Origin of the sequence: Ramlibacter pinisoli (assembly GCF_009758015.1) — a bacterium.
GTDB classification, from domain to species: domain Bacteria; phylum Pseudomonadota; class Gammaproteobacteria; order Burkholderiales; family Burkholderiaceae_C; genus Ramlibacter; species Ramlibacter pinisoli.
Genome location: NZ_WSEL01000009.1, coordinates 1392174 through 1505852, shown reverse-complemented (window position 1 = coordinate 1505852; position 113679 = coordinate 1392174). Strand labels below are relative to the sequence as shown.

At 71.0% G+C, this 113679-nt stretch carries 103 protein-coding genes (2 of these 103 running past the window's edge); 67 read left to right on the top strand and 36 right to left on the bottom strand.

Annotation, left to right across the window (positions count from 1 at the left end; all coding sequences use genetic code 11):
• Positions 1 to 66, top strand: partial view of a YjiS-like domain-containing protein gene (locus GON04_RS21555; RefSeq protein ID WP_157400044.1) — the 3' end only. It extends 174 nt beyond the left edge of the window; the window shows 66 of its 240 coding nt (coding positions 175-240); its start codon lies beyond the left edge, outside the window; it ends in the stop codon at positions 64 to 66.
• A gap of 1 nt (position 67) precedes the next feature.
• On the opposite strand, the gene GON04_RS21550 is transcribed toward GON04_RS21555, so the two are convergent.
• Positions 68 to 3355, bottom strand: a complete 3288-nt coding sequence (locus GON04_RS21550) for a PAS domain-containing hybrid sensor histidine kinase/response regulator (RefSeq protein ID WP_157400043.1) — start codon at positions 3353 to 3355, stop codon at positions 68 to 70.
• 148 nt (positions 3356 to 3503) lie between these two features.
• A complete protein-coding gene (locus GON04_RS21545) occupies positions 3504 to 3983 on the bottom strand; it encodes a hypothetical protein (RefSeq protein WP_157400042.1) in 480 nt (159 codons plus the stop codon).
• Between the two features lie 183 nt (positions 3984 to 4166).
• Here GON04_RS21545 and GON04_RS21540 point away from each other — a divergent pair, with 183 nt between their 5' ends.
• Complete coding sequence (locus GON04_RS21540; RefSeq protein ID WP_157400041.1) at positions 4167 to 4985, top strand: helix-turn-helix transcriptional regulator; 819 nt, start codon at positions 4167 to 4169, stop codon at positions 4983 to 4985.
• Here GON04_RS21540 and GON04_RS21535 read toward each other — a convergent pair.
• From GON04_RS21535 to GON04_RS21525, 3 genes are all read right to left on the bottom strand, one after another.
• Positions 4973 to 6268, bottom strand: coding sequence for a cytochrome c peroxidase (locus GON04_RS21535; RefSeq protein ID WP_181653699.1), 1296 nt, complete (start codon positions 6266 to 6268; stop codon positions 4973 to 4975). The genes GON04_RS21540 and GON04_RS21535 overlap by 13 nt on opposite strands.
• Positions 6265 to 7092: a DUF3703 domain-containing protein gene (locus GON04_RS21530; RefSeq protein ID WP_157400040.1), complete on the bottom strand. Its 828-nt coding sequence runs from the start codon at positions 7090 to 7092 to the stop codon at positions 6265 to 6267. The genes GON04_RS21535 and GON04_RS21530 overlap by 4 nt, the downstream gene beginning before the upstream one ends.
• Positions 7093 to 7242: 150 nt before the next feature.
• Positions 7243 to 8085, bottom strand: coding sequence for an alpha/beta fold hydrolase (locus tag GON04_RS21525; RefSeq protein WP_198349377.1), 843 nt, complete (start codon positions 8083 to 8085; stop codon positions 7243 to 7245).
• A gap of 192 nt (positions 8086 to 8277) precedes the next feature.
• Here GON04_RS21525 and GON04_RS21520 point away from each other — a divergent pair, with 192 nt between their 5' ends.
• Positions 8278 to 8493: a hypothetical protein gene (locus tag GON04_RS21520; RefSeq protein ID WP_157400038.1), complete on the top strand. Its 216-nt coding sequence runs from the start codon at positions 8278 to 8280 to the stop codon at positions 8491 to 8493.
• Positions 8494 to 8550: 57 nt separating this feature from the next.
• Complete coding sequence (locus GON04_RS21515; protein ID WP_157400037.1) at positions 8551 to 8937, top strand: hypothetical protein; 387 nt, start codon at positions 8551 to 8553, stop codon at positions 8935 to 8937.
• A 54-nt stretch (positions 8938 to 8991) separates the two neighbouring features.
• Here the strand turns inward: GON04_RS21515 and GON04_RS21510 are convergent, their stop codons facing one another.
• A complete protein-coding gene (locus GON04_RS21510) occupies positions 8992 to 9897 on the bottom strand; it encodes a LysR family transcriptional regulator (RefSeq protein ID WP_157400036.1) in 906 nt (301 codons plus the stop codon).
• A gap of 132 nt (positions 9898 to 10029) precedes the next feature.
• A complete protein-coding gene (locus tag GON04_RS21505; protein ID WP_157400035.1) occupies positions 10030 to 10422 on the bottom strand; it encodes a response regulator transcription factor in 393 nt (130 codons plus the stop codon).
• Positions 10423 to 10606: 184 nt separating this feature from the next.
• On the opposite strand from GON04_RS21505, the gene GON04_RS21500 reads away from it, so the two are divergent.
• Positions 10607 to 10996 (top strand): response regulator, encoded by a 390-nt coding sequence (locus GON04_RS21500; protein WP_157400034.1) that lies wholly within the window; start codon positions 10607 to 10609, stop codon positions 10994 to 10996.
• A gap of 22 nt (positions 10997 to 11018) precedes the next feature.
• Here GON04_RS21500 and GON04_RS21495 read toward each other — a convergent pair whose 3' ends face one another.
• Positions 11019 to 14618: an indolepyruvate ferredoxin oxidoreductase family protein gene (locus GON04_RS21495; RefSeq protein WP_157400033.1), complete on the bottom strand. Its 3600-nt coding sequence runs from the start codon at positions 14616 to 14618 to the stop codon at positions 11019 to 11021.
• Positions 14619 to 14761: 143 nt separating this feature from the next.
• On the opposite strand from GON04_RS21495, the gene GON04_RS21490 reads away from it, so the two are divergent.
• Both GON04_RS21490 and GON04_RS21485 read left to right on the top strand, forming a co-directional pair.
• A complete protein-coding gene (locus GON04_RS21490) occupies positions 14762 to 15271 on the top strand; it encodes an Lrp/AsnC family transcriptional regulator (protein ID WP_157400032.1) in 510 nt (169 codons plus the stop codon).
• A gap of 4 nt (positions 15272 to 15275) precedes the next feature.
• Positions 15276 to 16451, top strand: a complete 1176-nt coding sequence (locus GON04_RS21485; RefSeq protein WP_157400031.1) for a glycosyltransferase — start codon at positions 15276 to 15278, stop codon at positions 16449 to 16451.
• Here GON04_RS21485 and GON04_RS21480 read toward each other — a convergent pair.
• Positions 16438 to 17256 (bottom strand): DUF4886 domain-containing protein, encoded by an 819-nt coding sequence (locus tag GON04_RS21480; RefSeq protein WP_157400030.1) that lies wholly within the window; start codon positions 17254 to 17256, stop codon positions 16438 to 16440. The two genes, GON04_RS21485 and GON04_RS21480, sit on opposite strands and share 14 nt — an antisense overlap.
• A 271-nt stretch (positions 17257 to 17527) precedes the next feature.
• Between GON04_RS21480 and GON04_RS21475 the strand changes: the two genes are divergently transcribed.
• From GON04_RS21475 to GON04_RS21445, 7 genes are all read left to right on the top strand, one after another.
• Positions 17528 to 20131 carry a protein kinase domain-containing protein gene (locus GON04_RS21475; protein ID WP_198349375.1) on the top strand — a complete coding sequence of 868 codons (2604 nt, stop codon included), beginning with the start codon at positions 17528 to 17530 and terminating at the stop codon, positions 20129 to 20131.
• A gap of 118 nt (positions 20132 to 20249) precedes the next feature.
• The gene (locus GON04_RS21470) at positions 20250 to 20927 is read left to right on the top strand and encodes a response regulator transcription factor (RefSeq protein ID WP_157400028.1); all 678 of its coding nucleotides are present in this window, start codon (positions 20250 to 20252) and stop codon (positions 20925 to 20927) included.
• Positions 20928 to 21137: 210 nt separating this feature from the next.
• The gene (locus GON04_RS21465; protein ID WP_157400027.1) at positions 21138 to 22106 is read left to right on the top strand and encodes a FecR domain-containing protein; all 969 of its coding nucleotides are present in this window, start codon (positions 21138 to 21140) and stop codon (positions 22104 to 22106) included.
• Between the two features lie 59 nt (positions 22107 to 22165).
• Positions 22166 to 23038, top strand: coding sequence for a c-type heme family protein (locus GON04_RS21460; protein ID WP_157400026.1), 873 nt, complete (start codon positions 22166 to 22168; stop codon positions 23036 to 23038).
• 7 nt (positions 23039 to 23045) lie between these two features.
• Positions 23046 to 24602, top strand: a complete 1557-nt coding sequence (locus GON04_RS21455) for a serine/threonine-protein kinase (RefSeq protein ID WP_157400025.1) — start codon at positions 23046 to 23048, stop codon at positions 24600 to 24602.
• 8 nt (positions 24603 to 24610) lie between these two features.
• Positions 24611 to 25906 (top strand): type VI secretion system-associated FHA domain protein TagH, encoded by a 1296-nt coding sequence (gene tagH / locus GON04_RS21450; protein ID WP_157400024.1) that lies wholly within the window; start codon positions 24611 to 24613, stop codon positions 25904 to 25906.
• Positions 25903 to 26643: a PP2C family protein-serine/threonine phosphatase gene (locus GON04_RS21445; protein WP_157400023.1), complete on the top strand. Its 741-nt coding sequence runs from the start codon at positions 25903 to 25905 to the stop codon at positions 26641 to 26643. The genes tagH and GON04_RS21445 overlap by 4 nt, the downstream gene beginning before the upstream one ends.
• A 10-nt stretch (positions 26644 to 26653) precedes the next feature.
• On the opposite strand, the gene tagF is transcribed toward GON04_RS21445, so the two are convergent.
• The 5 genes from tagF to GON04_RS21420 all read right to left on the bottom strand — a co-directional run bounded on the left by tagF (position 26654) and on the right by GON04_RS21420 (position 33517).
• Positions 26654 to 27199 (bottom strand): type VI secretion system-associated protein TagF, encoded by a 546-nt coding sequence (tagF, locus tag GON04_RS21440; RefSeq protein WP_157400022.1) that lies wholly within the window; start codon positions 27197 to 27199, stop codon positions 26654 to 26656.
• A complete protein-coding gene (gene tssM / locus GON04_RS21435; protein WP_157400021.1) occupies positions 27199 to 30504 on the bottom strand; it encodes a type VI secretion system membrane subunit TssM in 3306 nt (1101 codons plus the stop codon). The genes tagF and tssM overlap by 1 nt, the downstream gene beginning before the upstream one ends.
• Positions 30501 to 31622 (bottom strand): DotU/TssL family secretion system protein, encoded by a 1122-nt coding sequence (locus GON04_RS21430; protein WP_198349371.1) that lies wholly within the window; start codon positions 31620 to 31622, stop codon positions 30501 to 30503. The genes tssM and GON04_RS21430 overlap by 4 nt, the downstream gene beginning before the upstream one ends.
• Positions 31619 to 32812: a type VI secretion system lipoprotein TssJ gene (tssJ, locus tag GON04_RS21425; RefSeq protein WP_157400019.1), complete on the bottom strand. Its 1194-nt coding sequence runs from the start codon at positions 32810 to 32812 to the stop codon at positions 31619 to 31621. The genes GON04_RS21430 and tssJ overlap by 4 nt, the downstream gene beginning before the upstream one ends.
• 111 nt (positions 32813 to 32923) lie before the next feature.
• Positions 32924 to 33517 carry an OmpA family protein gene (locus GON04_RS21420; RefSeq protein ID WP_157400018.1) on the bottom strand — a complete coding sequence of 198 codons (594 nt, stop codon included), beginning with the start codon at positions 33515 to 33517 and terminating at the stop codon, positions 32924 to 32926.
• A 165-nt stretch (positions 33518 to 33682) separates the two neighbouring features.
• Between GON04_RS21420 and GON04_RS21415 the strand changes: the two genes are divergently transcribed.
• Positions 33683 to 34636, top strand: a complete 954-nt coding sequence (locus GON04_RS21415) for an alpha/beta fold hydrolase (protein WP_157400017.1) — start codon at positions 33683 to 33685, stop codon at positions 34634 to 34636.
• 16 nt (positions 34637 to 34652) lie between these two features.
• On the opposite strand, the gene GON04_RS21410 is transcribed toward GON04_RS21415, so the two are convergent.
• From GON04_RS21410 to GON04_RS21400, 3 genes are all read right to left on the bottom strand, one after another.
• The gene (locus GON04_RS21410) at positions 34653 to 35486 is read right to left on the bottom strand and encodes a caspase family protein (protein WP_157400016.1); all 834 of its coding nucleotides are present in this window, start codon (positions 35484 to 35486) and stop codon (positions 34653 to 34655) included.
• A gap of 2 nt (positions 35487 to 35488) precedes the next feature.
• Complete coding sequence (locus tag GON04_RS21405) at positions 35489 to 36106, bottom strand: anti-sigma factor family protein (protein WP_157400015.1); 618 nt, start codon at positions 36104 to 36106, stop codon at positions 35489 to 35491.
• Positions 36107 to 36245: 139 nt separating this feature from the next.
• The gene (locus tag GON04_RS21400; RefSeq protein ID WP_157400014.1) at positions 36246 to 36842 is read right to left on the bottom strand and encodes an RNA polymerase sigma factor; all 597 of its coding nucleotides are present in this window, start codon (positions 36840 to 36842) and stop codon (positions 36246 to 36248) included.
• A gap of 281 nt (positions 36843 to 37123) precedes the next feature.
• Here GON04_RS21400 and GON04_RS21395 point away from each other — a divergent pair, with 281 nt between their 5' ends.
• The 5 genes from GON04_RS21395 (at position 37124) to GON04_RS21375 (ending at position 39344) form a co-directional block, all read left to right on the top strand.
• Positions 37124 to 37417: a hypothetical protein gene (locus tag GON04_RS21395; protein WP_157400013.1), complete on the top strand. Its 294-nt coding sequence runs from the start codon at positions 37124 to 37126 to the stop codon at positions 37415 to 37417.
• Positions 37418 to 37462: 45 nt separating this feature from the next.
• Complete coding sequence (locus GON04_RS21390) at positions 37463 to 37768, top strand: hypothetical protein (RefSeq protein ID WP_157400012.1); 306 nt, start codon at positions 37463 to 37465, stop codon at positions 37766 to 37768.
• A gap of 103 nt (positions 37769 to 37871) precedes the next feature.
• The gene (locus GON04_RS21385; protein ID WP_157400011.1) at positions 37872 to 38192 is read left to right on the top strand and encodes a hypothetical protein; all 321 of its coding nucleotides are present in this window, start codon (positions 37872 to 37874) and stop codon (positions 38190 to 38192) included.
• An 82-nt stretch (positions 38193 to 38274) separates the two neighbouring features.
• Positions 38275 to 38568 (top strand): hypothetical protein, encoded by a 294-nt coding sequence (locus GON04_RS21380; protein WP_232533162.1) that lies wholly within the window; start codon positions 38275 to 38277, stop codon positions 38566 to 38568.
• An 11-nt stretch (positions 38569 to 38579) separates the two neighbouring features.
• On the top strand, positions 38580 to 39344 hold the full coding sequence (locus GON04_RS21375) for a PP2C family protein-serine/threonine phosphatase (RefSeq protein ID WP_157400009.1): 765 nt from the start codon (positions 38580 to 38582) through the stop codon (positions 39342 to 39344).
• A gap of 101 nt (positions 39345 to 39445) precedes the next feature.
• Here GON04_RS21375 and GON04_RS21370 read toward each other — a convergent pair whose 3' ends face one another.
• The 5 genes from GON04_RS21370 to GON04_RS21350 are packed head-to-tail and all read right to left on the bottom strand — an operon-like array spanning position 39446 to position 48581.
• Complete coding sequence (locus GON04_RS21370) at positions 39446 to 42508, bottom strand: peptidase domain-containing ABC transporter (protein WP_157400008.1); 3063 nt, start codon at positions 42506 to 42508, stop codon at positions 39446 to 39448.
• 20 nt (positions 42509 to 42528) lie between these two features.
• Entirely contained in the window at positions 42529 to 43281 is a 753-nt protein-coding gene (locus GON04_RS21365; RefSeq protein ID WP_157400007.1) for a peptidylprolyl isomerase, read from the bottom strand.
• A 29-nt stretch (positions 43282 to 43310) separates the two neighbouring features.
• Entirely contained in the window at positions 43311 to 44684 is a 1374-nt protein-coding gene (locus GON04_RS21360; RefSeq protein ID WP_157400006.1) for a beta-barrel domain-containing protein, read from the bottom strand.
• Positions 44681 to 47194, bottom strand: a complete 2514-nt coding sequence (locus tag GON04_RS21355; protein WP_157400005.1) for an FHA domain-containing protein — start codon at positions 47192 to 47194, stop codon at positions 44681 to 44683. Before GON04_RS21355 ends, GON04_RS21360 begins: the two co-directional genes overlap by 4 nt.
• Complete coding sequence (locus GON04_RS21350; protein ID WP_157400004.1) at positions 47181 to 48581, bottom strand: efflux transporter outer membrane subunit; 1401 nt, start codon at positions 48579 to 48581, stop codon at positions 47181 to 47183. Before GON04_RS21350 ends, GON04_RS21355 begins: the two co-directional genes overlap by 14 nt.
• Positions 48582 to 48925: 344 nt before the next feature.
• Between GON04_RS21350 and GON04_RS21345 the strand changes: the two genes are divergently transcribed.
• The 4 genes from GON04_RS21345 (at position 48926) to GON04_RS21330 (ending at position 52014) form a co-directional block, all read left to right on the top strand.
• Positions 48926 to 50824, top strand: a complete 1899-nt coding sequence (locus GON04_RS21345) for a protein kinase domain-containing protein (protein ID WP_157400003.1) — start codon at positions 48926 to 48928, stop codon at positions 50822 to 50824.
• 292 nt (positions 50825 to 51116) lie between these two features.
• The gene (locus GON04_RS21340; RefSeq protein WP_157400002.1) at positions 51117 to 51401 is read left to right on the top strand and encodes a hypothetical protein; all 285 of its coding nucleotides are present in this window, start codon (positions 51117 to 51119) and stop codon (positions 51399 to 51401) included.
• Between the two features lie 58 nt (positions 51402 to 51459).
• Positions 51460 to 51774, top strand: a complete 315-nt coding sequence (locus tag GON04_RS21335) for a hypothetical protein (RefSeq protein ID WP_157400001.1) — start codon at positions 51460 to 51462, stop codon at positions 51772 to 51774.
• A gap of 72 nt (positions 51775 to 51846) precedes the next feature.
• Positions 51847 to 52014 (top strand): hypothetical protein, encoded by a 168-nt coding sequence (locus GON04_RS21330; RefSeq protein ID WP_157400000.1) that lies wholly within the window; start codon positions 51847 to 51849, stop codon positions 52012 to 52014.
• Positions 52015 to 52197: 183 nt separating this feature from the next.
• Here GON04_RS21330 and GON04_RS21325 read toward each other — a convergent pair whose 3' ends face one another.
• Genes GON04_RS21325 through GON04_RS21290 form a run of 8 tightly spaced genes read right to left on the bottom strand, consistent with a single transcriptional unit; the run spans position 52198 to position 60848 of the window.
• Positions 52198 to 53013 carry an amidohydrolase family protein gene (locus GON04_RS21325; protein ID WP_181653698.1) on the bottom strand — a complete coding sequence of 272 codons (816 nt, stop codon included), beginning with the start codon at positions 53011 to 53013 and terminating at the stop codon, positions 52198 to 52200.
• Positions 53010 to 54011 carry an NAD(P)-dependent oxidoreductase gene (locus GON04_RS21320; RefSeq protein ID WP_157399999.1) on the bottom strand — a complete coding sequence of 334 codons (1002 nt, stop codon included), beginning with the start codon at positions 54009 to 54011 and terminating at the stop codon, positions 53010 to 53012. The genes GON04_RS21325 and GON04_RS21320 overlap by 4 nt, the downstream gene beginning before the upstream one ends.
• Positions 54008 to 55087, bottom strand: a complete 1080-nt coding sequence (locus GON04_RS21315) for a LacI family DNA-binding transcriptional regulator (protein WP_157399998.1) — start codon at positions 55085 to 55087, stop codon at positions 54008 to 54010. Before GON04_RS21315 ends, GON04_RS21320 begins: the two co-directional genes overlap by 4 nt.
• A gap of 22 nt (positions 55088 to 55109) precedes the next feature.
• Complete coding sequence (locus tag GON04_RS21310; protein WP_157399997.1) at positions 55110 to 56984, bottom strand: TRAP transporter large permease; 1875 nt, start codon at positions 56982 to 56984, stop codon at positions 55110 to 55112.
• 13 nt (positions 56985 to 56997) lie between these two features.
• Entirely contained in the window at positions 56998 to 58002 is a 1005-nt protein-coding gene (locus GON04_RS21305) for a TRAP transporter substrate-binding protein (protein ID WP_157399996.1), read from the bottom strand.
• 20 nt (positions 58003 to 58022) lie between these two features.
• Entirely contained in the window at positions 58023 to 59300 is a 1278-nt protein-coding gene (locus tag GON04_RS21300; RefSeq protein ID WP_157399995.1) for a TRAP transporter large permease, read from the bottom strand.
• Positions 59297 to 59824, bottom strand: a complete 528-nt coding sequence (locus tag GON04_RS21295; protein ID WP_198349369.1) for a TRAP transporter small permease — start codon at positions 59822 to 59824, stop codon at positions 59297 to 59299. The genes GON04_RS21300 and GON04_RS21295 overlap by 4 nt, the downstream gene beginning before the upstream one ends.
• Before the next feature lies 1 nt (position 59825).
• A complete protein-coding gene (locus GON04_RS21290; RefSeq protein ID WP_157399994.1) occupies positions 59826 to 60848 on the bottom strand; it encodes a TRAP transporter substrate-binding protein in 1023 nt (340 codons plus the stop codon).
• Between the two features lie 724 nt (positions 60849 to 61572).
• Between GON04_RS21290 and GON04_RS21285 the strand changes: the two genes are divergently transcribed.
• The 9 genes from GON04_RS21285 (at position 61573) to paaZ (ending at position 68592) form a co-directional block, all read left to right on the top strand.
• Entirely contained in the window at positions 61573 to 61794 is a 222-nt protein-coding gene (locus GON04_RS21285) for a hypothetical protein (protein ID WP_157399993.1), read from the top strand.
• An 11-nt stretch (positions 61795 to 61805) separates the two neighbouring features.
• Positions 61806 to 62009: a hypothetical protein gene (locus GON04_RS21280; RefSeq protein WP_157399992.1), complete on the top strand. Its 204-nt coding sequence runs from the start codon at positions 61806 to 61808 to the stop codon at positions 62007 to 62009.
• Positions 62010 to 62139: 130 nt separating this feature from the next.
• Positions 62140 to 63147, top strand: coding sequence for a 1,2-phenylacetyl-CoA epoxidase subunit PaaA (gene paaA, locus GON04_RS21275; protein ID WP_157399991.1), 1008 nt, complete (start codon positions 62140 to 62142; stop codon positions 63145 to 63147).
• Entirely contained in the window at positions 63144 to 63458 is a 315-nt protein-coding gene (gene paaB / locus GON04_RS21270) for a 1,2-phenylacetyl-CoA epoxidase subunit PaaB (RefSeq protein WP_157399990.1), read from the top strand. The genes paaA and paaB overlap by 4 nt, the downstream gene beginning before the upstream one ends.
• A gap of 46 nt (positions 63459 to 63504) precedes the next feature.
• Positions 63505 to 64275 carry a 1,2-phenylacetyl-CoA epoxidase subunit PaaC gene (paaC, locus tag GON04_RS21265; protein ID WP_157399989.1) on the top strand — a complete coding sequence of 257 codons (771 nt, stop codon included), beginning with the start codon at positions 63505 to 63507 and terminating at the stop codon, positions 64273 to 64275.
• A complete protein-coding gene (gene paaD / locus GON04_RS21260; RefSeq protein WP_338051030.1) occupies positions 64272 to 64781 on the top strand; it encodes a 1,2-phenylacetyl-CoA epoxidase subunit PaaD in 510 nt (169 codons plus the stop codon). The genes paaC and paaD overlap by 4 nt, the downstream gene beginning before the upstream one ends.
• Before the next feature lie 29 nt (positions 64782 to 64810).
• The gene (gene paaE / locus GON04_RS21255) at positions 64811 to 65899 is read left to right on the top strand and encodes a 1,2-phenylacetyl-CoA epoxidase subunit PaaE (RefSeq protein WP_157399988.1); all 1089 of its coding nucleotides are present in this window, start codon (positions 64811 to 64813) and stop codon (positions 65897 to 65899) included.
• Complete coding sequence (locus tag GON04_RS21250) at positions 65900 to 66547, top strand: TetR/AcrR family transcriptional regulator (RefSeq protein WP_157399987.1); 648 nt, start codon at positions 65900 to 65902, stop codon at positions 66545 to 66547.
• On the top strand, positions 66544 to 68592 hold the full coding sequence (gene paaZ, locus GON04_RS21245; protein ID WP_157399986.1) for a phenylacetic acid degradation bifunctional protein PaaZ: 2049 nt from the start codon (positions 66544 to 66546) through the stop codon (positions 68590 to 68592). The genes GON04_RS21250 and paaZ overlap by 4 nt, the downstream gene beginning before the upstream one ends.
• A 20-nt stretch (positions 68593 to 68612) precedes the next feature.
• On the opposite strand, the gene GON04_RS21240 is transcribed toward paaZ, so the two are convergent.
• Positions 68613 to 69008, bottom strand: coding sequence for an SRPBCC family protein (locus GON04_RS21240; protein ID WP_157399985.1), 396 nt, complete (start codon positions 69006 to 69008; stop codon positions 68613 to 68615).
• A 2-nt stretch (positions 69009 to 69010) separates the two neighbouring features.
• Positions 69011 to 69991: a LysR substrate-binding domain-containing protein gene (locus tag GON04_RS21235; protein WP_157399984.1), complete on the bottom strand. Its 981-nt coding sequence runs from the start codon at positions 69989 to 69991 to the stop codon at positions 69011 to 69013.
• A gap of 118 nt (positions 69992 to 70109) precedes the next feature.
• Here GON04_RS21235 and GON04_RS21230 point away from each other — a divergent pair, with 118 nt between their 5' ends.
• The 3 genes from GON04_RS21230 to GON04_RS21220 all read left to right on the top strand — a co-directional run bounded on the left by GON04_RS21230 (position 70110) and on the right by GON04_RS21220 (position 71667).
• Entirely contained in the window at positions 70110 to 70382 is a 273-nt protein-coding gene (locus GON04_RS21230; RefSeq protein ID WP_157399983.1) for a DUF2917 domain-containing protein, read from the top strand.
• A 131-nt stretch (positions 70383 to 70513) separates the two neighbouring features.
• Complete coding sequence (locus GON04_RS21225; protein ID WP_157399982.1) at positions 70514 to 70702, top strand: hypothetical protein; 189 nt, start codon at positions 70514 to 70516, stop codon at positions 70700 to 70702.
• Entirely contained in the window at positions 70699 to 71667 is a 969-nt protein-coding gene (locus tag GON04_RS21220) for a methyltransferase (protein ID WP_157399981.1), read from the top strand. Before GON04_RS21225 ends, GON04_RS21220 begins: the two co-directional genes overlap by 4 nt.
• Before the next feature lie 64 nt (positions 71668 to 71731).
• Here GON04_RS21220 and GON04_RS21215 read toward each other — a convergent pair whose 3' ends face one another.
• Positions 71732 to 72802 carry a dipeptidase gene (locus GON04_RS21215; RefSeq protein ID WP_157399980.1) on the bottom strand — a complete coding sequence of 357 codons (1071 nt, stop codon included), beginning with the start codon at positions 72800 to 72802 and terminating at the stop codon, positions 71732 to 71734.
• 16 nt (positions 72803 to 72818) lie between these two features.
• Complete coding sequence (locus GON04_RS21210; RefSeq protein WP_157399979.1) at positions 72819 to 73580, bottom strand: molybdate ABC transporter substrate-binding protein; 762 nt, start codon at positions 73578 to 73580, stop codon at positions 72819 to 72821.
• Positions 73581 to 73895: 315 nt separating this feature from the next.
• On the opposite strand from GON04_RS21210, the gene GON04_RS21205 reads away from it, so the two are divergent.
• The 13 genes from GON04_RS21205 to GON04_RS21145 all read left to right on the top strand — a co-directional run bounded on the left by GON04_RS21205 (position 73896) and on the right by GON04_RS21145 (position 95170).
• Positions 73896 to 81053, top strand: coding sequence for a HAMP domain-containing protein (locus GON04_RS21205; RefSeq protein ID WP_157399978.1), 7158 nt, complete (start codon positions 73896 to 73898; stop codon positions 81051 to 81053).
• Between the two features lie 13 nt (positions 81054 to 81066).
• A complete protein-coding gene (locus GON04_RS21200; RefSeq protein ID WP_157399977.1) occupies positions 81067 to 82800 on the top strand; it encodes a response regulator in 1734 nt (577 codons plus the stop codon).
• Between the two features lie 192 nt (positions 82801 to 82992).
• Positions 82993 to 83856, top strand: coding sequence for a branched-chain amino acid ABC transporter permease (locus GON04_RS21195; protein WP_157399976.1), 864 nt, complete (start codon positions 82993 to 82995; stop codon positions 83854 to 83856).
• A 4-nt stretch (positions 83857 to 83860) separates the two neighbouring features.
• A complete protein-coding gene (locus GON04_RS21190; RefSeq protein ID WP_157399975.1) occupies positions 83861 to 84889 on the top strand; it encodes a branched-chain amino acid ABC transporter permease in 1029 nt (342 codons plus the stop codon).
• Complete coding sequence (locus tag GON04_RS21185; protein ID WP_181653696.1) at positions 84882 to 85646, top strand: ATP-binding cassette domain-containing protein; 765 nt, start codon at positions 84882 to 84884, stop codon at positions 85644 to 85646. Before GON04_RS21190 ends, GON04_RS21185 begins: the two co-directional genes overlap by 8 nt.
• Positions 85633 to 86340 carry an ABC transporter ATP-binding protein gene (locus GON04_RS21180; protein ID WP_157399974.1) on the top strand — a complete coding sequence of 236 codons (708 nt, stop codon included), beginning with the start codon at positions 85633 to 85635 and terminating at the stop codon, positions 86338 to 86340. Before GON04_RS21185 ends, GON04_RS21180 begins: the two co-directional genes overlap by 14 nt.
• Positions 86341 to 86463: 123 nt before the next feature.
• Positions 86464 to 87624 (top strand): ABC transporter substrate-binding protein, encoded by a 1161-nt coding sequence (locus GON04_RS21175; RefSeq protein WP_157399973.1) that lies wholly within the window; start codon positions 86464 to 86466, stop codon positions 87622 to 87624.
• 202 nt (positions 87625 to 87826) lie between these two features.
• Positions 87827 to 88321: a methyltransferase gene (locus GON04_RS21170; RefSeq protein WP_181653695.1), complete on the top strand. Its 495-nt coding sequence runs from the start codon at positions 87827 to 87829 to the stop codon at positions 88319 to 88321.
• Between the two features lie 72 nt (positions 88322 to 88393).
• Positions 88394 to 88807 (top strand): hypothetical protein, encoded by a 414-nt coding sequence (locus tag GON04_RS21165; RefSeq protein WP_157399972.1) that lies wholly within the window; start codon positions 88394 to 88396, stop codon positions 88805 to 88807.
• A gap of 75 nt (positions 88808 to 88882) precedes the next feature.
• Positions 88883 to 90112 (top strand): TolC family protein, encoded by a 1230-nt coding sequence (locus GON04_RS21160; RefSeq protein ID WP_157399971.1) that lies wholly within the window; start codon positions 88883 to 88885, stop codon positions 90110 to 90112.
• Positions 90109 to 91629, top strand: a complete 1521-nt coding sequence (locus GON04_RS21155; protein ID WP_157399970.1) for an efflux RND transporter periplasmic adaptor subunit — start codon at positions 90109 to 90111, stop codon at positions 91627 to 91629. Before GON04_RS21160 ends, GON04_RS21155 begins: the two co-directional genes overlap by 4 nt.
• Positions 91626 to 94805, top strand: a complete 3180-nt coding sequence (locus GON04_RS21150; protein ID WP_181653694.1) for a CusA/CzcA family heavy metal efflux RND transporter — start codon at positions 91626 to 91628, stop codon at positions 94803 to 94805. Before GON04_RS21155 ends, GON04_RS21150 begins: the two co-directional genes overlap by 4 nt.
• Before the next feature lie 17 nt (positions 94806 to 94822).
• Positions 94823 to 95170, top strand: coding sequence for a copper-binding protein (locus GON04_RS21145; RefSeq protein ID WP_181653693.1), 348 nt, complete (start codon positions 94823 to 94825; stop codon positions 95168 to 95170).
• On the opposite strand, the gene GON04_RS21140 is transcribed toward GON04_RS21145, so the two are convergent.
• Positions 95167 to 95838: an aquaporin gene (locus tag GON04_RS21140; protein ID WP_157399969.1), complete on the bottom strand. Its 672-nt coding sequence runs from the start codon at positions 95836 to 95838 to the stop codon at positions 95167 to 95169. The genes GON04_RS21145 and GON04_RS21140 overlap by 4 nt on opposite strands.
• 1 nt (position 95839) lies before the next feature.
• On the bottom strand, positions 95840 to 96172 hold the full coding sequence (locus GON04_RS21135; protein WP_157399968.1) for an ArsR/SmtB family transcription factor: 333 nt from the start codon (positions 96170 to 96172) through the stop codon (positions 95840 to 95842).
• 152 nt (positions 96173 to 96324) lie between these two features.
• Between GON04_RS21135 and GON04_RS21130 the strand changes: the two genes are divergently transcribed.
• The 18 genes from GON04_RS21130 to GON04_RS21045 form a co-directional block, all read left to right on the top strand.
• On the top strand, positions 96325 to 97668 hold the full coding sequence (locus GON04_RS21130; protein ID WP_157399967.1) for an erythromycin esterase family protein: 1344 nt from the start codon (positions 96325 to 96327) through the stop codon (positions 97666 to 97668).
• A gap of 136 nt (positions 97669 to 97804) precedes the next feature.
• Positions 97805 to 98629 (top strand): oxygen-binding di-iron domain-containing protein, encoded by an 825-nt coding sequence (locus tag GON04_RS21125; RefSeq protein WP_157399966.1) that lies wholly within the window; start codon positions 97805 to 97807, stop codon positions 98627 to 98629.
• Between the two features lie 201 nt (positions 98630 to 98830).
• The gene (locus tag GON04_RS21120; RefSeq protein WP_157399965.1) at positions 98831 to 99823 is read left to right on the top strand and encodes a Bug family tripartite tricarboxylate transporter substrate binding protein; all 993 of its coding nucleotides are present in this window, start codon (positions 98831 to 98833) and stop codon (positions 99821 to 99823) included.
• A gap of 122 nt (positions 99824 to 99945) precedes the next feature.
• Positions 99946 to 101103, top strand: a complete 1158-nt coding sequence (locus GON04_RS21115; protein WP_157399964.1) for an acyl-CoA dehydrogenase family protein — start codon at positions 99946 to 99948, stop codon at positions 101101 to 101103.
• A gap of 125 nt (positions 101104 to 101228) precedes the next feature.
• Positions 101229 to 102140 (top strand): NAD(P)-dependent oxidoreductase, encoded by a 912-nt coding sequence (locus tag GON04_RS21110; protein WP_157399963.1) that lies wholly within the window; start codon positions 101229 to 101231, stop codon positions 102138 to 102140.
• A gap of 139 nt (positions 102141 to 102279) precedes the next feature.
• Complete coding sequence (gene dctP / locus GON04_RS21105; protein WP_157399962.1) at positions 102280 to 103269, top strand: TRAP transporter substrate-binding protein DctP; 990 nt, start codon at positions 102280 to 102282, stop codon at positions 103267 to 103269.
• A 1-nt stretch (position 103270) separates the two neighbouring features.
• On the top strand, positions 103271 to 103849 hold the full coding sequence (locus tag GON04_RS21100; RefSeq protein ID WP_157399961.1) for a TRAP transporter small permease: 579 nt from the start codon (positions 103271 to 103273) through the stop codon (positions 103847 to 103849).
• Complete coding sequence (locus GON04_RS21095) at positions 103849 to 105153, top strand: TRAP transporter large permease (protein ID WP_157399960.1); 1305 nt, start codon at positions 103849 to 103851, stop codon at positions 105151 to 105153. The genes GON04_RS21100 and GON04_RS21095 overlap by 1 nt, the downstream gene beginning before the upstream one ends.
• A gap of 15 nt (positions 105154 to 105168) precedes the next feature.
• Complete coding sequence (locus tag GON04_RS21090; protein ID WP_157399959.1) at positions 105169 to 106092, top strand: SMP-30/gluconolactonase/LRE family protein; 924 nt, start codon at positions 105169 to 105171, stop codon at positions 106090 to 106092.
• Position 106093: 1 nt separating this feature from the next.
• Positions 106094 to 106900: an IclR family transcriptional regulator gene (locus tag GON04_RS21085; protein WP_157399958.1), complete on the top strand. Its 807-nt coding sequence runs from the start codon at positions 106094 to 106096 to the stop codon at positions 106898 to 106900.
• 16 nt (positions 106901 to 106916) lie between these two features.
• The gene (locus tag GON04_RS21080; RefSeq protein ID WP_157399957.1) at positions 106917 to 108131 is read left to right on the top strand and encodes an alpha-hydroxy acid oxidase; all 1215 of its coding nucleotides are present in this window, start codon (positions 106917 to 106919) and stop codon (positions 108129 to 108131) included.
• A 29-nt stretch (positions 108132 to 108160) separates the two neighbouring features.
• A complete protein-coding gene (locus GON04_RS21075) occupies positions 108161 to 109033 on the top strand; it encodes an alpha/beta hydrolase (protein WP_157399956.1) in 873 nt (290 codons plus the stop codon).
• Positions 109026 to 110510, top strand: coding sequence for an aldehyde dehydrogenase (locus GON04_RS21070; RefSeq protein ID WP_157399955.1), 1485 nt, complete (start codon positions 109026 to 109028; stop codon positions 110508 to 110510). Before GON04_RS21075 ends, GON04_RS21070 begins: the two co-directional genes overlap by 8 nt.
• Before the next feature lie 41 nt (positions 110511 to 110551).
• Positions 110552 to 110863, top strand: a complete 312-nt coding sequence (locus GON04_RS21065; RefSeq protein WP_157399954.1) for an EthD family reductase — start codon at positions 110552 to 110554, stop codon at positions 110861 to 110863.
• A gap of 154 nt (positions 110864 to 111017) precedes the next feature.
• On the top strand, positions 111018 to 111833 hold the full coding sequence (locus tag GON04_RS21060; RefSeq protein ID WP_157399953.1) for an IclR family transcriptional regulator: 816 nt from the start codon (positions 111018 to 111020) through the stop codon (positions 111831 to 111833).
• 239 nt (positions 111834 to 112072) lie between these two features.
• Complete coding sequence (locus GON04_RS21055; protein ID WP_157399952.1) at positions 112073 to 112882, top strand: alpha/beta fold hydrolase; 810 nt, start codon at positions 112073 to 112075, stop codon at positions 112880 to 112882.
• A gap of 238 nt (positions 112883 to 113120) precedes the next feature.
• A complete protein-coding gene (locus tag GON04_RS21050) occupies positions 113121 to 113438 on the top strand; it encodes a GNAT family N-acetyltransferase (protein ID WP_157399951.1) in 318 nt (105 codons plus the stop codon).
• A 10-nt stretch (positions 113439 to 113448) separates the two neighbouring features.
• On the top strand, positions 113449 to 113679 hold the 5' end (the start) of the coding sequence (locus GON04_RS21045) for an MFS transporter (protein ID WP_157399950.1). 1353 nt of this gene lie beyond the right edge of the window; 231 of the gene's 1584 nt are visible here — the first part of the coding sequence; the start codon lies at positions 113449 to 113451; the stop codon falls past the right edge of the window.

The following is a 113679-nucleotide window of genomic DNA, read 5'->3' as shown; positions in this document are numbered from 1 at the left end:
GCGCACGGCTCGGCCGAGCGCACCCGGCGCCGCGTCGACACGTCCACTCATGGAGGCCTGCGCTGACTCAGGCGAGGGGCCGCGCTCCCTGCTCGAGGAGCCGGCCCAGCAGCGGCCGCAGGGTCGCCGGGTCGATCGGCTTGCGCAGCAGGCTGGCCACGCCGCAGTCGTCGAGGTCCTGCTGCGTGATGTCGAATGCATTGCCGGTGTACAGCAGCACCGGCAGCCGCGGCCGCTCCCGGCGCGCTTGCCGCGCCAGCGCCAGCCCGGTCATGCCGGGCATGGTCTGGTCGGTGAGCAGCAGCTCGAACCGCTCGTCCGCTGTGGCCAGGCGACGGGCGGCCGACTTCGGGTCGCACTCCAGCACCACGTCCAGCCCCCAGCTGCGCAGCAGGTCCTGCATGAAGCCGCTGACGATGGGCTCGTCCTCGACCAGCAGCACGCGCCCGCGCAGCCTGGCGGGACTCGCCGCGGCAACGGTCGCCGGCGCACCGCGGGCCTTGCTGCTGGGCTGTTCCGTGGCAGCCGGCAGCAGGACCCGGAACAGGGACCCATGGCCGGGTTCGGTGCGCACCTGGATGTGGCCGCCGTGGTCGTGCAGGATGCCGTGCACCATGGCCAGGCCCATGCCGGTTCCGCGGCCGACTTCCTTGGTCGTGAAGAAGGGCTCGAACATGCGGTCGACCACATCCTGGCTCATGCCCCGGCCGTCGTCCTCCACCTCGAACCCGACCCATCGCCCGCCGTCCAGCTGCGCGCTGCACGAGGCGCAATGGCCCCAGGCCGGCGCGTGGACGATGCGCAGCCGGATCGTGCCCTGCTCGCCGATGGCGTCGCGGGCGTTCAGGCACAGGTTGAGCAGCGCCTGCTCGAACTGCACCGGGTCGGCCAGCACCGGCGGCGGCGTAGCGGTCTCCTCGTCGTCCGCCTCGGACTCGACCGCAATGGAGGAGGGCAGGTTGGGCCGCAGCAACTGCAGCACCTGGGCCGTCACCTGCGCCGGTGCCAGCAGCTTGCGCTCACCGTGGCGCGGGCGCGAGAACGCCAGCAGCTGCGCCACGTGCTCGCGTGCGCGCTCGGCCGCCAGGCGCGCCTGGGCCAGGTCGCGCACCAGCTCCTGGTCCTGCGCGGCCGGAGGGCGCTCCTGCGCCATCTGGATGTAGCCGAGCACGCTGGTCAGGATGTTGTTGAAGTCGTGCGCCAGCCCGCCGGTGAGCTGCCCGATGGCCTCCATCTTCTGCGCCTGGCGCAGCTGCCGCTCCAGCTCCGCCCGGCGCTGTTCGGCCGCCACCCGGGCCGTGCTGTCGCGCACGGCGTACAGCACGTGCGGCTGGCCGCGGTAGGTGACGGCCGTGCCCTGCACCTCGGCATGCAGGATCGAGCCGTCCTTGCGCACGCTGCTGATCTCGAAGCGCAGTTCCTTGCCGGCCAGTGCCAGCCGGTGCCCCACGCGCAGGCGCGCGCGCAGGGCCGGATCGAGCTGCGCCAGCATGCCGTCGGCCGCCAGCACTTCCTCGCGCGCATAGCCGGTCATGGCCAGGTAGGCCGGGTTGACCTCGACCGCGCGGCGGTCGGCGTCGCGCAGCACCAGCCCGTCGGCCGAGGCATCGAAGATCGCGCGGTACTGCTGCTCGCTGTCGTGCTGGGCCCGTTCGGCCTGCTTGGCCTGGGTGATGTCGCGGCCGATGTACAGCACGTGCGGCCGTCCGCGGTGCAGGGTCGGCACGCCGCGCAGTTCCAACTCGCGGCGGGTGCCGTTGCGATGCAGCAGTTGCGTCTCCAGGCGCACCGTGGCGCCCGCCAGGGCCTCCTCGTGCAGCGCGCGGATGGTGGCCCTGGCATCCTGGGGATTGGCCACGATGCGGTCCAGCCCGATCACCTCTGCCCGCGCGTAGCCGCTCCACGCCTCGTAGGTGGCGTTGACGTCGACGATGCTGAAGTCGGCCGCACGCAGCACCATGGCGTCGACCGAGGCGTTGAAGATGACCCGGTACTGCTCTTCGCTGTGCTGCAGTTCGCGTTCGCGCTGGCGCCGCTCGCTGATGTCGCGCACCACGGCCAGCGCATGCGGGCGGCCGCGGTGCTGGAAGGGGATCACCCGCAGGTCGGCCTCGAAGCCGGTGCCGTTGGGTCGCAGCACCCGGGTCTCCAGGTGCGTGCTCTCGCCGGCCAGCGCCCGGCGCACCATCTCCAGCCGTCCCCGGACGTACTGCTCCGGCATGTAGCTCGGATAGGTGTTCCCCACGATCTCTTCCCGGGCGTGGCCGTACAGCGCCGCCCCGGCGGGGTTGACGTCGACCACCTTGGGTTCCTCGTCCCACAGGAACAGCCCGTCGAGCGAACTCTCGAAGATCGCGCGGTACTGCTCCTCGCGCTGGCTCAGGTCTTCGACCGCCTGCTTCTGCGCCTGGTCGGCGCGCAGCCGCTCCACCTCCGCCGCGGCGCGCACCGCGAAGATCTTGAGCGTGGCCTTCACCCGCTCCAGCTGGGCCAGCGGCCGCCGCGACGCGACCGCTACGAGGCCCAGCGCCTTGCCGTCGGGCCCCGCCAGGGGATGTCCGGCATAGCCTTCACTGCCCAGCTGGCGCAGGTCCTTGCTGTCGGGAAACAGGGCCTGCACGCCCGACGGGTAGGCGCGGAAGCACTGGCCCAGCACGGTCGCGCAGGGCGTCCCGGCCAGGGGGTACGGGATGTCCTGGTGCACCTGGCCCCCGCAGGACATGGCGAGCATCCGCATGCCGCCTTCCACCGTGGCGTCGGGCTGCGCGATGAAGGCGACGTCCACCTGCAGGATGGTGGCCAGCAGCCGCACCAGGCCTTCGAACACCGAGCCGCTGCGCGACTCGGACACGCCGAGGGCGACCGCCCGCAGGGTCTCGTCGGTGCGCGCGCGTTCGATCTCCGCTGCGGCGCGTGCCGCCACCACCTCCAGCAGCGACTGCACCGTGCCCGCCTCGACGGCGGGCGGCTGCCGCCGGTCCATGGCGGCGACCACGCCGAGCGGCTGGCCGGTGCTGTCGGCCAGGGGAAGCGCCCAGGCGATGGCCATCCGTTCGCCGGCGAAGAACGAGTCGGGGCCACGCTGGTCGAGGGCAGCCGCCGGGAACTTGAAGTTGGGATGGAGCTTGTGGTCCAGGCTGACGGCCAGGGTGCGCAGCAGGCCGGGGCCGTCGGCGGCCACCGCCAGCAACACCAGCGGCACGTCCAGCGTGGCCGCCAGTTCCCGCACGAGATGGTCGAACAGGCGCGGGCCGCGCGCCTGCGCGGTGGCCAGTGCCAATCGCGCCAGGGCCTGCGCGCGACCGGCCGGCAGGGCCTTGCGCGGTGCCGTCGCTGGGAGCGCGTGGCTGCTCATGTTTTCAGTCTAGGAGCGGGTTGGTGCGGTGCCCAGGAAATTACCTTGCGGATACAAGCGGGATACATGCTGGCACCGGGTTCCCGCGGACCGGGAAGCGGCCCGGGCCGCTGGTGCAACCCGGGCCGGCCGTGCTCCCGCCGGCTCTTCATTGGGCGGCGGCGGTCGCGCTGCCGGCCATGGTGGCCGCGGGGCGCGCCACCCGGGTGACGATGGTGCCGGCCTGGCCGCCCTCGAACACCTGGGTGTCGTGGCTGGCCGCGACGGCTTCCTCGCGCACCTGGGTCCGCGACCGCGTGCTGATGAAGGGCGCGTACATGGCCTGCCCGTAGCTGCTCTGGTAGCCGCTGCGCGAGTCCAGGTGACGGGCGGCGTCACGCCCTTCGGCGGAGACGGTCGCGCGATCGGCCTTGCTGGTGAACGGCGCCGTCGCGAACGTGTTGGCGGACTGCCCGCCCTCGAACGGACCAGCCAGCTGGGCCTGGGCCAGGGCGTTGCCACTCGAGAGGCTGGCGGCCAGGACGGCCGCGGCGACGCTGCCGAGGTAAGCGAGGGTGGAAGCGGTGCGCTGGTTCATGACGATCTCCGCGAGCGAGGGATGGAAGAAGGTGTTGGTGGCCCCGCTCATTGCCACCTGCCCCTTGGATGACTGCAGTCTGGGCGGCGGAGGTATTCACTCCGTGTCCGTCGTGCGCGGGTTTGTATTCGGTCGGTATCGGGGGCGATCCGGGCGTGCCGCCGGCCCGGCGGTCGCGCCTCGAACCAGCTGGGCTGTCGGCCGGTAGACTGGCGCCCGAAGCCACGCAAGCAGATGGACAAGCCCGCCGCCAGCCGCTATCGAGGCGACTTCGTCGCCTGGGCCGGCGTGTGCGGCTTCATCGGCGAGGGCGGCGGCGGGGCGCCGATCGCGCCGCACTCCCACTACGCGATCCAGCTGGCGCTGGGTGCGCCCGCCGGCTTGCGCATCCAGTTCGGCCGCCATGGCGAGTGGCAAACGTGCGCCGCGGCGCTGGTGCCCTCCAGGGCCACCCACACCATCGACGTGACCGGCTGCCAGATGAGCGCAGTCCTGTTCATCGAGCCCGAAACGCCGGCGGGCAAGGCGTTGTCCGCGCGGCTGCAGGGACGGCTCGAACTGATCGACCCGGACGTCGTCGACGTGGCGGCCCGACGCCTGGACCGGGCGTGGCGCGTCGAGCGCAGCTACGAGGCCGTACAGGCGGTGTGCATGCAGCTGGTGCAGCAGGTCTCGAACACCGCGCCCCGGGTGCCGTCCGACCCGCGCGTGCTGGCGGCCGTCGACTACATCCGCGCGCGCGTCGACCAGCCGGTGTCCCTCGCCGAGGTGGCCGGGGCCGCGAACCTCTCGCCCGGCCGGTTCCGGCACCTGTTCGTGCAAGAGACCGGGATGCCCCTGCGCACCTACGTCCTGTGGCGCCGCCTCCTGCACGTGTGGACGCTCCTCATGAAGGGCGAGACGCTTTCCGGCGCGGCCCATGCGGCGGGCTTCGCCGACTCCGCCCATCTCTCGAGGACGTCGCGCACGATGTTCGGCCTGCCGCCGTCCGTCCTGCAGATGAACGGCCCCCTCAGCGCGCGGGCACGCGGGCGGCAGCATCACCTGGCCTGAACCACGGGACCGGTGAGCGTTCCGAGGAACGCCGCCACGTCCTGGATGTCGGCGGGCGTGAGCCGGATGGCCTGCCGCCCGGCGTGCCGTTCGCCCGGTCGCGCCAGTTCGCTGTGGCCGAGCACGGCGCTGGGCGAGTCCGCGTAGTGCTGCAGCACCTGATCCAGCGTCGAGAACTGGCCGGCATGCATGTAGGGCGCCCGTTCCGCCACGTTGCGCAGGCCGGGTGTGCGGAAAGCCGCCAGCTGTCCGGGGTCGTTCGTGGCCAGGAACTGGAGTTCGCCGCACTGCTCGGGCCTGGCATCGCTGTAGCGCCCCAGGCAGTTGAACTCGTCCTGCAACAGCTTGCGCAGCCCCTCGGCGCGCCCGCGGTCCGGCCTGGCCCGGTCGAGGGGCGGCACGCCGGTGTTGTGGAAGGCCTGGTCCGTCAGCAGCGGGCCGTTGTGGCAGGTGACGCACTGGCCCCTGGCCAGGAACACGCGCAGCCCGCGCACCTCCTGCGGCGCCAGCACCTCCTGGCCGCGGCCGTCGCCGGCCACGGTGGCCTGCGCGTACCGGTCGAAGCGCGAGGGGCCGTAGGAGATGGGGCGCTCGTAGGCGGCGATGGCCTTGCCCATGTTCGCGAACACCCGGTTGGCGGCGTCGCGGCTGGCGTCCGGCAGGGCGGCCCAGGCCGCGCGCTCGGCGTCCGTGCCGCCGGGAGACGCATCGTCGGGGAGCGGGCCCAGGGCGGGCAGGGGTCCGAACACGGCCTGGTACTGCTCGCTGTAGTGGGCCTGGACCAGCTTGACCAAGCGCACCCGGTTGCCGCCGTGCTCGGCCGCGTCTTCCAGCGGGCCCAGGGCCTGCGACCAGAGGCAGTCCTTGCGGCCGTCCCAGAACAGGAACGGCGCGTGCGCGGCGCCCATGACGGGCATGGTGCGGCGCCTGCCGGTGGCGAGGCCCTGGCCTAGTGGCTTGCCGTCCTGGAACTGGCGGTCGGCCGCATGGCAGCTGGCGCACGCGACCTGCCCGTTCCTGCTCAGGCGGGTGTCGTGGAAGAGGGCGCGGCCCAGGGCGGCGGCGTCGGTGCGCTGCTCGTAGGCGTTCGACGGGTCCTGCGGCCGCCCACCCGCTTGCGTGAGCCGCATCGCGGCCAGGGTCGCGACATCCTCGGCCGGCCACGGATCGCGCAGGGGCGCCGTCCGGACCTGCGCCACACCGGCCGTGACGAGCGCCACCGACAGCGTCGCTGCGACCTGCAGGAGCCGGCGTCGCGCGGCCCTGGCGGGGGCGCTGGTCACGGCTGGCCCTTCGGCGTCTCGACGACGGTGTTGAAGGTGACCTTGTCGGCGCCCTGCGGTCCCTGGATGCCCAGCTTCACCTCCCACCAGCCGGTCATGCTGAACTTCATGCCATCGAGCTGGTACGTGCCGTCGGCGAGCTCGCGGGTGACCCGCGGCTGGGTGGGCAGGCCATGCCCGTGCTGGGGCATGCCGCCATCGACGGCGAAGGTGGCGCCGTGCACCGGCGTGCCGTCCGGCGTGGCGAGCTTCACCTTCCAGCTGTGCATCTGGTTGATGGCGGGCGCCTGTGCGGGCGGCAGCAGCGCGACCCGGTAGACGCCGGCATGCGAGGGCTTGTCGAGCGCCAGGTCCAGGTCCTTCGGCGGGGTGCCGCAGCCGCCCAGGCCGAGCATCGCCAGGCCCGCCAGGCCGGCCCATGCGAGGGTCGTGGCGACGCGACGGAACAGCGTGGCCTCACCGCGACCCGGCCGGGCCGACTGCATGAGGGCCTGCAGGTCCCCGGGCACCGGCATGCGACGCAGGCCGCCGACGTTCGCGCCACCGGTGTTGCCCGCCGGCACCAGCCCCAGCGGGGTGAAGAGGCCGGCCGCCACCATGCGCCAGGCCTGGCCAAACGCTGCACCGGTGCGCCGGTTGCGGACGGCGAACCGGAACATGTGCCAGTGCACGCGCACGTGCTCGACCGTCGCGCGCTGGCCCAGGACGTGCGCACGCTCGAGGTGCTGGAAGGCGGAGTGGAAATGTCCCAGCGCTTCGGCGGACGCGGCTGCGTCCAGCTCTGCCTGCACGTGGGGTTGGATGCGAAGGGCGAAGGTCGTCATGGTGTGCTCCGGGGAAGGTCGATGCACACGGATTCTTCGCAGCCGGGGGCTTGCGGGCTTGAACGCAGCGGCTGGATCCGCAGCCCTTTCGTTCAAGTGTCGGCCGGGCGTGTTGCACGCCAGCGGCCGGTTGCGATCGCGCGTCAGCGCCTAGGACGCAGGCAGGCGCTGGTCGATCCAGGCCAGGATGTCGGCCACCACGCCCTCCTTGCCGATGTCGTTGAGGAGGTCGTGGTAGTGGCCCTCGTAGAGCTTCAGGGTCTTGTCCTTCGACCCGGCCGTCTGGTGGAAGAACTCGCTGCCGTGGCAGACCGTCGCCTTGTCGTCCGTGCCGTGCAGGATGAGGAGCGGCAGCGTGATGCGGGGAAAGTCTTCCCGCAGGCGTTCGTCGGCCCGCACCAGCGCCGCCACGGTGCTTGCCGGCTGGACTTCGTTGGCGATCAGCGGGTCGTTGTTCAGGATCTCCACCGCCTTGCGGTCGCGCGAGAAGTCCTCGTTCTTGAGCTTGAGGACAGGCAGCCGCGGGGCGACGTGGCTCAGCCCCTTGATGGCGGCCAGCGCGAATCCCGGCGCAGGCACCTGGAAGGCGAAGCTTTCGCAGATGAACCCGGCGAGTTCGGCCTGGCTTTCGACCGCATAGGTCGCGCCCACCACGCCTCCGGCACTGTGGCCGAGCAGGAAGACCGGCAGCCCGGGGTCGCGCGACTTCGCGATGTTCACCGCGCCGCTGAGATCGCTGACGTACTCCGAAACGTGCTCGACGAAAAAGCGCTCGCCTTCCGACCGGCCGCGTCCTCGCAGGTCGAGCGCGTAGACGGCCAGTCCGCCCTGGGCGAACTGCTCCGCGGGCCAGGCGTACTGGCCACCGTGGGAGTTCACGCCGTGGCAGATCACCAGCACGGCGCGGGGCTGGCCCTGCGGCCGCCACGACCGCAGGAAGATCCTGGGACCACCGGATCCAGCGAAAGTCTCTTCACTCGGAGGCTGCAGCACGCTTGCTCCTTTCGGCATCGGAGCGCACATGCTACGGAGCGGCGTCCGATCCGCAAGCCGCGCAGACCAACGGTTGTCGTGTCGCCAAAGCGGCAACGCGGCAACGTGGCGGCCGATGTGCAGTTGCAGACCGGTGCTCTCGCGCAAGCGCGACAACGCGGCCGGATGCCGACATGCGGTACCGTCTCGCGCATGGTCCGGGTCGAAACGACGACAACGGCGGCAGGCGACTTCGAGCCCGGCGTGATCTGGTTCGGGTCGCGCCGCGTGGAGGTGCAGGCCGTCAGCGACCGCTGGTACGGCGCTGCCCAGCGCTGGTGGAAGGTGGAGACCAGCGAGGGCAGCTACGTGCTGCGCTACGACGAAGAGGTCCGCACCTGGGAGCTGGCGGCGGTCGTCGGGCGGTGATGCGCGGGCTGCCGCGGGTCCTCCGCGACGGTGCGGCCGTGGGTAGCATGGGCGCAGATGCGGCTCGATCCCTACGTCCAGGTCGACGACACGCCGTTCACGCTCTCCAGGGAAGAGCTGCAGCGCGCGCGTGGCGACCCCTGGCGCGCCCTGCGCAACGGCGTGGGCCTGCACGAGATGGACTACGGTGACGTGGTGTATCGCTTCCAGGACAACGGGCGGCTGGAGGAGGTGACCGTGCAGGCCGAGGTGGTGACCATCGGCAATGTCGCGGTGCCCTTCGCGACCCTGGCCGCCTTCATCCGTGCACACGACCCGGAGGCCTTCGAGCGCGCCGGCTTCCTGGTCAGCCCGCAGCTGGGCCTGGCGTTCGACCCGTCGGAACCGTTCTGGGTGACGGCGCTGGCGCGGCATTGCCTGCAGGAATGGAAGAACCTGGCTTGAGGCGCCTGCCGTGGCCGGCACGCCGTTGCCCGGCTCTTGTGCGCGGCCTGTGACTCAGCGCAACCCGGCCGGGTCGTGCGCGGCGAGCCCCCTGGCCAGGTGCTCGATCAGCAGCCGCACCTTGGGCAGCAGGTGCTTGCGCGAGGGGAACACCGCGTGGATGCCGAGTTCCACCGACCGGTAGTCCGGCAGGACCTCCACCAGCCGGCCGCTGCGCAGGTCGTCGTCGACCAGGAACGAGGGCTGCAGGATGATGCCCTGGTGTGCCAGGGCCACCGCGCGGCAGGTATCGCCGCTGTTGGTGTGCATGCGGGGCTGCACCTTGACCGTCACCGGCCCCTCGGTCCCCTCGAATTCCCAGGTGTCTCCCATCGCGAGCAGGCTGTAGGCCAGCACGGCGTGGCCGGCCAGGTCAGCGGGATGGCGGAGCTTGCCGTGCCGGCGCAGGTAGGGCGGCGACGCGCACAGCACCAGCCGGGTGGACGCCAGCTGCCGGCTCACCAGCGAGGAACTGGCCAGCCGGCCGATCCGCACCGCCATGTCGATGCCTTCCTCGACGAGGTCGACCAGCCGGTCGGACAGCGAGAGGTCCAGCTTGATCTGCGGATGGGCGTCCAGGAAGCTGCCCCACAGGGGCGCCAGGCGCAGCAGCCCGAAGGACACCGGTGCGCTGACCTTGAGCACGCCCACCGCCTCACCGCTGTGCTGCGTGATCTCCGACTCCGCCTCGTCGACGCCCTGCAGCAGTTCCCGGCAGCGGGCGAAGAACACCTCGCCTTCCCCGGTGAGCGACAGGCGGCGCGTGGTCCGGTGCAGCAGCCGCACGCCCAGGCGCGACTCGAGTTCCGCCACGTGGCGCGACACGGCCGCCTTGGACATGTCCAGGGCGTCGGCCGCGGCGACGAAGCTGCCGGCCTCCACCACGCCGGCGAACACGCGCATTTCCTGGAACCGGTCCATTGTCCCTTCCCACGGAACAAACGTTCCTGTCGGGACGAGTTTATGCCTGCAATGGAGATCTTCAGCCTGCGCGGGAGCGGAGCGAGGGGGCCGGCAAGCCGCCCGGCCAGGCCCGCTGCTGCGGCAATGCCCTCAGGAGTGGCCGTGGGGCGCGCGGCGGCGGGCGAGGGACACCCGGTCGAGCAGATCCTCGACCGCGAAGGGCTTGATCAGCACGGCATCGACGCCGGCGGCCACGGCGGCGCTGCGGTCGGGCTCCGGGATCCAGGTGCCCGCCAGCACGACGGTGGTGTGGTCGAACCGCTGGTTGGCGCGCAGGACGCGCACCACATCGATGGCGTCGCGGTCGGGCAGGGCGGTGTCGATGACGATCGACTGGGGCGTGTGGTCGTGCAGGCAGGCCAGTGCTTCGCCGCCGGTGCGCGCCGCCAGCACGCGAAACCCCGACAACTCGAGCGCCAGCACAAGCACCTCGCGACAGTCGCGGTGGTGCTCGACGACAAGGGTGGTCGGACTCTGCCCCATGCATGCAGTCTGGTTGCGCTAAGCGGAAAGTCATCGCGGGTAAACCCTTCCCTCCGGGCCGGTTCCGACCAGCTCTGCTGTCGACATCGGCCTACAGCCGGGCAGGACCGGCGTCCCGAGAATGTCGCCTCGAATCGGAGGCCCTGCGCCGCAGCGATCGGCCGGTTCTCGCCAGGAGTCACTGTTGAGCATCCGCGTGTTGTTGGTGGAGGACATGAAGGCCACCCATGAGCTTGTCTCCGAACTGATGGGCTTCATCGGCGGGTTCACGGTGGTGGGGTCCTGCGCGACCGAGGCGGCGGCCCTGCAGTGGGTGCACGACCATCCCGGCGCCTGCGACCTCATGATCCTGGACCTCATGCTGCGCGAAGGCACCGGTTTCTCGGTGCTCGCCGGGCTGGCCGTGCACGGTGCCGGCGCGCCCGACGTGGTGGTGTTCAGCGACTTCGCCTCGCCGGCGGTGGTGCGCAAGTGCCGCGACAACGGCGCCCTGGAGGCCATCCCCAAGGCGGACCTGCGGCGCCTGCGGGTGTTCCTGGAGACCTACCGCGGCCAGCTGAGCAAGGCGGCCTGACCCTGCAGGCGCGGGCGGCCGGCTAGGCCGCCGACACCCGGATCCCCTTGATCTGGCCGGCCTGCAGCGGCCCCGCGGGGCGCGGATAGGTCGCCGGGTCGAAGCGGTGCAGCAGCTCCGCCTCGCGCACCCGCGCCAGGTCCACGTTGGCCTGCTTCACATGGCCGAAGCCGCGCATCGACAGCGGCAGCGCCGCGATCTCGGTGGCGAGCGCCAGCTTGCCGGGCGCCAGCGCCGGCAGCAGTGCCTCGATGCGGTGGCGGTAGTCGGCGACCAGGGCCCGTTCGAGCCGGCGCTCCTGCGTGTAGCCGAACACGTCGAACGGCGTGCCGCGCAGGGCCCGGCCGTGCGCCAGAAGCTTCATGGCGTGCAGCATCCAGCCGCCCAGGCGCACCTTGCGCGGGGGACGGCCGTCGCGCGGCCGGCTGAGCACCGGCGGCGCCATGTAGAACTCCAGCTCGGGGTCGCCCTCGAACTGCTGCCGCAGCGCGTGCAGGAACTCGCCGTCGGTGTACAGGCGCGCCACCTCGTACTCGTCCTTGCAGGCCATCAGCTTCAGCAGGCTGCGCGCCACCGTCCGGGTGAACGGCAGCGACGGATCGGCCGCCAGCGCCGCCTCGCGCACCCGCACCCGGGCCACGAAGTCGGCGTAGCGGCGCGCATAGGTGGCGTCCTGGTAGGCCGTCAGATGCTGCACCCCGCGGTGCACCAGCGCTTCCAGCGTGTCGGCCGGCGCCGGGGCCGGCGGCTCGCGCAGCAGCGCGGCAACCGCGCCCGGGTCGGCCGCGGCCAGCCGGCCCAGCGAGAACGCGAGCTTGTTGTTGTCGACGCCGACCCCGTTCAGCTCGATGGCGCGCAGCATCGCCGGGGCGCCCACGGGCACCAGGCCGCGCTGCCACGCATAGCCGAGCGCCAGGATGTTGGACACGATGGAGTCGCCCAGGAAGGTTTCGGCCAGCCCCTGTGCGTCCAGCGTCTCCAGCCGGTCGGCGCCGGCCGCGAAGCGCAGCTTCTCCAGCAGTTGCGGCACCTGCAGGGACGCGTCCGGGTTGCGCACGTTGTCGGCCACCGGTACCTCGTGCGTGTTGGCCAGGATGCGGGTGCGGCCGTGGCGCACGGTGGCCAGCGCATCGGCCGAGGCGCCCACCACCAGGTCGCAGGCCAGGATGGCGTCGGCCTGCTGGGTGTCGATGCGCACCTGGTTCAGCCGCTCCGGCCGGTCGGCCAGCCGCACGAACGACAGCACCGAGCCGCCCTTCTGCGCGAAGCCCATGAAGTCCAGCACGCTGGCGCTCTTGCCTTCGAGGTGCGCGGCCATGGTGACCAGCGCGCCCACGGTCACCACCCCGGTGCCGCCGACGCCCGTGACCAGCAGGTCGTAGGGGCCGGTCCAGGCGTGCGGCCGCGGATGCGCCAGGGCGTCGACGCGGCGCAGGAAGTCGGCCCGTGCACCGCCGGCGTCCTCCGCTGTCGACAGCGCGCCGACCCCCTTGCGGACCTTGCCCCCGAGCACGCCCACGAAGCTGGGGCAGAAGCCCTTGGCACAGGAGTAGTCCTTGTTGCAGCTGCTCTGGTCGATCTTGCGCTTGCGCCCCAGCGGGGTCTCGTGCGGCAGCACCGCCACGCAATTGCTCTGCACGCTGCAGTCGCCGCAGCCCTCGCAGACCCGCTCGTTGATGAACAGCCGGCGCGCCGGGTCGACCAGCTCGCCCTTCTTGCGCCGGCGGCGCTTCTCGGCGGCGCAGGTCTGCTCGTAGATCAGCACCGTGACGCCGGGCAGCTCGCGCAGGTGGCGTTGCACCGCATCGAGCTCGTCGCGGTCGTGGAACGTGGTGCCGGCCGGAAAGCGCTGCCGGATCGCCGCGTACTTGCCGATCGCGTCGGACACCACCACCACCTGCTTGACGCCCTCGGCCTCGACCTGGCGCGCGATGCCGTCGACGCTGATCACGCCGTCGACCGGCTGGCCGCCGGTCATGGCGACGGCGTCGTTGAACAGGATCTTGTAGGTGAGCGTGGCCCCGGCGGCCACCGCCTGCCGGATGGCGAGGTAGCCCGAGTGGTAGTAGGTGCCGTCGCCCAGGTTCTGGAACACGTGCGGCACCTTGGTGAACATCGCGTGCGAGACCCAGTCGACCCCTTCGCCGCCCATCTGGATCAGGCCCTCGGTGTCGCGGTCCATCCAGCTGGCCATGAAGTGGCAGCCGATCCCGGCCTGCGCATGCGAGCCCTCCGGCACCTTGGTGCTGATGTTGTGCGGGCAGCCGGCGCAGAAGTAGGGCAGCCGCTTGACCGAGTCGCTGCTGTTGGACAGTAGCTCGGGCAGCGTGAAGTCGCGCACCAGGTGACGCCGGTCGAGGTCGGCGAAGTGGTCCGCCAGCCAGTTCGCCACCAGCTCGATCAGCCGCGAGGGCCGCAGCTCGCCGAGCGCCGGCACCAGCGGCCGGCCCTGCGCATCGGTCTTGCCCACGATCACCGGCCGCCGGGCGTCGTTGTAGAACAGCGAGCGCAGCTGCTCCTCGACCACGGGTCCCTTCTCCTCGATCACCAGCATCTCGCGCAGGCCGTGCGCGAACGTGCGCAGGCGGGTTGGCTCGATCGGGTAGGTGAGCCCGAGCTTGAGGATGCGCACGCCGTGCTGCGCCAGCGCCTCGGTCGAGATGTCCAGCCGCCGCAGCACCTCCAGGAAGTCGAAGTGCGCCTTGCCCGCGGTGACGATGCCCACCGTGGCGTGCTCGCTGGCGACCACCTGCCGGTCGATGCTGTTGATGCGGGCGAAGGCCCGCACGGCGTCCAGCTTGGCATGCAGGCGCTGCTCGATGGTCAGCGAGGGCAGGTCGGGCCAGCGGTAGTGCAGGCCGCCGGCGGGCGGCGCGTAGCCGGTGGCCTGCCGCACGGTGTCGCCGTCCTGCCAGGTGGCCACGCGTGCGTTCACCAGGTCGAGGTCGACGGTGGACGCGCTTTCCACGACTTCCGACAGCGCGGTGAAGCCGACCCAGTTGCCCGAGAAGCGCGACAGCTGCCAGCCGTACAGGCCGAACTCCAGGTACTCGGCCACGCTGGCCGGCGAGACGATGGGCGCGTGCCAGGACTGGAAGGCCTGGTCGCTCTGGTGCGGCATCGACGACGACACGCAGCCGTGGTCGTCGCCAGCCACCATCAGCACGCCGCCGTGCGGCGAGGCGCCGTAGGCGTTGCCGTGCTTGAGCGCGTCGCCGGCCCGGTCGACTCCCGGTCCCTTGCCGTACCAGAGCGCGAACACGCCGGCGCAGGTGCGCTCGGGATCGGCCTCCACGCGCTGCGTGCCCAGCACGGCGGTGGCGCCCAGCTCCTCGTTGATGGCGGGCAGGAAGCGCACCCCGGCCTCCTCGAAGTGGCGGCCGGCCTTCCACACGGCCTGGTCGACCATGCCCAGCGGCGAGCCCCGGTAGCCGCTGATGAAGCCACGCGTGTCCAGGCCGGCGGCCGCGTCGCGCTGGCGCTGCATGAGCATGAGCCGCACCAGCGCCTGCGTGCCGGTGAGGAACACCGAGCCGCTGCGGGCCCAGAGGCTGTCGGCGAGCCGGTAATCCGGGCGGGCCAGGGGTGGCTGCTCGGCCAGGGTGGGGGTCTCGGTGGTCATGGCGGTTCCTCGTCGCGGCCCCGTGCGGTGCGGGCGGCGGATGGAGGAGAGCGTAGTTGCTGCCAGCGAGAAAAGGCTACTTCCATTCCTGCATGTCAGGAACCGGTGGAGAATGCCATTCTCGAAACCGCTGGATCCTGAGAATGTCAGATCTCGACCGCCACGACGTGCTGCTGCTGGCCGAGCTGCAGCGCGATGCCCGCCAGACCGTGCAGCAGCTGGCCACCGCCGCCGGGCTGTCCAGCACGCCCTGCTGGAAGCGCGTCAAGGAGATGGAGGCCGCCGGCATCATCCGCGGCTACACGGCGCTGGTCGACCGCGAGCGGGTCGGGCTGGCGCTGTGCGTGCTGGCCGAGGTCAACCTCACCCGCCACAACGAGGACGACGTGCGCCGCTTCGAGCAGGCGGTGGCGGCCGAACCCAGCATCGTCAGCTGCTATGCGACCACCGGGCAGGCCGACTACGTGATCAAGGTTCTGGTGCCCGACATCAAGCGCTACGAGAGCTTCCTGCACGAGACCGCGTTCAAGCTGCCGGGTGTCACGCACGTGCGCTCCAGCGTGGTGCTCAAGGAGGTCAAGAGCGAGACCCGGCTGCCGCTGGACGTGCCGCGGGCCCGGCCCCAGCCCGCGCGTCGCGCCCGGGCGCGCTGACCGCGTGGGCGCAGCCTCCTGGCTCTCGCTGGCGGTGTTCGCCGCCACCGCATGGCAGCTCGTGGCGCTGTGGCGCGGGCTGCCGCAGGTGCCGCAGCTGCGCGACCTCCCGGCCGCGGCCGACGGCGACCTGCCGGCGGTGTCGGTGGTGGTGAGCGCGCGCGACGAGGCCGGCACCATCGAGGCCGCCCTGCGCTCGCTGCTGGCGCAGGATGTTCCGCGGCTGGAGATCGTCGCCATCGACGACCGCTCGGCTGATGGCACCGGTGCCATCCTCGACCGGCTGGCGCAGGCCGATGCGCGGCTGCGCGTGCTGCACGTGCGCGAGCTGCCGGACGGCTGGCTCGGCAAGACGCATGCGCTGCACCTGGGCGCGCAGGCGGCGACTGGCGACTACCTGCTCTTCACCGACGCCGACGTGCACTTCGCGCCGCAGGCGCTGCGCCGGGCGCTGGCGTGCTGCATCGCCCGCCGGCTCGACCACCTGGTGGTCGTGGCCGACCTCACCGTGCGCCAGCCGCTGCTGGCCGCCCTGCTGCTGGAGATGCTGGCGGCCTTCTGCGCCACCCTGCCGCCGTGGAAGGTCGCGACCTCGCGCCGGGTGTATGCCGGCGTCGGCGCCTTCAACCTGGTGCGGGCGGCGCCCTACCGGCGGCTGGGCGGGCATGCGGCGCTGCGGCTGGAGGTCATCGACGACATGGAGCTCGGCCGGCTGCTGAAGCAGGCCGGCCTGCGCCAGGACCTGCTGTTCGGCCGGGAGGCCGTCCTGCTCGAGTGGTACGCCGATGCGGCGCAGCTGGCGCGCGGGCTGGAGAAGAACAGTTTCGCCAGCGTCGGCTACAGCGTGGCCCGGGCGGCGGCCGCCACGCTGCTGGTCCTGGTGCTGCACGCGTGGCCGCTGGCCGCGCTGGTCGTGACGAGCGGCCCTGGCCGCTGGCTGAACCTGGGATCGGTCGCCTGCAGCCTGCTCCTGCGGGTGCGCCTGCTGCGCACCACGGCCTGGCACGCGCGCTGCCTGCTGTGGTGGCCGCTGGCGCCGCTGGTGCTGCTGGGGGTGCTGTGGCGTTCGGTGCTGGTGACGCTGCGGCGCGGCGGCGTCGTGTGGCGGGGCACGCGCTATCCGCTCGCACAGCTGCGGGCGGCGCGCGCCGCCCGCCGGCGCCCGGTCAGCGGGCCGTGAAGTAGTCCTGCGCGGCGTCCCAGGCGGCCTGCTGCAGCAGCTTGGCGGTCTCGGGCGGCAGCCCGGCGGTGTAGGTGGCGCCCACCGGGCTCTTGCGGAACAGGGCCGCATAGGTGGCGCAGCTGGCCAGGTAGGTGCCGGCCAGGCTGGGGTGGCGCTTGTCGGCCTGGTACAGCTCGAGGTCGGGCTTGCGCGCGATCGCCTTGGCGAACGCCAGGCCGGCCGGGACCACCAGCAGGTCGTTGTCGTTGCCGGCGCGCGTGTACGCATCGGACAGCTGCTGGGTCATCTCGGGCTTGTCCTTGTAGGCCCAGGACATGAACAGCACCGGCCGGATGCCCTGCTTGCGCAGGATCTCGGCGTCCTTCTTCACGGTGTCGTGGAAGGCCTGCTGCAGCTGCGGGTGGATGGGGCACTGGCTGCAATCCATCATGACCACCGTGTCGTACTGGCGGCCTGGCGGGTTGAAGCGGATCTCGTTGTCGCCGACGAAGGAGTAGCGGCCCAGGCCGTTCGGGCGCACCAGCGACTCCATGTCGTGCCAGTCCAGGCCCGAGCCGCTCACGGTGACCGAGGTGCCGCGCACGGCCGGCTTCTCGTTCAGCGATGCCGCGAGCTGGTTGAAGTGCCCGTGCATGCTGTTGTTGTAATAGAAGAAGCTGTTGCCCACCCACAGGATGGCCTCGGGGCGCGCGCCCGGATCGGTGCGTTTCGGCGCGGTCTGGGCCTGCGCGGCCGGGAACGCGAAGGCCGCCAGCAGCGGCAGCAGAGCCAGCAGGCGGCGAAGGGGGCGGGAAGTCGTCATGGGTGTCTCCTGGTTGGGGTCGCGATGTCGCAGGTGCAGCTTAGTGCAGATCACGGACGCGTCCGCCCGCCACCGGGCATGAACGGGGCCGTGGGCACCGGATGCACGCGCGGTTGTCGCGTGCCAGCATCGCGCCTTCGTCGATCGACCCTGCTCTCCGGCGCCGCTCGGGGCGGCATAGGAGGTTCCTCCCGCGCATTTGGGACATTCCTCCCATGCACTTGCCGGAAGGCAGCGCTCCAATCGGTCCATTCGCTCTCTCTGCAGGACCGTGAACCCTCTCGACGACGACCGGACGGTGGGGCACTCCAGTCACGCGCCCCGGCCCGAGATTCCTTTCGATTCCGATCGGACGGAGTTCGGCGGCAGCGCGCTGCCGCCCGGGACGCGGATGGGCGAATACGTGATCGAGGAGGTGATCGGCCAGGGCGGCTTCGGCATCGTCTACAAGGCCCACGACACGGCGCTGGACTGCCCGGTGGCGATCAAGGAGTTCATGCCCTCGGGCATGGCCTTCCGCACGCAGAGCCTGAGGGTCACCATCTCGTCCAGGCAGCGCGACACGTTCAAGGCGGCCCTCAAGAGCTTCGTCGGCGAGGCCCGGATGCTGGCCCGCTTCGATTCGCCTTCGCTGGTCAAGGTCAAGCGCATCTGGGAGGAGAACGGCACAGCCTACATGGTCATGCCGTTCTACAGGGGCACCACGCTGGGCAAGGCCGTGAAGGAGCAGCGCGTTGCGCCGGACGAGCGCTGGCTGCGGGCCCTGCTCTCGTACCTGCTCGACGCCCTGGAGATCATTCACGCCGAGCACTGCTATCACCGCGACATCGCGCCGGACAACATCCTCATCCTGCAGAAGGACGGCCGGCCGCTGCTGCTGGATTTCGGGGCGGCGCGCCGGGTGATCGGCGAGGCGACGCAGTCCATCACGGCGATGGTCAAGCCTGGCTTCGCGCCGTACGAGCAGTACGCCGAGACGGCCAGCATGCGCCAGGGGCCATGGACCGACATCTACGCGCTGGCGGCGGTCGCCTACTTCGTGATCAGCGGCAAGGCGCCGCCCCCGTCGATCGCGCGCATCGTGAACGACGAGATGGTGCCCGCGCGGCAGGCGGGGCGCGGCCGCTACGACGAGCCGTTCCTGGAGGCGCTCGACCGTGCGCTGGCGCTGTGGCCCGACGCGCGGTTCCAGGACGTGGGGGAGTTCCGGCGTGCCCTGGGACTCGAGGCGTTCGTCGTCCCCTCCGTCCCCCTGACCCTTCCGGAACGCACGGTGATCCATTCCGTGCCCCCACCGCCGGCCCCGAGGGGGCCCCTGGTCGGAGGGCGCCTCCTGGCGGGCCTGGCAGGTTTGACGGTCCTCGGTGGCGGGATCGTCGCCTATGCCCTGTGGTCGCCCACGGCCGGGAAGGGCGGAACATCGAAGCTTGCCGCCGGTGACGCGCGGTCGGGCGCCACGTCGGCCATGGGGAACTCCGCCTCGCCCGTGGCGCCAGCGGCCCCGATCGCCCCTGCACCGGGTCGCGCCGCCGTCCAGGAACCGCCAGCGCCTCGCGTGGCGGTTGCACCTGCGCCTGCGCCGTCCCCGCCGGCCGTGCAACCCGCGCCCGCTGCGCGACCCGCGCCGGCTGCACCACCTGCGCCGGCTGCGCCGCCCGCGGCGGCGGCCCGGGCGGCGACGGCCCCGGCCGAGCCGCCGGTCGAAGTGTCGGCGGACGACGAGTTGTGGCGCGAGGCCAGCCGGCATGACACGGCCGCGGCGTACGAGGACTACCTGAAGCGCTATCCGCACGGTCGGCACGTCAACTACGCCCGCATGATGCTGCAGGTGAAACAGGCGAAACCGGCCCCGGCCGAAGCGCCCGCCACGGCTGCGCGGCAAGCTGCTTCGAGCCCCCTTTCCCTGCCGGCGGTGACGGGCCGGTTCGAGGCACGCACCCCCTCGGCCGCGGCGCCGGCGCCTCCCGCCCCAGCGGCGCCGACGACGGCGACGACGGCCGCTGCCAGTTCGGCGACCCATGCGGCGGCCCCGGCGAGCCGCCCGGTCGAGGCGTCGCCGCCGCCGCAACCTGCGGTCGTGGCGCGCGCCCCGGCGGCCGATCCACCTGCGGCCGAGGCAGCACGCGAGGCGGTCGCACGGCCGCCGGCACCCGCTGCGGCCACAGGGTCGGCCGGCGCTGCTCCGCGTTCGGGGGCGATTCCGGCAGTGGTTGCTCCGTCCGGCACGCAGCCTCCGTCAGGGCCGGCCGCCGAACCGGAGAAGACCGTCACCCTGGCTGCATCGCGGCAGGTCGTCTCGGGCAACCTCCTCCCCGATCCTGTCACGGGCCTGATGTCGGGAACCGGCAAGATCGCCTACCCCAACGGCGACCGGTTCGAGGGGCGGCTGGTCAAGGGCGCCAAGGAAGGCGCGGGCAGCTTCGCGTGGGCGAATGGGCAGCGCTACAACGGCGAATGGGTGGCCGACGCACCGCATGGACAGGGCACGATGCGCTTCGGCAACGGCGACAGCTACACCGGGAACTGGGACAAGGGCCGGCAGCAGGGCAAGGGTGAGTTCATCTGGGCGAATGGCCCGCGCTACAGCGGCGACTGGGTTGCCGGCGAGCTGCAGGGGCAGGGGACCATGCGCTACCCCAACGGCGACGTGTACACGGGCCACTGGTCCAGGGGCAGGCACCACGGCACCGGCAGGTACACCTGGCGCAACGGCAACTATTTCGAAGGCGAGTTCCGCGACGGCAGGAAGACCGAGAACGGCAAGACGATGTCCCCGGACGGCACCGTGCTCCAGGTGGTCGAGCAGCCGGCCGCCGAGCCCCCGGCGCGACCGCCAGCCGCCGCCCCGCAGCGCACGACCGAGGCAGCCCGCTGAGCCGCCAGCGTGCGCAAGCGTACGGAAAGAAACGCGAGTCGCTGCCATCCTGTGTCGAATGGAGACACACGGCAGGCCGCCGGCCGCCGATCGAACCGCCGACCCGGGCCAGCTACCGATGACTTCCGCCGCTGCAGATCCCATCCGCGTGTTCGTGGTCGCACCGCCGATCGCCGCCTGGGGGCTCGAACGTCTCGTGCAGACCCGGGCGCCGCAGTTCTGCGTTGCCGGCGTGCAATCCTCGATCGGCCCCGACGACCCCTTGCCCGGGCACGAAGCGGGCGACGTCCTGGTGATGGATGCGGAAGGCGGCGGCACGGTCGACTCGCTGTCGCGGATGCAGGGCATGCTGCCGGTGAACCTGATCGTGCTGACCGCCTGGCAGGATCCGGCCCTGCTCGAACAGGCCATCTTCGCCGGCGTGCGTGGCGTGGTGCGCAAGTCCGATCCGCCGGAGAACCTGCTCAAGGCGATCGAGAAGGTCTGGCACGGCGAACTGTGGATCGACCGTGGCGCCACCACCCGCATCGTCATGGAAATGAGCCGCCGGAAGGCGGCGCACCGCGACGACCCCGAGCAGCACAGGATCCGCACCCTCACCACCCGTGAGCGCCAGACCGTCTCGGCGCTGGCCAGCGATGTGGCAGCCCCGGGCAAGGTGATCGCCGGGCGCCTGTGCATCAGCGAGCACACCCTGCGCAACCACCTGACCTCGATCTACAGCAAGCTCGGGGTATCCAACCGGCTGGACCTGTACGCCTTTGCAACGCGGCACCGCCTGGGCGAGCTCGAGTAGACGCCGGGTACCGGCCGGATCGGCGATCCGCCGTGCTGCGCCTGGTGCGCGCCGTGGCGGGATCGCCGACGGACGCACGGCTGACCTTGACTTGCGGGTGCCATCAGGCACAAAGATGGTCTTTCGCGAGGGGCTGGCCAAGGTCGACGCAGTCGCACCGGCCCCGTGCAAGCGGGGCCACCGAGGCCCTTCGCCAGCGGAGGGTAGGTCGTGCGGCTTGGAACGTCGGTCGGGTCCATCCTGCTGTGGGTTGCGAGCCTGTTCGCACCGTCGCAGGCCCTTGCGCAAGCGGTCGGCATCGTCGGCATCGTCGGGATCATCGAAGGCGGCGCCACCCTGATCCGGCAGACCACGCGCTACGCCCTTGCGGAAGGCGTGGCCCTGAACGAGCAGGACATCGTCGAGACGGCGCCCGGCGCATTCGCCCAGGTCGAACTGCCGGGGGGCGTCCTGGTGGGGCTGGGCGAGTCGACCCGGGTGATGTTCTCGCCCCGCGTCGGCAAGGGACTGGCCGCGACGCCGCTCTACCTGCTCGGCGGCTGGCTCAAGACCAGCACTGCCGGGCCCTTCCGCTACACCAGCCCCGCCTTCGAGCTGTCGACGCAGGGGGCCGTCACGGTCGTCCAGGCCACGGGCGCGAGCTACCAGGTGTTCCTCGAGAGCGGCGCCGCCCGGCTGGCGCCGCGGGATGCCGCACAGGCGGCCCTGCAACTGCGCAGTGGCGAATTCGCGCAGGGACGCGAGGGTGCCCCGACCAGCACCGGGCAGCGCCCCGCGCCCGAGTTCCTGGCGAAAGTGCCGCGCCAGTTCCGCGACCGGCTGCCCGCGCGCGGCGAGCAACTCGCCCGGCGCAGCGTCGCGCCCAAGGCGCTCGGCGAGATCGCCTACTCCGACGTGTCCGCCTGGCTGCGGACCGAACCGGGACTGCGCCTGCCGCTGCTGCCGCTGTGGCGGGCGCGCGCCGCCGACCAGGACTTCCGCGCAGCGGCCAAGGCCGACCTGGCGCAGCACCCGGAATGGGAGCCGTATGCGGACCCCGAGGGCTATGCGCGCCGGCTGGCCCTGGAGGCCGAGCGGCGGCGCGCGCGGGAGCAGGCACGGCAGGCGGCGCAGGCGGCCGCCGCGGCGAGCGCGGCAGCGGCGGCCGGCGGCGGCGTACCGGCGGGGCGTGCGCCATGAACCTTTGCGCGACGTGACGCAACCCAGCGATCCAGGCGAGCCCTCATAGGAGAACTGCAATGCGCCTCATGCTCAAGTTCAACCTGATCTTCCTGCTCGTCTTCGTCGCGGGGGTGATCGGCGCCGGCAAGGTGTCGTACGACCTGCTGCAGAGCAACGCCAAGCAGGAGGTGCTCGACCACGCGCGGCTGACGATGGAGAAGGCGTCGGCCGTGCGCGCCTACACCAACGACCAGATCCGGCCGCTGCTCGAGACGCAGCTGAAGTACACCTTCCTGCCGCAGACGATCCCCGCCTACTCCGCCACCGAGGTGCTGGCGACGCTGGCCAAGACCTTCCCCGACTACACCTACAAGGAAGCGACCCTGAACCCGACCAACCCGCGCGACCGGGCGGTGGACTGGGAGGCGGACATCGTGCACCGCTTCCGCAACCAGGCCGGCCAGAAGGAGTTCATCGGCGAGCGCGACGCGGGCACCGGGCGCTCGCTCTACATCGCGCGCCCGCTGCGCATCACCAATCCGGCCTGCCTGGTCTGCCACAGCACGGTCGAGGCGGCGCCGCGCACGCTGATCGACAAGTACGGCCAGGCCAACGGCTTCGGCTGGCAGCTGAACGAGGTCGTCGGCGCGCAGGTGGTGTCGGTCCCGATGTCGGTGCCGCTGGCACGCGCCGACCGGGCCTTCCGCGTCTTCATGGGCTGGCTCGTCGGCATCTTCGTGGCGATCGGCATCGTCCTCAACGTGATGCTGTACCTGCTGGTGATCCGGCCGGTGACGAAGCTGTCGAAGCTGGCCAACCGCGTCAGCCTGGGCGAGCCCGACGTCCCGGAATTCCCGACCGGTAAACGGGACGAGATCGGGACACTGGCGCAGTCCTTCGCGCGCATGCGCCAGAGCCTCGACCAGGCCATGAAGATGCTGGAGGCCTGAGTCCGCAATGGCCCTGTCCGCCCCCGTCCCGTCCAGCGTCGGCCCGTACCGGGTCCGCGGCGTGATCGGCTCGGGTGCCATGGGCATGGTGTACCTGGCGCACGACCCTGCGATCGATCGCCGGGTGGTCATCAAGACCATCCACCGCCGGCTGCTCGAATCCGGCGATGACGAACCGGACGTGGCGGCGCGCTTCCGGGTGGAAGCCCAGGCCGCCGGGCGGCTGGCGCACCGCAACATCGTGCCGGTCTACCAGTTCGGCGAAGACGACGAGTGCGCCTACATCGTCATGGAGTACGTCGCCGGGCGGAACCTGCGCGACTACATCCGGGCGCCGCGCAAGCTCGGGGTGCCGCAGGTGCTGTGCCTGATGCTGCAGTTGCTCGACGGCCTGCACTATGCCCACGAACGGGGCGTCGTGCATCGCGACATCAAGCCGGCGAACCTGCTCATCGCCGACGACGGCCGGCTGAAGATCACCGACTTCGGCATCGCCCGCATCGAATCGTCGAACCTGACCCGGGCGAACTTCGTCGTGGGTTCGCCCGGCTACATCGCTCCCGAGCAGTACACCAACCGCAGCGTCGACCGGCGCGTCGACGTGTTCTCCTCGGGCGTGCTGCTCTACCAGATGCTCAGCGGCACGACGCCGTTCGCCGGCACGGACGAGGCGATCATGTACAAGATCGTGTACGAGCGGCACAAGCCCCTGAGCGAGCTGACGCAGGACCCCGCCCTGGAGCCGTTCGACGCCGTCCTCGACCGGGCGCTGGCGAAGGATCCGGCACAGCGCTATGCGAGCGCGTTCGAGATGCGGGAAGCGCTGCTGGGCATCGCCACGGAACCCGTGCCGGACGTGCTGCCGGCCGACCTCGTGCTGGCTCCCCAGCTCGAAGCCGCCGCCGCCCAGCCGGCTCCCGCCGGGCCGGCGCAGGCCCCCCGCAGTGCGGTCGCCACCGCGCCCTTGAGCGTGCCCTCCTCGGGGCGGCCGTCCGTTCCACCGGTGCGGTCGCAGCCCGGCACCGGGCAGCCCTCGATCCCCGTGCCCACCGGATGGGACACCCAGGCGCTGGCCGCGGTCGAACGGGAGCTGGCCGAGCAGGTCGGACCGGTGGCGCGGGTGCTGGTCCGCCGTGCCGCGCGGGGCCTGACCTCGCTGGCGGCGGTGCGCCAGGCGGTCGCCACGTCGATCGTCGATCCCGAGGCGCGCCAGCGCTTCCTGGCCGGGGCCGGCGCGCCGCGGACCGGCACGGCCAATCGCGCCCGGATCGCCACCGGTACCGGTACCGGCACCGCCACCGGCGCGCTGTCGGCACCCGACGGCTCGCGGGGCGCGACGGTCGCGGCCGAGGCGCCGATCGGACGGCCGATGCGGGACGGCGACGTCGACAAGGCGGCGGCCGCGCTGCGGTCCTCGCTGGGGCCGGTGGCCCGGGTGGTGGCCAGGCGCTGCGCCGAGGCGTCGCAGACCCGCGAACAGTTCATCGAGCGCGTGCTCGCGCAACTCGCGCCGACCGTCGACGGCCGCCGCGTGCAGGCCGAGCTCTGGCGCGCCCTCGGCTGAGTTGCCCCGTGATCGCACTGCGCGTCATGCGCCGGCCCGGCGCCATCGAACCCGATCCGACGGCGCTCGCGCTGCCGGCCGAGGGCCTCATGATCGGCCGCTCCGACGAGTGCGGCCTGGTGCTGGCAGATCCGCTGCGCCTGGTGTCGCGCCAGCATGCGCAGGTGATCGCCGAGGGCGAGGCCGCACGCGTGCGCTGCGTCAGCAGCAGCGCACCCCTGTGGGTCAACGACGAGCAGCTCGACCCCGGTGGGGACCGCGCGCTGCAGGTCGGCGACCTGCTGCACATCGGCCGCTTCGACATCGCCGTCGAGCCCGCCGCATCCCTGGCCCGGCAGCGATCGCGGCTGGAGCGCTGGTTCGACCTGGACGACGCGCCCGATCCGCGCGCTGCCGGATCGGCATTGCCGCCCCTGGCGGCAGGACCCGAGCCGGCCGCGGCCGGGGCGGTGGTGTCCTGGCAGGACGGGCCGCGCGTGGTGCGCAGCGGCACGCCGGCACCGCCGGCCGAGCCGCGCGAGGCGTCGGCGATGCCGGTGGCCGAGGCGGCGGTGGCAGGCGCGGCGGCGGCCGTGGCGGTGACGCCACCGCCAGCGGCCATTCCAGCGGCGCCCCCCGCGCAGCCGGCCGCCGCCGCGCCGCCGAAGGCGGCACCGTCGCGCAGGGGCGTCCGGCGGTCGCCCGACCTCTCGCCGGAACTGCGCGAGCTGGCCGCCGCGTTCGCACGCGGCGCCGGCCTTCGGGCCGACGTGCAGCTCACGCCTGAGTGGATGGAACACATCGGCGGGCTGCTGCGGGCCACGGCGGAGGGCACGCTGGCGCTGCTGCAGAGCCGCGCGGTTGCCAAGCGCCACATGCGCGCCGAGGGGACTCGCATCTCGCCGCGCCAGAACAATCCGCTGAAGTTCTCGCCCGACGCGTCGGACGCCCTGGCCCGGATGTTGCAGCGCGAGCCCAGCCCCGGCTTCCTCGACTCCGTGTCGGCGCTGCGCGACGCGCATCGCGACCTGCTGGTCCACCAGGTCGCGATGGTGGCCGGCATGCGCGCCGCGGTCTTCGAGCTGTTCTCCCGCCTGGGGCCCGAGGCCGCGGAAAGCGCGGAGGGCCCGGCGCACGGCGCATCCCGCCTGCCGCTCCTGCGCGCAGTGGCCCTGTGGCAGCGCCACTGCCTGCAGCATGCCCAGCTGCTCGAGCACCTGGACGACGATTTCGAGGCCATCTTCGGCCGCGAATTCCTGCGCGCCTATGAAGCCCAGTCGCGCGCCGACGCCGACGCCGATCCCAAGTCCCCCGAATCGACATGAGCGCACACGCATTGACCGTCTCGCTGGCCTCGCTGTCACGGTCCGGGCAGCGGGAGTGCAACGAGGACGCCTTCGGCTACTGGGAGGGCGACGCCTCGTTCGTGGCCGTCCTGTGCGACGGCGCCGGCGGCCATGGCGGCGGCCAGGCGGCAGCGCGCCTGGCCGTCACGCATGTGCTGGAAGCGTTCGCGCCCAGGCCCGAGGTCAGCCTCGACGCGCTCCGGGAGCTGGTGCTGGGGGCCAACGACGCCGTCGTCTCCCAACAGGTGGCGGGGACCCCGACGGCCGACATGCGCACCACCATCGTCCTGCTGCTGCTCGACCTGGATACTGGCGCGGCGCTCTGGGCGCATGCGGGCGACTCGCGCCTGTACCGCTGGCACGAGGGCCGGCTGCTCGGGCACACGCTCGACCAGACCCTGGAGCGGCGCCTGCGCGATGCGGGCCTGAGCACGGGCGAGGCCACCCCCGGCCAGCTCACGTCGGCCCTCGGTTCGGTGGACGGGCTGGAGATCGAGGTGTCGCCAGCGCCCCAGCGGCTCGCCTGCGGCGACGTGCTGCTGCTGTGCAGCGACGGTCTCTGGTCGGCCGTCGACGATGCCGCGATGGCGTCCAGCGTGGACGGCTGCGGCGACGCGCGAAGCTGGGTCGACCGGCTCGAAACGGCGGTGGTGAGCGCCGACCGCAGCGACCAGGACAACTACTCGGCCCTCGCGATCTGGTGCGAGGCAGGCTAGCAACGACCTCCTAGGCCTCCAGCAGTTGCAGCAGCAGCTCCGGATCCGGCGGCCAGGCCGCGGCCAGGGGCGCCGCATCGGGCCCGGCGGCTAGCGGCCACCACAAGCTGCACGGCGGTGCCGGCCAGTCCCCGGCGGCCGTGCCGTCCTGGTCGACGCGCGGCGGCATGGCGGCGATCGCCGCCTCGAGCGCTTCCGGTCCCTCCCGGGCCGGCTCGAGCAGCGGCACCAGCCGCGCGGCCCAGTCGTGCGCCGGCGCCGCCGTCGGCAGGCGTTCGGCCAGCGTCAGTGGAAAGGCACGCCCGACGCGATCGTGCGATGGCACCAGGATGCCGCACCACGCCTCCCCGGGCGCCGGCAGCGCCAGGTAGCGCCAGGGCGCGAACCCGTCCAGCCGTTCATGCAACGCGGCGCTGTCCAGCGTCGCCGCGCCCAGGGCGATGCCGCGCTGCAGCCAGTCGTCCCAGTCGCTGTGCCAGCGCGGCGGCAGCCGGCGGCCGACGAAGTCGCCGCGCGCGGGCAGCTTGCCCCACCAGGCCACGGGAAGCGGTGCCATCACCATCGTGCCGGCGGGCAGCTGAAGCGCGACAGCTCCCGCAAGGTCCAGATGTCGGCCCCGGGCGCAGCGGCCGCGCTGGCCTCGACACCCAGCGCGCGCCTGTCGACCGCCAGCGTGAGCCGCGCCGGCGCGCCCCGTTCCCCGCCCCAGTCACTGCGCAGGAGCACGCGCACCCAGGCGAACGGTCCCTCGTGGAGTTCGGCGCCGACCCCGCCGGGACCCGGCGGCAGGATGCGCATCAGCACCTTCTGCGTGGCAGCCGGCCCTGGCCAGACCAGTTCCTTGCCGCGGATCGGGCCGTTCTCGAAGCGCAGCAGCTGCCCGTCGACGTCGACGCTGAACTGCAGCAACTCGGCGTCCATGCGCTGCGGCGTGATGTTCAGGTGCAGCTCCGGCATCGGCACGCCGCCGGGAAAGAACAGGGCGCCGATCGCCGCGGCCTGCTCGAAGGCAAGCGGCAGGTTGGCATCGGTGCCGCGCGGTTTCCACGGGTGCGTCGAGGTGTCGACGCGTGCGCCCAGGTGGTGCCGCCGGAAGTCGTCGAACAGGCCGCCAGGGCCGAACAGGCGCGCGAAGTCGGAGGGCGCCATGTCGCGCGAGCCGGCCGGACCGAAGGGAAAGCGTTCCTGCGTCAGCGCCTTGCAGCTGTTCGCCAGTTCGGCCAGCGCGGCATCGAAGCCCGGCCTGGCGCCCCCGCGCGAGCGCACCAGCGCGCCCAGGTCGAACCACAGCTTGCGCAGCGCGGGCGGCGCGCGCGCGGCTTCGTTGCGCAAGGTCGCGTCCAGCTCGGTGTCGGCGGTCTGGCGCTTGCGGGTGGCCAGCGCGTGGAGCTGGTCGAGGGCCTGCGGTCCCGGACCCGCCGCATAGTCCCCGAGCGGGCCGAAGCGCGCGCGCAGGGCGGCGTCGAACGCGACCTCGGCCGCGCCGCCGCCCTGCGGTGTTGCGCTGAACTCGTCGGCCAGGCGGGTCAGCAGGCGCCGCAGCGGCGAATCGGGCGCCGTCAGTTCGATGGCCTGCCGCGAGGCGTCATCGGCATCGCCGCCGGGAGCCAGCGCCAGTGCTTCGAGCTGGCGCGTCCACGCGGCGATGACGCGCTGCGCGTGACGCCGGCCGACCTGCCGGGCGATGTCCTCGCGCCAGGCCGGGTCCCTCTGCAGCCGCTTGGCGTCGCCCCCCGCGTCGCCCAGGACCCAGTCGGCTTCGTTCGCCAGCGCGTCGAACGTCGCTTCGAGCTGCGGCGCCAGGTTGCGCCGCCAGTCGACGGCGCTCGCATGCACGGGCATCGGGCCGGCGGCGGTTGCCGCGAACATCAGCGCGCCGGCCGCGCCCAGCCGCGTGGGCAGGTCTTGCGGCGGCTCGGGATCGGCGACGCGGCGCAGCAGGTGCTCGTGCACCCGCTGCGAGAGCGGCAAGGCGGCCAGTGCGCTGCGCGCGGCCTTCACCCCCGCCTCGTCCGGGCGCCAGGCGTCGGGCAATCCGCTGCGCTCGAGCAGCGCGTCGGCATGGCGCGACCATTCGGCGCGTTCGCCGGCGCCGCCGGCCCGCGCCAGCGCCGGCCCGGCCCAGCGCCGCAACTCGGCGCGCACCAGCCGCGCAGGGCTGCCGAGCATCAGCGACGCGCGCAGCGCCTCGTAGCGCGTGGCGCTGTCCTCGCCTTCGCGCAGGTCACGGCGCAGGCGGTCGACCAGCAGCGGCGCCAGGCTGCGATCGAGCATCTCGCGGTACGCCTGCTCCGCCGAGCGCGCGAGGCGGGGGCCCTGGAACAGCCCGAAGCCGAAGCCGGCGGCCGGCTCCTCGGGATCGATGCCGTCGTTGGCGGCCAGGCGCTCGAGCAGCGAATACAGCGGCAGCACCTGCTCCAGGCTGGCCGACTCGAGCGCGCCGATGCGCCGGGTCAGCTGCTCGACGCGCGCGTGGACCGCAGCGACGTAGGCGAGGTTGCGCTGGTAGCTCTGCCAGAGCAGGGCGCACACCGCGAGCAGTGCCGCGCCCGCGACGCCTGCGCCGAGCAGGGCGACCTGCCGGCGCCGGCGAAGGCGCTGCAGCCGGTGTCCGGCCAGGGGCGCTTCGGCGATCACCAGCTGCCTGAGCAGCGACGTCAGGAAAAACGACTTGCCGCCCGCGTCGGGCCGCGGCAGCGGCTTGAGCGCCAGGCCGTGGCTGCGCGCCAGTTCGCCGATGACGCGGTCGATCGGATTGCCCTCCTGGGTGCCGCTCGCGAGCGCGATGGCGCGCAGCCGCTGCGCCGGCCGGGCGCCGATGCCGGCGAAGGCCTTGCGCACGAACAGCTCCAGCGGCGCCAGCAGCGCATCGAACTGCGCCGCGAAGGCGTAGACCGCCAGGCGGCGCCGCGGCATGCGTTCACGCTGCAGCGCCTCGGGCGTGCGGCGCGCCAGGCGCTGCGACAGGTCGGACAGGCGCCAGCCGAGGTCGGCCGGAACGCCGGCGGCATCGTCGTCGAACACCACGCCCCAGAGCTGCTCGCGCTGCCCGGCGTCGAGTTCGCCGAAGGTTTCCATGAAGCCGGCGAGCAGGTCGGCCTTGGTCACCAGCAGGTAGACCGGGAAGGCGAGGTCGAGCTCGCGGCGCAGTTCGTCCAGGCGCGCCGCGATCGCGGTGGTCTGCCGCGCCAGTTCGGAGCCGCCGTGCAGCAGGTCGGGCACGCTGACGGTGACGAGCACGCCGTTGATCGGCTGCAGCGGACGGTGCCGGCGCAGCAGGGCCAGGAACTCCTGCCATTCGCGCGCATCCGCCGCCGCGTCGCTGTCCTGGGTGGTGTAGCGGCCCGCGGTATCGATGAACACCGCGTCTTCGCCGAACCACCAATCGCACTGGCGCGTGCCGCCGGCGCCGGCCAGCGGTGCGCGGCCGAGCTTGTCGGCCAGCGGGAAGCGCAGGCCCGAATGCAGCAGCGCCGTGGTCTTGCCCGCCCCGGGCGCTCCGATGATCAGGTACCAGGGCAGCTGCTGCACCTGGCCCCGTGCCTTCCACCAGCCGCCGGCGCCCTTCGCGTCGATGCCGTGCCGCAGCATGGCGAGCGCCTGGCGGAAGCGCTGGTCCAGTCCGGTGGCGCCGCCGATGCCCTTGAGCAGGCGCTCGTTGCGGCGCCGGGCGAGCAGGGTGCGCAGCCCGAGCGCGCCCACCACGAGAAGCACGATGCCGGCCACCAGGGCGGCCCGCGCCTGCACGTTGTCGAACGGGTGCCGGCCGCCGACCTCGATGAGCGGCGTGGCGTACCACAGCAGGGCGCCCGCCACGCCGAGGTTCACGGCGCCTTGCACGAAGGGCAGCGGTGCCTTCATTGCGGGAACAGGAGGATCTCGACCCGGCGCTGCGGCTGCCCGGCCGTGGCGTCGACGCGCGCCTCGACCACCAGCCGCGCCTCGCCCACCTGCGGCCGCAGGTCGTTCGCGGCGGCACGCGCCCAGTCCATCGCCTGGTGCCAGGCCGACGGCGTGCGGGCCGTCGGAGCATCGGCGCCGTCGGTGTAGCCGACGACGAGCACCTTGCCCGGCAGCTTCGCCAGTGCGGCGCCCAGGCGGGTCAGCGGGCCGGAGGCTTCGCCTAGCGCGTCGGCGCCGACCACGACCACGCTGCGCAGCGGCTCGTCGCGCACCGACAGGCGGCCGGCGGCGACGTCCTCCCGCAGCAGGGGCCCCAGCCGCGCAGGCGCAGCGGCCGTGCCCGCGACGGCCGGGCCGGCGGTGCGCGGCGGGACGAGCCGCTGCAACGACACCAGCACGCCGTCGACGCGCGCCGCCAGCTGCAGCTGGCTGGCGCTGTAGACGCCGAAGGCCAGCACGCCGAGCAGCAGGACGCCGGGCAGGGCGATGCGCGGCGCGCGCGGCGGGCGGGCCGCGGCCGGAGCGCAATGCCAGCCGGCCACCAGGGCGGGAACCGGCGCCGCCCCCTGCAGCGCGAGATGCACGCGCGAGCGCAGCGTCTCGTGCTCGCGGCCGCCCGGGGCCATGCCCGCGAGCAGGCCCAGGCTCAGGCAGGTGTGGAACAGCTCGAGCAGCGCGCGGTGCCGGCGCGGCTCCTGGGCCAGCCGTGCCAGCAGGCGCAGCAACTTGCCGGCACCACCCGAGTCATCGTGGAACCGCTGCAGCAGCCCCGCGCCTCCTGCGCCCCAGGGCGCCGCATCGAACTGCTCGTCGCCCCAGGCGCACAGCAGGTAGCTCGCCGCCGCGACGCCGGCCTCGTCGACGCCGGCGAGGCGCGCATCGGCCTCGAACCGGGTCACCGCCGCCATCAGCGTGCGGCGCAGGGCGGCCGGGTCGGCGGGCGTCGAGTCCCGCAGGCGCGCCAGCAGGGCGACCAGGGGCAGCGCCTGGGTCCGCAGCGCGCGCGCCGCGGCGGGATCGTCGACACCATCCGGGACGCCGCCGGCCGGGGATGCCAACGCGGCGGGCCGCGTCACTTGGCCCACCCCAGATGCACCTCGCGTGCCTGCGCGTCGATGCGCGCACGCGCCAGTGCGCCGGCGGGCACGGGCAGGATGGCTCGCCATCGCGAAAGCCCGATCTCGCGGAAGGCGCCGAACACCGCGATCGCGCGCGCGTCTCCGCTGAGCTCGAGCGCCACCTCGCGCGCCTCGCCGGGCCGCAGGTGCAGGCTCTCGCGCACGAGCATGTTCGAGCCGAGCGTGGCCTCGTCGTCGTCGTACAGGCTGTCGAAGCTCGCGGTCTCGAATCCGCTCGCATCGCGCAGCACGTAGATGCGCAGCGCCAGCGACGCGGAGGCGTTGCCGGCGTCGGTGTTGAGGCTGCGCTGCGCCTGCACGTGCAGCTGCAGGTTGCGCTTCTGCGCGGCCAGCGCCGGCGCCGGGCCCGGGTTGAACATGAAGTTCACCACCATCGAGGTGTTGACCCACGGGATCTGGCGCTGGGCGGTGTCGCGCAGCACCTTGATGCGCACGGCCTTCATCATCTCCTCGACCTCGACGCCGGCGCTGCGCAGCTCGGCCGCGAGGTGGCGCGTGTAGATGCTGTTGCCCCCCACCGGTCCGTCCTCCGCCGCCCGGCCCGGCGCCGCCGAGAACGCGATGAGGGCGCCTGGCGCGGCCATCTCGGCCAACCCGTTGGACTTGCGCGGGGAGCCGGCGCGCGCCGCGAAGGGGTCGTTGCGGCAGGCATCGATGATGAAGATGCGCGCGCGCGGACGCACCCGGTCGACATGCGCGAGCAGGGCTTCCTGCAGGTCGACGGCCTCGTCGCGCACCTCGGCCTCGTCGCGCAGCGCGATGTCGACCGGCAGCAGGTAGTTGCGCCCGCCGATCTGCACGCCGTGGCCCGCGTAGTAGAAGACCGACGCGACCTGGTCGTCGGCCATGGCCTGTGCGAAGTCGCGCAGCACGCGCTTGAAGTCCCGGGCCTTGAGATTGAGGTGCTCGCTCACCTCGAAGCCGAGGTTGCGCAGGGTCTGCGCGACCAGCCGTGCGTCGTGCTCGGGGTTGTTCAGGGGGAACTCGGCATACCGGGCATTGCCGATCACGAGGGCGATCCGGCGCTGGCGCGTAGCCTCCACTTTCGCCGGCGCCTGCGCGCGGCAGAGCGCGCTCCACCAGACGGGCACGAGCGCAAGGCAGGCGAGCAGTCGGCGGCGGCTCATGCGGCAAGAAGGGTTGCGGCGGGCAACCCATTCTCGGCATGGCGCCGCCGGGGAACAAGGGGGGCGCGTCCGCGGCGAGCCGGCTGAGCTTCCATGGTCGCGCGCGGCCGTTCAGGAGCCGCGGAACTGAACGCGGCGGTTCAGGGCGGCGCAGGGATCGCTGCCCTCGATCGGCTGCTCCTTGCCGAAGCCCACGGTCTTCAGGCGGGCGGCGTCGATGCCGTGCTGCTGCACGAGGTAGTCGCGCACGGACTGCGCGCGGGCGCGCGACAGCGCGAGGTTGTAGGCCCCGTCACCGACAGCGTCGGTGTGGCCCTCGATCGTCACGGCGCTGTCGGAAGGCAGCAGCTTGATGCCCTTGGCCAGGGCGTCGAGCTGGTCGCGCGCGGCCGGCAGGATCTCGGCGGAGGCGAAGGCGAAGCGCACCGGCAGCGAAAGCGCCGCAGCTTCGGCATTCGCCTTCTCGCTGGCGGCCGCGCCAGGGGCCCGGGCGGGCAGGGCGGCGGCCGTGGCGGACCGCGCCGAACCCCCCGTGGCTCCACCGTCGAGCAGCTGGATGCCGCGCGTCTTGCCGAGCACCTGCGCGACCTCCTGCGGGTTCACCAGTTGCCCCTCCCGGTAGATGACGACCTTCTCGGCCCGCGCCTGCGACATGAGCAAGGCGGCGGCGAGCGCGAGAACGAGGGTGCTGAGGTAGCGGATCATCGCGGGCTCCTGGGGGCTGGATTGCAGTCGACCCTGTGTTGCCCGCGCCCGGGGGCCGGTTCAATTTCTTTTCGTCTGGAACGTCCCGATGCCCTTCGCGCGCCTGAGCGGCTTGCATGACGTTTGGAGGCGGGCGCATAGTGCGCCAGCACGCTCGACGCCGCCATGCTCGACCACGCCCCGCCCGAACCGCCTGCACGGCCGCCGCCGCTGACGGGCCTGCGCGGCACGTGGAATGCGCTGCGCAACTTCGGGCTGATGGGGGGGCCCACCACCGGCAACTACGACACCTTCACGGCCAGCGACGGGCAGGTCGTCCCCGTGTGCGTGCTCGGCGAAGGCTCGCCGCTGGTGCTGGTGCATGGCGTGGGGTGCTCGCATGGCGACTGGCTGCCGGTGGCCCGCCGGCTGGCGCGGCGCCATTGCGTGCTGGCCTGGGATGCGCGCGGCCATGGCCAATGCCGTCCGGTGCTGGGCAGCATCACCCTCGCGCGGCTCGCGGCCGACCTGGCGGACATGATCGAGCAGTTCGGGCTGGACCGGTCGGCGCTGGTGGGGCATTCGATGGGCGCTCTGGTGCTCATGCAGTACCTGCATTCGTACGGCACGCAACATGTGGGGGCCGTGACCATGATCGACCAGTCGCCGCGCATCGTGACGGACGACGGCTGGCGTCTCGGCCTGTTCGGCGGCTGCAGCGCGGAGATGCTCGCCGGGCTGATCGCGGGTGCGCGGCGCGACCTGGCCGAGACGCTGCTGAGCGAGCTGGGCGCTTTCGGTGGGGCCTGGCTCAGGCGCCAGCTGGCCGCCGAGGCGCCGCTCGGCAGGATGCTGCGCCGGCGCCTGGGCCGCATCGACGTGCGGCCGCTGCTCGACCTGGCCGAGTCGATGGCGCAAGCCGATTTCCGCGCATCGCTGGCGCGCCTGGATGCCCCGCTGCTCGTCGTGCTCGGGGCGCGCAGCCCGCACTACGGCGGCCTGCCCCTCGATGCCTGGTACCGCGACACGGTCCGGCACGCGCAGATCTCGGTCTACCCTCGCGCCGGGCATTCGCCACATCTCAGCGAGCCCGGGCGGTTCGCGCGCGAACTCGAGCGCTTCATCGCCGATCACGCCTGAGCGCCAGGCGCGTGCCTCAGCCGCAGCGGCCGCCGGTGTCCGGCTTGAAGCAGAAGTCGGCCGTCAGGCTCGACGACTCCCAGGGGACCTGGACGCGGCCGGTGTCCTGGGCCACGCCGATGCGCACGCGCTTGAACAGCTGCTCGATCGTCAGTCCCGGCGTCTGGAGGTGGGCCAGCAGGTGGCGCGCGTAGACGCTGTGCTCGCCGTCGGAGCCGTCGAGCGCCACGCCGTTGGGCGCGGTGGAGAAGGCCACGAGCGTGCCCACGGGCGCATCGACGGTCGCCAGGCCGCCCGGCGTGGCGCCGCGGAATTTCAGTCGCCGTCCGTCGGGCCCGACGATCACGCCGCCGGCAAACGGGTTCACGCGGCAGGCGTCGAGCACGACGATGTTGGTCCCCGTGCGGATCGCGCTGAGCCGGTCGACGAACTCGCCGACGTCCGCGCTCTGGCGCGGGATGTCCTCTTCCGACTTCGGGTCGGCGTCGACCGGCACCAGGTAGTTGCGCCCCTTCACCTGCACGCCGTGGCCCGCATAGAACAGCATGCGCACCGAGGCCTTGGGGGCGCGCACCGAGAACTCGCGCAGCGCCTCGATCAGGTCGCGCAGGGACGTGTTCTGGCGCAGGGTGACCTCGTAGCCGAGGTCGCGCAGCTTCTTCGCGACCGCGTTCGCGTCGCCCGGCGGGTTCTTCAGCGGCGCGGCGCGGTACGCGCCGTTGCCGATCACCAGGGCGATGCGCGAGTCCGGCCTGGGATCCGGGGGCGCAGCCATCACCCGGCTGACATGCAGCGCCGTGGCGCCCAATGCGCCGCGCAGCAGGATGCGGCGGGTCAGCAGCGTGACCATGGCTACTCCCGGGGCGGCACGCCGGGCGCCAGCGCGGCGGCCTGGACGATGGGGGCGGCCTGCGCGCGGGCCAGCGCCGCGGCCTCGCTGCCGGCCGGCACCCGCAGGTAGTAGTCGCCGAGCTGGCCCGGGCCGCCGGCCAGCTCGCCGCGCAGCTGGACCACCAGCATGCGGATGTCGGTTTCCCGGGCGTCGGGCGAGAAGCTGATCTTGAGCATCGGGCCTTCTTCGACATGCACCGAGCGCAGTGCGCGGATCTCGTCCGCGTCCTGGCGGGCATCGCCCAGCAGGTTCAGGATCACGCCGCCCTGCACGGCCAGCACCGCCAGGCCGGCCATGGCATAGCTCGGGCGCAGGACCAGGCCGCCGAAGAAGGCGTTGATGCGCTCGGCCAGCGTCGGACGGTCGCCCTGGATCAGGCGCATGGCCTTGGCCAGCCCGATCGTGGCCGGCACGGCCGGCGCGTTCTCCAGGACCCGTCGCTGCAGCGAGCGATGCCAGTCCAGCTCGTCCTGGGCATCCGGGTTCTTCGCGAGGTAGTCCTCGACGAAGGCGCGGTCCTCGGCTCCCAGCGAACCGTTGACATAGAACGGGAGCAGCTCTTCAAAACGTTCATTCATCATGTCCGTGCTCCCCTGTCGGCGATGTTTGGACCTCGACCATGGTGTCTACCTCGGCGGGTGATGCCCGCGCTGCCCCTGTGTTGCGTGGGGTCCGTGGCCGGTTCAAACTTTTTTTCGCTCCGCACACTGCCGGGCTTCAGGACGCCAGCGCACCCTTGGCGTCCGGGGCGCTGCCCTCGCGGCGCAGCAGCGCCTGCAGGCAGTTGCGGATCTTCTGGCGGGCGTGGAACAGGCGCGTCTTGACGGTGCCCTCGGGACAGTTCTGCACCTGTGCCACCTCCGCCAGGCCCATGCCCTCGTAGAACACCAGGTGCAGGCACTCGCGGTGCTCGTCCGAGAGCTTTCCCATGCAGTGCTGCACTCCCTCGCGCCGTTGCTTGTCCGCAAGCTCGGCATAGCCGTCGGCCGATTCGGAGGCGGTGGTCTCGGCGATGTCGTCGAGGTCGGCATGCACCTCGTCGGGCCGGCGCGCGCGATAGACCATCAGCGCCTTCCGGCGCGCGATGCCGATGAGCCAGGTGGAGAACTGCGAATCGCCGCGAAAACGCTGCGGCTGCCGCCAGACCTCGTACAGCGTGTCCGCCACGACCTCCTCGGCCCGCGCGTGGTCGTTCAGCATGTTGAGCACGTAGGCGTAGACCTTGCGGCTGAACGCCTTGTAGAGCTGGCGAAAAGCTGCCTGGTCCTCATGGCCGATGCGGACGAGCAGCTGGGCGACCTCGTCGTTGTTCATGCGGGCGGTGGTGCAGGGCGGTGACGCAATATAGCCTTGACCGGCCGTGACGGCGACAGCTCGAACGCAGGAATCACCCGGCCTTTTCGCGTCGGCCGCGGCGGCATCCCGTTGGAAAGGCGGCGCGGCGACCCGGCACCCGCGAGGGCAACAGCAGCTTTCGAGCACAGGCTCGATTTTTTTGTGAACCGGATTTGCGGTCCCCGCAACTTAGGGTCGCCTTCACCTTGAAGTGCAACCCCACCCTCCCACAACCTTCCATCCTTCCAGCGAGAAACGACATGACCACCCTCCACATCAGCGACCTGTCCACCAGCAAGGAACTCGACGGCAAGGCCATGGCGGCCGTGCGCGGCGGCTCCGACGACCAGGCCGTCGGCACGAGCCAGGCGAACGTCCAGAGCATGGTCGCCGCGGCGAACGTCGGCAACGGCTCGTCCTTCGGCGGCCCGGCGGACATCCAGTCGGACAACACCTTCACCCAGACCGCCTCCAACACCAACACGGCTTCCAACTTCGACGGCGCCGGGTTGCTCGCCCGCCTGGGCCCCCGGTTCCCCCGGTTCCCGTTCTGACGTCCACGCCGCCTCCCTCCACTTCCTTTCAAGCGAGAAACGAACATGACCACCCTCCACATCACCGACCTGTCCACCAGCAAGGAACTCGACGGCAAGGCCATGGCGGCCGTGCGCGGCGGCGCCGACGACCAGGCGATCGGCACGAGCCAGATGAACCTGCAGTCCATGCTGGCTGCGTCGAACGTCGGCAACGGTTCCGGCTTCTTCGGCGGCCCGGCCAACATCCAGTCGGACAACACGTTCCACCAGGACGCGACGAACACGAACACCTCGACGAACGTCGATGCGCTGCTCGCCGGCATGGGCCTGGGCGGCCTGCCGGGACGCGGGCGCGGCGGCAAGCTCTGACATCGCCCGGGCTGGCTGGGGGTCGCTGCCGACCCCCAGCCAGACGCAGGCAACGATCTTCACCCTGATTTCAACGTCATCTCTTTTCCAAGCGAGGTATCCCATGCACACCCCCCTGACCATCAAGGACCTGTCGACCAGCACCGATCTCGACCGCAAGGCGATGAGCGCCGTGCACGGCGGCCAGGACAACCAGGCCCTCGGCACGAGCCAGTCGAACGGGCAGGCCATGTTCACCGCGGCGAACATCGGCAACGGTTCCATCTTCGGCGGCCCGGTCGACATCCAGTCGGACAACACGTTCAACCAGGACGCCACCAACACGAACACCTCGGCGAACGTCGATGCGCTGCTCGCCGGCCTGGGCATCGGTGGCATCGGCGGCGGCGTGCGGGGACGCGGACGCGCGGGGGGCGGTCGTTGACAGCGCTTCGGGCAGGGTGGGGTCGCTGCCGATCCCCACCCGGGCGCAGGCGCAGGTTTTGGAGACACACACCATGAGCACCATGACCATCAAGGACCTGCCGTTGAGCCGGGCCCTGGATTTCCGGGCGATGTCGTTCATCCGCGGCGCAGGCGGCGCGCCCTGGGTCTTCGGGGCTTTTCGCGCCTTCGCACCCGAGAGCGCCCGGACCCCGCCGATCCTCAACTTCTTCGCCGACCAGCTGAACGTCCAGATGCAGACGATCAACGTCGAGAACAGCGCCCCCAATGCGGTGATCAACGTCACCGCGGTCCAGAACGCCATCAACGTCAACGTTGACGTTGACGTCGACGTCGCCGTGCCGAAGCCGTTTTGAGCGACGCGAGCATGGAATCTTCTCCGTTTCGCTGGACGTCGGCCTCGTGTTCGCACGCGGGCCGCGTCCGCGAGGTCAACGAGGACGCCTGCCTGGAACAGCCGGGACGCGGGGCCTGGGCCGTCGCCGACGGCATGGGAGGCCATGCGCTGGGCGAGTTCGCGAGCCGGCTGGCGATCCGCTCCCTGACCGACCTTCCGTCCCCGCAGACCCTGGTGCACCATGTCGCCCAGGCGCAGGAACGGCTGCAGGGTGCGAACCGCCGGCTTCGCGACGAGGCGGCGCGGCGCGATGTGCCGCTGATCGGCACCACGATCGCGGCGCTGCTGGTGTGGCAACGCCAGTGCGCATGCCTGTGGGCCGGCGACAGCCGCGTCTACCTCTATCGGAGCGGCCGTCTCGGGCAGCTCACGCGGGACCACAGCGAGGTCGAGGCGGTCCGGTCCCGCGGCCGCCCGGGCGAGGACACGCTGCACCTGCCGGCTTCGAACGTCATCACGCGCGCGCTCGGCGCCGAGGACACGATCGAGATCGATTGCGTGACGCACGCAGTCCTCGACGGCGACGTCTTCCTGCTGTGCACCGACGGCCTGACCAACGAGGTCGGCGAGGCGGCCATCGAGCAGGCGCTGCTGCCCGGCAACTGCGGGCAGGCGGCGCAGGAACTGCTCGATCTCGCGCTCGAACACGGTGGGCGCGATAACATCACCGCCGTGGTAGTCCGCGCCGAGGACCTGTACAGCCCCGACCGCACCGTGATCCACCCGGTCCTGTGAGGTTGGGCCCGCGCGAGCGTCGGGCGCAGGGCGCCCGAGCCGCCCGGATCAGGCCCGCAGGCGAGTGGCGGTAATCGTGTCCGGCTGGTGGTCCGCGCTGGTCAGGTCGCGGCGCTCAACTGCTTCTGCACCAGCTCGTAATACATCCCGCGCCGCTCCACCAGCTCCTCGTGCGTACCTTGCTCGACGATGGCGCCTTCGTAGAGCACGAGGATCTTGTCCGCGCGCATGATGGTGCTAAGGCGGTGCGCGATGATCACCGCGGTTCGCCCTTCCAGGATGTCGCTCATGGCGGCGATGATGTTGCTCTCGGACTGCGTGTCGAGCGCCGATGTCGCCTCGTCGAACACCAGCAGCCGGGGATCGTGGTACAGCGCCCGGGCAATGCACAGCCGCTGGATCTGCCCGCCGGACAGCCCCATGCCGCGCTCGCCGACGACCTGTTCGTAGCCCAGCGGCATCTTGCTGATGAAGGCGTGCGCATCGGCCTTCTTCGCGACCTCCTCGATGCGGCGTCGATCGGGGCTGGCGTCGCCGCTGGCGATGTTCTCGGCGATGGTTCCCGAGAACAGCAGGTTGGTCTGCATCACGTAGCCGACCTGCGACCGGTAGTACTCCTTGTCGATCACGTTCATGTCGTAGCCGTCCACGGTCAGCTTGCCTTCGGTGGGCGGGTAGAAGCCCACGAGCAGCTTGGCCAGCGTCGTCTTGCCCGACCCGCTGCGGCCCACGATGGCGATGAGTTCGCCGGGCTTGATCGCCAGGCTGATGTTCTCCAGCACGTAGGACGTCTCGTCACCGCCGTAGCGGAAGTAGACGCCGTCCAGGCGGATGTCACCCTGGAGTTCCGGGAGCGCGACGCGGGAGGCCAGGTCCTCGGGCCTCTGCTCGGGCTCGAGGTCGAGCACGTCGCCCAGCCGCTCCATGGCCACCCCGGCGTCGTTGAGCATGCTCCACAGGCCCACCAGGCCCATCAGCGGTGCGAGCACGCTGCCCATCAGCGCGTTGAACGCAATGAGCTGGCCGATGGTGAGTTCGCGCGAGAGCACCAGGCTGGCGCCGGCCCACAGGATCGCCACCGTGGTGGCGGCGTTCAGCAGCTGCCCCGCCAGGCCGATGCGGATGTTGAACGATTGCGAGCGGTACGCCACTTCCAGCGCCTTGGCGTACTTCTTCTCCCACTTCAGGCGCACCGGACGCTCGATGCCCATGCCCTTGACGGTCTCCACCCCGCCCAGCGCTTCCATCAGGAACGATTTCGCGTCGGTGCCCGCCGTGAACGATTCGCGCGCAAAGGCCTTGATCTTCGGCGTCACGAGCACCGTCAACGCCAGGATGGGGGCGACGAACGCGATCAGCAGCAGCGTCAGCTTCACGTTGTAGAGGAACATGACCGTGAAGTAGACGAAGACCATCAACAGGTTGAGCACGGTCGAGACGGTGGACTCCGTCAGGAAGGCCCGGATGGTCTGGTTCTCCTGGAACCGCGCGAAGATGTCGCCCGTCTTGCGCTTGGCGAAGAACGAATAGGGCAGCGAGAGCGTGTGCTTGAGGAACTGTGACATCATGTCGAAGTCCAGCTTGCGGACCATGAAGTTCGCCAGCGTCGCCCGGATCGTCGCCATGAGCTGCGTGAACAGGTGCGAGACGACCAGGCCGACGATCAGCAGGTGCAGCAGGCTCACGTCCTGGTGCACGATCACCCCGTCCAGGATGTTCTGGATGATGACCGGCGGAACGAGCCCCAGGATCTGGATCACGAAGGTCGCCAGGCACAGGTGGAGCAGCACCTTCTTGTGGGGAACGAGGTAGCGCGCGAACCGTACCCAGGGCGACCGCGTCGCGGCCACCTGCGCCATGTCCTCGCCGGCCGTGAAGACCAGGCAGGTGCCGCTCCAGCCGCGCTCGAACTCCTCCACCGTCATCTTCTTGAACCCGGTCGCGGGGTCGGCCACCCACACGTTGCGCTTGGACACGCCGTAGACCACGATGTAGTGGTAGCCCATCCAGTGCGCGATGAGCGGCAGCTCGAACCCGCGCAGCGCGTCCATCGTGCACTGCACGCCGCGTGTCGTGAACCCGAGCGCTTCGCCGGTGCGGGCCAGGCTCTCCAGCGTGGCGCCCTGCGTCGTGACGTTGGCGAGCTCGCGCAGCTTGCCCAGCGTCATGCCGATGCCGTAGTGCTTGCAGATCATCGCGAGGCAGGCCGCCCCGCAGTCCATCTCCTCGGCCTGCTGCACGCACGCGAAGCGCGCGATGACCTTCTCGCCGAACTCGGCCTTCGACGCCAGGTCGATCATCGCCGGCAGCTTGCGCCGCTCGGCCATCTTCTTCTGCCGCTGCAGCTCCCGGTCGAGCAGCCGCATCCGCTCTTCCAGCGCCTCGCGCAGCTTCGGATTGCGCCCCAGCAGGAACTGGACCGTCTTCTCCGGGATGACCAGCAACGCCGAGTCGGTGGTGGCCACCACCGCGGCGAACTGCTCCTGGCGCATCAGGCAGGCGTTCTCGCCGAAGGTTTCGCCGTGCCCGAGCGTGGCGAGCGGGTAGTCGGTGCCTTCCTCGTGGCGCACCAGGCGCACCGCGCCGTGCCGCACCACGTACAGCCTGCGATCGTCCCGCGAGTCCTGCTTCAGGATCTCCTTGCCGGCGGCGACCTGCTTGACGCCGACACTGCGGATCAGCTCCTCGAGCTCGTTCTTGTCGACCTTGCCGCGCAGGTCGAACAGCTGGCTGATCATCCCGCCGGCGGAACTGATCGCGACGCGGCTCGCGACGAACGCGCGCGCTGCAGGGTTGCCCGCCACGAGGGGGCCGATGCAGCTGCGCGGGATGTACAGCACCTCGGCCTTGGCCGAGGCGCGCGCCGACACCTCATGCCGGTGCTCGCGCAGCATGACCATCTCGGCCAGCACGTCGCCGGCCTTGCGCACCCCCAGGCTGACCTCCTTGCCTTGCTCCTCGGCAAAGACGCGGATCGCGCCCGACTTGACGACGAGCAGGCCGTCGGCCGCCTCGCCGGCCTTGCACACGGTGTCGCCGAACGCGAAGAAGCGCGGCTGCGCGCATTCGGCGATCCGGTCGATGTCGGCCCGCGTGAAAGTGGAGAACAGGTCGACCGTCGCCAGGAAGTCGGCGTGAGGCTGGTCCGCGGCCCGCGTGTCCATGGTGTTGCCAGTGTTGCGGCCTAGCAGGCCTCGACGATGTGTTCCTGGGCCCGGGCTCGCAGCCAGTCCTGGCGCAGCTGGCGGCGCACCTCGGTGGCGGTGTCGTCGTCCAGGCTGGCCGGATGCTTCGTGTTCACCCGGAAGACCTCGAACGTCGTGCCGTCCGAAGACGCGAACGGCCCGAGCACCTCGCCCGCGGCGGCGTTGAACACCTTGGCCTCGACTTCCCCGCGCAGCGCGCCCCGCAGCACCTTGCCGATCAGGCCGCCGCGCTCGCGGGTGTCGGCGATCGAATGTTCGCGCGCCATCTCCTCGAAGCTGTCCGGGTCGTCGCGCAGCACCGACACCACTTCCTTGGCCTTGCCTTCGGAGTCGACGACGATGTGGCTGACCTCGATGCTGTCGAAGCGGGGCGAGTTCAGCTTGAAGAAGCCACGCACGGCCTCGTCGCTGCAGACCCGCTCCATCATCTTTTCCCGGTAGAGGCTGTCCGTGATGAAGGCCTGGAACTCCTCCAGCCCGATCCCCCGCGCGTCCAGGTACTTGTTGGTGTCCGACGCCCGGTGCAGGCCGCGCACCCGGCGGAACTGGTCGGCACGCTCCTGGATCTCCTCGTCGGAGACGCGCAGGCCCTGCTTCCTGGCGGCCAGCACCGTGATGCGGTCGCTGGTGAACTGCTCGACGAGCTGCTGGAACTGCCCCGTCAGCTTCAAGGTCTGCAGCAACTCGGCGTCGCTGATCGCCTGGCCGTCGATCTTCAGGATGGTGGTCATGTGGCGTGCTCCTTCGGGGTTGGCGGATCTCAGCCGGCGACCTGCCGGAACGGATCCAGCGCGAGGTCGATCAGGCGCCGCTCGCGCACGATGACTTCGGCCGTGGCCGTCATTCCGTAGCGCAGCGGGTACTTCTTGTCGGCGACGAGGTAGTGGTCGCGCTCCAGCGTCACGCGGGCCTCGTAGGCCAGCTGCTTGGTCTGCTGCGACGGCCGGGTGGCGGGGGAGATGTATTCCAGCGTGCCGTTGATGAGGCCGTAGCGCTGGTACGGGAAGGCACTGAACTTGAGCTTGACCGGAAGGCCCTCGCGCAGGAAGGCGCGGTCCTGCTCGGCGATCTCGACCTGGAGGACGGCGCGTGCATTGCTCGGGGCGATCCCGCCCAGCGGCATGTTGGCCTGGACCTTGTCTCCGGGCTGCGTGGTCGCCACCTCGGTGATGACGCCGGACACCGGCGCGACGACGAGCAGGAAGTTCTCCTTGTCGATGTTCTCGAAGCGGATGCGGGTCGCGGCGTCGGCGACCAGGCGCGCGGTCTGCAGCTTCAGCCGCATCTTTTCCTCGGCGTTGGTCAGCTCGTTCGTGGCGCCCTCGTACTCCACCCGCAGCCTGTTGAGCTCCTGGCCGCTGGCCTCCACCCGGGCCCGGGCCAGCGCGAATTCCTGGGCCTGCCGGGCGCCCACTTCCCCGACCCGCGCCTGGGCCACGCGCAGGGAGTTCTCCGCCGCGAGCAAGGCGTTCTTCTTGCTCTCGACCTGCAGCTGCGACACGCCGCCTCCGCCCGTCGTGGCGAACACGCGCTCGAACTTGTCCGCTTCGGCCTTGGCCGCGTCGCGCGCCCGGCGGGCGTCCTCCACGTTGGTCCGCGATTCGTTCTGCTGCGCCCGGTGCACCTCTTCCAGCTTGGTCGTCCCCAGGGCGATGCGCTGTTCGTGCTGCTGCTTTTCGAGCTCCAGCGCCTGCCGCAGCGTCGCCGCCTTGCGCTCGAGCAGCGCCTTCTTCTCGGGAAACTGCTGCAGCTCGCGCTCCGCCTCCTCGAGCTTGAGCTGGGCCTGCAGCGCGTTGCTCGCGGCCTCGATCGCGCCCCGGGCATTGAGCCGGGCCAGGACGTCGCCCTTGGACACCGGCTGGCCGGCGGCGATGTAGAGGTTGGCCAGCTCGCCGTCGACCGGCGCGTAGATGCGCCGGACCTCCGAGTCGGGCTGCAGCACGCCCTGCGCGGCGACGATCACGTTGGCCTTGCCGAAGAACGACCAGGCCAGCGCACACAGCACCAGGGCGATCATGGCCAGGACCACGGCGCCGAGCGCGCGCGCAGGCTCCGCGGTGAGGATCGCGATGCCCTCGCTGCTGTGGTCGGCGAGCGCCTGGTTCAGGGGCTTGAGATGGTTGGGGTGCGTCATCGCTCAGGGTCTCCCAGCAGTGCCAGCTTGCTCTTGAGGAGGTCCGGCTCGAGCACGTTGCGCAGCTCGCGCAAGGCCGTGCGCTGCTGATCCATCTCGGCCTTGATCTCGGCGTGGAGCGTGGCCAGGCCCTCCGGCGGGGCGGCCCCCAGCTGCGCATGCATCTGCAGGGCCTGTTGCGAGTAGCTGTTGGCGTCGGCGAGCAGGCGGGCCCGGGCGCGGAACGGGCCCGAGACGGCGATCTCGCTGCGCTGCGAGGCTTCGATGCCGCCCTGGCCGCGGTAGTCCTGCCACGCCAGCCGCGCCCGGCTCACGGTGTCCTGGGCCCGCGCAAGCACCTTGTCCTTGTTCTGGTCGAGGTCCGCCTGCGTGGCGCGCGCGAAGTGAGCGTCTTCCTCGGGGTCCAGCGCGAGGCGGAACGCCAGCAACTGGTCCGCATAGCCGCTGGCGCCGCGCGCTGCCTGCAGCGCCGCGAACCGGGTGAGGACGGCCTGGCGGCGCTCCACCTCCCTCTGGACCGCTGCGGCCCAGGGCCCGGCGGCCATCTGCCGCAGACCCTCGAGCGACGAGTCGGCCTGGCCCTCTTTCCACGCCCGGGTGGCGGCTTCGTACTGGCGGACCGCCTCGGCCGGCGGCAGCTGCCCGCTCGCGGCCAGCGCATCGAAGCGCTCCTGGAACGGTGGCGTCGCGAAGCGGCCCTTGAGCACCAGCGCGAACAACCGGCCGGGCCGTCCGGCGCGCGCTTCCGACCGGATCTCGAGATACCGGTTCAGGTCCTGGCGCACGCTGTCCAGCCCGCCGAGGCCGGGATACTTCGCCGCGACCTCCTTCAGGACGGGGTCCAGCGCCTCCGGCCGGTCGCGCTTGAGCTCGGCGACGATGGTGGTCTTCAGGCGCTCGATCACCCCCAGGTGCACGCTGGCCTCGCTCTGCAGCTTGCGCACGTGGGTCAGGGCCTCGGCGTAGGGGGCGCCGAACTGCGGCACGTACGACGCGATGCGGGCCAGGGCGCGCTGGTGCTCGCGCGTGTCGTTGTTCCAGCGGTCGATGAGGGCGGCGATGGCGTCCTCGTCGGCGTAGATGCGGATCGGCTGGTCCGGCCCGCCGCGCTGGTTGACCAGCCGTTCGAGCTGGCCCAGCCACTCCAGTTCCGCCACGAGCGGCCGCAGCTCGGCATTGCGCACGCCGAGCCGGGACATGGCGGCGGTCACGGCGCCGGCGCCGTCGAAGTCGCGCGCCGCCACCTTGGCGAGCCAGGCCGGCACGTTCGCCTTGAGGGCGGCCTCGATGGACAGCGCCTTGAGCTGCGCATCGTCCGGGCGCTGCTCCAGCGACCGGTCCGCCACCAGCGCGGCCTGTGCGTAGTCGCCACTGGCGACCAGGTCCTTGAGCTGGCGATCGGGCGCGTCCCACCAGTACAGCGCGGTGCCCGCCGCGGCCAGGACCGCCACCAGCGCCACGGCCCGCCAGGGGCCGCGCCTGGTCCCGCCTTCGTCGTGGCCCTGGAAGACCGAGGCGAGCTCGGACCACAGCGCCGCCGCGCGCCGGCGCGGGCGGCGGCCGGGTGCCTGCTCGGCGACGGCGGGCACCGTCGGGCGGCTGCCTTCGGCGCTCTCGTCGAGGGCGTTCTCGACGCAAAAGATGTCGAGGAAGGAGGTCGGCGCCGCCACGAACGTGGTCTTGCCGCCGGCTGCGGAGGAGCGGTTGTCGGCGGGTTGCGCCTGGCCCGCCCGGGTCGGCTCGGCCGGCTCGGCCAGCTCGCGCGGCTGGGGCAGGTCGAGCCCGGCGGCCTGCGTGACGCCCACCCGGTAGGTGAAGTGGTCCCCCCCGAAGGCGAGCAGGGCGCCGTCCTGCAGGGGCACCGCGCACTCCTGCAGGCGCAGCCCGTCCACGAAGGTGCCGTTGGTGCTTCCCAGGTCCTCGATGCAGGCGCGTCCGCCCTTGAGGAAGATGTGCGCGTGCCGCCGCGACAGGTAGCTCAACTGCGCGGCATGCTCGCCGCGCTGCTGGGAGAACGCGCCCTCGGTCTTGCTGACGAGAAAGGGAAAGCGCGTGATGACCAGTGTTTCCAGGCCTTTCCCCTCGGCGGCGGGCGCGAGCGTCAGGGTGAACGCATCCGGCCGCGCCTTGGTGCGCGGGCCGATCTGCACCCGGTACGACAGCACGCCGCCGAAGCAGATCTCGTCGCCGTCGCGCAGCCGATGCGGTGATGGGCCGACCGCGGCGCGGTTGACGGTCGTGCCGTTGCTGCTGCCCAGGTCGGCCACGTAGACCTCGCCGGCCTCGCAGAAGAGCCTGGCGTGCCGGCGCGACAGGGAGACGACCGTGTCGTCCCGGAAGGTCGCGAAAGGCTGCTCGGCGCGCCCCACGGCGAGCACGCCGTCCACGCGGATGTCGCCCAGCTCGGGTCGGGACAGCGGCTTGAGCACAATGTCCTGCGCACTGCCCGTCGGCGCCTCCGGGGCAGCCGGAGGCGCCTCGCGCTGCAGTGCACTGTCAGCGGCGGGCATTCGCGACCTCCACGGGCGCCCAGCCGCCACCCAGCGCCTTGTAGAGGGTGACCGTGTCGGAGAGGACCTGCTGGTGGCTCGCGAGCAGCGCCAGCTCGGCCGCAAGCAGCGAGCGTTCGTTCTCGAACACCTCGAGCTGCGAGATGAGCCCGGCCGCCAGCTGCGTCGTGCTGCTGGCCCCGACCTGCCGAAGCTCCTTGACCTGCAGCTGGAGCTGTTCGCGCTGCTGGCGGTGGGCGTCGAGGTTCACCAGCGCGTTCTCTGCGTCCTCGAACGCGGCGATCACGGTGCGGCGGTATTCCTGCTCGGCGACCTTCACCTGCGCCTCGCTGGTCTTGGCGCGCGCCTTGATGCCGGGATTGAGCGCGGGGATGTTGATGCTCGGCGCGAGCCCGAACGTGAAGGACTTGAGCAGGTCGCTCAGCGCGAAGCTGGCCGAGCCGCCGCGCCCGGTCAGGCCGATGGATGGCAACTGTTCGAGCTTCGCCTGCCCCATCAGGTCATGGGCGGCAAGCACGCGGAACTCGGCCGCGACGATGTCGGGCCGCCGCGCCAGCAACTGCGACGGCAGTCCGGTGGGCACGGTGGGGAGCTGCACCCGGTCCTGGAGGCGGCCCACGGGCACCTTGAGCTGTCCGGCCGGCACCCCGACCAGGGTGGCCAGCGCGTTCTCGGAGACGTCGCGCAGGCGGCGCAGCTCCAGCAGGTCCTTGGTGAGCCGGGCCGTTTCCGCTCGTTGGCGCTGGACCTGGGTGGTGGGCACCAGGCCGTTGCTGCGCATCGTCTCGAAGATGGCCAGGATCTGCTGGCTCCGGGTCAGCGCGCGCTGCTGGTCCTCGAGCTGCTCGTCGAACAGGCGGATCTGGAAGTACGTGGTCGAGACGCTGGAGGCCAGCGTCAGGTAGCCGGCGCGCCAGTCCGCCTCGGTCGCGTTGAACTCGGCGGTCTGGGCCTGGACGCCCTTGGCGTACTTGCCCCAGACATCGATGTCCCAGTTCACCTGGGCGCCCACGCTGTACTGCTTGCTCGTGCGCTGCCCGGTCGACTTCTCGATGTTGGCGCCGGCGCCGATGTCCACCGTCGGCTTGCCGCCCGCGCCGGCCTCGGCGATCTGCAGGTTGGCCACGTCGATGCGGGCCGCCAGGATCTTCAGGTCGAAGCTGCCCGCGATCGCCCTGGCCACGAGCGAGTCCAGGTAGGGATCGCGGAACTCCGTCCACCACTGGGTCGAAATCGTGTCGGCAGCGGACACGGGGGTGGTGCCGGAAGGGCGGGACCAGGACGGCTTGTCGGGTGCCTCCGGGCGCTGGTATTCGGTGATGCGGACGTCCGCGCAACCGCACAGAAGTGCCGCACAGAAGCCGGAGAGAAGAATGGTCTGCCTCATTGCGCCCCCTGCTCAAGAATCGAACCTTGCCGGCGGGATCTCCTGGCGCGGGATTCGCGCTCTCGCATCGCTGCCAGGAGCTTGTCGGCACCCTGAGTTGCGACCGGCACTCAAACGGTTCATGCCGGTTTCAGCTCGCCGCGGTGCGCCCTGGTGAGGGCGAAGGTCGCGAGTCGACGCTCGGGGGCGCTGCAAACTTATGCAGGACGCGATTGGCTGTCAACGGGCGTCCGGGCAACAACCGAAACTGGCGCAGCGAAGCCCGCTGTCCTATCGTGCACGGGCGTGCGCAGCCCGGTAGCGCGGCGGGGCCGGCCGCGCGGTCGAGCAGCTCGCCGGAAACAGTGAACCGCCTGGCCGGAAGCGGCAACCCATCGCCTGTTGCCGACAGGACCGTGCTGCCTGATGGGCTTGCTGCAGGAGTGAAGATGAATCTGTCGACCTTGACGACGCGATTTCGGGCGGGCAATGCCCAGGACAGGGACATGCAGCCCGGCGGTGCATCCGACGGCGCCGATCCGCGGCTGGCGACAGCCCGGCCGGCCGCAGAGCGCTCCCTGGTCGGCAGCCGTGTCGGCCCCTATCTCATCACGAAGCGGCTCGGGGAGGGCGGCGTCGGCGCGGTGTACAAGGGCGTCGACGAGGTGCTCAAGCGCGAGGTCGCGATCAAGGTGCTGCATCCCGAGTTCGCGTGCGACCCGCTCTTCGTCGCACGTTTCAGCCGCGAGGCGCGGCTGCACGCACAGCTCAGCCACCCCAATGTCGCCACCGTCCATGCCTTCCTGCACGAAGGCGACAAGCAGTTCATGGTGATGGAATTCGTGGCCGGGATCTCGCTCGACGAGTTCGTTCGCTCCGGCGGCCCGGTGCCCGTCGCGCGGGCGCTGGGCATCTTCCGGCGGGCGCTCGACGGCATCGAGCATGCCCACCGCAACGGCATCGTGCACCGGGACATCAAGCCGGCGAACATCATGGTGGCCGACAGCGGCGCGGTGAAGGTCATGGACTTCGGCATCGCCCGCGCGATCGACTGCCACGAGCACCTCACGCGCGTCGGGCAGGTTGCGGGCACGGCCAAGGCGATGTCGCCCGAGCAGATCCGTGGCGCAGACGCCGACGTCCGTTCCGACATCTATTCGCTCGGCATCGTGCTGTACACGATGCTGGCCGGCCGGGCGCCGTTCGACGCCGACACCGACCTCGCGCTGATGAAGGCCCAGCTGGAGCAGGCGCCGCCGCCGCTGCGCGCGCTCGCCCCCGACGTGCCGACCGAGGTGGAGGCCGCGGTGATGCGGGCGCTCCAGAAGGATCCGTCCGCCCGATTCCAGACCGTGGCCGAGTTTTCGCGTGCGCTCGCCGGCGTCGATTCTGGCGCGGCGGTGGCGACGCAACGGCCGGCCCGCGCGGCGCCCGCCGCGACGACCCTGTCGAGAACGGCCGTGAATCCCGCGCTGGGCCATCGGCAAGGAGAGCCGGAAGGCGCGGCGGCACGCGGGGCAGAGGAGGACCTGGCGGCTGCGGCAACCCTGGTGCGACCGGTGCCTGCGGCCACGGCGCGGCGCAAGTTGCCGAAGCTCGGTCGCCGCGCCGCCGGCATCGCCCTGGCACTGGCCGCACTGGCGGCCGGCGCGCTCGTCCTGACGACGCGCACGGAGCAACACGCGGCGCCTGCCGCCGGGGCGGCGCAGGCCGTCGCGCCTCAGCCGGCAGCCCCGGTCGAGGGTGGCAGGGCGGCCGAGCCGGGACCCGCCGCGCCGGAAACCGTCGCGCCTGCGCCCCTGCAGGCGGCACAGCCGCCGGCGCAGGTCGCCACCGCCGTGCCGCGCGCCCTGACCATCGCTCCCCTGGGATCCGATGGCCGCTACCAGCCGGGCGAGCGCGTGCGGCTGCGGGTGGTCACCAGCCACGATGCGCACGTCTACTGCTACCTGCAGGACGAGGCCCAGCGCATCGTGCGTTTCCATCCCAACCGCTTCCGCACGAGCGCCCTGGTGACGGCGGCCGAGCCGCTGGAGATCCCCGGCCCGATGAGGTTCGAGATCCTGGCCAACACACGCAAGGTGACGGAGACGATTGCCTGCTTCGCGGGCGCCCGTGATCCCGTCGACCAGCTGCCGCCCCAGGTGGTCGGCACCGACTTCGAGAAGCTGCCCGTCGGCTCGCTCGGCGAGGTGCGAAGCGCCTTTGCGCGCATGGGCGCCGACGAGCTGGCCGAAGCCAGCTTCGTGGTTCAGTTCAAGTAGTCCGCTCGGCGCCGGCCTGACGCGGCCGAACCGGGAGCGCGGGGCGCACGTGCAGGCGTGCGCCCCGCGCTCGCTTGCACCGCATGGCGATCGACATCGACGCCCTGCCACGGGTTGCCAGCTGCGCGCGGCTCGCTTGCGCCGCGACAGGCGGGAGACGGGGCCGGGCAACCGGAGCGAATTCAGCTCGATTTCCCGTGAACCCAAACAGCGCCCGCCGCAACTCATAGACGCCTTCCCTCGTGAAGTGCACCACCACCCTCCCTCAACTCTTTTTCAAGCGAGAAACGACATGACCACCCTCCACATCAGCGATCTGTCCAGCAGCAAGGAACTCGACGGCAAGGCCATGGCGGCCGTGCGCGGCGGCGCCGACGACCAGGCCATCGGCACGAGCCAGTTGAACCTGCAATCCATGCTGGCTGCGGCAAACGTCGGCAACGGCATGGTCGTCGGGGCCAACTCCCCCGTGATCATCCAGTCGGACAACACCTTCGGCCAGGACGCCGACAACTCGAACAAGGCCTCCAACAAGGAACTGTTCCTGGCGGCCCTGCTCGGCAAGGACCGCTGCTGAGAAGTCCCTTCCATCCCACCACCCTGACTCCACCCATTTCCTTCAAGCGAGGCATCCCATGAACACCCCCCTGACCATCAAGGACCTGTCGACCAGCACCGATCTCGACCGCGAGGCGATGAGCGCCGTGCACGGCGGCCAGGACAACCAGGCCGTCGGCACGAGCCAGTCGAACGCCCAAGCCATGTTCTCCGCGGCGAACATCGGCAACGGCTCCGCCTTTTGCGGTGGACCGGTCAACATCCAGTCCGACAACACGTTCGACCAGGACGCCTCGAACACGAACACCGCGTCGAACGTCGATGCGCTGCTCGTCGGCCTGGGCCTGGGCGGCGTGCCGGGTCCCGCCGGCCCCCGCAGGCCCCGTCGCTGACAACGCTGCGGGCAGGGTGGGGTCGCTGCCGACCCCACCCGGTCCCAGGCGCAGCTTCCTGGAGAAATCACCATGAGCACCACGACCATCACGGACCTGCCGCTGGGCCGCGCCCTGGGGTTCAAGGCGATGTCGTTCATCCGGGGCGCAGTCTGCGCGCCGTGGGTCTTCGGGGCCTATTGCGCCTTCCTGTCCTATAGCCCCCGGATCGGGGCGACCATCCACTTCTTTGCCAGCTGAACGTCATGACGGCGATTGGGACGGGCTCGAAAGCCTGCTCCCCGGCGCGCCGGGTCGGTCCACCTGCCCGTCATAGGAGGTAGACCCGCAATCCATCCCCCAATCGCGGTTCGGATGCGGCCTGGTTCCGGAGATGGATGCCGGGTCAGGTCCGGCATGACGGAGTCGCGACCGCGAGGGCTTTCAGAACCCGTACAGCAGGGCTGGGTTGTCCACCAGGATGCGGCGCTGCGCGGCATCGCCGGGCATGCGGGCCAGTGCCCACGCCAGCAGGTCCTGGCTCGAAGGCGTCGGGTGGATGTTGGGGTGCGGCCAGTTGCTCGCCCACAGGCAGCGTTCGGTATGGGCTGCCGCGAGCGTTTCCACCAGGGGTGCGATGTCGTCGTAGCCCGGCGGGCCCGCCCGCGAACATTCGTACGGCGCGGACAGCTTGACCCAGGCATGGCCTGCGTCGATCAGGCGCCGCAGGCTCGCGAAACCCTCGCTGTGCGTGCTCACCGGACCGAGGAACTTGCCGATGTGGTCGATCACCAAACGGCAGGGCAGGTGGCGCAGCAGGGCTTCGTGTCGTGGCAGCTCGTGACCATCGAGCTGCAGGTTGATGTGCCAGCCGAAGGGCGCGATGCGCGCTGCCGTCGGGGCCAGCGCTTCCCAGGGCAGCACGCCGCCGGCGAGCATCATGAAGCGCACGCCGCGGACGCCGACGTCGTGCAGGGCCTGCAACTCGGCATCCGCCGTGTCGTGCGGGACGACGCACACGCCGCGCGCGCCCGGGCCCAGCGTCTTCATGGCCTGCAGCGTGCAGTCGTTGTCGAAGGCGTAGCCGGTGGGCTGGACCACGACGACGCGCGACAGCCCCAGCGCCTCGCGCACCCGCGCGTATTCGGGCGCGGGCGCATGGGGCGGCGTGAAGGTCGCGGTAGGTGCGAGCGGCCGTGTTTCCTCGAAGACGTGGATGTGGCAGTCGCAGGCGCCGTCGATGCCGAGGGGCGTGTTCACTTCACCGCCTCGTGCCAGTGTTGCCAGCGGGTGGCGCGATCGGCATTGACGGCGCCGGGCGGCAGTTGGCCGTTCTTCAATGCGCTGAACTGCATCACCGTCTCCAGCGCCTGGTGCTCGATCGCGGGCAATGTGAGCCCGCCGATGTGCGGTGTCGCCAGCACGCGCGGATGCCGCGCCACGGCCGGCGAAGGCATCTGGTCCGGCGCGCGTCCCACATCGACGGCGCAACCCGCGAGCTGACCCCGGTCCAGCGCGTGCAGCAGCGCCGCGTCGTCGACCAGTTCGCCGCGCGAGGCATTGATGAAGAAGGCCTGCGGCTTCATCGCCGCGAAGGCCTCGGCGTTCATCAGCCGATCGGTGTCGGTGTTGGCCGGAGCCAGGCACACGACGAAGTCCGACCCGGAGAGCAGCGTGCCGAGATCAACCTGCTGCAAGCCTGGCTGCGCGGGCACGGGCTGAGGATCGTTGACCAGGACGTCCATGCCCAGCGCCAGCGCGACGCGCACCAGGTCGCTGCCGATCTGGCCGTGGCCGATCACGCCCAGCGTCGCGCCCCGCAGCTGCCGCCCCATCACGGGCGTGGGGGCGCTGCCCTGCCGGTAGTCGCGGGTGTAGCCGGCGATGCCGCGCGCCAGGTCCACCATCATCGCGACGATCCATTCCGTGACGGCGGCGACGTAGCCCGCCGAGGCCTGCGTGACCAGCACACCGAATTCGCTGGCTGCCGCGATGTCCACGGTGCGGATGTCCACTGCGCAGCGCAGGAAGGCGGCCAGCTTCGGCAGTCCCGCGAAGAGCGCGCGCGGCGCCGGCGTCTGGCGGTAGGCGATGATCGCGTCGCAATCCCGCGCGGCGTCGACCAGCTCCTGCGTGCCCAGCTCGCGGGCGTTGGCGTTGTAGCGGACCTCGGCGATGGCATGAAGCGCCCGCACGGCCCGGGGGCCGAAATACTGCTCCAGCCGGTCGGCAGGGTGGCTGACGAACACCACGTTCATGAAGCGGTGCCCTCTTCGGGGACCCTGGCCGCTCGCTGCCGGTCCGGGGGCGCCGCGACCGACTCGCGTTGTACCAACGGCTCGGGCGCGAAGACCTGGTCGCTCTCGGCGGACTCGGGCGGCGCGTCGGCGCGCATGGCGCGCTCGACCATGGCGCGGGCCATGGTCTTCACCGGCAAGGGAACGGTGGTGAGTCCCGGGTTGCTCAGCCCCGACAGGTACAGGCCGTCGATGCCGACCACGGAAACATCGCGCGGCACCTCCAGGCCCGTTTCGCGCAGGCCGGCCATCAGGCCCATGGCCATGAGGTCGTTGAGGGCGACGATGCCGGTGGGTCGCTGGCCCAGCGCGGCGATCTGGTGGGCCGTGGCACGGCCCACCTCGGCGATCACGGCATCGCCGTATTCGTCGAGCGGGCCGCCGTCCAGCACCTTGCCCTTCAGGCCGGCTTCTTCGGCCGCCGCATGAAAGCCGTCGATCTTGGCGCTGCGACTCATGGTCATGCCGGCCACCGTGGCGAAGGCCAGGCGCTCGTGGCCGTGGGAGATGAGGTGGCGCGTGGCGATGCGCGCGGCCTCGAAGTTGTCGGGCATGACGTGGCCGACGCGGGACAGCTTGCCGGGGGTGGCGCCGCGGTCGTAGCTGACGACGGTCATGCCGCGTTCCACCGCCGACTCGAAGTGGCGCTCGTCGGCCAGCGAGGAGATCACGATGACGCGCCGCACGCCCTGCGCCGACAGGTCCTCGAAGAAGGCGCTTTCCTTGTCGCGGTCGCGGTAGGTACTGCCGATCAGCAGGCGATAGCCGAAGTGCTCCTGGGCGTAGCTCTCGATCTCGCGCGCGATGTAGCCGTACATGGGGTTGGTCATCGAGGGCACCAGCAGGCCGAGCAGCGGTGTCTGCCCGGTCTTGAGCTGCTGCGCCAGCTTGCTGGGGCGGAACTGCAGCTCGGCAATGGCCGCTTCCACGCGGGCCAGCGTCTCGGCCCGCATGCGGTCGGTGCGACCGTTCAGCACGTTGGACACCGTGCTCACGGATACCTTGGCATGGAGAGCGACGTCCTGGATGGTGGGCATAGATCGGAATTCTTCGAAGCAACTACAGGCCGAGCCGGTTCGGCAGCCACAGGGAGAAGGAGGGAACCAGCGCCAGCAGCACCAGCGTCAGTGCCAGCACCAGCAGGTATTTCAACATGGGCCGGGCCACGTCCTTGACCTGCGTGCCGGTCAGCGCGCAGGTCGCGAACAGGCCCAGGCCGACGGGCGGGGCGAACAGGCCCAGGCCCATTGCAATGACCATCACGGTGCCGAAGTGCAGCGGATGGACGCCCAGCTGCGCCGCGATCGGCGTGAGCAGCGGACCGAAGATGATGAGCGCCGGCGCGCCCTCCAGCACCGCGCCGAACACCACCATCAGCAGCACCGCCAGCAGCAGGAACATCGTGCTGCCCCAGTGCTGCGCGAAGGCCACCATGGTGGCCGACATCGCCTGCGGCACCTGTTCGATGGTGAGCGCGAACGACAGGCTGGACGCCGCCGCCACGATGAAGAGGATGCTGCCGGCCATCGACGCCGATTTCACGAACAGCTGCGCGATGGACTTCAGGCTCAGCTCGCGGAACGCGAGCCCGCCCGCGACCAGCGCGTACACGACGGCGAAGGCCGAGACTTCCGTCGAGGTGGCGATGCCCGACACCACGCCCTTGCCGATCATGGCGACCATCAGGATCGCGACCAGCGCACCGCCCAGCAGGCGCAGCAGCGGGCGGCGCTGCGGGAAGGCCTCATCGGGATCGATCTTGCGGCCGACGATCACCGCCAGCGTCGCCAGCGCGACGGCCATCACGACCGCCGGCAGCAGGCCCGCCATGAACAGCCCCGCGATGGAGATGTTGGCGACGAAGCCCATGATGATCATGTTGATGCAGGGCGGGATGGTCTCGGCCATGACGGCGGTGCTGGCCAGCAGGCCCGCGGCCTCGTTCGGATCCTGCCGGGTGCGGCGCACGGCCGGCATCACGATGCCGCCCACGGCGGCGACGTCGGCCAGCTTCGATCCCGAGACGCCGGAGAAGAAGGCCGTTGCCGTGATCGTGATGAGCCCCAGCCCGCCGCGTACGCGGCCAAACACGCGCAGCAGCAGCTCGATCAGGCGCGAGGACATGCCGTTCGATTCCATCAACAGGCCGGCCAGCACGAAGAAGGGGATGGCCAGCAACACGAAGTGGTCGCTGCCCGCCATCACCTGCTGCGAGTACACCAGGATCGGCAGGGACGGGTCCGAGAGGAAGTACAGCAGCGAGGAGAACGCGAGGACGAAGCCGATCGGCACACCGGCCACCAGGCCGGTGAAAAAGCCTGCAGCCAGCAGCAGCCCGCGCGGAATCGCATGCGAAGGCGCCAGCGCGTTCCAGGCGTAGACCGCACCGAGCAGCAGTGCGCTGGCCACCAGCGTGAGCCACACGAGGCGTGCCGGCGCGTTCACCGCGTTCGCCACCGCGAACAGGGTCATGAACAGGCTGCCCGCCACCACCGGGTACACGTAGAGCCATTGCGGCAGGCCCAGGGGCGTGGTCTGGCTGTACGAGTCGGCCAGCAGCAGCACGGAGGAGACGAGCAGGCTGGCCGAGACGAAGGCGATCATCCAGTGTCCGACCTGCACCATCGCAGGATGCCAGGACGCAGGCAGCATCTGCCGGAAGAAGTCGACGCCGACGTGCTGGCTGCGCGCCAGCACCGTGGCCGCACCGAAGAAGACCAGCACGATCATGAGGGCGCGCGCCGCTTCCTCGGCCCAGTCCACCGGGTCGTGCAGGAAGTAGCGGTAGACGACCGACAGGAACACCACCAGCACGTCGGCCGCCAGCACCGCCGCGGCCAGCCATTCCATGGCCTGCGTGAGACGGGCCAGCCAGCGGCCGGGCTGCGTGTCGTGCCGGAAGCCCCAGGCGGGCAGGGTGGTGTCGACGGACATGCGGGTGGGTGGACTACTGTCCCCGGATGCGCTTGAGTTCGCCGGACACGAGGTTCATGGCCTCGTCGCCGATCGACTTGGCGTGCGTCTGGTAGACCACCTGCGCCTTGTCGCGGATGCGCTGCATCTCGGCCGGGCTGATCTCGTTGACCTGCATGCCCTTGGACTTGAGGTTGGCCAGGCTGGCGGCGGCCGATTCGCGGTTGATCCGGCGCTCGTCGTCCCGGCCCTTGGCGGCGCATTCCATCATCGCTGCCCGCTCGGGCGGCGACAGCCCATCCCAGGTCTTCTTCGACATCAGCACCGCGAGCGGGCTGTAGGCGTGCTTGGTCAGCGTGAGGTACTTCTGCACTTCGTAGAACTTGCTGTTCTCGATGTTGGCGAAAGGGTTCTCCTGGCCGTCCACCGTCCTGGTCTCCAGCGCCGAGTACACCTCCGAGAACGCCATCGGCACGGCGTTGCTGCCCAGGGTCCTGAACGTGTCGATGAAGATGTTGTTCTGCATCACGCGCATCTTCACGCCCTGGAAATCCTCGGCCCGCTGGATCGGGTGCTTGGAGTTGGTCGCGTGGCGGAAGCCGTTCTCCCACCAGGCAAGGTTCACCAGGCCCACGCCCATCAGCTTCTCGGAAAAGTAGGCGCCGGCCTTGCCATCCAGCACCGCGTCGGCCTCCTTCTCGTTGGAGAAGAGGAACGGCAGGTCGAACACGCCGATGGAGGGCAGCACGCCCACCAGCGGCGCGGTGGACGTGATGTACATGTCCAGCGTGCCCGAGCGCGCGCTTTGCGTCGCGGCCACGTCGTTGCCGAGCGCGCCGTCGTAGGTGGGGTTGACCTTCAGCTTGCCGCCGCTCTTCTCGGCGGCGCAGGCGATCATGGTGCGGGCCCCCTGGCCCATGGGGTGCTCCTTGGGCACCGGCACCGACAGGCGCAGGCTGCGATCCTGGAACTGGGCCTGGGCAGGCAGGGCGAGCGCGGCCAGGGCGGCCAGCGCGACGACGGCGAGGCGGGTCTTCATTGCATGTCTCCGGTTGAGAGTCACATCAGCCACCTGAGCGGCACCATCACGAGCGAGGGGAACAGCACGAGCAGGAGCAGCACGATCAGTTCGGCCCAGAGGAAAGGCCACAGGTGCCGGACCAGATCGGTCATGGGGATGCGGGCCACGCCGCAGATGACGTTGAGCACGATGCCCACCGGCGGCGTGATCAGGCCGATGGCGTTGTTCATGATGAAGAGCACGCCGAAGTAGACGGGGTCGATGCCCGCCTCCTTGATCACCGGCATCAGCACTGGCGTGAGGATCATCACCGTGGGCGCGAAATCCAGCGCGGTGCCGACGATGACCACCAGCACCATGATCACGAACATCAGCAGCGTCCTGTCGCCCATGAAGGGGCGCAGCATGGCGGCGATCTGCTCCGGCACGTCCGATGCGGTGATCAGCCAGGCCGACACCAGCGCCGCCGCGATCAGGAACACGACGACGGCCGTTCTCTTGGCGGCCGCCACCAGCAGCGGGTAGAGCTGGCGCAGCGGCAGCTCGCGATAGGCCAGCGTCCCGATCAGGAAGGCATAGACGCAGGCGGCGACCCCGGCCTCGGTCGGCGTGAAGATGCCGAACTTGAGCACCGCGACGATGCCCACCGGCATCAGCAGCGCCCAGACGCCGTCCCAGCCGGCCCGCAGCCGCGCGCCCCAGCTCTGGCGCGGCAGCACGGCGACCTGGTCGCGCCGGGCGACCCATTGCCAGGCGATCGCCAGCGACACGCCCATCAGGATGCCGGGAAAGAAGCCGGCCAGGAACAGCTTGCCGATGGACACGTTGGCGATGACGCCGAACATGATGAAGCCGATCGATGGCGGGATCACCGGCGCGATCACGCCGCCGGCCGCAATCAGCCCAGCCGAGCGGGGCACGTTGTAACCGGCCTCGCGCATCAGCGGGATGAGCAGCGTGCCGATGGCCGCCGTGTCCGCGGCGGCGCTGCCCGAGATGGCGGCCATCATCACCGACGCGAACACCGCGACGAAGCCCAGGCCCCCGCGGATGTGGCCCACCCAGGCCAGCGCGAAGTTGACGATGCGCCGGGAGATCCCGCCGGCGTTCATCAGCTCGCCGGCCAGCATGAAGAAGGGAATGGCCAGCAGCGGAAAGCTGTCGGCCCCCTCGAACAGCTTCTGCGACAGGATGGTGGCGTCCCACTGGCCCTGCGCCAGCATCAGCGCGGCGGCGCAGACCAGGAGAGCGAAGGCGATGGGCATGCCCAGCGCCATGGCGCCCAGCAGCGAGAAGGTGAAGGCGGCGACCGTCATGCGCTCGCCCCCACCGCAGGCTCATCGGTCTCACGCACCTGCACCAGTTCGGCTTCTGCCATCTGGCCGCGCGCGAGGCGCCACAGGCTGGCCAGCGTCAGGCCGCCGATGGCGACGCTGCAGACATAACCCAGGCCGAACACCCAGATCAGCGACAGGCCGGTGACCGGCGCCCGCATGCTGGCATTCACCTCGTGCTGGCGCCAGGTGCCCCAGAACAGGATGGCGCAGCAGGCGAGGACCAGCAGCTGGCTCGCCGCCAGGCACAGCACCTTGCCGGCGCGCGGCAGGCGCTGCACCACGTTGTCCATGCCCAGGTGCGTGCCTTCGCGCACCGCGACGATGGCGCCCACGAAGGTCATCCAGACGAAGAAGACGCGCGACATCTCCTCGGAGAACAGGATCCCGGAGTTGAAGGCGTAGCGCAGGACCACGTTGCCGAACACCATCAGCACCATGCCGAGCATGAGGAAGGCCAGCACGCCCTCCACGGCGCGGGCCAGCCAGCGGTCCAGGACGGCCATGTCAGGCGCGGGCGGCGTTGATGGCGGCGAAGAGCGGCGCGGTCGACGTGAACTGCCTGGCAAAGTCGGCCCAGAGGCGGGCCTCCATCTCCTTGCGCACCGCCGCCCGGTCGGCGGCCGACATCGGAAAGAAGGTCATGCCCTTCTTCTTCAGGTCCTCGATCGCGGCCGTGGCCTTGTCGGCGGCGATCACGCGCTGCTGCCCGGTGCTCTCGGCCACCGCCTTCATGAAGCCCGCGCGCAGCGGCGCCGGGATCTTGTCCAGGCTGCGGCGGCCGATCACCACCACCATCGGGCTGAACAGATGCTCGGTTTGCCAGCAGGACTTCGTGACCTCGTTCAGCTTGCTGGCGAGCACCGTGCCGGCATCGTGCTCGAAGCCATCCACCACGCCGGTCTGCGCCGACATGTAGAGCTCGCCGAAGGGGATGGGCGTGGGGATGGCGCCCATGATCTTGAAGGTCTCGATGAAGGCAGGCGTGGGCAGCACGCGCAGCTTCACGCCCTTGATGTCCGCCAGCGACTTGATGGGCTGCTTGGTGTAGACGTTGCGCGGGCCGAAGTGGGAGGCCCAGGTGAGGATGGTGCAACCGGCGCGTTGCTGCAGCATGTCGTTGAGCGACTTGCCCACGCCGCCTTCGGCCACCTTGGCCATGTGCCCGTAGTTGTCGAACATGTAGCCGAGGTCCAGCATGCCGATCTCGGGCAGCACCGTGGCCCAGATCGAGGAGCCGGTCACCATCATGTCGATGGCGCCCACCTTGACCTGCTGCACCACGTCGCTCTCCTTGCCCAGCTGGTTGTTGGGGAAGTAATCCAGCCTGATGGCCTCGCCGACCTGGTTCCTGAGGTTGGCGGCCATGCGCTGGTACCAGACATAGTGCGCGGCGTTGTCGTCGGCGGTCATCGAGGAGGAGAAGCGCAGCGCGAGCGTGGCCTGGGCACGCGCTGCGAGCGGAACGCCGACGCAGGCGATGGACGAGGCGGTGGCCTGCAGGAAGCGGCGGCGGCGAATCGGCGTCATATCGGTGCTCCTCAAGAGGTGTACCGATTTACTGTACCGATTTAGTGTAACGATGCACAGACCATCAGATAAGGGATTTCCCTGTTCCCGTCGTCATGGCGGGCTCGACCGGCAATCCATCTTCCGATCGCCCTCCGGGGCGGCCTGGTTCCGGAGTTGGATGCCGGGTCGCGCCCGGCACGACGACTGTCGATGGCCAAGGCGGAACTCGGCAGCGCTCCCATGTCGCTGGGCGCCGCCGACTTGCCGGCCGGAACGCCCGATGTGCTGGCGCCGGTGATCCGCAAGCTGCGGCGGGGCGGGGTGCCTGCAGGCATTCAGATGCCCTGCAGTTCCCGCATCACGCCCGCCATGTGCATGCGGAAGTCGCTGCCGCGCACGATGCACATGAGGTGGAGGGCCATCCGCCCGATCCGGTAGTTCGCCATGGTCGTTCTCCTGTTGGTTTCATCCCGGTCCCCATCCCAGGGGACCGGTTCGCCAATGGGTTGCCGCCTGCGTGGAATCGGTTTGAATTCGTTTGCCGGCCAGCGCGTTTGGCCGTGGGCCGCGGCTCTGGCGCTCGAAGGCTGCGTCGTCGCCGCCGTGAACTGGGCTGTCAGCACGTGGCCCGCGCGCGTTCGTCGCGTGCCCGGATCGCGCGGTTGTAAATGTTGCCGCGCCCTCCATACTGCGAGACCGTGGCCCACGGGCGTGGACTGCGACCATCGTGTCCGGGGGAGCCATGGCCCACCGCTTCGCTTCGTCGCATCGCGCCACGCCGGCGCCGGTTCAGCAGCGTGCGGTGCGGGCGCGGCGCCGGCGCGTGGCCTGCGCCTGCGTGCTCGCCTCCAGCCTGGCGGCCTGCGGTGGCGGCGGCTTCGATCCCGTCACCCTGGACCTGGGCGGCGGGATCGCCATGACCGCCGACGGCGACATCGTCGTCGCCACCGATCGCGTGTTCTGAAAGGCTGCACCGTGAACCTCCAGCCCCTGCGCCGCATCGCGGCCCTGCTCCTGGCCGCACCGCTGCTGGCTGCCTGCAACGGAACGTCCGGCATCGATGGCGGGCCGACCGCAGTCGCCGTCAACCCCTATCCGGCGCCGGCCGAGACGCCGCTGTGGCGCTCGGGCGCCGACTGGTTGGCCGAGGTCGATCGCGCCAAGCCGTCCGGCCGTTAGCGCCCGCGACCGCGCGGCGGGCCACGGCATCGCTGCGCCGTCGCCGCGCCGCCGCCGTCGCGCTTGCCCGCGCCACCGGTCCTGGTCTATTATCGACCGAGCGGTCGGTGAATTTGACCGAGGAGGTGGCATGTACACGCAGGCGATGGACACCATGGGCAAGGACGAGGGGCGCAAGCCCCTGCAGTCGGCCGACGAGCTCAAGCTGCAGGAACGGTTCGACGCCCGCATCGATGGCGGCGAGTTCATCGAGGCCAAGGACTGGATGCCCGAGCACTACCGCAAGACGCTGGTGCGGCAGATCAGCCAGCACGCGCACTCGGAGATCGTGGGGATGCTGCCCGAGGGCAACTGGATCAGCCGCGCCCCCACGCTCAAGCGCAAGGCCATCCTGCTGGCCAAGGTGCAGGACGAGGGCGGGCACGGGCTGTACCTGTACTCGGCGGCCGAGACCCTGGGCACCTCGCGCGACCAGATGCTGCACGCGCTGCACACCGGCAAGGCCAAGTACAGCTCGATCTTCAACTACCCCACGCTGACCTGGGCCGACGTCGGCGTGATCGGCTGGCTGGTCGACGGCGCGGCCATCATGAACCAGGTGCCGATCTGCCGCTGTTCGTACGGCCCCTATGCGCGCGCCATGATCCGCATCTGCCGCGAGGAGAGCTTCCACCAGCGCCAGGGATTCGAGAGCCTGCTGACGATGATGGAGCGGGGCACCGCGGCGCAGAAGGCCATGGTGCAGGACGCGGTCGATCGCTGGTGGTGGCCTTCCATCATGATGTTCGGCCCGCCCGACGACCAGTCGCCCAACAGCGCGCAGTCGATGCGCTGGGGCATCAAGCGCGTGAGCAACGACGAGCTGCGCCAGCGCTTCATCGACGCCGCGGCCGAACAGGCCAAGGTGCTGGGCGTCACGCTGCCCGATCCCGAGCTGAAGTGGAACGAGGAGCGCCAGTCGCACGACTTCGGGACGATCGACTGGGACGAGTTCTGGAACGTGGTCAACGGCCATGGCCCGTGCAACAGGGAGCGCCTGGCCGCCCGGGTGAAGGCCTGGGACGAGGGCGCCTGGGTGCGCGAGGCGGCGCTGGCGTACGCGGCGAAGCAGGCAGCACCGCTGCAGGAGGCGGCATGAACACGTCGGACAAGAGCGCAACGCCCTCCAGCGGCGAATGGCCGCTGTGGGAAGTCTTCGTGCGCAGCAAGAGCGGCCTCGACCACAAGCACTGCGGCAGCCTGCACGCCGCCGACCCCAAGATGGCGATCCAGATGGCGCGCGACGTCTACACGCGCCGCCAGGAAGGCACCAGCGTGTGGGTGGTGCGCTCGGACCACATCGTCGCCAGCGACCCCGGCGACAAGGACATGTACTTCGACCCGGCCGAGGACAAGGTGTACCGCCACCCGACCTTCTACAAGTTGCCCGGCTCGGTCGACCACATGTAAAGAATTCGGCGGCAAGGCACTCTCTCAACCGCGCCAGCACCTGACCATGCAATCGATCGCGATCAAGAACGACCCGGCCGTCCAGTACCTGCTGCGCATCGGCGACACCGTGCTGGTGCTGGCGCAGCGGCTGGCCGAGTGGACCGGCCATGCGCCCGTGCTGGAGGAGGACATCGCCCTGGCCAACATGGCGCTCGACCTGGTCGGGCAGGCGCGCGCCGTGCTCACGCGCGCCGGTGAACTCGAGGGCGCCGGGCACGACGAGGACCAGCTCGCCTTCCTGCGCGACGAGCGCGACTACCGCAACGTCACGCTGGTCGAGCTGCCGCGTGGCGACTTCGCCGTGACGGTGCTGCGCAACGCCATGATGGCCACCTTCCTGCGCCTGCTGTGGGACGAGCTGCGCCACTCCAGCGACGCCGAGCTCGCCGCCATCGCCGGCAAGGCCCTGAAGGAGGCGCGCTACCACCAGCAGCACGCGGCCGACTGGGTCGTGCGGCTGGGGCAGGGCACGGACGAGTCCGCGCGCCGGATGGGCGCCGCGGTCGAGCTCTTGTGGCGCTACAGCGCCGAGCTGTTCGATTCCGACGCCGTCGAGGACCATGCCGCGCACACCGGCCTGGGGCCGCGCTGGAGCGAGCTGGTCGATGCCTGGGAAGCCGAGATGCATGCGCTGCTCGGCGAGGCCGGCGTCGACCTGCCCGCGGCCTCGACCTTCCGCTCCGGCGGCAAGCGCGGCGTGCACAGCGAGCACATGGGTTACCTGCTGGCCGACATGCAGTACCTGCAGCGCGCCTACCCGGGCGGCGTGTGGTGAGCGCCGTCCTCGCCAGCCGTGTCGAGCGCGCCTGGGCGGCGCTGGACGAGGTGCCCGATCCCGAGGTGCCGGCGCTGTCGGTGCGCGACCTGGGCATCGTGCGCGACGTGGTCGACCACGGCGCCGAGCTGGAGGTGGTGCTCACGCCCACCTACTCCGGCTGCCCGGCCACCGAGGTGATCGAGCGCGGCGTGCTGGACGCCCTGCATGCCCAGGGCCTGGGACCGGCGCGGGCCACCCTGCGCCGCGCGCCGGCCTGGACCACCGACTGGATCAGTGCCGAAGGCCGGCGCAAGCTGCACGAGTACGGCATCGCCCCGCCGGGGCCCGCCGACGCCGAGGGCTACCAGCCCGTCCGCATCGTGCGCCGCCAGCCCGCCATCGCCTGCCCGCGCTGCGGCAGTGCGCACACCGAACGCACCTCGGCGTTCGGCTCGACGGCCTGCAAGGCGCTGTACCGCTGCCTGGATTGCCTGGAGCCGTTCGAGTATTTCAAGCCGATCTGATTGCGGACTCCCGGTCGCAGCCGAGCACCATGACCACACCTCTCTTCCACCCCCTGACCGTCCGCCGCGTCACGCCCGACACGCCCGAGGCCGTGGTCGTCACGTTCGACGTGCCCGAGTCGCTGCAGCCGGTGTTCGGCTTCACCCAGGGCCAGTACCTCACCCTGCGCAAGGACATCGACGGGCAGGACCTGCGGCGCTCGTATTCCATCTGCGCCGGCGTGGACGAGGGCGAGCTGCGGGTCGGCGTGCGCAAGGTGCGCGGGGGCGTGTTCTCCAACTGGATCAACGAGTCGCTCAAGCCCGGCGACACCATCCACGTGATGGCCCCGCAGGGGCGCTTCTTCGTGCCGCTGGAGGCCGGCGCGCGGCGCCACCACCTGGGCATCGCGGGCGGCAGCGGCATCACGCCCATCCTGTCGATCATGAAGACGGTGCTGGCGCGCGAGCCGGGCAGCCGCTTCACCCTGGTGTACGGCAACCGCAGCCTGCGCTCCACCATGTTCAAGGAGGAGCTGGAGGACCTGAAGGACCGCCACATGACGCGGCTGGTGCTGCACCACGTGTTCTCCGACGAGCACGCCGACACGCCGCTCAACATGGGCGTGATGGACCGCGACAAGCTGGGCGTGTTCCTGCGCACCGTGGTGCCGGCCGCCTCGATCGACCACGCCTACGTCTGCGGCCCGTTCCAGATGAACGACGAGGCCGAGGCCGCGCTGCTGGCCGCCGGCGTGCCGGAGGACCGCATCCACATCGAGCGCTTCGGCGTGCCGCAGCAGGCCGCCGGCGCGGTCGGCGCGGTGATGCACGAGGCGCGGCCCGGCGACGCCGAGGTGGCCAAGGTGGTCATCGTGCGCGACGGCCTGCAGCGCGAGATCACCTTCACCAAGGACCAGCCCAGCATCCTCGACTGCGCGTCGGCCGCGGGGCTGGAAGTGCCGTTCTCCTGCACCTCGGGCGTCTGCGGCACCTGCCGCGCCAAGCTGGTCGAGGGCCAGGTCCGCATGGAGCGCAACTTCGCGCTCGACAGGAACGAGGTCGCCGCCGGCTTCGTCCTCACCTGCCAGGCCCACCCGGTCACCGAGCGGGTGGTGCTGTCGTTCGACGAGCGCTAGATGGGCCGGGGACGCCACGCCGGCTACGACGACCAGCGCGAGACCATCCTCGCGCGGGCGGCGCACCTGTTCGCGCTGCGCGGCTACGCGGCCACCTCGATGAACGAGGTGGCCGAGGCCTGCGGCCTGTCCAAGGCCACGCTGTACCACTACTACCGCGACAAGGACGCGCTGCTGTTCTCCATCGCCGACTCGCACGTCGAGCGCCTGCAGCGCATCGTGGCCCAGGCCATCGCCGAGGCGCAGGAGCCCGGCGCCCGCCTGCGCGCGCTGGTGCGGCGCTTCGTCGCCGAGTACGCCGACGCGCAGGATGCGCACTGGGTGCTGACCGGCGAGGTGCGCTTCCTGGACGCCGCCGACCGCGAGCGCATCCTGGACCGCCAGCGCGAGGTGGTGGCCGCCTTCGCCGACGTGGTCGGCGCGCTGCGCCCCGACCTGAAGCAGGCCGCGCTGGACAAGCCGCTCACCATGCTGCTGTTCGGCATGGTCAACTGGATGTTCACCTGGATGAAGCCGGACGGCGCGCTCGACCATGACGCCATGGCGCCCATCGTGGCCGACCTGTTCCTGGGCGGGCTGGGTGCCGTGCGCGTGCCCGAGCTTCCCGCCGCGGCCCCGCGCCGGACGATGAAGGAGACACCCGCATGACCACCCCCATCCTCCAGAGCTACATCGCCGGCCGCTGGGTCGGCCGGGAGGCGGCGCAGCCGCTGCGCAGCGCCGTGAACGGCAGGCCGGTGGCCAGCACGCACGCCGACAAGCTCGACTTCGCCGAGGCGGTGCAGCACGCGCGCCGGGTCGGCGTGCCCAACCTGCTGCGGCTCGACTTCCAGCAGCGCGCCGAGCGCCTGAAGGCCCTGGCCAAGTTCCTCGGCGAACGCAAGGAGGAGCTGTACGCGATCTCGGCCCACACCGGTGCGACGCGTGCCGACGGCTGGATCGACATCGAGGGCGGCACCGGCACGCTGTTCGCTTATGCCGGCGTGGGCACCAACGAGCTGCCCTCGGGCAACCTGCTGCACGAGGGGCCGGCGGTCCCGCTGGGCAAGAAGAACAGCTTCGCCGGCACCCACATCCTGGTGCCGCGCGGCGGGCTGGCGGTGCACATCAACGCCTTCAACTTCCCGGTCTGGGGCCTGCTGGAGAAATTCGCGCCCAGCTTCCTGGCCGGCGTGCCCTGCATCGGCAAGCCGGCCACGTCGACCAGCTACCTCACCGAGGCGGCGGTGCGCCTGATGGTGGCGTCGGGCCTGCTGCCCGAGGGCAGCCTGCAGCTGGTGATCGGCGGCACCGGCGACCTGCTCGACCGCCTGGACGGCGCCGACGTGGTCACCTTCACCGGCTCGGCTGACACGGCCGCGAAGCTGCGCGTGCATCCGAACCTGGTGCGGCACGCGATCCCGTTCAATGCCGAGGCCGACTCGCTCAACATGGCGGTGCTCGCGCCCGACGTGGAGCCGACCGACGAGGAGTTCGACCTGTTCGTCAAGGAGGTCGCGCGCGAGATGACCGTCAAGGCCGGGCAGAAGTGCACGGCCATCCGGCGCGCCATCGTCCCGCGCCGGCACGTCGACGAGGTCGCGGCGCGGCTGAAGGCGCGGCTGGCCAGGGTGGTGGCCGGCGACCCGGCGCTGGAGGAGGTGCGCATGGGCGCGCTGGCCTCGCAGGACCAGAAGCGCGACGTGGCCGAGCGCGTGCAGGCGCTGCTGGCGTGCGCCGAGCTCGTGCACGGCGAGCGCGACGGCTTCGCGCCGCGCGGCGACGGCGTGGCCGAAGGCGCGTTCTTCGCGCCCACGCTGCTGCTCGCCCGCAACCCGCTGGGCGACGACGCGGTGCACGACATCGAGGCCTTCGGCCCGGTCAGCACGCTGATGGCCTACGACGACCTCGAGCAGGCACTGGTGCTGGCCGCCAAGGGCAAGGGCAGCCTGGTCGGCACGCTGGTCACCCGGGACCCGCAGGTCGCCGCGCGCTTCGTGCCGGCCGCCGCGGCGACCCACGGCCGGCTGCTGGTGCTCGACCGCGAAGCCGCCGCCGAGTCCACCGGCCACGGTTCGCCGCTGCCGCTGCTCAAGCACGGCGGCCCGGGGCGCGCCGGCGGCGGCGAGGAGCTGGGCGGCCTGCGCGCCGTCAAGCACTACCTGCAGCGCGCCGCCGTGCAGGGCTCGCCGACCATGCTGGCGGCGGTCACCGGCGAGCACGTGCGCGGCGCCAGGGTGCGCGAGAGCGAGGTGCACCCGTTCCGCCGCCACTTCGAGGACCTGGCGGTCGGCGACTCGCTGCTGACGCACCGGCGCACGGTCACCGAGGCGGACATCGTGGCCTTCGGCGGCATCTCGGGCGACTACTTCTACATGCACTTCGACGAGGTGGCCGCCAAGGACAGCCCGTTCGGCCAGCGCATCGCGCACGGCTACTTCGTGCTGTCGGCGGCGGCCGGCCTGTTCGTCTCGCCGGCGCCGGGACCGGTGCTGGCCAACTACGGCCTGGACACGCTGCGCTTCGTCAAGCCGGTGGGCATCGGCGACACCATCCGGGCGCGCCTGACGGCCAAGCGCAAGATCGACCGCAACCGCAAGGACGCCAGGGGCGTCGGCCAGGGCGTGGTGGCCTGGGACGTCGAGGTCACCAACCAGCACGGCGAGCTGGTGGCCAGCTACGACATCCTGACGCTGGTGGCCAAGCGGGCCTGAACGGCGCGGGCGCGGGCGGCTCAGCCCAGTGCGCGCCGCATCGCCTGCGTGCCCAGGGCCATCATGGCGTCGATGGCCGGCGCCAGCGCGTCCGGCAGCAGGTCGACGGTCCACACCAGCAGGCTGCCGCCGCCGGGTGCGTCCTGCACCTGCACCGCGGCGTTGTAGTGCGTGGTGCGGCCGTCGATGGCGGTGTAGACCAGGCGCCGTGCGGCGTCGTCGCAGGTCACCAGGCGCTCGCGCAGCTGCAGGCCGTTGGCGAAGGTCAGGCGGCGCACCGCCCCCTCGTCCTCCGGCGCGCTGGCGGTCACGAAGCCGGGCACCAGGCGCGTCGGCAGGGCGCCGAAGTCGCGCACCGCATCCCAGGCGGCGGCGGGTGCGGCGGCGACGGCGATCTCGTGGCGAAGGCTGGCCATGGTCATCTCCTTGGGGTGGTGGCGGGATCGGCGCCGGCCTGGGCCTGTTCGGCCTCCGACTGCAGCCAGCGCATGAAGTCGAGCGCGTGCGGGTTGCGCGCGGCCCGCGGCGCGGGGGTGAGGAAGTAGCCGCGGCGCGAGGCGGCCGGGGTGCGGAACGGCGCCACCAGCTGCTTGCGCCGCACCAGGTCGGCCAGCAGCGGCAGCCGGCCGATCACCACCCCCTGCCCGGCGACGGCGGCGGCCACCGCCTCGGTGTAGTGGGTGAACCGCATGGTGTGGGCCATGCGCACGTCGCGCAAGCCCATCAGCTGGAACCACGGCTCCCAGTCGACGGTGAGCGGGGCGCCGGTCATGTCGATGGTCAGCAGCGTCTGCTCGACCAGGTCGGCCGGGGAGCGCAGCGGCCGCGACCGGTCGCGCAGCAACGAGGGAGCGCACATGGGCTGCACTTCCTCCTCGAACAGGCGCGGACCGCGGCCCTGCTCGATCGGCACGAAACGCACGGCGAAGTCGACGTCGCTGCGCTCGAGGTCGACGATGGCCAGCGAGGCCGAGATGCGCACGTCGACGGCGGGGAAAGCGGCCGTGAACCGCGGCAGGCGCGGGATGAGCCAGAACGAGGCGAAGCCCGGCGTGCAGGTGATCGCCACCTGGCTGGGCGCCGCGCTGCCGCGCACCCGCGCGGCGGCGTCGCGCAGGCGCTCCAGGCTGTCGTCGACGGCCCGCTGCATCACCCGCCCGGCCTCGGTCAGCACCAGCGCCCGGTGGCGGCGCTCGAACAGCGGCGTGCCGAGGGAGGCCTCCAGCTGCTGGATCTGGCGACTGATGGCCGGCTGCGACAGGGCCAGCTCGGTGCCCGCCCGGGTGAAGCTCAGGTGGCGGGCGGCGGCCTCGAACGCCTGCAGCAGGTCCAGCCGCAGCTGCCGCGAGCGCGGCAGGGTGGCTTCGGCCGTGGACGTGTTCGCATGTGTTGGTTGCATGTGAGGCATGCGAAACCGCGATTGGATGCTAGAGGGAGCACTCAGTATAGTCATTCGCATTCTGCATGCGAGGTGCCCCATGACCGCCACCGTGACCGCGACTCCCGCCCGTATTGCCATGTCCCGCTCGACCCTGCTCGAGGTGCCGCAGCGCTCCGGCGCCCGCGTGGCGTCCGGTGCCGGGACGCTGTGGCTGACCCTGGACGACGACCTGCGCGACATCGTGCTGGCGGCCGGGGAGTCGTTCGAGGTGCCGCCCGGTCGCCGGGCCCTGGTCTACGCGCTGGACGACGCCGTGCTGGAACTGGCGACCGACGTGGCCGAAGTGGCCCGACCGTCGCCGCCGCGCCGGCGCGGCTGGCTGGCCGGCTTCACCCCACGGCCGGCCTGACGCCGGCGCCTGGGCTTGCAGGCGGCGCCGGCGGCCCGCTTGCGCCGCGCGCCTACAGCCGGGCCATCGCCGCCTGGGTAGCGTGCCACCATGCGGCCCCGTTCCTGCACCCTCGACCGCCCGGAGCCCGCATGAGCTTCGGTGCCCTGTTCACCCTGCGCCCGCGCGCGCGCAAGGCGCGGCCCGAATCGGCGGACGATCCGTTCCCGCCCACCGCCGGCTGGAACGAGCGTCGCGCACCGGCGCCCCCGGACCCCGATCCCGCCACACCGCGCCGGCGCGCCGGTGACCGCCCGCCGCGCGGCGCTGGTCCGCGATGAACGCGTCCGTCACTTCCGACCTGGCCCTCACCGATGCGCTGATCGCCATGGGGCGGCGATTGCTGGGCGCCGGGTACGCCTTCACGACCGTGACGCCGGCCACCCAGGCGCGCGTGAACGCGCGGCCCGAGGCCCAGCTTGCCCACACCCTGCGCGACGTGTTCGGCTGGAGCCGTCCGTTCGCGCCCGGCCTGCTGCCGGAGGAGGCCATGGTGCTGCTGCGGTCGGCCCGGCTGCTGGCCGAGGAGCCGGGCGGCCTGCTGCGCAGCCGGGTGCGGTACGCCACCCTCGCCGGCGGCCTGTACGCGCATTCGGGCTACCCGACCACCGACCCCGACGCCGTGTTCTTCGGCCCCGACACCGTGCGCTTCGCCGACCTGGTGCTGGCCGAGCTGCAGCGCGAACCGCTGCGCCACGGCGCCCGCATCCTCGACCTGGGCTGCGGCGCGGGGCCGGGCGGGCTGGTGGCCGCGCAGGCCTGCGACGGGCTGCAGCCGCGCCTGGTGCTGGCCGACATCAATCCGCGCGCCCTGCGCTTCGCGGCCGCCAACGCGGCGCTGGCCGGCCGCACCCGGGTGGCCTTCGCGCTGGGCGACCTGTTCCAGGCGGTGCAGGGCGACTTCGACCTGGTGGTGGCGAACCCGCCGTACCTGAACGATGCCGCGCAGCGCACCTACCGGCACGGCGGCGGCGACTGGGGCGTCGGTCTGTCCGAACGCATCGTGCGTGAAGGCCTGCCGCGGCTGGCGCCGGGCGGCCGCCTGGTGCTCTACACCGGCGCCGCGATCGTCGGCGGCCGCGACCCGCTGCTCGAATCGCTGCGCCCGACGCTGGACCTGCGCGGCTGGCCGTGGCGCTACCGCGAGATCGACCCCGACGTGTTCGGCGAGGAACTGCTCGAGCCCGCCTACGCCCGCGCCGAGCGCATCGCCGCCGTCGCGCTGGTGGTGCGGAGGCCGGCGTGAGGGTGCTGGGCATCGGCGAGTCGAACGACCTGGCCGCGATCCACCACTCGCCGGCGAGGGCGCGTCAGGCCGCCATGGCCTGCTTCAGCACCCGCGCGTAGTTGCCGCCGCAGATGCCTTCCAGCATCGCCTCGGGCAGGCCGCGTTGCACCAGCAGGTTCACCACCTCGCGCAGGTCGGCGTAGGTGGCCAGCACCGGGTCGGGCCCGGCGCCATCGAGGTCGGTGCCGAAGCCCACGGCCTGCGGTCCCACGATGTCGGCCATGCGCACGATCTCGTCGGCGTAGGCGCGGATGCTGTAGATCGGGTAGCTGCTGTCGCGCCGCGCCCGCACCGACCACAGGCCGATCACGCCGCCGCGGGCGGCGATCTTGCGCGCCTGCTGCGGCGCCAGCGATCGGGCGATGTAGCCCCAGTCCTGCCAGCGTCCGCCCGCCGCGCGGATCCACGAATGCGACCACACGACGCGCGCCTGGCTGGCCTCGAGCGCCTGGTCGACGAAGTCCGGCGTGCTGTGCGCCAGGTCGACCAGGATGCCGAGCTTGCGGCAGCCCTCGATCACCTCCCGCGCCACGGCGGGCATGCCGTTGTGGCGGGGCGCGGTGGTCTGCAGGTCGCCCAGCGGCGAGGCGATGTAGTGGACCAGCTGCAGGTGGCGCAGTCCCATCGCGTGCGCCTGCGCCAGCCGCCCCGGGTCGCCCTCGAGGAAGTTGGCCGACTCGCTGGCCATCACCACGTGCGGCGTGCCCGCCATGGCGGCATCCACGTCCGCCGGCGTCAGCGCCTTGGGCAGGCCCCAGCGCAGCAGCCGCGCGTCCAGCACCCTGGACTCGCGCAGGAACCAGTTCCACAGGTCACCCGGCCGCGGCTCGCCGACCTGGGCGATGCCGGCCCCGGTGCTGCGGATCCACGGCTGGTCGTCCACCAGTGCCCAGGCCACCAGGCCGGTGCCGGTGGCCTCCATCTGCTCGCGCAGCCGGACGTCCGGCACCGGCTTGAGCAAGCCCAGGTGCGAATGCATGTCGGCGATGCGCGGCCGCGGCGCCGGCGCTTGCGCACGGCCGGGCAGGCTGCTGCCGAACAGCGCGGCCCCGGCGAGCAGGGCGAAGCGGCGGCGGTCGAGCAGCTGGGTCATGGCCGCCTCGGCCCGATCAGTGCACGGGTTCCATGCCCTTGGCCTGGAGCAGCCCGGCCAGACCCGGTCCGCGCAGCGTGTCGAGCAGCTGCCGCGCCGCCGCCGGGTCCCTGGCCTGCGCGCCGATGGCGCCGGCATACACGGTGTAGTTCTGGATCTCGGCCGGCAGCGGCCCGACCAGCACGGCGCCGGGCACCGCCAGGATTTCGCTGATCTGGTGCACGGCCACCTCGGCCTGGCCATTCATCACGCGCTCGGCGACCAGCCCGCCCGGCACCAGCACCGCCTTGGCCTTCACCTGGGGCGCGATGCCCCACTGCTCGAACAGTTGCGCGAGGTAGATGCCGCTGGAGCCGCCAGCCGCCGGATCGATCATCGCGACCGACCGGGCCTGCAGCAGCAGGCGGCGGAAGTCGTCGACGCTGGCCAGCGGCGGCACCGGCGTGCCGGGCTTGACGGCCACGCCGATGCCCACCCGTGCCAGCGGTGGCGGCGCCTCTTCGGCCAGCTTGCCGGCCTGGCGCAGCGGCTGCAGCGAGGCCGGGCTGGAGACCACCAGGTCGAATGCCTCGCCGGCCGTGATGCGACGCTGCAGCGCGCCGGCGGTGTCGTTGTCGATCAGCAGCCGGTGGCCGGTGCGCCGCTCGAACTCGGGCTGGGCAGCCACCAGCACCTGCTTGAAGGCGCCGGCGGTCAGCACCCGGAGGTCGGCCGCCCAGGCGGGCGCAGCCGTGGCCGCCAGGGCTGCCAGGACGGTGAGGGCGAGGCGTCGGATCATGGGGCGTGATTGTGCGGGCGCGACCTGTTGGATGACCCGCTGCCAACGGATCCGGGGTTTCCCTGACTCAGGGGACCGACTGCGCGCCAACGATGCGGACGCGCGACACACGGGAGGGTCCATAGCACAGCATCCCCGGTCAGAGGGCGACTGGTTGGTCGTTATCGGAATCGTCCTACATGTTGTCACGACTCGCGGGCCGACACTAGGCGGCCACCGCCAAGCTCGGCAGTCTGGCTCATCCGTGGCATGCCCTTGTCGGGCCGCGGTTTTGTCCAGTTCGCTCACGGCCGAGCCAGAACAACGACGTCGCCCATGGACCAGCCCATCCGGACCACTTCCCGCAAACGAGCCGCCAAGGTGGTTCCCACCGCCGCCCTCGCCAAGACCGAATCCCGCTCCGCCATCCGCACCCGCGAAGCCGAGATGGAGGCGCAATCCCGCCAGATCCTGGCCGCCCTGATGGCCTTCGCCGGCGGTGACTTCACCGCCCGGCTGCCGGTGGTCTGGACCGGGACCGACGCCCGCATCGCGGAAGCCTTCAACCAGTGCATCGGCAACGCCGAGCGGCTGACGACGGAAGCGGCGCGGCTGAGCACGACGGTCGGCCGCGAGGGCCGGCTGAGCCAGCGCATCGCCACCCCCGGCGCCCTGGGCGGGTGGGCCGAGCAGGTCGATTCGCTCAACACCCTGATCGACGACCTGGTGCGGCCGACCACGGACATCGCCCGCACCATCGGCGCCGTCGCCAAGGGTGACCTGGGCCAGTCGATGGACCTGCAGGTCGACGGCCGCCCGCTCAAGGGCGAATTCCTGCGCTCGGCCAAGCTCGTCAACACCATGATCGAGCAGCTGTCGGTGTTCACCAGCGAGGTGACCCGGGTGGCCCGCGAGGTGGGCACGGAAGGCAAGCTGGGCGGGCAGGCCCAGGTCAAGGGCGTGTCGGGCGTGTGGAAGGACCTCACGGACTCGGTCAACCAGATGGCCGGCAACCTGACGGCGCAGGTGCGCAACATCGCCGAGGTGACCATCGCCGTGGCCAACGGCGACCTGTCCAAGAAGATCACGGTGGACGTGCGCGGCGAGATCCTGCAGCTCAAGGAAGCCACCAACACCATGGTGGACCAGCTGCGCTCGTTCGCCTCCGAGGTGACGCGGGTGGCGCGCGAGGTGGGCACCGACGGCCGCCTGGGTGGCCAGGCGGTGGTGCCGGGCGTGGCCGGCACGTGGAAGGACCTGACCGACTCGGTCAACTCCATGGCCAACAACCTCACCTCGCAGGTGCGCAACATCGCGACGGTGACGACGGCGGTGGCGCGCGGCGACCTCTCGCGCAAGATCACGGTGGACGTCAAGGGCGAGATCCTGGAGCTCAAGGAGACCATCAACACCATGGTCGACCAGCTCAACGCGTTCGCCGGCGAGGTGACGCGGGTGGCGCGCGAGGTGGGCACCGAGGGCAAGCTGGGCGGCCAGGCCTTCGTGCCCGGCATCGGCGGCACCTGGAAGGACCTGACCGACTCGGTCAACTCGATGGCGTCCAACCTCACCGGCCAGGTGCGCAACATCGCCGACGTGGCCACGGCCATCGCGCGCGGCGACCTGTCGCGCAAGATCACGGTGGAGGTCAAGGGCGAGATCCTGCAGTTGAAGCAGACCATCAACACCATGGTCGACCAGCTCAACGCGTTCGCCGGCGAGGTGTCGCGGGTGGCGCGCGAGGTGGGCACGGAAGGCAAGCTGGGCGGCCAGGCGGCGGTGGAAGGCGTGGCCGGCACCTGGAAGGACCTGACGGACAACGTCAACTTCATGGCGTCCAACCTCACGGGCCAGGTGCGCAACATCGCCGAGGTGACCACCGCGGTGGCCAACGGCGACCTGTCCAAGAAGATCACGGTGGACGTGCGCGGCGAGGTCCTGGAGCTGAAGAACACGATCAACACCATGGTCGACCAGCTCAACGGCTTCGCCTCGGAAGTGACGCGGGTGGCGCGCGAGGTGGGAACGGAAGGCAAGCTGGGCGGCCAGGCCCAGGTGCCCGGCGTGGCCGGGACCTGGAAGGACCTGACCGACTCGGTGAACTTCATGGCGTCCAACCTCACCGGCCAGGTGCGCAACATCGCCGAGGTGACGACGGCCGTGGCGCGCGGCGACCTGTCCAAGAAGATCACGGTGGACGTGCGCGGCGAGATCCTGGAGCTGAAGAACACGATCAACACCATGGTCGACCAGCTCAACGCGTTCGCCGGCGAGGTGTCGCGGGTGGCGCGCGAGGTGGGCACCGAAGGCAAGCTGGGCGGCCAGGCCCAGGTGCTGGGCGTCGCGGGCACCTGGAAGGACCTGACCGACAACGTCAACTCGATGGCGTCCAACCTCACCGCCCAGGTGCGCAACATCGCCGACGTGGCCACCGCGGTGGCCAACGGCGACCTGTCCAAGAAGATCACGGTGGACGTCAAGGGCGAGATCCTGGAGCTGAAGAACACCCTGAACACCATGGTGGACCAGCTCAACGGCTTCGCCTCGGAAGTGACGCGGGTGGCGCGCGAGGTGGGCTCGGAGGGCAAGCTCGGTGGCCAGGCCCAGGTGCGTGGGGTGGCCGGCACCTGGAAGGACCTGACGGACAACGTCAACTCCATGGCCAACAACCTCACCGGCCAGGTGCGCAACATCGCCGAGGTGACCACGGCGGTGGCGCGCGGCGACCTGTCGCGCAAGATCACGGTGGAGGTCAAGGGCGAGATCCTGGAGCTGAAGAACACCATCAACGTGATGGTCGACCAGCTCAACGGCTTCGCCTCGGAAGTGACGCGGGTGGCGCGCGAGGTGGGCACGGAAGGCAAGCTGGGCGGCCAGGCCCAGGTGCCGGGCGTCGCCGGGACCTGGAAGGACCTGACGGACAACGTCAACTTCATGGCCTCCAACCTCACCGGGCAGGTGCGCAACATCGCCGACGTGGCCACCGCCATCGCGCGCGGTGACCTCTCGCGCAAGATCACGGTGGAGGTCAAGGGCGAGATCCTGGCGCTGAAGGAAACCATCAACACGATGGTCGACCAGCTCAACGGCTTCGCGTCGGAAGTGACGCGGGTGGCGCGCGAGGTCGGCACCGAGGGCCGGCTGGGCGGCCAGGCCCAGGTGCCCGGCGTGGCCGGGACCTGGAAGGACCTGACCGACAACGTCAACTCGATGGCCTCCAACCTCACCGGCCAGGTGCGCAACATCGCCGAGGTGACCATCGCGGTGGCCAACGGCGACCTGTCCAAGAAGATCACCGTGGACGTGCGCGGCGAGATCCTGGAGCTGAAGGAAACCATCAACACCATGGTGGACCAGCTGCGCTCCTTCGCCGCCGAGGTGTCGCGGGTGGCGCGCGAGGTGGGCACGGAGGGCAAGCTGGGCGGCCAGGCGGTGGTGCCGGGCGTGGCCGGCACCTGGAAGGACCTGACGGACAACGTCAACTCCATGGCCAACAACCTGACCGGCCAGGTGCGCAACATCGCCGACGTGGCCACCGCCATCGCCCGCGGCGACCTGGGCCGCAAGATCACGGTGGACGTCAAGGGCGAGATCCTGCAGCTGAAGGAGACCATCAACACCATGGTCGACCAGCTGTCGGCCTTCGCGTCGGAAGTGACGCGGGTGGCGCGCGAGGTGGGCTCCGAAGGCAAGCTGGGCGGCCAGGCGCAGGTGCCCGGCGTGGCCGGCACCTGGAAGGACCTGACCGACAACGTCAACTCGATGGCCTCCAACCTGACGGCCCAGGTGCGCAACATCGCCGAGGTGACCATCGCGGTGGCCAACGGCGACCTGTCCAAGAAGATCACGGTGGACGTGCGCGGCGAGATCCTGCAGCTGAAGGAAACCATCAACACCATGGTGGAACAGCTGCGCTCGTTCGCCTCCGAGGTGACGCGGGTGGCGCGCGAGGTGGGCACCGAAGGGCGCCTGGGCGTGCAGGCCGTGGTGCCGGGCGTGGCCGGCACCTGGAAGGACCTGACCGACTCGGTCAACACCATGGGCGCCAACCTCACCTCGCAGGTGCGCAACATCGCGGAGGTGACGACGGCCGTGGCGCGTGGTGACCTGAACCGCAAGATCACGGTGGACGTCAAGGGCGAGATCCTGGAGCTGAAGAACACCATCAACACCATGGTCGACCAGCTCAACGCGTTCGCCGGCGAGGTGACGCGGGTGGCGCGCGAGGTCGGCACCGAGGGCAAGTTGGGCGGCCAGGCCCAGGTGGCCGGCGTGGGCGGGACCTGGAAGGACCTGACCGACAACGTCAACTTCATGGCCTCCAACCTCACCGAGCAGGTGCGCGGCATCGTGAAGGTCGTCACGGCGGTGGCCAACGGCAACCTGTCGCAGCGGCTGACGGTGCAGGCCAAGGGCGAGGTGGCGGCGCTGGCCGACACCATCAACGGCATGACCGACACGCTGGCCACGTTCGCCGACCAGGTGACCAACGTGGCGCGCGAGGTCGGCGTGGAAGGCCGCCTCGGCGGCCAGGCCCACGTGCCCGGCGCGGCCGGCACCTGGAAGGACCTGACCGGCAACGTGAACCTGCTGGCGGCCAACCTCACCACCCAGGTGCGCGCCATCACCGAGGTGGCGACGGCGGTGACCAAGGGCGACCTGACGCGGTCGATCCAGGTGGAGGCGCGCGGCGAGGTGTCCGAGCTCAAGGACAACATCAACACGATGATCTCGAACCTGCGCGAGACCACCGAGTCGAACCGCGAGCAGGACTGGCTCAAGACCAACCTGGCGCGCTTCACCGGCATGTTGCAGGGCCAGCGCGAGCTCTCCACCGTGGGCAAGATGCTGCTGTCCGAGCTGGCGCCGCTGGTCCATGCGCACCAGGGCAGCATCTACCACAACAGCCAGCTCGACGACGACAGCAACCAGCTGGTGCTGCTGTCCAGCTACGCGCAGACCGGCACGCTCTCGCTGCCCGGCCGGCTGTCGCTCGGCGAGGGACTGGTGGGCCAGTGCGCGGTGGAGAACCGCCGCATCCTGCTGCAGGACGTGCCGGCCGAGTTCGTCACCATCAGCTCCAGCCTGGGGCAGGCGCGCCAGGTCAGCGTGGTGGTCCTGCCGGTGCTGTTCGAGAACCAGACCAAGGCGGTCATCGAGCTGGCTTCGCTGCACCCGTTCACGGCCATCAACCTGAACTTCCTCGACCAGCTGGCGCTGGGCATCGGCGCGGTGTTCAACACCATCGAGGCGACCATGCGCACCGAGGGCCTGCTCACGCAGTCGCAGCAGCTCACCGTGGAACTGCAGGCGCGCCAGATCGAGCTGCAGCAGACCAACGAGGAGCTGGGCACCAAGGCCCGCCTGCTGGCGCAGCAGAACGAGGAGGTCGAGCGCAAGAACACCGAGGTCGAGCAGGCGCGCCGGGCGCTGGAGGAGAAGGCGTCCGAGCTGGCGCTCACCTCCAAGTACAAGTCGGAGTTCCTGGCCAACATGTCGCACGAGCTGCGCACGCCGCTCAACTCCATCCTGATCCTGAGCCAGCAGCTGGCCGAGAACTCCGCCCGCAACCTGCTGCCCAAGCAGATCGAGTACTCGCGCAACATCAACTCCTCGGGCAGCGACCTGCTGAACCTGATCAACGACATCCTGGACCTGTCCAAGATCGAGTCGGGCACGGTGACGGTGGACGTCGAGGAGATCGCGTTCTCCGGGCTGCGCGACAGCATCGACCGCAACTTCCGCCACGTCGCCGAGGCCAAGAACCTGCCGCTGCGCATCCACTTCGCCGACGACCTGCCGCGGTCGATGGACAGCGACCCCAAGCGCCTGCAGCAGATCCTGAAGAACCTGCTGTCCAACGCCGTGAAGTTCACCTCCACCGGCCACGTGGAAGTGCGCGCCGGGCTGGTCACCGGCGGCTGGTCGCCCGACCACCCGGTGCTGCGGCTGGCCAAGCACGTGGTCGCCTTCTCGGTCGAGGACACCGGCATCGGCGTGCCGGCCGACAAGCAGCGCCTGATCTTCGAGGCCTTCCAGCAGGCCGATGCGGGCACCTCGCGCAAGTACGGCGGCACCGGCCTGGGGCTGGCCATCAGCCGCGAACTGGCCATCCTGCTGGGTGGCGAGATCCGGCTGCAGAGCGTGCACGGGCGCGGCAGCACCTTCACGCTCTACCTGCCGCTGCACTACGGCGGGCCGGACTCGAGCACCGTGATGCGCTCCGTGCCGGCGCCGGCGCCCACCAGCCTGCCGATGCTGGTGATGCCGGTGTCGCACGAGGAGCAGATCCCCGACGACCGCGACGCCATCGAGCCCGGCGACGCCGTGCTGCTGGTGGTCGAGGACGACCCGCACTACGCGCGCATCCTGCTCGGGCTGGCGCGCGACAAGGGCTTCAAGGGCCTGGTGGCCAACAAGGGCGCCGTGGCGCTGGCGCTGGCGCGCCAGTTCCGGCCCTCGGCCATCTCGCTGGACATCTTCCTGCCCGACATGCTGGGCTGGACGGTGCTCAACCAGCTCAAGCTCGACCCGGCGCTGCGCCACATCCCGGTGCAGATCACCAGCGTGGAGCGCGAGCGCCAGCACGGCCTGTCGCATGGCGCCTTCGCCTATGTCGTCAAGGAGGCCACGACCGACAACCTCGAGCTGTCGATGCACCGGCTCAAGGAGTTCACCAAGCCGCGCGCCAAGCGGCTGCTGGTGGTGGAGGACAACGAGATCGAGCGCGAAGCCGTCATCGCCCTCCTGGGGCATGACGACATCGAGATCGCGACGGCCGGCCGCGGCGACGAGGCGCTGGCGCTGCTGAACACGCAGCCCTTCGATTGCGTGGTGCTCGACCTGCGCCTGCCCGACATGACCGGCTTCGAGCTGCTGGAGAAGCTGCACGCCGAACCGGCCCTGGCCGAGGTGCCGGTGGTGGTGTTCACCGGCAAGGACCTGAGCCAGAAGGAGGAGGACCGCCTCAACCTGCTGGCCAAGAGCATCGTGCTGAAGGACGTGCGCTCGCCCGAGCGGCTGCTGGACGAGACGGCACTGTTCCTGCACCGGGTGGTGACCGAGCTGCCGGCCGAGAAGCAGGCCATGCTGGACCGGCTGCACAACTCGTCGGAGGTGCTGCGCGGGCGCAAGGTGCTGGTGGTCGACGACGACGCGCGCAACATCTTCGCGCTGACCTCGGTGCTGGAGAACCACGAGGTCGACGTGCTGAGCGCGACCAACGGCCGCCAGGCCATCGAGATCATCCAGAGCACCCCGGACCTCTCGATGGTGCTGATGGACATCATGATGCCGGAGATGGACGGCTATGAGACCATGCGCGAGATCCGCAAGGAGCCCGCCTACCGCACCCTGCCCATCCTGGCACTGACGGCCAAGGCCATGCGCGGCGACCGGGAGAAATGCCTGGAAGCCGGGGCGAGCGACTACATCGCCAAGCCCGTGAACACCAACCAGCTGCTCTCGCTCATGCGGGTGTGGCTGTACCGCTGAGACAGCAACAGGCATGACGACTTCCCCCACCGGACCGCACGCCGGCAGCGACCAGGGTCGCGGCGATGCCGTGCAGCCGGTCAACATCCTGATCGTCGACGACGAGCCCAAGAACCTGGCGGTGCTGGAGGTGGTGCTCGACGATCCGGGCTACCGGCTGGTGCGCGCCAGCTCCGGCGACGAGGCGCTGCTGGCGCTGATGGCCGACGAGTTCGCGCTCCTCATCCTCGACGTGCGCATGCCCGGCATGTCGGGCTTCGAGGTCGCGCACATGGTCAAGGAGCGGCGCAAGACCGCGCGCATCCCCATCATCTTCCTGACGGCCTACTACAACGAGGACCAGCACATCCTGGAGGGCTACGGCACCGGCGCCGTCGACTACCTGCACAAGCCGGTCAATCCCGCGGTGCTGCGCTCCAAGGTGTCGATGTTCGCCGAGCTGCACCGGCAGGGGCGGGCGCTGGAGCAGGCCAACCGCCTGCTGCTGGGCGAAGTGGCCGAGCGCCGGCGCGCCGAACAGCGGCTGAGCGAACTGAACGAGTCGCTCGACCGCCGGGTGACCGAGCGCACCCGCGACCTGGAGGCCAGCGAGGCGCGCCTGCTGGAGGCCAGCCGGCGCAAGGACGAGTTCCTGGCCACGCTGGCGCACGAGCTGCGCAACCCGCTGGCGCCGGTGCGCAACGCGGTCGAACTGCTCAAGCGCCAGCAGCCGGACCCCGCCAAGGTGCAGTGGGCGGCCGACCTGATCGACCGCCAGGTGCGCTCGTTCTCGCACCTGATCGACGACCTGATGGACGTCAGCCGCATCAACCAGGGCCGCATCGAGCTGCGGCGCGAGATCGTCGCGCTCAACGACGTGCTGTCCGACGCCATCGAGACGGTGCGGCCCATGGTCCAGGAGTGCCAGCAGGACCTGGCCGTTCTGCTGCCCGACCACACGCTGGTGGTCGACGGCGACCGCACGCGACTGGCCCAGGTGTTCACCAACCTGCTGAACAACGCCTCCAAGTACACCGACAGCGGCGGGCGCATCGAGCTGGCCGTCACGCTGGAGCGTGATGGCGTCGTGGTCACCATCCGCGACAACGGCATCGGCATTCCGCCCGACCGGCTGGAGAGCGTGTTCGAGATGTTCTCCCAGGTCGAGACGGCCATCTCGCGCTCGCGTGGCGGGCTGGGCATCGGCCTGTCGCTCACCCAGCGGCTGGTGCAGATGCACGGCGGAATCGTGCGCGCCTACAGCGACGGCGTCGGCCAGGGCAGCAAGTTCCAGGTGGTGCTGCCGCTCGCTCGCGCGGGCGACGGCACCCGGCCGGCCGAGCCGGAGGCCGGGACGGAGGCGGAGGAGCCGACCGGCGCCTTGCGCCTGCTGGTGGTCGACGACAACCTGGATGCCGCCGAGACGCTGGCCGAACTGCTCGGCACCATGGGCTACGAGGTGCGGCAGGCCGGCGACGGCGAGGCCGCGCTGAAGGTCGCGGAGAAGTTCGCGCCCCATGTCGTGCTGCTCGACATCGGCCTGCCCGGCATGAACGGCTACGACGTGTGCCGCCGCATGCGCCAGCAGCGCGGCGGCAAGAAGCGCACCATGGTCGCCATCACCGGCTGGGGCCAGCCCGAGGACCTGAAGCGGTCCAAGGAGGCCGGCTTCGACCGGCACCTGGTCAAGCCGATGGATTTCGACGCCCTGGTCGAGATCCTCAAGACCGTGCCGGAACCGGCAGCACGGCGCAACAACGCCGGGTGAGCGGGCACGCGGTCCGCCGCGTGGCCCTGGCGGCCGGACGCGCGCCCGCGACCAGCCGGTCGCGGGACCGGCAGACGCGAAGGTGACACGGGAGGACGCCAACCCTTCGGTGGTTTCCCTTGGTTGGCGATCCGCGGCGTTGCGCAGGCCGAACCCTGCGCTACATTGGCCGCGCCCCTCCCACCGGTGCCCATGGATCTCTTCCTGCAGCAAGTGCTCAACGGGCTGACGCTCGGCGGCATCTACAGCCTCGTCGCGCTCGGCCTCACGCTGGTGTACGGCATCCTGCACGTGCCGAACTTCGCCCACGGCGCGTTCTACATGGCAGGCGCCTTCATCTCCTTCCACCTCATGAAGGCCTGGGGCTTCAACTACTGGCTGGCCATGCTGGGGTCGGCGGCCTGCGTCGCCGTGCTGGCCACGCTGGCCGAGCGGCTGGTGTTCCACCCGCTGCGCAAGGCCTCGGGCCTGCATCCCATGATCGCCGCCATCGGCGTGCTGCTGTTCCTGGAGGCCGGGGCGCAGGCGCTGTGGGGCGCCGACTTCCAGCGCATGCAGACGCCCTACACGGGCATCGTCGAACTGGGCGGCGTCACGGCGCCGGTGCAGCGGCTGCTGATCATCGGCGCCGCCTTCTCCCTGGTGGTGGTGCTGCACCTGTTCCTCACCCGCACCGTGCTGGGCTCGACCATCATCGCGATGGCGCAGAACCGCGAGGGCGCCGCGCTGGTGGGCATCGACGCCACCCGGGTGTCCATGCTCACCTTCGCCATCTCGGGCGTGCTGGCCGCCGTGGCCGCCACCCTGTACGCGCCGATCAACCTGGTGTACCCGGCGATGGGCAACCTGGTGATCACCAAGGCCTTCGTCATCATCATCCTGGGCGGCATGGGCAGCGTGCCGGGCGCCATCGCCGGCGGGCTGATCATCGGCTTCGCCGAGAGTTTCGGCGCCTTCTACATCTCGCCCACCTACAAGGACATCATCGCCTTCGTGCTGCTGGTGGCCATCCTGTCGGTGCGGCCGCAGGGCATCTTCGCCCAGGGAGCCAGGTGACGCCATGAACTTCCTCTCCGGCCGGGCGGGCTGGCTGCTGCTGCTGGCGCTGGGCCTGGCGTTCCCGTTCCTGGCGAAGAACGACTACCACCTGACGGTGATGTCCACCGCCTACATCTTCGCCATCGCCACCATCGGGCTGAACCTGATCACCGGCTACACCGGCCAGTTCAACCTGGCGCACAGCGGCTTCATGGCGGTGGGCGCCTACACAGTGGGCATCCTGACGGTGGACCACCAGCTGCCGTTCTGGTTCGCGTTCCCGCTGTCGGGCGTCACCGCCGCGGTGCTGGGCTTCTTCGTCGGCATCGTGTCGCTGCGGCTCAAGGGCCACTACTTCTCGATCTTCACGCTGTGCGTCGGCTACATCATGTACCTGGTGATCGAGAAGTGGGAGAGCCTGACCCACGGCACGGTGGGCATCATCGGCATCCCGGCGCCGGGCGCCATCGGACCGATCGCGTTCGACACCCCGCGCGCGCTGTACTACCTGGTGTTCTTCTTCCTGGTGCTGGGCGTGTTCGTCATGCACCGCATCGCCACCTCCCTGCTGGGCCGTACCTTCATGGCCATCCGCAACGGCGAGGCACTGGCCGAGGCGCTGGGCATCCCGCTGATGCGCAACAAGCTGCTGGCCTTCATGCTGTCGGTGTTCTACGCCGGGCTGGCGGGCGGGCTGTACGCCGGCTTCGTGCGCTTCCTCGGCCCCGGGCTGGCCGGCGTGGACCACACCTTCGACATGACCATGTACATGCTGGTGGGCGGGCTGGGCACGCTGCTCGGGCCGCTGCTGGGCGCGCTGTCGGTGCCGTGGCTCACGCAGTACCTGCAGTTCCTGCAGGAGTACCGCTTCATCGTCTTCGGGCCCATCCTGGTGGCCCTGGTGATTTTCCTGCCGCACGGCATCGTGGGCACCTGGCTGGGCTGGCGGGCCCGCCGTGCCGCCGCGGCTGCCCCCACCCCGGCACCGGCCGCGCCGGCGACCGTGCCGCTGCCCGCGGGCGAGGCGCAACCGGGAGCCGGGCGTGCTTGAGATCCGCAACGTCACCAAGCGCTTCGGCGGCCTGGCGGCCGTCAACGACGTCAGCACCACGGTCGAGCGCGGCAAGGTCAACGCCATCATCGGCCCCAACGGTGCCGGCAAGACTACCTTCTTCCACCTGGTGGGCGGCACCATCCCGCCCTCGTCGGGAACCATCGCCTACGAGGGCCGCGACATCACCGGCCTGCGCGCCGACCAGGTCGCCCGGCTGGGCATCTCGCGCACCTTCCAGGCCACCACGCTGTTCGACATGGCCACCGTGCTCGACAACCTGATCGTCGGGCACCGCCTGCGCACGCGCTCGGGCCTGCTCGACGTGCTGTTCGACTCGCGCCGCCTGCGCGACGACGAGAGGGCCTGCCGCGAGAAGGCCGCCGCCGCGCTCGACTTCGTCGGCCTGTCGCACGTGGCCCAGCGGCTGGCCGGCGACATCTCGCAGGAGGAGCGCAAGCGGGTGGCGTTCGCGCTGGCCCTGTCCACCGACCCGCAGCTGGTGCTGCTGGACGAGCCGGCCGGCGGCGTGAACCCCGAGGAGACCCAGGGCCTGGCCGACCTGATCCGCAAGTTCGTGCGGCACGGCATCACGGTGTGCCTGATCGAGCACAAGATGGACATGATCATGAGCCTGGCCGACAAGATCATGGTGCTGAACTACGGCGAGAAGATCGCCGAGGGCACGCCGGCCGAGATCCGGCGCAACCCGGCCGTCATCGACGCCTACCTGGGGAGCGAGCATGCTGACGTTTGAGAACGTCTCGCAGCACTACGGCAGCTTCCGCGCGCTCAACGGCATCAGCCTGCACGCGAAGGAGGGCGAGCTGGTCGTGCTGCTGGGTGCCAACGGCGCCGGCAAGAGCACCATCTTCCTCACCGCCAGCGGCCTGCTGCGGGCCACCGGCGGCTCGATCCGCTTCCGCAACCAGGAACTGGCCGGCCTGAAGGCCTCGCAGGTGGTCGAGCGTGGCGTGGTGCTGTGCCCCGAGGGCCGCAAGCTGTTCCCGCAGATGTCGGTGCTGAAGAACCTGATGCTGGGCGCCTACGTGCACCGCGGCGACAAGGCCGGCAACCAGCGGAAGCTGCAGGAGGTGTTCGAGCTGTTTCCCATCCTGGCCGAGCGGCGCGAGCAGACCGCCGGCTCGCTGTCGGGCGGCCAGCAGCAGATGGTGGCCATCGGCCGCGCGCTCATGGGCCGCCCGCAGGCGCTGCTGCTCGACGAACCCTCGCTCGGCCTGGCGCCGCTGGTGGTCAAGCAGGTGTTCGAGGTCATCCAGCGCATCAACCGGGCCGGCACCACCGTGCTGCTGGCCGAACAGAACGCGTATGCGGCGCTCAAGATCGCCAGCCGCGCCTACGTCATCGAGAGCGGCCGCATCGTGATGGAAGGCGACCGCGACACCCTGCTGGGCAACGACACCATCCGCAAGGCCTACATCGGTGCATAGGCTCCCCCCCGAAGCGGCCTGTGGCCGCCTCCCCCTCGAGGGGGCGCCACCAGCGGCCCGGCAAAGCCGGTTCCGCGGTGGCCCCCGCGAAATCCCCTGCTCTGTCAAACGAAGGAGACCCTCATGATTCCCTCGCACGTCAAGCGCCTCGCGGCGGTCGCCGCGTTCGGCCTGGCCGCCACCGCCCCGGCCCTGGCCCAGGAGGTCGTGAAGATCGGCTACTCGGGTCCGCTCTCCGGCGGCGCCGCGCTGTACGGCAAGAACGTGCTGGACGGCATGAAGATGGCCGTGGACGAGATCAATGCCCAGGGCCTGGACGTGGGCGGCAAGAAATACAAGCTCGAGGTCGTGGGCCTGGACGACAAGTACAACCCCAGCGAGACGGCCATCAATGCCCAGCGCCTGGTGCAGGAGCACAAGACACCGGCCATCCTGATTCCCCACTCGGGCGGCATCTTCGCGGCCCAGACCAACAACGAGGCGCAGAAGTACCTGGTGCTGGCCTACACCAGCGTGCCGCAGGTCACCGCGCGCGGCAACAAGCTGACCCTGCGCATCCCGCCGGAGTTCACCTCCTACGTGCAGCCGTTCATCCGGCACGCCATGGGCAAGTACGGCAAGAACCTGGCCATCGCCAACGCCGACCACGACTACGCCAAGGCCTGGACCGCGGTGTTCAAGCCGGCCTGGGAGGCTGCCGGCGGCAAGGTGGTGGCCGAGAACCCGATGTCCTACAACAAGGACACCGACTTCTACAGCGGCGTGAGCCGCGCCGTGTCGGCCAAGCCCGACGTGATGTTCATCGGCGGCGCCTCCGAGCCCACCGCACTGGTGGCCAAGCAGGCCCGCGAGCTGGGCTTCAAGGGCGGCTTCGTCATCATCGACCAGGCCAAGATGGACGAGATGGCCAAGGTGATCGGCGGCTACGGCCCGCTGGAAGGCTCCATCGGCGTGCTGCCGCTGATCGAGGACCCGGCGCCGGATTCCAAGGCCTTCGTGCAGCGCTTCCAGAAGGTCTACCCGGGTCGCGTGCCCAGCTCGGAGGTGTCGCTCAACTACACCGCCGTGCACGCCACCGCCATGGCCATGAAGCTGGCCGGCAGCGTGACCGATGCCACTGCCATCCGCGCCAACCTGGACAAGGCGATGAAGCAGCTCTCGCCGGTCGCCAACCCGAACGGCCTGGCCGGCGTGGACGACAAGGGCGGCTCCATGGCCGACACCCGCGTGGCCGTCATCGAGGGCGGCAAGGTCAAGGAGCGCGCGCTCAGTTCGTTCAAGTGAGCGGAATGCCGCGACAGGCAAGGCCGCCCCGGGGGCCAGGCGATCGGTTGACGTGTTGATGCCGCGCTGACCGGCGGACAGGAAGGCCACCTCCAGTTGAGGTGGCCTTTTTTCTGCGGGGGCCTGCACGGATGAGATCGCGCTCTGCTTCGCGCGCCGCGTCGGCTGGACATGTCGCGGCGGCGGTGAGTAAGCTCCTGTCGTGCAGCGCGCCGCCGCAATCTTCGGTTCCGCGATCTTCCTGGTCATCGCGCCGGGCACGCTCGCCGGGTACATCCCCTGGTACCTCACGCACTGGCAATTCGCGCCTGCGCTATTCCCGATCGCGCGCGTGCTCGGCGCCGCCCTGGTCGTCGCCGGGTTGCCCATCCTGCTCGATTCGTTCGCTCGCTTCGCGTTGCAGGGCCTCGGCACACCGGCGCCCGTGATGCCTCCCGAGCGCCTCGTCGTCACCGGGCTCTATCGCTTCGTCCGCAATCCGATGTACGTCGCCGTCACGGCGTTGATCGCCGGCCAGGGCCTCCTGTTCGGGAGCGTCACGGTGCTGGGGTACGGCGCGTTCGTGTGGGCCGGATTCTTCCTGTTCGTTGTCGCCTACGAAGAGCCTGCGCTGGGCGAGCAGTTCGGCGACGAGTACAGGCGCTACCGGGCGAACGTGAGGCGATGGTTGCCGCGCATCACCCCCTGGCACGGCTAGGTGGCGGCAAGCTCGACGATGGAATCTGGCTGAACCGCCGCCCTGCACACCGGAACGTACACTTCGCACTCCATGCTCCGCCTGCGCGCACACCGGCTGACCACCACGTTCCTCGTGGTGCTGTCGCTGCTGTTCGCACAGTTCGCGCTGGCGAACTACGTCTGTCCGCAGCCGGCGCAGCAACCCGGCGGGATGCCGGCCATGCAGATGGTGGCCGGCCAGCCCTGCGACGGCATGGACATGGCGGGCGGCCAGCCGGTCGACCCGGAGCAGCCCGTCCTGTGCCACCAGCACTGTGCCAACGCGCCCCAGTCGTTTGACGGCGTCCAGGTCCCGGCCGTCAGCCTGCCGGCCGTGGTGCAGGTCCTCGTGGTGCGGCTCCTGCCGGACGCCGGCGCCAACCCATCGGTCGTCTTCGCCCGCGCCGGTGAAGAGCGACCACCTCCGGACCCGCTGTTCCTGTCCACGCTCAGGCTTCGAGTCTGACTTCTCCGTCGACCGACCGGCGTCGCCGCGGCATGGCCGCTGCGCGACCTCCGCCCCGTTGTCCCCGGAGATGTCATGCTGATCCGTTTCCTTCCCGCGGCGGCCGTAGTTGCCGCATGGCTGCCGGCCCTGGCCCCGGCAGCGCCCCTGAGCCTGGAGCAGGCCCTCGAGCTTGCCGCGCAGCGCTCCCAGTCCGTGCGTGCCGCGCGGGCCGGTGCTTCCGGCGCCGCTGAGGCTGCACGCGCCGCCGGGCAGCTGCCCGACCCGATGCTCATCGTCGGCATCGAGAACCTGCCGGTGACCGGCCCGGACCGGCTGCGCACCAACGCGGATTCGATGACGATGAAGCGGCTCGGCGTGACCCAGGAGTGGGTGTCATCCGACAAGCGCGCGCTGCGCCAGGCCGCCGCCACGGCGCAGGTCGGCCGGGAAGCGGCCATCGGCCAGGTGGCCCTGGCGGACACCCGCCTGCAAACGGCCCTGGCGTACCTGGATGCCTACTACGCCGCCGAAGCGCTGAAACTCACGACCCTCACCGAGCACCACGTGCACGAGGAGGCAGAGGCCGCGAGAGCGCGCCTCGCATCCTCCACCGGGAGCAGCCAGGAAGTGCTGCAGCTGACCGCGGCGCGCGGCGTGGCGGAAGATGAATCCGCCGACGTGGGACAGGCGCAGGCCTCGGCCCTGGCGACCCTGCAACGGTGGGTGGGTCTTGCGGCCGATGACCTGGCCGCGCCGGCGCTGCCGGCCACAACCGCCGAGCAGGCCTGGGTCGCCAGCCATCCCGCCGTCGTCCAGGCGCAGCGGGACATCGAGGTCGCGCGCGCGGAAGCCTCCGCGACGGCCGTGAACCGCCAGCCGAACTGGACCTGGGAGGCGTCCTATGGCCAGCGCACGGGCTTCTCGGACATGGTCAACATCGGCGTGACCATCCCGCTGCCGGTCGCTCCCGGCGAGCGGCAGGACCGCGCCACGGCGGCCCGGCTGGCGTTGGTCGGCAAGGCAGAAGCCGCGCTGGAAGAGGCGACCCGGACGGCCTCGGGCGAGTACCGCAGCCTGGCCAGTGACGCCCGGCGCCTCGCGCAGCGGCTGGAGCGATACCGGGCCGGCGTGGTCACGCCGACGCAGCAACGCACCCAGGCCGCCCTGGCGGGCTACCGGTCCAACCAGGTGCCGCTCATGACCCTGTTCGAGGCCCGGCACGCCGAGGTCGACGTCCAGCGCAAGTTGCTCACGCTGCAGCGCGACCTCGCCAGGGTGCAGGCGCAGCTTGCCTTCAAGTCCATTCCCGGAGGTGCCCCATGAAGCGCACCCACATCGCGGCCGCAGCCGTGGCGGCGGCCGCCCTGGCCGCCGGCGGCTTCTTCGCCGGCCGGCACGTCGGGACCACGGGGCAGACGCAGGCAACCGGTGCGCCGGCCGCGGGACAGCAGGGCGAGCGCAAGGTTCTCTACTGGCACGACCCCATGGTGCCGGGGCCCCGCTTCGACAAGCCAGGCAAGTCGCCCTTCATGGACATGCAGCTGGTGCCGGTCTACGCCGACGAGCAGAACGACACCGCGGTGAAGGTCAGCCCCGGCGTGCAGCAGAACCTGGGCATCCGCACGGCAACGGTGACGCGCACCCGGGCGGCCAGCTCGTTCGATGCCGTCGGGACCGTCCAGTTCGACGAGCGGCTGACGGAGGCGGTGCAGACCCGGGTCGACGGCTACGTCGAGCGTCTGCTGGTCCGCGCTCCCATGGAGTCCGTCCGCCGCGGGCAGCCCCTGGCGACCATCTACGCCCCCGGCTGGCTGGGGCCGCAGAACGAGTACCTGGCCCTGAAGCGGGCCGGCGTTGCCGACGACCTGCTGGCGGCGGCCCGGGACCGGATGCGCGCGATGTCCATCCCCGACGCCTTGCTGCGGCAGAGCGAGCAGGCCGGCACCGCCCAGGCACGCTTCACGGTGACGGCACCGGTGAGCGGTGTGGTGGCGGAGCTCGGCGTGCGCGATGGCGTCGCGGTGAATCCGGGCATGACCCTCTTCCGGATCGCCGGCCTGGAGCGCGTCTGGGCGGTGGCGGAGGTGCCGGAAGGGCAGGCGGTGCACCTGCAGCGGGGCCAGAAGGTGAAGGCGGCGCTGCAGGCCGACGCGTCGCAGGCCTTCGAGGGCGAGCTCAAGGAAATCCTTCCGCAGGTCAGCGCGAGCACGCGGACCGTGCAGGCCCGGTTCCAGGTGGCCAACAAGGCCGGCCGCCTCACGCCGGGGATGCTGTTGCGCCTGCAGGTCGCCGGTCCGGTCCGCTCCCGCCTGGTGGTGCCCGCCGAAGCCGTCATCCGGACCGGGACCCGTGCGGTGGCCATCGTGCGCAACGCGAACGGGACGTTCGAGCCGCGCGAAGTCGGCCTGGGCGCCGACCTGGGGGACCAGCTCGAAGTCGTCCAGGGACTGGGCGAAGGCGACCAGGTCGTGGCCAGCGGGCAGTTCCTGGTGGATTCGGAGGCGCGCCTGAAGTCCGTCCTGGGGGGCATGGCAGCCGCCGGCCAGGCCGTGCCTGCGGCCGGCGCGCCCGCCTCGCAGGCGCAGGCGCAGGCACCTGCGGCGCCGGGCACCTTCAGCGCCCAGGGGACGGTCGAGAGTGTGGATCCGGATGGCATCACCATCTCGCATGGCCCCGTGCCCGAGCTCAAGTGGCCGGCCATGACCATGGGGTTCAGCAAGCCCGGACCGAAGGCGTTCCCGGGCCTGAAGGCCGGCGACAGCATCCGGTTCGAGTTCAGGAAGGGGGGCCCGATGGGCTGGGAGCTCGTGACAGTGCAGCCCACGGGAGCCGGCAAGTGATCGCGGCGCTCATCCGCTGGTCCATCCGCAACCGGTTCCTGGTCCTGATGGCGACGGCGTTCATCCTGCTGGCCGGCGTCTGGTCCGTGCCCCGCATGGCGCTCGATGCGCTGCCCGATCTCTCGGACACCCAGGTGATCGTGCGCACGCCCTATCCCGGCAAGGCGCCGCAAGTGGTCGAGGACCTGGTGACCTATCCGCTGACGACGACGATGCTGAGCGTGCCCGGGGCAAAGGTCGTGCGCGGGTATTCCTTCTTCGGCGACTCGTTCGTCTACGTCCTCTTCGACGACAGGACCGACCCCTACTGGGCCCGCTCGCGCGTCGTGGAGTACTTGAACCAGGTGCAGAGCCGCCTGCCGGCAGGTGCCAACGCCGCGCTGGGGCCGGACGCCACCGGCGTCGGCTGGGTCTACGAATACGCGCTGGTCGACCGCACGGGACAGCATGACATCTCGCAGTTGCGGGCGCTGAACGACTGGTTCCTGAAGTTCGAGCTCAAGACGGTTCCCGACGTGGCGGAGGTGGCCAGCATCGGCGGCATGGTGCGCCAGTACCAGGTGGTGCTGGACCCGGACCGCATGCGCAGTGCGGGCGTCACCCAGTCGATGGTGACCCAGGCGCTCCAGAAGGCGAACCAGGCCGCGGGCGGTTCGGTGGTGGAGCTCGCGGAGGCCGAGTACATGGTGCGCTCGCGTGGGTTCCTGCGCACCCTCGAGGACTTCCGCTCCATCCCCGTCGGCCTCTCCGGGGCGACGCCGGTGCTGCTGCGGGACGTCGCCTTCGTCCAGATCGGGCCGGAGATGCGCCGCGGCATCGCGGAGCTGGACGGCCAGGGAGAGGTCACGGGCGGCGTGGTGGTCATGCGCTCCGGCAAGAACGCCCGCACCACCATCCAGGCGGTCAAGGCGAAGCTCGACACGCTCAAGGCCAGCCTGCCGCCCGGCGTGGAGGTGGTGCCCACCTACGACCGCTCGCGGCTCATCGACCGCGCGGTCGAGAACCTCAGCTGGAAGCTGGTCGAGGAGTTCGTCGTCGTCGCGCTGGTCTGCGTGGCGTTCCTGTTCCACCTGCGCTCGGCCTTCGTGGCCGTCGTGACGCTTCCGGTGGGCGTGCTCGCGGCCTTCATCGTCATGCAGTGGCAGGGCGTCAGCGCGAACATCCTCTCGCTGGGTGGCATCGCCATTGCCCTGGGGGCCATGGTCGACGCGTCCATCGTGCTGATCGAGAACGCACACAAGCACCTCGAATCCTTCGGGCACCAGCACCAGCGGGAACCGACCCTGGCAGAGCGCTGGGAGCTGGTGACCGAAGCGTCCGTCGAGGTCGGACCGGCGCTGTTCTTCTCCCTCCTGGTCATCACCCTGTCGTTCGTCCCGGTGTTCACCCTGGAGGCGCAGGAGGGCCGGCTGTTCTCGCCGCTGGCGTTCACGAAGACCTACGCCATGGCGGCCGCAGCCGGCCTGTCGGTCACGCTGGTGCCCGTCCTCATGGGCTACCTGGTGCGCGGCCGCATCCCGGCGGAAACGGCGAACCCGCTGAACCGGTTGCTCACCGCCGTCTACCGGCCGGCGCTGGAGGCCGTCCTTCGGCTGCCGAAGGCAACCCTGGCGGTCGCGGTGGTCCTCCTGGCGCTCGCCGTCGTCCCGGCGATGCGGCTTGGCGGGGAGTTCCTGCCGCCGCTGGACGAAGGCGACCTGCTGTACATGCCGTCTGCGCTGCCCGGGCTCTCGACCTCCAAGGCGTCGCAGCTGCTGCAGCAGACCGACCGCCTCATCAAGACCGTGCCGGAGGTGGAGCGTGTCTTCGGCAAGGCCGGGCGGGCCGACACGGCAACCGACCCCGCGCCGCTGGAGATGTTCGAGACCACCATCCAGTTCAAGCCGCGCTCCCAGTGGCGACCCGGGATGACGCCGGACCGGCTGGTGGAGGAACTCGACCGGATCGTGAAGGTGCCGGGCCTGTCGAACGTCTGGGTCCCGCCGATCCGCAACCGCATCGACATGCTGGCCACCGGCATCAAGAGCCCGGTGGGCGTGAAGATCGCCGGCGGCGACCTGGCCACCATCGACCGGCTCACCGGGCAGGTCGAGGCGGCCGTCAGGAAAGTGCCCGGGGTGTCCTCGGCCCTCGCCGAGCGCCTCACCGGCGGGCGCTACATCGACGTGGACGTCGACCGGGCCGCTGCCGCCCGGTACGGCCTGTCGGTGGCGGACGTGCAGGGCATCGTGTCCACGGCCATCGGCGGCGACAACGTCGGTGAAGTCATCCAGGGCCGCGAGCGCTTCCCCATCAACGTCCGGTATCCGCGCGAGATCCGCGACTCGCTGCAGCGCCTGCGCGAACTCCCGTTCGCGACCGACAAGGGAGCCCGGCTGCTGCTGCAGGACGTTGCCCGCGTGACCATCCAGGACGGCCCGCCCATGCTGCGCAGCGAGAACGCGCGGCTGTCCGGGTGGGTGTACGTCGACGTCCGGGGTAGGGACCTGCGCTCCGTGGTGAACGACATGCAGGCAGCCGTGGCCCGGGAGGTCCGGCTGCCCGCGAGCTACTCGGTGTCCTGGTCCGGGCAGTTCGAGTACCTGGAGCGGGCAACGCAGCGGCTGAAGGTGGTCGTGCCTGCCACGCTGGCGGTCATCTTCGTGCTGCTGTACCTGCTGTTCCGCTCGTTCAGGGACGCCGCGCTCGTCCTGGCGGCGGTGCCGTTCTCGCTGGTGGGCGGCTTCTGGCTGGTGTGGGCGCTCGGACACAACCTCTCGGTGGCCACGGCCGTGGGCTTCATCGCCCTGGCCGGCGTGGCGGCGGAGTTCGGCGTCGTCATGCTGGTGTACCTGAAGAATGCGTACGCGAGGCGGCTGGCCGCCGGTGAGCCGGAGACCGACGAGACCCTGCTCGCGGCCATCCGGGAAGGCGCCGTGCTGCGCGTGCGCCCGAAGGCCATGACGGTCGCCGTCGTGATGGCGGGCCTGCTTCCCATCCTGGTGGGAAGCGGGACCGGTTCGGAGGTCATGACCCGCATCGCCGCGCCCATGGTGGGCGGCATGGTCACCGCGCCCCTCCTGAGCATGCTGGTCATTCCGGCCGCCTGGTACCTGCTCCATCGCAGGCGCCGGACTGCATCCACTCCTGTGCGTGCGCCCCAGGGCGCCGCGCTGCCCCAGCCCTCCAATCCCTGACTCCAAGGAGCTTTTCGATGACATTCCGCCATCTCCTTTCCGCCCTGTTGCTCCTCGCCGCCTCTGGCGCGCAGGCGCAGGGCGCGTCCAATTCCATGCCCATGCAGCCGTCGGCGTCGGCGTCGGCTTCCAGGTCGGTGATGCCCCTCGTCGACGGCGAAGTGAGGAAGGTGGACATGGGCAAGGGCCTCATCGTGCTGAAGCACGGCGACATCCCCAACCTCGGCATGCCGGCCATGACGATGGGCTTCGATGTCGCCGACCGGCAGATGCTCAAGGCCGTCAAGGCGGGAGACAAGGTGCAGTTCCAGGCCGAGATGGTCGGCGGGAAAGCCATCGTCACGGAGCTCAAGCCGAAGCGCTAGCGGTCCTGCGCGCCAGGCGCCACCGCGGCACCGGCAAGAAGGTCAGACACGGCCACGCCCAGGGCGGCGCCGACCAGTTGGGCCGCGACGAACCCCGGCACGCTGGCCGGGGCGATGCCGGCGAAGCTCTCGGTGAACATCCGCCCGAACGCGGCTGCGGGGTTGGCGAACGAGGTCGACGCGGTGAAGAAGTAGGCGCTGCCGATGTAGGCCGCCACCATGGCTGCGACGCGTGCCGCGGGCGCGCGCAGGATGACCAGGAGCAGGCCTGCGGTGGCCACGACCTCGGCGAACCACTGCCCGGGGCCGCTGCGGACCTTGGTGGACACCTGCAGGAGGCCGGCGTCGAACATCGCGTGGGCCATCCATGCGCCGAGCACCGCGCCGGCCAGCTGCGCGACGACGTAGCCCGCCAGCAAGGAACGCGACAGCAGCCCCTTGTACGCCATCGCCACCGAGACCGCCGGATTGAAGTGCGCACCGCTGACCGGTCCGAACACCTCGATGAGGACATAGAGCCCGCCGACCGTGCTCAGCGTGTTCACGACGAGGGCGAGGGCGGCATTGCCGCCCGCCAGGCGTTCGCCCATGATGCCCGAGCCGATGACGATGGCCAGCAGCAGCGCGGTGCCCAGCAGCTCGGACAGCAGTTTCCGCGGGGTGCCCATGTCAGCAGCCGCAGTCCATGGCAACGGCCCCGGGCTCCACGGCGCACGCCGCACCCTGGCAGCAGTTGTCGGTGAGGTAACCCAGCAGGGCGTTCATCCGGTCGTAGGCCGCGCGGTAGACGAGGTTGCGGCCGCTGCGCTCCTGCGTGACCAGGCCCGCGGTCGCCAGTTCCCTGAGGTGGAAGGACAGCGTCGCGGGGGGAACGCCGATGCCGGCCACGATCGCGCCGGGGGTCAGCCCTGCGGGACCGACGACCACGAGCGCCCGGAAGACCTGCAGTCGCAGGGGGTGGGCCAGGGCGGCCAGCGCCTGGACGGCCTGGTTCTCTTGCATGATCATTCGAGTTTACTGGAACCGTTGATGGCCCCATCGGCGGCCGGTTGCGGCCGGATGCAGGGCAGGGAGCTGGGCCGTCGACGGCTCCTACAAGGCGCCAGCCCCGCCGCAGACAGACCGGCCCAAGGGCTTCGCGTACGGTCCCGGGCATGGCACGTTTGCTCGACTCCCGGACCCTGGCCGACGACATCCGGCCGCACCTGGTCCCCATGGCCGGCGCCGCGGCGGACCACGATGCCCTGCTGGCGGTCATCGGCAACGCGCGCTTCGTCCTGCTGGGCGAGGCGTCGCATGGCACGCGCGAGTTCTACCGAGAGCGCAGCCGCATCACCCAGCGGCTGGTCGCCGAGCGCGCGGTCACCGCCGTGGTGGTGGAGGCCGACTGGCCGGACGCCTGGCGAGTCAACCGCTACGTGCGCGGGCGCTCCGACGACCGCGATGCGGTGGCCGCGCTCGACGGCTTCCGGCGCTTTCCCGCCTGGATGTGGCGCAATGCCGAGGTGCGCGACTTCGTCGAGTGGCTGCGCGAGTTCAACCGCGGCCGGCCGGGCGGCCAGCAGGTGGGCTTCTACGGCATGGACCTGTACAGCCTGTTCGGCTCGATCCAGGTGGTGCTGCGGTACCTCGACCAGGTCGACCCGCAGGAGGCCCGCCGGGCCCGGGCCCGCTATGGCTGCTTCGACCATGCGGGCGGCGACAGCCAGGCCTACGGCTACGGGGCCAGCCACGGGCTGAGCCCGAGCTGCGAGGACGAGGTCATCCAGCAGCTACGCGACATGAACCGGCTGGCCGCGACGGCGCCGCCGGGCACCGGCCACGACCGCGACGAGCTGTTCTTCGCGCAGCAGAACGCCCGGCTGGTGCGCAACGCCGAGGAGTACTACCGCAGCATGTTCCGCGGCCGGGTGTCGTCCTGGAACCTGCGCGACAACCACATGGTGGAGACCGTGCAGGCGCTGGAGCGCCACCTGGGCGCCGTCGGCACCCCGGCCCGCATGGCCATCTGGGCCCACAACTCGCACCTGGGCGATGCCAGCGCCACCGAGATGGGCGACATCGGCGAATGGAACGTGGGCCAGCTGATGCGCGACCGCCATGGCGCCGATGCGGTACTGGTGGGGTTCAGCACGCACCGGGGCTGGGTCACCGCAGCCGACGACTGGGACGAGCCGGCGCAGCGCATGCGCGTGCGCGACGGCCTGGCCGGCAGCTGGGAAGACGTCTTCCACCAGGTGGGCGAGGAGCGCTTCGTGCTGCCGCTGCGCGGCAACGAGGGGCTGCCGGCCGCCGTCCGCGAGCGCCGCCTGCAGCGGGCGATCGGGGTGATCTACCGGCCGGAGACGGAGCGCATGAGCCACTACTTCCACACCCGCCTGGCCGACCAGTTCGACGCGATGGTCCACATCGACGAGACCGAGGCGCTGGAGGCGCTCGATGCCGGCGGCGTCCGCACCGCGGGCGAGGCCGCCGAGACCTATCCCTCGGGCGTCTGACCCCGTGGCCCTTGCAGCGGCCGCCGTGCGCGCGAGCGCGAGCGCGAGCGCTGGTGCCGGCCCGCCTTGATCTGCATCAATCCCCGGCGTCGGCCGTCCGCCTAGAGTGGGCCGATTCCAAGGAGAGAGAGGGCCCATGTCGATCGAGCTGTATCGAGACGAGCACCACGCGTGCCTGATGTTCACCGACCTCGGCGAAGAGGACGGCCACGCGGTGCAGAGCAACCAGTTCCTCGTCATCGACCACGGCGCGGGCGCGATCATCGACCCGGGCGGCAACCGGGCGTTCAACGAGCTGTTCCTGTCGCTGTCGCGGTTCTTTCCGCCGCAGAACCTGCAGTACATCGTCGCCTCGCACGCCGACCCGGACATCATCGCGTCGCTGGACCGCTGGATGACGTCGACCCGGTCCAAGCTGGTGATCTCGCGCATCTGGGAGCGCTTCGCGCCCCATTTCGCCAAGGTCGGCAAGACCGAGGACCGGGTGATCGGCGTGCCCGACGCCGGCGGCCGCCTGCCGCTCGGGCGCGGCCACCTGTGGCTGCTGCCCGCGCACTTCATGCATTCGGAAGGCAATTTCCACTTCTGGGACCCGGTGAGCCGCATCCTCTTCACCGGCGACCTCGGCGCGTCGCTGGTCAGCGGGGCCGAGGCAGCGAAGCCGGTGCGCGAACTGGCGCCGCACCTGCCGGCGATGGAGGGCTTCCATCGGCGCTACATGGTGTCCAACAAGATCCTGCGCCTGTGGGCCCGCATGGCCCGCCAGCTGGACATCCGCATGATCGTGCCGCAGCACGGCGCCCCCATCGAGGGCCGCCGGGCGATCGCCGACTTCATCGACTGGATCGAGAGCCTGATGTGCGGCGTGGACCTGTTCGACGACCGCGCCTACCAGCTGCCCACGATGGCGATCGATCCGCGTGACCACCGCACCCAGCCGGCGTTGCGGGCCGTGGCCTGACGGCCATCGCCACGGACCGGCACCACCCGGTGCGCCACCGGCCGGCAGCGGCCACCGGAAGTCCAAGGCGTGGAACAGCCGGTGCGTCCCCCTGCGTGAGCGGGCGGCGGCCGGTCTATCGTTGCGGCGATCACGACGATTGACCCGCTGCAACGCCCCGGCCACCCGAGTGCCGGGCCGCGCAGCGCACCGGAGATGCGCATGCTTCGCAAGCTGGACAAGAAGATCGGCACGTTCCTGCTGGCCGCCGGCCTTGCCGCCACGGCCTGGGCCCAAGGGCGGCCGGCGCCCGCGTTCCCGGCCAAGCCGGTGAAGATCATCGTCGCGGCGGCCGCCGGCAGCAGCCCCGACGCCATCGCGCGCACCCTGGCGACCAAGCTCGGGGCCGCCTGGGGCCAGCCGGTGCTGATCGAGAACGTGGCCGGCCTGGGCGGCGTCACCGGCACCGAACGCGCCGCCAAGGCGCCCGCCGACGGCCACACCCTGGTGGTGAGCACCATCGGCGCCATCGCCGTGGCGCCCGGCATGATGGAGAAGATGCCGTACGACCCGGTCCGGGACCTCGCACCGGTCAGCCTCGTGATGTCGATGCCGAACCTGCTGGTGGTGCACCCCTCGGTCCCGGCGACCAACGTGCGCGAGCTCGTCGCGTACGCCCGCCAGAACCCGGGCAAGCTGCGCTACGGCCATCCCGGCTCGGGCACGACGCCGCACCTGTCGGCCGAACTGCTCGGGCAGATGGTGGGCGTGAAGCTGCAGGGCGTGCCGTACAAGTCCAGCGCGCAGATGACGACGGATCTGCTCGGCGGTCACTACGAGGTGCTGTTCCACAACACCTCGGTCGTGCTGCCGCACGCGCGCGCCGGCGCGGCGCGGGTCCTGGGCATCACCAGCGCCGAGCGCAATCCCGCGCAACCCGACATCCCTACCGTGGCCGAGGCCGGCGGGCTGCCGGGTTTCGCGGTCAACGCCTGGTGGGGCCTCTACGCCCCCGCAGGCGTTCCCGGCGAGCTGGTCGCGAAGATCAGCGCCGACGTGGCGGCGGCGCTGGCGCAACCGGACGTGAAGGCCTGGATCGAGCAGCAGGGCGGCGTCGCCGGCGGCGGCACGCCGCAGGCCCTGCGCGCCTTCCAGGCCGCCGAGACGCAGAAGTGGCGCGACCTGGTGAAGGCCGCCAACATCCAGCCCGACTGACGCCCGCGGGCGGGACTTCACGCACCGCCAGCCGTCCTGTCGACCCATCCGCGAAGCCATGGGCGCCATCGCGCAGGCGAGGCGCCGCGCCGCCGCCTGACCGCACCCACGACGACTCCACCATGACGACCCAGGATCCCCACCAGGACATCCGCGATGCCGTGCGCGCGCTGTGCGCCGAATTCCCCGACGAGTACCACCGCCGGGTGGACGAGCAGCGTGCCTACCCGGAGGCATTCGTCGACGCGCTGACCCGCGCGGGCTGGCTGGCCGCGCTGATCCCGCAGGAGTACGGCGGGTCCGGGCTGGGGCTGACCGAGGCCTCCGTGATCATGGAGGAGATCAACCGCTCGGGCGGCAACTCCGGTGCCTGCCACGGCCAGATGTACAACATGGGCACCTTGTTGCGCCACGGCTCGCGGGCGCAGAAGGAGCAGTTCCTGCCGCGCATCGCCAGCGGCGAGTGGCGCCTGCAGACCATGGCCGTGACCGAGCCGACCACCGGCACCGACACGACGAAGATCAAGACCATGGCCGTGCGCAAGGGCGACCGCTACGTGGTCAACGGCCAGAAGGTCTGGATCTCCCGCGTGCAGCACAGCGACTGGATGATCCTGCTGGCCCGCACGACACCGCTGGCGGAAGTCAAGCGCAAGTCCGAGGGCATGTCGATCTTCCTGGTGGACCTGCGCACCGCGCAGCAGCGCGGCCTCACGGTGCGCCCGATCGCGAACATGGTGAACCATGAAACCAACGAGCTGTTCTTCGAGGACCTGGAGGTCCCGGCCGAGCACCTGATCGGCGAGGAGGGGCAGGGCTTCCGCTACATCCTGGACGGGCTGAACGCGGAGCGCACGCTCATCGCCGCCGAGTGCATCGGCGACGGTCACTGGTTCATCGACCGGGTGACGAAATACGCGCGCGAGCGGGTGGTGTTCGGCCGGCCGATCGGCCAGAACCAGGGCGTGCAGTTCCCGATCGCGCAGGCCCACATCGAGGTGCAGGCAGCCAGCCTGATGCGCTACGAGGCGTGCCGCCTGTTCGACGCCGGGCAGCCCTGCGGCCCGCAGGCCAACATGGCCAAGTACCTGGCCGCCAAGGCGAGCTGGGAGGCGGCCGATGCGTGCCTGCAGTTCCACGGCGGCTTCGGCTTCGCCCACGAGTACGACGTGGAACGCAAGTTCCGCGAGACCCGCCTGTACCAGGTGGCGCCGATCTCCACCAACCTCATCCTGTCGCACGTCGCCGAACACGTGCTGGGCCTGCCGCGCTCGTTCTGAGCCGCCGTGCGCGGGCCGGCGCGCATGCGTTGGTCCAACGCGTGGAACGGCGGTTCGCCAGCCCCTTTGCGGCAGCCGGCGCCGCTGACACGATCGGCCTCCTTCAACCGTTGCAGGAGGTGCGTATGGCAGGAATCGTGGGCGTGGTGGGACTGGGGAACATGGGGCGGGGCATTGCCTCGCGGCTGCTCGAGACGGGCCACCAGCTGGCCGTGTTCGACGTGCGCGAGGAAGCGGTGCGGCCGTTCGCCCAGCGCGGGGCGACGGTGGGCGCGTCGCCGCGGGCGGTGGCCGACCTGGCGTCCACCGTGCTGGTGAGCCTGCCGACGCCGGACATCGTCGAGCAGGTCGCGCTCGGCGCCGAGGGGCTGCGCGGCGGCGCGGCGCTCAAGACCTACATCGACTTCTCGACCACCGGCCCGCAGATGGCGCGCAAGGTGGGGGCGGCCTTCGCGCAGGCAGGGGTCCATGCCCTCGATGCACCGGTCACGGGTGCGGTCGCCGGCGCCGCCACCGGCAAGCTGCAGATGATGCTGTCCGGCGACCTCGGCGCCATCGAGGCGGCGCTCCCGCTGCTGAAGAACCTGGGGCACACCGAGATCGTGGGCGACCAGGTCGGCCTGGGCCAGAGCCTGAAGCTGCTGAACAACCTGATGGTCGCGACCTCGATGGCCATCACCGCCGAAGCCACCGTGCTCGGCGTGAAGGCCGGGCTCGACCCGGACGTGATGCTGCGCGTGCTCAATCGCGGCTCGGGCCGCAACATCTGCACCGACGGGCGCTGGCAGGAACACGTGCTCACGCGCAAGTTCGCCAACGGCTTCGCCAACGGCCTCATGCGCAAGGACGTGCGCCTGTGCATGGACATGGCGGAGGCGCTGCAGGTGCCGCTGTGGGTGGGAACGGCCGTCGACCGCCTGTGGATGCAGACCGTGCTGCAGGTCGGAGCCGAGGAGAACTCCACCACCATCGTGCAGACGATCGAGCAGTGGGCCGGCGTCGAGGTGCGCGGGCGCGACACCCCGGCCGGGGCCTGAACGAGCGGCCCACGACAAGTCCAACGGATGGAACGACCGAGGCGCGCGACCTTTCGCACGACACCGGCCCTCACTATCGTCAACGGCACCGTGTGCATCCGGTGAGCACTGGCCCCCAGCCCCCAACCTAGGAGACAACATGACCATCCGATTCGACAGAGCCCGGCGCGCGGGCCTCCTGGCGCTTGCACTGACCTTGCCGGTGGCCGCGGCCGCCGCGGAGATGTGGCGCGCCTACACCTACAACGCGGTGGCCACCGTCACGTCCGTCAAGGGCCTGAACGCCATGCTGGACGCCGTCCACAAGGAGGCCAAGGGCCAGCTGCAGATCCGCCTGCACCTCGGGGGCACGCTGCCGATCACGGCCGCCAACATCACGCAGGCGGTGAGCGACAACGTGGTGCAGATGGGCGACGACGCCTCGTTCGTCGGCAACCTGCCGGTGGGCGGCCTGGTGCGGCTGCCGATGTTCCTGCGCACCCGTGCCGACTTCGAGAAGGCCTGGGACATCGAGGCCGAGTACCTGCGCGCGGAGCTGGCGAAGAAGAACATCGTGCTGCTGGGGCGCTACATCTTCCCGGAGAACGTGTTCTGGTCGAAGAAGAAGATGACCTCGCTGGCGGACATCGCGGGCCAGAAGATCCGCGTCATCTCGCCCGAGCAGGCCGAGTTCATCAAGCTGCTGGGCGGCGTGCCGGTGACCCTGGGCACCTCCGAGGTGGCCGCGGCGCTCGACCGCGGCGTGATCGACGGCGCCCTGACGGCGAGCTCCGGCTACGGCTACGTGTGGCGCGACCTGCTGAAGTACAGCTACCGGCTCAACGTCAGCTTCATCGACTCGCTGATCCTGGTGAACAAGGAGCCCTGGGAGAAGCTGTCGCCGGACCTGCGCGCCTCCATCCAGGGCATCGTCAAGGACCACACCAAGCGGATCACCGACGCCATGGCCGCCGAGGACAGCGACCTGACGAAGAAGCTGGCCGAGGGCGGCATGGTGGTCACCGAGCCCACCCGCGCCGACCTCGCCGAGGCCGAGCGCCGCATCACGCCGTACTGGACCGAGTGGGGCGACAAGCGCCCCGGCGTGAAGGAAGCCCTCCAGAAGGTGCGCACCTCGGTGGGCCGTTGAGATGACGGCCATCGTCGACCGCGCACCCCCGGTGGCGGACACCCTCCTGCCCTCGGAGATCGAGCTGGACAGCGCGGATGCCGACGCCTTCAGCCCCACCGAAGGCCTGGCGGCGGCGGCCTGCCGCCACGTGAGCGAATGGATCGTCGTCGCGCTGGTCGTGATGATGGGCGTGGAGATGGTGGCGCGCACCCTGTTCGGCTGGTCCATCCAGTTCAGCAACGAGGTCGGCGGCTATGCGCTCGTCGCCATCACCTTCCTGTCGCTCGCCTCGGGCCAACTGCTGCACGCCTACCACCGGGTGCATTTCGTCGAGGCCCGCCTGTCGCCGCGCGGCCGCGCCGCCCTGCGGCTGGCCTTCGACCTGGCCTCCGCGCTGGTCGCGTTCGTGCTCGCCGCGGAGATGGTGCGCTTCGAGTGGCTGACGTGGAAGTCCGGCGACGTGGCGGCCACCGAGCTGCTCACCCCGCTGTGGATGCCACGCCTGATCCTGCCCGTGGGCTGCCTGGTGCTGGCCTGGGCCATGCTGCGCACGCTGGCGGGCGACTGGAAGCGGCTGCAGGCCGCCGGGAGGGCGTGATGTTCGGCGAATACCAGATCGTCCTGATCTTCGTGCTGTTCATCGGTCTCCTCGGCGCGGGGATGTCGGTGCCGTTCGCCATCCTGCTGCCGGCGCTGGTGTACCTGTACCTGCAGGGCGGCATCGCGGCCCTGCACGGCCTGGGCATCACGAGCTGGGGCAGCATGGACTCGTACACGCTGACGTCGATCCCGCTGTTCGTCCTGATGGCGGAGCTGCTGCAGCGCAGCGGATTGGGCATGCGGGTGTACGGCGGGTTGTCGCAGCTGGTGCGCCGCGTGCCCGGTGGCCTGCTGCAGACCAACATCGCCGGCTGCGCCGTGTTTGCCGCCGTCAGCGGCTCCAGCATCGCCACCGCGGCATCGATCGGGCAGGTGGCGCTGCCGCAGCTGAAGGCGCGCAACTACGACCCCCGGCTGGCAACCGGGTCGCTGGCGGCGGGCGGGACGCTGGGCATCCTGATCCCGCCCTCGATCGCCATGATCGTGTACGCCACCTTCACCGAGACCTCGGTGGCCAAGCTGTTCATGGCGGGCATCGTGCCGGGCATCGTGCTCACGCTGCTGTTCATGGCCTACCTGGCGGTGGCGGCCGTGCTGCGGCCGGAGATCGCCCCGCGCGAACGCGGCGAGCTGACGCGGGCGATGGTGCTGCGCGCGCTGGTGGACATCGTGCCCTTCATGCTGCTGATCGGCGGCATCATGGGCGCCATCTACACCGGCGTGGCGACGCCCACCGAGGCCGCCGGCGCCGGCTGCCTGTTCGCGCTGGCCCTGGCGCTCACGTTCGGCAGCCTGCCCTGGCGGGCCTTCCTCGACTGCCTCAAGAGCTGCACGCTGACGGTGGCCAACATCCTGTTCATCACGTACGCGGCCTTCATCTTCTCGTACGCGATGAGCTACGGCGGCGTCGGCGAGGAGGTCACGCAGTACATCATCGGGCTGAACCTGAGCAAGCTGGGCTTCTTCTTCGCCCTGCTGGTGCTGTTCACCGTCCTGGGCGCGCTGGTGGAGAGCCTGGGGATGATCGTGATCACCGTGCCGCTGCTCTATCCGCTGCTGGCCAAGTACGGCATCGACCCGGTCTGGTTCGGGATCATCGTGGTGCTGTTCATCGAGATGGGACAGATCACGCCGCCCATCGGCATCAACCTGTTCGTCATCCAGAGCATTGCGCGCGGCAAGCTCTCCGACGTGGTGGTCGGGACCGTCCCGTTCCACCTGCTCATGTTCGTTCTGCTCGGGATGCTGGTCGCCTGGCCGCAACTCGCGCTGTGGCTGCCCGGCCAGGTCTCGGGCCGCTGAAGAAGGAAGGAATCCATGTTCGCACCCCCCGACAAGCTGCGCGCCGAAGTCTTCACGCGCATTCCCGAGCGCTTCCACATGAAGAGCCGCCAGTGCGCCTGGACGCGCACCCAGCTGCACGGCGCCGACACGCCGGTGTTCCTGGAAGGCCCGTCGTTCGACCGCGACGGCAACCTGTGGGTGGTCGACATCCCCTGGGGCCGCATCTTCCGCATCGATCCGCGCGGCGGCGTCGAGCTGGCCGCCGAGTACGACGGCGAGCCCAACGGGCTGAAGTTCCACCCGGACGGCCGGGCCTTCATCACCGACTTCCGTCGCGGGCTGATGGTGATGGATCCCCGCACCGGCCGGGTGGAACCGTACCTGGAGCGGGCGCAGCTGGAATGCTTCAAGGGCTGCAACGACCTGTTCTTCGCGTCGAACGGCGACCTCTACTTCACCGACCAGGGGCTGACCGGGCTGCAGGACGCCAGCGGGCGCCTGTTCCGGCTGAAGCCGGACGGCCGGCTGGACCTCGTGCTCGACGGCATCCCGAGCCCGAACGGCCTGGTGATGAACCTGGACGAAACCGCGGTCTACCTGGCAGCGACCCGGGACAACGCCATCTGGCGCGTGCCGCTGATGGCCGACGGCCGCGCCACCAAGGTCGGCGCCTACATCCGCATGAGCGGCGGCGGCGGCCCCGACGGCATCGCGCTCGATGCCGAGGGCGGGCTGGCGGTGTGCCACGTGGGCTTCGGCGCGGTCTGGATCTTCAGCCCGCGCGGCGAGCCGCAATACCGCATCGAACCCCCGAACGGCGGGCTCACCACGACCAACTGCGCGTACGGCGGCGCGGACGGCAAGACGCTCCACATGATCGAGTCGCGCAGCGGCACCATCTTCACGGCGCGCGTGCCGGTGGCCGGCCGGCCGATGTACTCGCACGCGGCGGGCTGAGATGGCGCTCTCGCAGGCCCACCCGGTCGCCCGCGGCGGGGACGGCGGCGGCACCGGCAGCCTGGACAAGGGCATCCACCTGCTGCGCCTGGTGGCCGAGAAGCCGGACGACGGCTGGCACCTGCGCGAGCTCGCCGCGGCCGGCGGCATGGACGAGCCCGAGGCCCGCCGCATGCTGGACTGCCTGCTGGCGTCGCGCATGGTCCGGCAGCGGTCCGACGCCTGCCGCTACATGCCCGGGCCCCTGATGTTCGAACTCGGGCTGGCACTGCCCGACAGCGCGCGCTTCCAGCGCCGCGCCGAGGCGGTGCTGCGGGCCGTCGCGGACGGGCGCGGCGCCATCGCGCTGCTGGTCCTGCGCAGCGGCAACGACTTCGTCTGCAGCATCCGCGAAGGGCGGGCTGCGCTGCCGCCGCTGGCCAGCGCGCCCGGCACCCGGGCGCCGCTGTTCCTGTCGGCCGGCGGCGTGGCCATCCTGCAGCGCCTGCCGGCCGGCGAGGCGCGCGCCATCCTGGCCGAGAACACCGCGCGCGAGGTCGCGCGGCGCGGCACCGGCCGGCTGGCCGCCCTGGAACGCATGCGCGAGGTGTCGCTGCGCTGCGGCTTCGGCGTGAACGCCGGCGACGTGGTGCCCGGCGTGCACAGCGTCGGCATGGCGCTGCGTGATGCCCGCGGCCAGCCGTTCGCCGCCGTCTGCCTGGTGGGCACCGCGGCCAGCCTGCCGCTGGAGCGCATCGATCCCCTGCGGTCCGAGCTCGAGCACGTGGCGGCGCTGCTGTCCGGCGAGGCCCGGCAGTTCCACATGTGACCCCCCTTCCATCACCATGAACATCCGATCGGCCATCAACCTGGAAGACCTGCGCACGCTGGCGCGCCGCAAGCTGCCGCGCATCGCGTTCGATTTCATCGACGGCGGCGCCGACGACGAGCGCTGCCTGGCCCGCAACCGCGAGGCGTTCGCCCGGCACCAGCTCGTGCCGCGCTACCTGCGCGACGTCAGCCGGCGCGACCAGTCGTCCGTGCTGTTCGGCCGCAGCTACGCCAGCCCGTTCGGCATCTCGCCCACCGGGCTGGCCGGCCTGTGGCGCCCGGGCGCGGACCTGATGCAGGCGCAGGCCGCGCGCGACGCCAACGTGCCCTTCCTGCTGTCCAGCTCCAGCAACGACGCGCTGGAGGAGGTGGTGGCCGCCGCGCCGCAGCACACCTGGTTCCAGATGTACTGCACCAGCGACGAGCGGATCAACGCCGATTTCGTGCGGCGCTCGACCGAGGCCAGGGTGCCGGTGCTGGTGGTGACCGTCGACATCCCGGTCAACTCGAACCGGGAGCGCAACCGGCGCAACGGCTTCTCGCGCCCGTTCCGCATGACGCCCGCCGTGGTGCTGGAGGCCATGGGGCATCCGGCCTGGGTGCTGCGCTACCTGCGCACCGGCGGCATCCCGATGATGCGCAACTGGCAGCCGTATGCGGGGGAGGGCGCCACCGCCGCCCAGGTGGCCGACCTGTTCGGCACCCTGACGCCGGCGCCGATGGTCAACTGGGACACCATCCGCCACATCCGCTCCGCCTGGAAGGGGCCGCTCCTGCTCAAGGGCATCCTGCACCCGCAGGACGCGCGGGAGGCGCAGCGCCTGGGCGTCGACGGCCTGGTGGTGTCGAACCACGGCGGCCGGCAGCTCGACGCCGCGCCGTCGCCGCTGGACATGCTGCCGCGCATCCGCGCCGCGGTCGGCCCCGGCATGACGCTCATCCTCGACAGCGGCGTGCGGCGCGGTTCCGACGTCGTGATCGCGCGCTGCCTCGGAGCCGACGCCTGCATCTTCGGTCGCCCGGTGCTGTACGGCGTCGCGGCGGCCGGGCCGGCCGGAGCCGCGCGCGCCATCCAGATCATCCGCGGCGAGATCGACATGGTCCTGGCGCAGATCGGCTGCCGGTCGTTCGCGGACCTGGACGGCAGCTACCTCGTGGCCGGCCTGCAAGACCCTGTCGGCGCACCAGCGCCCGCCGACGCCGCGCGGTCCCTGGCGCGCGTGGCCTGACCCTTCCCTGCCTCTTTTCGGACTTCCCCATGACGACCAGCGCAACGATGCAACACGACGAGATCGACGTCCAGGACGTCGAGTACCTGCGGCATGGCGACGTGCCGCTCCTGGCCCGCCTGTACCAGCCCCGGGGCCCCGGGCCGTTTCCCCTGGTGGCCGAGATCCACGGCGGCGCCTGGTGCCGCGGCGACCGTCTCGACGAGGACCGGCTGAACCGCGCGCTGGCGCGCAGCGGCATCGCGGTGGCGGCGCTCGACTTCCGCATGCCGCCGGCGGCCGGCTACCCGGCCTCGCTGCAGGACATCCATGCCGGCCTGCGCTGGCTCAAGGCACGGGCCGGGCAGTTGCGCACCCGCACCGACTGGATCGGCGTGCTGGGCCTGTCGAGCGGCGCACACCAGGCGATCCTGGCGGCGATGCGGCCGCGCGACGAACGCTACGCGGCGCTGGCGGCGCCGGACGAAGCCGCCGCCAGTGCCGCGTTCGCGGTGCTCTGCTGGCCCGTCATCGACCCGCTGGGGCGCTACCGCTACGCCCGCGGGTTGAAGGCCGGCGGCCAGCCGTATCCCGACGTGATCGACCGGGTGATTCCCGACCACGAGAAGTACTGGGGCGACGAGGCCGCCATGGCGGAGGGCAACCCGGTGATGGCGCTGGAGCGCGGCGAGCCGGCCGTGCTGCCCCCGGTGCTGTACATCCAGGGCGAGGACGACATCGTCCATCCGCGCGCCCACCTCGACCGCTTCGTCGCCGCCTACCGGCGGGCGGGCGGCGAACTGCGCCTGCGGCTGGTCGCGGGCGAGGCGGAGAGCTTCATCAACCGCAAGCCCGATGCGCCGTCGACGGCGGCAGCCATCGGCGACATCGTCGCGTTCGTGCGGGAGCAGTGCCATGGCTGAGGACCCGACGTTCGGCAACCACGTCGGCGGCCGGTCGGTGCCCGGCGCGGCCGGCCGCCGCTTCACCGCGACCGACCCGAGCAGCGGGCAGCCATGGGGCAGCTTCGTCGACTCCGACGCGCACGACGTGGACGCGGCCGTCCGGGCGGCGGCCGGTGCGTTCGCCGGCGCGTGGGCCCAGCTGTCCGCCACCCGGCGCGGCCGCCTGCTCGGCGCCTGGGGCGAGCTCGTCGCCGCGAACGCCGAGACGATCGCGCGCATGGAGTCGACGCAGAACGGCAAGCTGCTGGCCGAAATGCGGGCGCAGGCCCGTGCCGCGCGCGACTGGCTGCACTACTACGGCGGGCTGGCCGACAAGATCGAGGGCCGGGTCATCCCGCTGGAGCGCGCCTCGGTCCTGAACTACACGCTGCGCGAGCCGCTGGGCGTGGTCGGCGTCATCGTGCCGTGGAACTCGCCGACCTTCCTCACGCTGATGTCCTGCGCGCCGGCCCTGGCGGCCGGCAACACGGTGGTGATCAAGCCGTCGGAGGTGACGTCCGCCTCGGCCTTCGAGCTGGTGCGCCTGGCCGAGGAGGCCGGCATTCCGCCCGGCGTGCTCAACGTGGTGACGGGCGGGGCGGCCGCGGGGGCGGCCCTGGTCGACCACCCGCAGGTGGCCAAGGTCTGCTTCACCGGCAGCGATGCGGCCGGGCGCGCGATCGCCGCCCGCGCCGGTGCGCGGCTGGCCAGCTGCACGCTGGAGCTGGGCGGCAAGAGCCCCAACATCGTGTTCGCGGACGCGCCGGTCGACAACGCGGTCGTCGGCATCCTGTCGGGCATCTTCGCCGCCGCGGGCCAGACCTGCATCGCGGGCTCGCGCGCCTACGTGCACGAGAGCATCTACGGCGCGGTGCTCGACCGGCTGGTGCAGCGCGCGAACTCGATCCGCCTCGGGCATCCGCTGGCGGCGGACACCCAGATGGGCCCGGCGGCCACCACCGCCCAGCTGCGCAAGAACGAGGCCATGGTGGCGCGTGCGCTTGAAGCCGGCGGCCAGCTGGCCTGCGGCGGCCGGCGCGCCGTCGTACCCGGGCTGGAGCAGGGCTTCTTCTTCGAGCCGACCATCGTGCACGGCATGGCACCGGACAACCCCCTGCTGCAGGAGGAGGTGTTCGGGCCGGTGCTGGCCGTCACGTCGTTCCGCAGCGACGACGAGGTCGTCGCCCTGGCCAACGGCACGCGGTTCGGCCTGGCGGCCGGCGTCTGGACGCGCGACTTCGCCCGCGCGCACACCCTGGCCCGGCGCCTGCAGGCCGGCACGGTCTGGATCAACACCTACCGCGCGCTCGCGTTCAACTCGCCCTTCGGCGGCCAGAAGGACAGCGGCCTGGGCCGGGTGAACGGCATCGAGGCCGTCGACCAGTTCCTGCAGACCAAGAGCGTGTGGTGCGAGACCAGCGACGAGATCCAGGATCCGTTCGTCATGAAGGTCTGAGCGCCGCGGCTCCCCACCCCATCCACGAAAGATCCCTGCGCATGATCAAGCTCTCGGTCCTGTACCCGAACGTCCCCGGGGGGCGGTTCGACCTCGACTACTACCGCCGGCACCACCTGGCGTTGCTGAAGGCCCGGCTGGGCGACGCCTGCAAGGGCTACGTGGTGTGCGCCGGTGTCTCGGGCCTGGAGCGGGACTCGGCCGCCCCCTACGTGGCCACCTGCGAGCTGCTGTTCGACTCGCGCGAGGCGTTCGAGCAGGCCTTCCTGCCGCACGGGCCGGCGTTCCGGGCCGACCACCCCAACTACACGGACATCGCGCCCGTGCGCATGGTCAGCGAAGTGGTCGGGTGACCGCCCCACGGTCCGCCCGGCACGGCAAGTTTCAAGCGGTGGAATTTTCGACGCCCGGCCGCGGCGCCCGCGCGCCCGGCCGGCCTATCGTCCCGGGCTGGAGACAATCGGTCCTGCGGTCTGCCGGCCAGGCCCTTGCATGGGAAGCACGATCATGACGAATACCGTCGCCGAACGCGGCCTGCCGGTCGCTGCCAGCTCCGCCCGCGCGGGCACCCAGAGCCTCAGCCGTGGACTGCAGCTGCTGCGCGTGGTGGCGACCCGGCCGAAGATCGGCTGGCGGCTCTCCGACCTGGCCACGGCCTGCAGGCAGGAGAAGGCCACCGTCCACCGCATCCTGGCGCGGCTGGTCGACGAGCGCCTCGTCGTCCAGCGGCCGGGCGACCGCCACTACCTGCCCGGGCCGCTGATGTTCGAACTCGGGCTCGCCTTGCCCGACCATGCCGAGTTCCAGCGCCGCGCCGAGCCACTCGTGCACGCTTTCGCCCGCCGCATGGGCGGCATCTGCCTGCTGCAGTTCCGCAGCGGCAGCGAATACGTCTGCAGCGTGCGGGCCGGCACGCTCAAGCTCACCGGGCTGATGGTGTACGAGGGCACGCGCCGGCCCCTGTTCACTTCGGCCGGCGGCGTCGCCATCCTGCAGACGCTGCCGCCCGGGGAGGCGCACCAGATCCTGCTGGAGAACGTGGCCCATGAAATCGCGCGCCAGGGCACCGGCCGGCTGGCCGCCCTGCAGAAGATGCGCGAGCGCTCCGATTCGTACGGCTTCGGGGTGAATTTCGGCGACGTCGTGCCCGGCTCCTACGCGTTCGGCATGCCGGTGCGCAACACGGCCGGCGAAGCCTTCGCCGCCCTCTGCCTGGTCGGCACGCCCGATCTGCTGGGCGAGCACCGGGTGGAGGAACTGCGGCGCGAGTTGCAGGGGGCGGCGAACGCGCTGGAGGCGCAGGCCCACGATCTCGGCATCTAGGCCAGCGTCCGCAGGGAACCCACAGCTTTCCCATCCCGGGGACGGATCGACAATCGACCGGACAGCAGGCCGGACGCGGCATCGATGCAACGCGGCATGAGAACTTCCGCATGCGCCTGCACCAGTGCGGCGCAGGGTGACCATGTTGGGGCGTAGGACAAAGCCGACTTCACCGGCGCAGGCGCTGCCCATCCGGCGGTCGATCGGGACAATCCGGGACAACCCGGAGAAAGGCTCCCATGACCGTCCTGAAGCGCAACAACGTCTTCGTGCACCGCCGTCCGTCCGGACGGACGCCCCTGCTGTTCGTGCACGGCTACGGCTGCGACAAGGACACGTGGCGCATCCTGGCGCCGCACTTCGCCGAGGACCGCACGGTGGTCCTGCTGGACCTGGTGGGCAGCGGCCACTCGGACCTGTCTGCCTGGCGGCCGCACCGCTACGCCACGCTGCAGGGGCATGCGGACGATGTCGTGGAGGTGCTGCAGGAGCTGGATCTCGGGCCGCTGGTGGTCGTCGGCCATTCGGCGGGCGCCATGATCGGCCTGCTGGTGGAGCTCGCGGCGCCGGCGGCGGTCCGGGCCCAGGTGATGGTGGGACCGTCGCCCTGCTTCATCAATGACGCCGGCTACGTCGGCGGCTTCACGCGGGCCGACATCGAGTCGCTGCTGGAGACGCTGGAGAGCAACTACATCGGCTGGTCGAGCAACATGGCGCCGGTGATCATGGGGGCGCCCCGGCAGCCCGAGCTGACCCGGGAGCTCACCCGGAGTTTCTGCGGCACCGACCCCGAGGTCGCCAGGCAGTTCGCCCGGGCGACCTTCCTGTGCGACTACCGGGCCCAGCTGCCGAAGCTGCGCAGCCCGACGCTCATCCTGCAGTCCAGCGACGACCTCATCGCGCCGGTCGACGTGGGCGAGACCATGCACCGCGCCATCCCGCGGTCCACCTTGCGGGTGATCGACAACGTGGGCCATTGCCCGCACCTGAGCGCCCCCGCTGCCACGGTGAAGGCGATCGAGACCTTCCTCGCGGAGTTGCACGCCTGATGGTCGAAGGCGGACTCCGGTACGCGAAGGGCGCGAAGGTTTCGCGAAGGACGCGAAAGCAAACCCAAGTCTGGTTTCGTCATGCCGGACGCGATCCGGCATCCATCTCCGGAACGCTGATCGGGTGGCGCAAGGTCCCGGGGATGGCTGGCGGGTCCAGCCCGCCATGACGACGATGAGGGCGCGGCGCCGCCGGCCGACGTAGACTGGCCGCCTTCTCCGCCACCCCACGCATCGCATGGCTCCCACCACCACCCCCGAACTGGCCGACAACCCGGCGGCACATCGCTACGAGCTGCGGCTCGGCGGCGAGGTGGCCGCGCATGCGGAATACAACCTGCTGAAGGACGCGGTGCTGTTCACGCACACCGAGGTGCAGCCGCAGTACGAGGGCCAGGGCCTGGGTTCCAAGCTGGCGCGCTTCGCGCTCGATGACGTGCGCAGCCGCGGGCTGGCCGTCATTCCCATCTGCCAGTTCATCGCCGGCTACATCCGCCGCCATCCCGAGTACCTGGACCTGGTGGCCGAGAGCCACCGGCGGGCGTTCCGGGTCTAGCGCCGCTGCCATGTCGGTCGTCTCGCGCCTGCCCTGCGACGAGGCGTCCGTCCGCGGCGGCGGGCCGGCCGCCGACTGCACGGCGGCGCGCAAGCGCTGGGTGCTGGCGGCCTCCATCCTGGGCTCCAGCCTGGCCTTCATCGACGGCACCGTCGTCAACGTGGCGCTGCCCGCCATCCAGCGCGCGCTGGCGGCGACGGCCTACCAGGCGCAGTGGGTGGTCGAGTCCTATGCGCTGCTG

Bases quoted from the DNA above. Each gene is read 5' to 3' on its own strand.
- GON04_RS21090 (WP_157399959.1), top strand. From the start codon at position 105,169: ATGTTCGCACCCCCCGACAAGCTGCGCGCCGAAGTCTTCACGCGCATT.
- GON04_RS21195 (WP_157399976.1), top strand. From the start codon at position 82,993: ATGGATCTCTTCCTGCAGCAAGTGCTCAACGGGCTGACGCTCGGCGGC.
- GON04_RS21295 (WP_198349369.1), bottom strand. From the start codon at position 59,824: ATGGCCGTCCTGGACCGCTGGCTGGCCCGCGCCGTGGAGGGCGTGCTG.
- GON04_RS21115 (WP_157399964.1), top strand. From the start codon at position 99,946: ATGACGACCCAGGATCCCCACCAGGACATCCGCGATGCCGTGCGCGCG.
- GON04_RS21200 (WP_157399977.1), top strand. From the start codon at position 81,067: ATGACGACTTCCCCCACCGGACCGCACGCCGGCAGCGACCAGGGTCGC.
- GON04_RS21375 (WP_157400009.1), top strand. From the start codon at position 38,580: ATGGAATCTTCTCCGTTTCGCTGGACGTCGGCCTCGTGTTCGCACGCG.
- GON04_RS21070 (WP_157399955.1), top strand. From the start codon at position 109,026: ATGGCTGAGGACCCGACGTTCGGCAACCACGTCGGCGGCCGGTCGGTG.
- GON04_RS21415 (WP_157400017.1), top strand. From the start codon at position 33,683: ATGCTCGACCACGCCCCGCCCGAACCGCCTGCACGGCCGCCGCCGCTG.
- tssJ (WP_157400019.1), bottom strand. From the start codon at position 32,812: ATGAGCCGCCGCCGACTGCTCGCCTGCCTTGCGCTCGTGCCCGTCTGG.
- paaC (WP_157399989.1), top strand. From the start codon at position 63,505: ATGCAATCGATCGCGATCAAGAACGACCCGGCCGTCCAGTACCTGCTG.
- GON04_RS21065 (WP_157399954.1), top strand. From the start codon at position 110,552: ATGATCAAGCTCTCGGTCCTGTACCCGAACGTCCCCGGGGGGCGGTTC.
- GON04_RS21055 (WP_157399952.1), top strand. From the start codon at position 112,073: ATGACCGTCCTGAAGCGCAACAACGTCTTCGTGCACCGCCGTCCGTCC.
- GON04_RS21120 (WP_157399965.1), top strand. From the start codon at position 98,831: ATGCTTCGCAAGCTGGACAAGAAGATCGGCACGTTCCTGCTGGCCGCC.
- GON04_RS21220 (WP_157399981.1), top strand. From the start codon at position 70,699: ATGAACGCGTCCGTCACTTCCGACCTGGCCCTCACCGATGCGCTGATC.
- GON04_RS21455 (WP_157400025.1), top strand. From the start codon at position 23,046: ATGGCCCTGTCCGCCCCCGTCCCGTCCAGCGTCGGCCCGTACCGGGTC.
- GON04_RS21445 (WP_157400023.1), top strand. From the start codon at position 25,903: ATGAGCGCACACGCATTGACCGTCTCGCTGGCCTCGCTGTCACGGTCC.
- GON04_RS21050 (WP_157399951.1), top strand. From the start codon at position 113,121: ATGGCTCCCACCACCACCCCCGAACTGGCCGACAACCCGGCGGCACAT.
- GON04_RS21480 (WP_157400030.1), bottom strand. From the start codon at position 17,256: ATGACGACTTCCCGCCCCCTTCGCCGCCTGCTGGCTCTGCTGCCGCTG.
- GON04_RS21390 (WP_157400012.1), top strand. From the start codon at position 37,463: ATGACCACCCTCCACATCACCGACCTGTCCACCAGCAAGGAACTCGAC.
- GON04_RS21505 (WP_157400035.1), bottom strand. From the start codon at position 10,422: ATGGGGCAGAGTCCGACCACCCTTGTCGTCGAGCACCACCGCGACTGT.
- GON04_RS21530 (WP_157400040.1), bottom strand. From the start codon at position 7,092: ATGACGACCTTCGCCCTTCGCATCCAACCCCACGTGCAGGCAGAGCTG.
- GON04_RS21310 (WP_157399997.1), bottom strand. From the start codon at position 56,984: ATGTCCGTCGACACCACCCTGCCCGCCTGGGGCTTCCGGCACGACACG.
- GON04_RS21300 (WP_157399995.1), bottom strand. From the start codon at position 59,300: ATGACGGTCGCCGCCTTCACCTTCTCGCTGCTGGGCGCCATGGCGCTG.
- GON04_RS21205 (WP_157399978.1), top strand. From the start codon at position 73,896: ATGGACCAGCCCATCCGGACCACTTCCCGCAAACGAGCCGCCAAGGTG.
- GON04_RS21075 (WP_157399956.1), top strand. From the start codon at position 108,161: ATGACGACCAGCGCAACGATGCAACACGACGAGATCGACGTCCAGGAC.
- paaA (WP_157399991.1), top strand. From the start codon at position 62,140: ATGTACACGCAGGCGATGGACACCATGGGCAAGGACGAGGGGCGCAAG.
- GON04_RS21510 (WP_157400036.1), bottom strand. From the start codon at position 9,897: ATGGACCGGTTCCAGGAAATGCGCGTGTTCGCCGGCGTGGTGGAGGCC.
- paaB (WP_157399990.1), top strand. From the start codon at position 63,144: ATGAACACGTCGGACAAGAGCGCAACGCCCTCCAGCGGCGAATGGCCG.
- GON04_RS21490 (WP_157400032.1), top strand. From the start codon at position 14,762: ATGTCAGATCTCGACCGCCACGACGTGCTGCTGCTGGCCGAGCTGCAG.
- GON04_RS21290 (WP_157399994.1), bottom strand. From the start codon at position 60,848: ATGACGCCGATTCGCCGCCGCCGCTTCCTGCAGGCCACCGCCTCGTCC.
- GON04_RS21060 (WP_157399953.1), top strand. From the start codon at position 111,018: ATGACGAATACCGTCGCCGAACGCGGCCTGCCGGTCGCTGCCAGCTCC.
- GON04_RS21285 (WP_157399993.1), top strand. From the start codon at position 61,573: ATGGCCCACCGCTTCGCTTCGTCGCATCGCGCCACGCCGGCGCCGGTT.
- GON04_RS21145 (WP_181653693.1), top strand. From the start codon at position 94,823: ATGACATTCCGCCATCTCCTTTCCGCCCTGTTGCTCCTCGCCGCCTCT.
- GON04_RS21335 (WP_157400001.1), top strand. From the start codon at position 51,460: ATGAACACCCCCCTGACCATCAAGGACCTGTCGACCAGCACCGATCTC.
- GON04_RS21355 (WP_157400005.1), bottom strand. From the start codon at position 47,194: ATGCCCGCCGCTGACAGTGCACTGCAGCGCGAGGCGCCTCCGGCTGCC.
- GON04_RS21365 (WP_157400007.1), bottom strand. From the start codon at position 43,281: ATGACCACCATCCTGAAGATCGACGGCCAGGCGATCAGCGACGCCGAG.
- GON04_RS21370 (WP_157400008.1), bottom strand. From the start codon at position 42,508: ATGGACACGCGGGCCGCGGACCAGCCTCACGCCGACTTCCTGGCGACG.
- GON04_RS21420 (WP_157400018.1), bottom strand. From the start codon at position 33,517: ATGATCCGCTACCTCAGCACCCTCGTTCTCGCGCTCGCCGCCGCCTTG.
- GON04_RS21360 (WP_157400006.1), bottom strand. From the start codon at position 44,684: ATGACGCACCCCAACCATCTCAAGCCCCTGAACCAGGCGCTCGCCGAC.
- GON04_RS21540 (WP_157400041.1), top strand. From the start codon at position 4,167: ATGGACAAGCCCGCCGCCAGCCGCTATCGAGGCGACTTCGTCGCCTGG.
- GON04_RS21380 (WP_232533162.1), top strand. From the start codon at position 38,275: ATGACCATCAAGGACCTGCCGTTGAGCCGGGCCCTGGATTTCCGGGCG.
- paaE (WP_157399988.1), top strand. From the start codon at position 64,811: ATGACCACACCTCTCTTCCACCCCCTGACCGTCCGCCGCGTCACGCCC.
- GON04_RS21515 (WP_157400037.1), top strand. From the start codon at position 8,551: ATGCGGCTCGATCCCTACGTCCAGGTCGACGACACGCCGTTCACGCTC.
- GON04_RS21305 (WP_157399996.1), bottom strand. From the start codon at position 58,002: ATGAAGACCCGCCTCGCCGTCGTCGCGCTGGCCGCCCTGGCCGCGCTC.
- GON04_RS21125 (WP_157399966.1), top strand. From the start codon at position 97,805: ATGTCGATCGAGCTGTATCGAGACGAGCACCACGCGTGCCTGATGTTC.
- GON04_RS21095 (WP_157399960.1), top strand. From the start codon at position 103,849: ATGTTCGGCGAATACCAGATCGTCCTGATCTTCGTGCTGTTCATCGGT.
- dctP (WP_157399962.1), top strand. From the start codon at position 102,280: ATGACCATCCGATTCGACAGAGCCCGGCGCGCGGGCCTCCTGGCGCTT.
- GON04_RS21135 (WP_157399968.1), bottom strand. From the start codon at position 96,172: ATGCAAGAGAACCAGGCCGTCCAGGCGCTGGCCGCCCTGGCCCACCCC.
- GON04_RS21330 (WP_157400000.1), top strand. From the start codon at position 51,847: ATGAGCACCACGACCATCACGGACCTGCCGCTGGGCCGCGCCCTGGGG.
- GON04_RS21175 (WP_157399973.1), top strand. From the start codon at position 86,464: ATGATTCCCTCGCACGTCAAGCGCCTCGCGGCGGTCGCCGCGTTCGGC.
- GON04_RS21350 (WP_157400004.1), bottom strand. From the start codon at position 48,581: ATGAGGCAGACCATTCTTCTCTCCGGCTTCTGTGCGGCACTTCTGTGC.
- GON04_RS21550 (WP_157400043.1), bottom strand. From the start codon at position 3,355: ATGAGCAGCCACGCGCTCCCAGCGACGGCACCGCGCAAGGCCCTGCCG.
- GON04_RS21215 (WP_157399980.1), bottom strand. From the start codon at position 72,802: ATGACCCAGCTGCTCGACCGCCGCCGCTTCGCCCTGCTCGCCGGGGCC.
- GON04_RS21405 (WP_157400015.1), bottom strand. From the start codon at position 36,106: ATGAATGAACGTTTTGAAGAGCTGCTCCCGTTCTATGTCAACGGTTCG.
- GON04_RS21110 (WP_157399963.1), top strand. From the start codon at position 101,229: ATGGCAGGAATCGTGGGCGTGGTGGGACTGGGGAACATGGGGCGGGGC.
- GON04_RS21230 (WP_157399983.1), top strand. From the start codon at position 70,110: ATGTCCCGCTCGACCCTGCTCGAGGTGCCGCAGCGCTCCGGCGCCCGC.
- GON04_RS21130 (WP_157399967.1), top strand. From the start codon at position 96,325: ATGGCACGTTTGCTCGACTCCCGGACCCTGGCCGACGACATCCGGCCG.
- GON04_RS21160 (WP_157399971.1), top strand. From the start codon at position 88,883: ATGCTGATCCGTTTCCTTCCCGCGGCGGCCGTAGTTGCCGCATGGCTG.
- GON04_RS21225 (WP_157399982.1), top strand. From the start codon at position 70,514: ATGAGCTTCGGTGCCCTGTTCACCCTGCGCCCGCGCGCGCGCAAGGCG.
- GON04_RS21315 (WP_157399998.1), bottom strand. From the start codon at position 55,087: ATGCCCACCATCCAGGACGTCGCTCTCCATGCCAAGGTATCCGTGAGC.
- GON04_RS21190 (WP_157399975.1), top strand. From the start codon at position 83,861: ATGAACTTCCTCTCCGGCCGGGCGGGCTGGCTGCTGCTGCTGGCGCTG.
- GON04_RS21140 (WP_157399969.1), bottom strand. From the start codon at position 95,838: ATGGGCACCCCGCGGAAACTGCTGTCCGAGCTGCTGGGCACCGCGCTG.
- GON04_RS21470 (WP_157400028.1), top strand. From the start codon at position 20,250: ATGACTTCCGCCGCTGCAGATCCCATCCGCGTGTTCGTGGTCGCACCG.
- GON04_RS21320 (WP_157399999.1), bottom strand. From the start codon at position 54,011: ATGAACGTGGTGTTCGTCAGCCACCCTGCCGACCGGCTGGAGCAGTAT.
- GON04_RS21545 (WP_157400042.1), bottom strand. From the start codon at position 3,983: ATGAGCGGGGCCACCAACACCTTCTTCCATCCCTCGCTCGCGGAGATC.
- GON04_RS21395 (WP_157400013.1), top strand. From the start codon at position 37,124: ATGACCACCCTCCACATCAGCGACCTGTCCACCAGCAAGGAACTCGAC.
- tssM (WP_157400021.1), bottom strand. From the start codon at position 30,504: ATGAAGGCACCGCTGCCCTTCGTGCAAGGCGCCGTGAACCTCGGCGTG.
- GON04_RS21410 (WP_157400016.1), bottom strand. From the start codon at position 35,486: ATGGTCACGCTGCTGACCCGCCGCATCCTGCTGCGCGGCGCATTGGGC.
- GON04_RS21235 (WP_157399984.1), bottom strand. From the start codon at position 69,991: ATGCAACCAACACATGCGAACACGTCCACGGCCGAAGCCACCCTGCCG.
- GON04_RS21085 (WP_157399958.1), top strand. From the start codon at position 106,094: ATGGCGCTCTCGCAGGCCCACCCGGTCGCCCGCGGCGGGGACGGCGGC.
- GON04_RS21460 (WP_157400026.1), top strand. From the start codon at position 22,166: ATGCGCCTCATGCTCAAGTTCAACCTGATCTTCCTGCTCGTCTTCGTC.
- paaZ (WP_157399986.1), top strand. From the start codon at position 66,544: ATGACCACCCCCATCCTCCAGAGCTACATCGCCGGCCGCTGGGTCGGC.
- tagF (WP_157400022.1), bottom strand. From the start codon at position 27,199: ATGGCACCGCTTCCCGTGGCCTGGTGGGGCAAGCTGCCCGCGCGCGGC.
- GON04_RS21495 (WP_157400033.1), bottom strand. From the start codon at position 14,618: ATGACCACCGAGACCCCCACCCTGGCCGAGCAGCCACCCCTGGCCCGC.
- GON04_RS21165 (WP_157399972.1), top strand. From the start codon at position 88,394: ATGCTCCGCCTGCGCGCACACCGGCTGACCACCACGTTCCTCGTGGTG.
- GON04_RS21100 (WP_157399961.1), top strand. From the start codon at position 103,271: ATGACGGCCATCGTCGACCGCGCACCCCCGGTGGCGGACACCCTCCTG.
- GON04_RS21210 (WP_157399979.1), bottom strand. From the start codon at position 73,580: ATGATCCGACGCCTCGCCCTCACCGTCCTGGCAGCCCTGGCGGCCACG.
- GON04_RS21340 (WP_157400002.1), top strand. From the start codon at position 51,117: ATGACCACCCTCCACATCAGCGATCTGTCCAGCAGCAAGGAACTCGAC.
- GON04_RS21240 (WP_157399985.1), bottom strand. From the start codon at position 69,008: ATGGCCAGCCTTCGCCACGAGATCGCCGTCGCCGCCGCACCCGCCGCC.
- GON04_RS21180 (WP_157399974.1), top strand. From the start codon at position 85,633: ATGCTGACGTTTGAGAACGTCTCGCAGCACTACGGCAGCTTCCGCGCG.
- GON04_RS21250 (WP_157399987.1), top strand. From the start codon at position 65,900: ATGGGCCGGGGACGCCACGCCGGCTACGACGACCAGCGCGAGACCATC.
- GON04_RS21400 (WP_157400014.1), bottom strand. From the start codon at position 36,842: ATGAACAACGACGAGGTCGCCCAGCTGCTCGTCCGCATCGGCCATGAG.
- GON04_RS21080 (WP_157399957.1), top strand. From the start codon at position 106,917: ATGAACATCCGATCGGCCATCAACCTGGAAGACCTGCGCACGCTGGCG.
- GON04_RS21385 (WP_157400011.1), top strand. From the start codon at position 37,872: ATGCACACCCCCCTGACCATCAAGGACCTGTCGACCAGCACCGATCTC.
- GON04_RS21155 (WP_157399970.1), top strand. From the start codon at position 90,109: ATGAAGCGCACCCACATCGCGGCCGCAGCCGTGGCGGCGGCCGCCCTG.
- GON04_RS21520 (WP_157400038.1), top strand. From the start codon at position 8,278: ATGGTCCGGGTCGAAACGACGACAACGGCGGCAGGCGACTTCGAGCCC.